Here is a 115,343-nt window from a genome sequence, read left to right on the forward strand (position 1 = left end):
CGTCGGTCCGCGCCTCGTTCCCCTTGATGTTGAACTTGCGATACTGGCCCTTGCGGAACCCCTCCGGCCCGGCGACCACCATCGCACCCAGCGCGTTGGTGCCCTGGATGTGGCTGTTGTCGTAGACCTCGATCCGGTCGGGCGGCTCCGGCAGGTCGAACAGTTCGGCGACCTCGCGCAGCAGCTTCGCCTGAGTCGTGGATTCGGCCAGACGCCGCTCCAGCGCCTCGATCGCGTTGCGCTTCGCCTGTTCCATCAGGCGGCGGCGATCGCCCCGCTGCGGCACCGACAGCACGACCTTGTACCCAGCGGCGTCGCCCAAAGCCTGCGCCAGCAACTCGCCCTCGCCCAGTTCCCGGTCGAGCAGGATTTGCCGCGCGGGCGGCACATCCTCGTAGAATTGCGTCAGGAAGCTGACCAGCACCTCCTCCTCCGGCACCTCCGCCGTGTGCGCGGGAAAGAAGCTGCGGTGTCCCCAATTCTGGCCGCCGCGGATGAAGAACGCCTGGATACCCGTCAGCCCATCCTTGCACGCCAGCGCGAACACGTCGGCATCGCCGACACCCTCCGCGTTGATCGCTTGCGTTCCCTGCACGAAGGTCAGCGCCTTCAACCGGTCGCGCAGCAACGCGGCCAGTTCGAAGTCCATATTCTCGGCCGCGGTCTGCATTTGCGCGCCAAGCTTCGCCTGCACCTGCGTCGACTTGCCCGCGAGGAAGTCCTTCGCGTCGCCGACCAGTTCGGCATAGCCCGCCTTGTCGATGCGACCGACGCACGGCGCGGAGCAGCGCTTGATCTGATAGAGCAGGCACGGCCGGTCGCGCGTCTTGAAGAACCCGTCCGTGCACGACCGCAGCAGGAACAGTTTCTGCAAGGCGTTGAGCGTGTTGTTGACGCTGCCGGCGCTGGCGAACGGTCCATAATAGTTGCCGACCGCCCGCCGCGCACCGCGATGCTTCTGGACGCGCGGAAAATCGGTATCGGCGCGCAGCAGGATGAATGGGAAGCTTTTGTCGTCGCGCAACAGGACGTTGTAGGCGGGGCGATAGCGTTTGATCAGCTGCGCCTCGAGCAGCAGCGCCTCCGCCTCGTTATTGGTCGTGACGATCGTCATCGACCGGGTCTGCGACACCATCCGCTGGAGCCGCTTGGGCAGCGCCTTGACCTGCGTGTAGTTCGAGACACGCTGTTTCAGTGACCGCGCCTTGCCGACGTACAGCACGTCGCCGCGCGCATCCTGCATTCGATAGACGCCGGACCGCTGCGGCAGCGTCTTCAGCACGTTGCGGATCGCCGCGACGCCCGCGTCGAGATCGGGCGTGTCGGAGCCGCGGATCGCGTAGGTGGCGTTTTCTTCGTTGAACCGGTCTGGCGTGGGCGTCGACATCGCCCCTTATCTAGGTAGGCGCAGGGCCGGATGGAATCCCCTCCGGCCCTGCCTCCGTCTCGATCAATGCGCGAAAGCGACCTTGACCGAGCGACGACGCAACGCGCCGCCGACCGCACCCATGCCCAGGATCATCATCGCCCATGTGGCAGGCTCCGGCACCGTACCACCGGGACCGGTCGCCGTGTCGACGCCGAGGATGTCGAACGCCCAGGCGCTTGTGCGTTTCGCACCGGTAAAATCGCAGAACGGTGCGGTGATCCCCATATCGCAATAGGCTTGAGTGAAGTTGCCGCTCCCCGCACGGCCGAATGCGTCGCTCAGAGTCGCTCCACCGAAGTTGTTGTACTGACTGAGTGCGACGCGATAGGTGCCCGCCGCAAGTGTCGACGAGAAGTTCACGTCGAAGGCGACGCCGGTCACGGGGTCGACGGGCACGCCGCTACCGTCATCCTGAAACGAGATGCGGTTACCCGTCGCCAGATCGTACAGCGTCAGGATCGGATCGAACCCGCCGGCGGCGATCGTCGCACCGGCCGAATTGACTCCGCCGGCATAGGAAAAGCTGCGCAACGTGACGGTCGAAGCCCCGGTCGCGACGAAGTCGAAAAAGGCGACATTGTCATCCTGCCGGAACGTTCCGGTATACGAAAAGTCCGTTGCAAAAGCCGGAGCGGCACTCAACAGTGCAGCGCCAAACAGCATCTTATGCATCGTTTTCATTGATCTTCCCCTGTTATCGACTCAACTCGAAGTCGAGTCGAACAGGTTCTACCATGAACCCGATCGGTTACGCAGGGCCAAGTCCATAAACAGGATCAAGCATGACCGTCTGTTCGATCATAACTTGTGTTCACTGTCAGCGGTCGAGATATTGCTGCATAGCGACACGGCATAGATTTTCCTCTCCCGTTCGCCCAAGCTGATCGCGGCCTGTGCGGAGCGATACCGCGGGGAGCCTGAGTCCCACCTGTGCTTGAACTGGCCTAGCGCAAACGGCTCCGGCGACGAGAATAGTGCGGGACAAGTCGACATCGCGACCGCGGCGCAGCACCGCCACACCTGAAACGTGCGTTTCACGGCCCAAAGCGGCCGAAGCCCTTGCGCTCGATCAGGCTTGCGCGAACAGCTTCGTGCCGACGACGCCGATGACGGTCAGCGTCATGAAGCCGGCCTGCACCGCGGATACGCGATCGCCGAACAGGAAGATGCCGCCGATGATGACGCCGACCGCGCCGAGCCCGGTCCAGACCGCATAGGCGGTGCCCGCAGGCAGGCCGCGCATCGCCAGCGCCAGCAGGCCCATATTCACGAAGCTGAGAACGATGGGGACGCTCGATGCCTGCCACGTGGCGAGGGTCGCCGCCCATTTCAGGCTCAAGGCCCAGCAAATTTCGGTGACGACGGCGACGGCGAGAACGAGCCAATACATGCGCGGGGTTCCTCCCACGGGCTCAACGCAGAAGCAGGACCGCCGGAAACCCGAAAGAGGCGGTCTGCCTTGAATCTGAAACTCGTCTGCCCTCACCCGGGCACACGATGCAGCAGGCGATTGGGCTCCGCCGCACCGGGAAGTCCGGATCAGTTCGGCCGGCCGAGCCCCGAAATCGTGCGGTCGATCATACGGCGGTCGGCATCGGCACCGTGATGCTCGGCGATCAGCAGGCCCGCAGCCTTCGCAGCGGCATCCGCGGCGCGGGCGCGCACCTCGGCGATCGCCGACCGCTCGGCGGCGGCGATCTTGTCCTCGGCCATCTTGGCACGACGCTCCATAAGCGCCTCGGCATCGGCCTTCGCCTTGACGAGGATCTGGTGCGCTTCCTGATGGGCATGCGCGCGCATCGTCTCCGCATCGGCTTCGGCCGCGCGAGCCTTGGCCTCATACTCGGCGCGCAGCGCTTCGGCCTCGGCGCGCAGCTTCGACGCTTCGTCGAGCTGCGCACGGATCGCGGCGATGCGGGTGTCTAGCATACCGCCGATCGCGGCGGGCACCTTCTTCACCAGCATGATGATGAGCACGACGATCGCGGCGATCGCCACCCAGCCGGTCGAGTCGAACCCAAGCGCGGTCGGCGACGCGACATGCTCCTCGCCGCCCGCAACGGTGCCGGCGGTACCATGCTCCAGCCCGTCCTCGCCCTTGATCGGACGCTCGGTCAAAGAGGTGGAGTTCACCGCCTCGGCGCTGAAACCGGGATTAGCCATGTGCCCTCACCTCGCGAACCGCGTGCGCCGCCTGATCGACGCTGACGTCGATACCGGACAGCTTGGCCACCAGTTGCTGCGCCGCTTCGGCCGCGACGGTGTCCAGATTGGCGAGCGCCTCCGCCTTAGCGTTGGCGATCGCGAAATCATGATGGCCCAGACGCTCGGCCAGGCTGGCGTCCGCCGCCTTGACCTGAGCCTCGGCCGACTGGGTCGCCTGCGCCTTCGCCGCCGCGGTTTCCGCCGCCGCCGCGACACGCGCCGCTTCCATCTGCGCCCGCCACGCATCCTCGACCGTATCCGCCTGACGGCGGGCGGCTTCGGCGGCAGCGAGATCGCCCTCGATCTTCGCCTCGCGGGCGTCGACCGTGGCGACGATCTTGGTCACCATCCCCTTGCCCACCACGAAGTAGAGCAGGCCGAAGGTGATCAGCAGCCAGAAGATCTGCGACGCGTAGGTGGCGGCGATCTGGGAAATCTGTGGCATCGGCTTCCTTCGATATCGGCCGGGCGGACGATCCGCCCGGCGCGACATCCGGTGTTGTTAGGCGACGAACACCAGGATGATCATCGTCACGAACGCGAGCAGGCCGAGAAGCTCGGCGCCCGCGAAGCCGATGAACAGGCGACCCTGCTGGCTGTCGGCGGCACCCGGATTGCGCAGCGCGCCTTCCAGGAACTTTGCGAACACATTGCCCACGCCAAGCGAGGCGAGGCCCATGCCGATCGCCGCGAGGCCAGCGCCGATCATCTTTGCGGCATCAACGTCCATGATATTCACTCCAGTCAGATTAGGTCGGAAGTTAAGGCGGAAATTCAGCCCAACGCCGGCGATCAGTGCAGATTCACCGCATCGTTGAGGTACACGGAGGTCAAGAGCGCGAAGACATAGGCCTGAATGCCCGCGACCAACAGTTCGAGAAGCGTGATGCCGACCATCAGCGCGAAGCTGGGCAGCGACACCAGGGCGACATAGCCCGGCCCCATGTTGATGCCGTTGATGACGAACGCCGCCAGCACCTTGAGCAGGATATGCCCCGCGGTCATCGCGACGAACAGTCGCAGGCCCAGCGAGAAGGGGCGCACCAGAAAGCTCATCAGTTCGACGACGAAGATCAGCGGGATCATCACGACCGGCGTGCCGTGCGGCACGAACAACGAGAAGAAGTGGAAGCCGTGCTTGCCGAAACCGACGATCAGCACGATCGCGAAGCTGATGATCGCCAGCACGCCGGTGACGGTCAGGTGGCTGGTCACGGTGAACGGATGCACGCCGGGCACCACGCCGAACGGCAGCAGGCCCAGGATGTTCGCGAACAGGATGAACATGAACAGCGAGAAGACGTAGGGGATGAAGCGCTTGCCCGCCGGGCCGACGTTCGACACCAGCATCGCCGAGACGAAGCCGGTGAAACCCTCCACCGCCGCCTGCCAGCGACCGGGCACCAGCTCGCGCTTCATGCCGCCGATCATGAACGCCGCCAGCGACGCCAGCGTCACCACCATCCACAATGCGGAATTGGTGAACGACAGGTCGTAACCGCCCACCACCCAATGCGAGCCGGCCACCGGCTCGATCAGGAACTGGTGCATCGGATCGATCTTGCTGCCTTCTGCCGCCGCCACGTTCGCGCTCCACATACGACAAGCGCCCGGTTTATTCCGGGCGCTCGCCACCTATCCGAATAATTTGCCTGAAGGCGACCGCTATCCCGAGGAACAGCATCACGATCAGACCCCAGGGCGCGGTGCCGAACCAGCGGTCTATCAACCAGCCGATCAGCGCGCTGCCGACGAGACTCCCGATCAGGGCGGAGATGACGCGGTTGCCCTGGCTATAGCCCCGGTCCGTGTCCTGCTTCTTCACCCCCGACCGCGCCGCTTCGGTATCGCGCGCCTGACGCAGTCGCTCGTCGAGCGAAGTCAGTCGCGGATCCTCCGCCTTGCCGAAGTCCTGTCCGGAGTCGTCTTCCGCCACGCGCCATCCCCTGCCGGAAACCATCTTGGCCGAAACCAATGGCCTCAACAGGGGAGAAAACGCGCAAACGGCGAGCGACCCCGCCAAGGCGCGGCCCGTTTAGAAAGGGGGGGCGGGCAAGTCAACCGGGTTGGGCGGCGGCGGCCCCGTCTTCCTGACGCCCGCCAACCCGGATCGTCACAAGCAGCGTGGGTCGCGGTCCGGGGCGGCGGCGGTGCGGGTTTTCCACGCGCCGTCCGGGGCCTTGTACTTCTCGCCGGCGCCCGTCTGCGCGATGAGGTTGCAGCCGCTGGTGAAGGCGAGCTGCTCGACGGTCGCGCCGCTCGCCGTCGCCTTTTGCGTGTAGGCGGACTTGCGCTGGATATTGATGCTGTTGACCAGCGCGCGCAGATCGCCCGAGGCTGCGCCGACGATCCCGAGATACCCGTCCGGCTGCTCGCCGACCTGCCCCGCCGACCGTGCCGCGGCATAGGCGGGGTCGCGCTGCGCGGAGGCGGCGGTGGCGAGGCCGAGCGCCAGGCCGGCGGCAATAACGAACTTGGCGTTCATCTTAGAAAATCCCCGGGTTCTGCTGGATCAGCGACTTCGCATCGTTGTCGAGGCGATACACCACTTCCTGCGTCACGTTGATGTTGAGGTTGATCTCGATCGGCTTGTCGGGCGCGGTCACGTTGACGCAACCACCCGTCGCGCCGGTCGCGATCAGCAGGCTTAAAGTCGTGATCCTTCGCATCGTCGTCAACCTCGAACGGTTCATCGCATCGTCTCGCTTTCGGGGGTCTGAACGGGTGGGGTTGTCGCCGCCGGCCGCGAAGGCGTTACGGCGCGCTTGTTTTGCTCCTCCAGCAACGCCGGCAGGTTGCGCTGGATCAGCCGGCGCGGATCATAGAAGGACTGCGCCGAATCGAGCAGGCCGCGAAACGGCGCCTTGATGCGGATATTGAACACGAAGGGCAGCTTCTGGAGGCGGCGGATCAGGAAGTTCGACTTCGCCCCCGCCCCCTGGCTGATGCCGGCAAAGCGCACGTCGGTGACCATCTCGCCGGTCAGCGGGCCGTTCAGCACCAGCGACAGGCTGCGATATTTCAGCGACTTCAATGCCTGAAAAGCCAGGTTACCCCAGGTGCCCAGCTCCTGCTGCGACAGCGTGCCGACATAGGCGAGGCTGCCACCGCCCGGACGCGCGGACAGCCGGCCATTTTCGATCCGTCCGCCGCTCTGGTCGAACACCATCGGCAGGACGCCGTCGAACGTGCCGCTGGCGTCGATGTTCTGAAAATCGAACTGCTGGAGGAAGATGCCCGCACCCGCCCCGTCGACGCGAAAGGTCATGCGGCGCTGGCGGGCGGCGTCGAAGTCCAGCACGGTCGGGTCGAGCGTCAATGTGCCGCCCGCGAACGGCCAGCGTGCACCCTCCACCCCGACCCGAACGCCGCCGAGCAACTGGTACCGCACGGTGCCATCGGACACCGGAATGCCGGGATTGACCGTCTTCACCAGCGCGACCTGACCGGCCGGCGTATGCAGCCCGAGCAGGTCGTCGAACTCGATCGTGCCCGACAGGCCGGTGACGGGTCCGAATGCGACGGCCAGATCGAGTGCCTCGGTGGTGAAGCGACCGGTGCTGGTCACGCGCTGGGCGTTCCAGGCGATATGCCCGGCGCCACGCACATTGCCCCGCACCTCCGCGACGACGCCGAAGGTCAACGGAGTCAGCAGTTCGGGTTGAAACCCCTCGCGGAAGGACAGGTCGGGCATGGTCAGGTCCGCACTGCCCATACCGCTGGACAGGAGGTGACCGATACGGAGGTCCGCAACCCGCGTGCCGGTCGTCGGCTCGTGCAGCATAGCGGTCGCGGTGATCGCGCTGCCAGCCAGCCGGAGTGCGACACCACGCGCCTGCATCGGCCGGAACCGCGGGCTGTCGGTCTGCGCGTCCGACACCGTCAGCGCTCCCGTCAGGTCGAGCACGCCCCCCGTCAGCGCCCAGCGGCCGTCCGCTGCGGACAGGATCAGCGGCACCGCACCGATCTTTCCGCCTCCACCGGCGAATGTCCCCGCGACGCCGCCGTTTGCGATCGTACCCGACATTGTGGCGGCCTCGATCAGCGTCTGGCGATCCGGCGCGCCCAAGCGGGCTGCGACCTGCGTCAGCGTGAAGCCACGATCCGCCAGACCCAGCGCCGCGCCGCCGGTCGCCACGCGCAGCGGCGTTCCACCCAGCCGACCGGTGAGTTCGCTGGCGGCGAGACGCGCCCCGCCGGACATCTGCCCACCGCTGACGGTCACGAGCGCAGGCCCGGTCGGACATAGCGTCAGTCGCGCCGGGTCGAGGGTCAGCCCCGAGATGCGTAGCGCCCGCCACGCAAGTGGCGCACAGCCGGGGCCGACGACCAGCGTCCGACCGTTCCAGCCGGCGTCGAGCGGCAGCGACACGCCCTCGACCCGGCCATCGCCAAGTGGCCCGTCGAGCGTTGCCGTCGTCGCGATCCGCGTCGCGCCGCCGGGCGTGGCGGAGAAGGTGACCGGCGTCAGTTCCAGGCTGGCACCGTCGGCGGCGTAGCGTTCGACGCGCGCGGTTCCGCGGATCGCTGCGCCGGGGCCAGCTTGCGTCAGCGATACGCGCGCGCTCGGCAGGCCACCGCCACGGGTCGCGACGGTCCCGTTGAGCGTCAGGCCACGCGCATCGACGGAGACGACACCGTCGAGCGACATCCGCGCCCCGCTGGCGGACGACAGCGTCGCCCGACTGATGCGTATTGCGCCCGTGGCGGCGGCGAGATCGATGCTCAGCGCCATGTCCCGGTTCGCGCGCGCAACGGCGGTGGAAACGGCGCGGACGAGTGGAGCCACCGGCATGCCCGCCCCCGCCCCGCTCACATTCGGCAGCAGCGACGCGGCCAGGACTGCCCCGTCGGCTGCGACGCGTCCCTGAAACGCGAGACGGCGGCCGATGCCGTAATCGCCCGCGATCGTGACGCGCCGGGCGGTCACGCCGGGATGGCGCATCGCGGTGGCGGCAAGGTCCAGTCGGCCCTGCGTCAACGTCGCGTCGCCCGCGAAGCGCAGGCCGCCGGCGATCGACTGCGCGACGACCCCCTGCCCCCGCGTGACACCGGTCGCGAGACGGGCGGTGCCGGTCCAGCGATCGAGCGCCTTAGACAGGGTCAGGTCGATGTTCGCACCCGGCGTGGCGATCCGGGCTTGCCGGCAGTCCACCGCTTTCGCGCGCACCGGTCCGACGATGTGCGGACGGCCCCCGTCGATCGCCAGGCGCACGGCGGCGGTGGCTCCGGCAACGCTGCACCCCCCGGCAGCGAGCGTCGGAGCGACGGCGGCGACGGTGCCGCGGAACCCGTCGTCCAGCTTCCCGCGCCCGGCGATCTTCAGGCCCAGCAGTCCGGCCGGCGTTTCCAGCCGCAGGCGCGCATCCGCCACCTCGATGTCGAGCGCCGGCAGCGTGAAGGGCTGTCCGCTCGGACCGGCGGGCAACAGGCGATCGATCGCGCCGAGCGACAGGCGACCGTCGATCAGGCGTCCCCGCATACGGACCCGCCCCGCCCGGACGCCGTCGAGGCGAACGCCGGACAATCCGATTTCCGTTCGCGTCTCGATCCAGTCGGCGACGAGGTCGGGATCGGCCGGGTCGCCGATGACGACATCGGTCAGCCGCTGCCGTCCAAGACCCAGATCGGCGATCGTGTAGGTCGCCGGCACGCCCGCGGCGGCGAGTTCGCGATCGACGAAGCGGCCCGCGATCGGGCGGCGCTCGACCCAGAGCAGGATCAGGCCAGCGATGGCGACGAGCGCCAATGCGATCGCGGCGCGGCGGCGGGTGGAGCGGCGACGGATCGGTAAGGGGGGAACGGCGTCGTTGTCGTCCTCCACGTATCCGTCGCTCCGTTCGCGGTCAGCAGGTGTTCCTAGAGAAGGAACCGGAGTGGGACAACGGCAATGCGGCCGGTTCCTGACTCATGTTGAACTTACGCTTTCATCGGTGATAGCCAGTGGCGCATGGCGGAGCCCGAACCCCATGACGCCAGTGGCCACCGCGCTCGCCTGCGCGGGCGGTTGCTAACCGATGCCAATGGGCTGCTCGATCACGAGATCGTCGAATATCTGCTCGCGCTGGCGCTGCCCCGACGCGATACCAAGCCGCTGGCAAAGGCGCTGCTGCGCGAGTTCGGCGGGCTGGGCGGACTGTTCGCGGCGGAGAGCGAGGCGCTGCTGCGCATCGACGGCATGGGCGAAACCAGCGCCGCGGCGATCCGCATCGCGCAGGCGGCCGCGACGCGGCTGCTGGCGGCGAACGTCGCGGCGCGGCCGGTGCTCGGCAATTGGCAGGCGCTGCTCGACTATCTGCGCGCGGACATGGCGCATCACGGCGTCGAGCGCTTTCGCGTGCTGCATCTGAACACTCGCAACATCCTGATCCGCGACGAGATCATGAGCAAGGGATCGGTCGACCAGACCGCCGTCTATGTCCGAGAGGTGATCCGGCGCGCGATCGACCTGGGGTCCGCGTCGCTGATCCTCGTCCATAATCACCCGTCCGGCGATCCGTCGCCCAGTCGCGCGGATATCGACGTCACCCGCGCGATCATGGAGGTTGGCAAGCGGCTGAACATCGCCGTGCACGACCACGTCATCATCGGCACGAGCGGGCATGCGTCGCTACGGGCGCAGGGCCTGATCTGACGGAGCCGAAAAGCCAAACGCCGCCGGGAGGGGGACCCGGCGGCGTCGGCTGCTAACCTACGCCGAAGCGTAGGGCGGCTGGAGGATTACGACTGGCCCTGCGCCAGGAAACCCGTCACCTCGGTCTTGTCGAGGCTGCTGTTCTTGTTCTTGTCGGCCTGCGCGAACGCCGCTCCGACCCACTTCTTGGTGGCCGGGCTGTCGGCCTTCGTCGCCGGATCGCTCGCGGTCTTCAGCGCCACCATCCAAGACGAGAACTCGACCTTGTCGAGCTTGCCATCGGCGTTCTTGTCGTACTGCGCGAATTGCGTGTCGACCGCCTGCGCGACCTGATCGCCCTGCGCGGCACCCGGCGTTCCCGTCGCATCGGCCACCGCCGGCTGGGCGGGATCGGCTGGAGTCGCCGGTGCCGGCTGTGCCTGCGCCGTCGTAGCCGGCGCCGTCTGCATCGGCGCAGACTGACCGGTCGTCGCCTGATCGGCTCCAGTCGTCGCAGACGTCGTCGGCGCTGCCGGGTTGGCGGTCGTGGTCTGCGCCGGCGGTGTCGCCGTCTGCGCCAGTACCGGAGCCGCCATAGTCATCGCACTTGCGAGGAAGATCGTACGGATCATTGATATTCTCCTTCCGAATTACGACCGGCACCCTTGGATAGACCATGATGCCGACGTTGTGATCTCTGTTTGCTACAACCGTTATTTAAGAACCCGGTTCCGCAGGCGCAAGTTTGCTGGCGGCCGGCACGGATGCTAGGGCACGCGAATCCGCGGGTTTGCCGCGAATTCCCACGATGACTCGTGGCCTTGTCAGGACGAACGCCAGCCATGATCCCACGCTATTCCCGCGCGCCGATGACCGCGATCTGGACTCCCGAAGCCCGGTTCCGCATCTGGTTCGAGATCGAGGCGCATGCGACCGACGCGCTGGCCGAACTGGGCGTCGTGCCCAAAGCGGCCGCAGCCCGCATCTGGGAGGCGGATGCCGCCGCCGGCCCGTTCGATGTCGAACGGATCGACGCGATCGAGGCGGAAACGAAGCACGACGTCATCGCCTTCCTGACGCATGTGTCGGAGCGCACCGGGCCGGAGGCGCGCTTCCTGCATCAGGGGATGACGTCGTCCGACGTGCTCGACACGTGCCTCGCGGTCCAGCTGGCGCGCGCCGCTGATATCCTGCTGGCCGATATCGACGCGCTGCTGCTGGTGCTGAAGCGCCGCGCAATCGAGCACAAGCTGACGCCGACGATCGGCCGCAGCCACGGCATCCACGCCGAACCGGTGACGTTCGGGCTGAAGCTGGTGCAGGCCTATGCCGAATTCAATCGCAATCGTGCGCGGCTGGTGGCGGCGCGGGCGGACGTCGCGACCTGCGCGATCTCCGGCGCGGTCGGCACCTTCGCCAACATCGATCCGTTCGTCGAAAGCTATGTCGCGGAGAAGATGGGCCTTACCGTCGAGCCGGTGTCGACGCAGGTGATCCCGCGCGACCGGCACGCGATGTTCTTCGCGACATTGGGCGTCATCGCGGGCTCGATCGAGCGACTGGCGACCGAGATCCGCCATTTGCAGCGGACCGAAGTGCTGGAGGCGGAGGAGTATTTCTCCCCCGGCCAGAAGGGGTCGTCGGCGATGCCGCACAAGCGCAACCCGGTGCTGACCGAAAACCTGACCGGCCTCGCCCGCATGGTCCGCGGCTATGTCACGCCCGCGCTGGAGAATGTCGCGCTGTGGCATGAGCGCGACATCAGCCATTCTTCGGTCGAGCGCTATATCGGCCCCGACGCCACGATCACGCTCGACTTCGCGCTGGCGCGGCTGACCGGGGTGATGGACAAGCTGGTCGTCTATCCGGAGCGCATGGCGAAGAACCTGCACAAGATGGGCGGGCTCGTCCATTCGCAGCGCGTGCTGCTGGCGCTGACGCAGGCGGGCGTCAGCCGCGAGGACGCGTACCGGCTGGTGCAGCGTAATGCGATGAAGGTGTGGGAGTCGGACGGCGCGCTGTCGCTGCTCGAACTGCTCCAGGCCGACCCCGAGGTCGCCGCGGCCCTGTCGCAGGACGAGATCGCGTCGCGCTTCGACCTCGCTTACCATTACAAGCATGTCGACACGATCTTCGCGCGGGTATTCGGGACCGCTGATTGATAGCCCAAGGACGCCGGCCCCGGGCCGGCATCCTCAACCCTTTCAGCCGGATATTGGGGTCGTCGGGGTTTTCCTAACCCCGAATTAACGGTTTCGGAGGCATCCTCCGGGGCATGTCGCCAGCGATTTCCCATCCCTATCGCCTCGTCTTGTTCCAAGGCGCGGCGGTCGTCATGTTGCTGGGCGGCAGCGTCCTGATGCCGCCGGCGGAAGGCGCGATGCTGCTGGTGCCGCTGACGGCAGAGCGGGCTGCCACGATCGTCGACCTCGCGCTGGATCACGGTGCGCGCATCGGCGGGCTCGGCCCCCTCCCCGGTACGCTGATCGTGCGCGGCGAACGCGCGCGACTGTTTCGGCCCTTGCTGGCGAGCGGCGTACTCGCCGTCGCGGCGCCCGCAATCTGGTGCGGCCGATGATGTCCCGGGAAACGCCGGAGGAGGTGCTCGACCTCGCCCCGCTGCGGCTGCACGGCATCCGCATGATCGTGATCGCGGGTTGGGGCGCAACCGTCATACTGGCGCTGCTGGGCTTGGCGGTCGGCAGCACGCTGACCCTGCCGGTGACGATCGCCGGGATCGCCATCAACGCCGCGCCGACCCTGATCCTGCACCACCGCCGGCACGATCTGCCCGCCCGTCTGACCGTCGCGACGCTGGCGGCGGCGCATCCGGCGCTGCTGGTGATGATGCTGACCGGGCATGCCTGGCAGATGGACGGGCATATGTATTTCTTCGTCGCGCTCGCGGCGTTGACGCTGCTGTGCGACTGGCGGCCCCTGCTGCTCGCATCCGGGCTGATCCTCGTCCACCATCTGATCGGCGAGTGGGTCATGCCGCAATGGGTGTTCGCCGATCAGGCCGGCATCGGTCGCGTGCTGTTCCACGGGACGGCCGTGCTGTTGCAGTTCACGGCGCTCAGCTACATCACCGCGCAATTGCGCCGCCTGTTGAAAAACCGGCGCGAGGTGCAGGGCGAGAGCCGCCGGCTGACCGAGGCGGCGATCGCCGGCCGCACCGAAACCCAGCGCGCACTGGACGCCGCCCATGCCGCGGAGCAGCGCGCACAGGCCGAGACCGCCCGTCGCGAAGCCGCAGAACGTACCGCCGCGGAGACACGCCGCACCGAACTGGTCGCGCTGGCGGACGGCTTTCGCCGGTCGATCGCGGGCGTGGTGGAGACGATGGGTACCGCCTGCACCGACCTCGACGCCTCGGCCAAGGCGCTGCACCAGCTGGCGCAACAGACCAGCCGCGATGCCGCCGGGACAGCCAATACCGTCAGCGAATCGTCACGCAGCGCGGCGCGCCTGGCGGAGCGAGTCCACGATCTCAGCCGCTCGATTGCGACGATCAGCGGATCGGTCGAACGTCAGGCCAGCCTGAGCGGCGCGGCACGCGGGCTCAGCAACACCGGCCATCAGGCGGTCGATGCCCTCGTCTCGCGCACCGCCACCGTCGGCGGCTTCGCCGACACGATCAGCGCGATCGCCGGGCAGACCAACCTGCTCGCGCTGAATGCCACGATCGAGGCGGCCCGTGCCGGCGAAGTCGGCCGCGGCTTTGCAATCGTCGCGGGGGAGGTGAAACTGCTCGCCGGCCAGACCACGGGCGCGACCGACCAGATTCGATCGCTGGCCGGGTCGATCGCCGGGGGCGCGGGCGAGGCGCGCGAGGCGCTGGCCGCGATCGGCCGCACCGTCGACGACGTCGCCGACGTGGCGGAAACGATCCGCGCCGAAGTCGCCCGCCAGCGCGACACCGCCGACCTGATCGAAGAGGCCGCCGACACCGCCGCAGGCGGCGCCGACGCGCTGAGCCACGAATTCTCGGGTATCGTCCGCATGGCCGGCGACACCGAGACTTTGTCCGATCGCGTCGCCCGCGCCGCCAGCAGCCTCAGCAGCGTCGCGGCGCGTCTGCAGGACGAAGCTGATGGTTTCGTCCGGCGGCTAACCGCGGCCTGACCTTCGTCAGACGGTACCTGGCTGGAAGCTCTGCCGCTCGATCGCGATCGCCTGCTTGCCGGCGTCGCTGGCGAGGCCGGGGATGTACAATTGTATGATCGGCGACGCGCCCAGGATGTTCGCCACCGCCACGGTCGGCCCGACTTTCGCCACCGGCACGCCGGCACCGCGATAGGCCATCAGCGGCGCCACGACCTGAGCCTGGATCACGACGTGCAGGTTGTTCCATTCGGCGGGCACGTAGCAAAGTTGCCGAAAGATGGTGTTCAGGTCCGTCGCGGCGGCGCGGCTGATCGTCGCCAGTCGCTGATACTGCCCCCATTCCATCCACCATTTACCTTGCGCTGCTAGGCTGGGACGGGAACTGCCGTCGAACCGGACGATCCGCGTTCCCACCGGCAGCGTCACCGCGTCGGGACTATCCATCCCGCCAACCGGCCGCGGTTCCGCCGCGCCATAACGATGCTCGATCGCCTGCCGGAGAGAGATACCTGTGGCATCCGCCAGCGTATCGTTTGCCTTGAACCACCGCTCGTTCGCCGCGCCCATGTGATCTTCCCCCGAATTGCTGAGTCGAACCTAGCGTATCCGATCCGAATGACGTGCGAACGTCTTAACTGCTCTACATGCATTCCGTGCAATCGCAGCGGTAAGTTACGAAATTGCGCAACGTAGCAATGATCGCCATCTATCGCTTGCCGGATATATCTCCGGCAGCGGAGACTCAACCATGCGTATGTTCGAAACCGTGACCAGCTCCTTGCTGGTGATCGCGGTACAGGCGCTGGTGGTCGGGGTGGTCGTTTCCACCTTCTGATCCATCGGCCAGCCGCCCTCTCGGGAGAGGGGGCGGGCAGGCTGCCCTCTGCGCCCGTTCCGATTGCACGCCTCAAAGTTCGGACTCGCTTCTCCTCTCCCTGAGAAGGAGGGAGTAAAGAAATGCGGCTCGCCGTCGAGGCGACCTGACGCAACGCCCAACGGCATCCCGCCGGCTTCTCTCCGCCCTGACAGGGAGGGGTCGGGGGTGGGTCGGGGGCTCGCGATACGGCACCGGCCGCGCACCGGGTGACGTATCGCCCGGCCTCCACCCACCCCCGGCCCCTCCCTCAAAGGGAGGGAAGCGAAGACGGTGTAGCGCCTCCCCAAAGATCGCCCGCGGGCCCGCCCGTCCGGTGACCTATTCCGCCGCGAAAACACCCTTCAGCTTCGCGAAGAAGCCCTGGCTTTCCGGACATTCGTCGCCGGTTTCCGTCTCGCGGAACATCTCCAGCAGTTCGCGCTGGCGAACTGACAGCTTGGTCGGCGTCTCGACCTCGATCTGGACGACGAGGTCGCCGGCACCGCGGCCCTGCAGCACGGGCATGCCCGCGCCGCGTTGCCGCAACTGCTTGCCGGACTGGATGCCTGCCGGGATCTTCACCTCGTGCGTGCGGCCGTCGAGGCCGGGGATCGCCAGCGATCCGCCGAGCGCTGCGGTGGTGAAGCTGATCGGCGCGCGCGCGAACAGCGTCGTTCCCTCGCGCTCGAACAGCGAGTGCCGCTTCACGTGCAGGAAGATGTAGAGGTCGCCCGGCGGCACGCCGCGCGCTCCCGCCTCACCTTCGCCGGTCAGGCGGATGCGCGTGCCCTCGTCGACACCGGCCGGTACGTTGACCGACAGCGTCTTGGTCTTGTCCACGCGGCCTTCGCCGCGGCAATCGCCGCACGGGTCGGCGATGACCTGACCCGATCCCTGACACACCGGGCAGGCGCGCTCGACCACGAAGAAGCCCTGCTGCGCGCGAACCTTTCCGTGGCCGTTGCACTGGCGACAGGTGGCGGCGTGGGTGCCCGGCTTCGCGCCCGATCCGTGGCAGGTGTCGCACGGCGCGGAGACGTCGACGGTGATCTCTGTCTCATGACCGTGGAACGCCTGTTCCAGCGTGACTTCCATGTCATAGCGGAGGTCGGCACCGCGCCGAGCCTGCTGGCGACCGCCACGACCGCCGCCCATGAATTCGCCGAACACGCTTTCGAAGATGTCGGAAAAGCCGCCAAAATCCTGAGCGCCGCCGCCACCGCCGCCCTGCTGGAATGCGGCATGGCCGAAGCGATCATAGGCCGCGCGCTTCTGCGGGTCCTTCAGAACGTCATAGGCCTCGGACACCGCCTTGAAGCGCGCCTCCGAATCCTTGCACCCGGCATTCTTGTCCGGATGATACTTCATGGCGAGCTTCCGGTACGCCGTCTTCAGCGTCCCCGCATCGGCGGTGCGCTCGCATTCGAGCAGCTCGTAATAGTCGACCTGGGTACTCATCACTGCCCCTCGACCAACCCGCCGTCACTCCGATCCGGGAGCGACGGCGGGAGGTGCATCACGCCTTGTGGTTGTCGTCGACTTCCGAGAACTCGGCGTCGACCACGTCTTCCTTGGGCGCGTCGGCGGTGTCGGATGCGGGGGACGCCTCCGACTGCTGCTGCTTCTCGTAGATCGCCTGACCCATCTTCATCGCGACCTGCGCCAACGCCTGCGCCTTTTCGTTCATCGCATCGGGCTCGCCGCCTTCGACCGCCGCCTTCGCGGCGTCGATCGCGGTCTGGATCTCACCCTTCAGCGACTCGTCGATCTTGTCGCCATTGTCGGCCAGCTGACGCTCGGTCGTGTGGATCAGCGATTCGGCGTTGTTCTTCGCCTCGGCACCGGCCCGGCGCTTCTTGTCCTCCTCGGCGAACTGCTCCGCGTCGCGAACCATCTGCTCGATGTCGTTGTCGGACAGGCCACCCGACGCCTGGATGCGGATCTGCTGCTCCTTACCCGTGCCCTTGTCCTTGGCCGACACGTTGACCAGGCCATTGGCGTCGATGTCGAACGTGACCTCGATCTGCGGCACGCCGCGCGGTGCTGGCGGGATGCCGACCAGGTCGAACTGTCCCAACAACTTGTTGTCCGCCGCCATCTCCCGCTCGCCCTGGAACACGCGAATCGTCACCGCGCCCTGGTTGTCGTCGGCGGTCGAATAGGTCTGCGCCTTCTTGGTCGGGATCGTCGTGTTGCGATCGATCATCCGGGTGAACACGCCACCCAGCGTCTCGATGCCCAGCGACAGCGGCGTCACGTCGAGCAGCAGCACGTCCTTGACGTCGCCCTGCAACACGCCCGCCTGGATCGCGGCGCCCATCGCCACGACCTCATCCGGGTTCACGCCGGTATGCGGGTCCTTGCCGAAGAACGCCTTCACCGCCTCGCGCACCTTCGGCATGCGCGTCATGCCGCCGACCAGCACGACTTCGCTGATGTCGTCGGTCTTCAGGCCGGCATCGGCCAGCGCCTTCTTCATGGGCTCGATCGTGCGCTTGATCAGGTCGTCGACCAGCCGCTCCAGATCGGCGCGGTTGATCGTCTTCACGAGGTGCTTCGGCCCGTTCTGGTCGGCCGTGATGAACGGCAGATTGACCTCGGTCGAGGCCGCCGACGACAGCTCGATCTTCGCCTTCTCGGCGGCTTCCTTCAGGCGCTGGAGCGCGAGCTTGTCCTTGGCGAGGTCGATGCCCTCGTCCTTCTTGAAGCCCTCGGCCAGGAACTCGACCAGCTTGTTGTCGAAATCCTCACCGCCCAGGAACGTATCGCCGTTGGTCGCCTTCACCTCGAACACGCCGTCGCCGATCTCCAGGATCGAGACGTCGAACGTGCCGCCGCCCAGATCGTAGACCGCGATCGTCTTGCCGTCCTGCTTCTCCAGCCCATAGGCCAAAGCCGCCGCGGTCGGCTCGTTGATGATGCGCAGCACTTCAAGGCCCGCGATCTGGCCGGCGTCCTTGGTCGCCTGACGCTGCGCGTCGTTGAAGTACGCCGGGACCGTGATGACCGCCTGCGTCACCGTCTCGCCCAGATAGGACTCGGCGGTTTCCTTCATCTTCTGGAGCGTGAAGGCGCTGATCTGCGACGGGCTGTAATCCTTGCCCCCGGCCGAGACCCACGCGTCGCCATTCGAACCGCGCGCGATCTTGTAGGGCACCAGCTCGGTGTCCTTCTTGGTGATCGGGTCGTCGAAGCGGCGGCCGATCAGGCGCTTCACCGCGAAGATCGTATTGTCGCCGTTCGTCACCGCCTGACGCTTGGCGGGCTGACCGACCAGCCGCTCGCCGTCCTTGGCGAAGGCGACGATCGACGGGGTCGTGCGTGCACCCTCTGCGTTCTCGATCACCTTGGGCTTGCCGCCCTCCATCACCGCAACGCAGCTGTTGGTGGTGCCGAGATCGATGCCGATTACTTTAGCCATGAGTCGTAGATGCCCCTCAACAAACAAAATAGGCCCTTGGGACTGCGCCCCGTTACGGCGGCGCAATCACTGGTTGATGGGCGCGATATAGGTGGCGTGCCGCTTGCCGCAAGAAGTCGTGGAACCTAGTGCGTGCTTCGTATCGCGAAGGGACAGGCGGCAATGCGCGGGCTTTTGATAAGGATGGCACCGGTGATGTGCGCTGCGGCGATGCTCGCCGGCTGCCTGAAGGCGGAGACGGTGGAGACGGAGGACCCGTGGGTGCGCCTGCCCGCCGTCGCCGGCCGGCCCGCATCGGGCTATTTCAAGATGCACGGGGCGGGCAAGGACGCAGTGCTGATCAACGTCGCCGCCGATCTCGCCGTGCGCACCGAAATGCACGAGAGCATGAAGGGGCCGGGCGGCACGATGACGATGACGCCGCTGACCCGCGTCGCAGTGCCGGCGCGAAGCGATGTGGTGTTCGCACCCGGCGGGCGTCATCTGATGCTGTTCGGGGTGAACCCGGCGCTGAAGCCCGGCGGCACGACGATCCTGACCTTCACCTTCTCCGACGGGTCGCGGATGCAGCGCAAGGCGTGGGCGATCGCAGCGGGCGATCCGGCCCCCAAGTGACGCCGCCCCGCTCCGCCAGACCGCTGACCGCCGGTGAGGTGTCGCTGGCGCGCGGCATGTTCGGCGACCGGATCGATTATGCCGGAGTCGAGATACGCCGCTGGAAATGGGCGTTCTTCCAACCGCGCGGCACGGTGATGGCACCGCGCGGCCACATTCACCTGCATCCCGAGAATCTCGACTGGCGCGAGGATTATGCGGCAGCCGGGCTGCAATTGCAGGGGCTGTTCCTGCACGAAATGGTGCATGTCTGGCAGCATCAGTGCGGACTCTGCCTGCCGCTGAAGCGCCACCCGTTCTGCCGTTACGACTATGCGCTGAAGCCGGGCCAGCCGTTCCACCGCTACGGGATCGAGCAACAGGCGGAGATCGTCCGCCACGCCTTCCTCCTGCGCGCCGGGGCGAAGGTCGTCGGCGCGCCGGGGGTGGAGGTGTATGAGGGGCTGCTGCCGTTCTGAGCGGCTGTGCCGCTGGTCCCGCTCACCGGCACCGCTGTTCCATCATGGTCTCCGGCGACCTGACAGATCGCGCGGTCACTCCGACGCCACCGCCCCAACATGCGCCTCGCCCCGAGCCGCGGCGAGTTCCACCTGCCGGTGCCGCTCCGCATAGCCGGCGCGTTGTTCATCGGTACGGTCGGCATGGCAGCGGGGGCAGGCCACCCCTTCTTCGTACAAGGGCGACGCGCGGTCGGCTTCGCTGACGGGCATGCGACAACCGCGGCACAGGACGTGCGTGCCCGGCGTCAGTCCGTGGCCGACCGCCACCCGCTCGTCGAACACGAAGCACTCGCCAGTCCAACGGCTCTCCGCCGCCGGCACCTCCTCCAGATAGCGGAGGATGCCGCCGTCGAGGTGGAACACGTCCCCCACCCCCTCCCGCTTCAGATACGCCGTTGCCTTTTCGCAGCGGATGCCGCCGGTGCAGAACATCGCGACGCGCTTGCCGGCCAGATCGTCGCGGTGCGCCTCCACCCACGCCGGAAAGTCGCGGAAGCTGTCGGTTCTGGGATCGACCGCCCCGGCGAAGCTGCCGACCGCGACCTCATACGCGTTGCGGGTGTCGATCACGACGGTGTCGGGGTCGTCGACCAGCGCGTTCCAGTCGGCGGGCGCGACATAGGTACCGACATCGTCCAGCGGATCGATGTCGAGCACCCCCATCGTGACGATCTCCGCCTTCAGCCGCACCTTCAGCCGGTGGAACGGCATCGTTTCCGCCTCGGCGAGCTTGGGCTTCAGGTCCGCGCATCCGGGCAGGGCGCGGATCGCCGCCAGTACCGTGTCGATCGCATCGGGAGCGCCGGCGATCGTCCCGTTGACGCCTTCGCTGGCGACCAACAGCGTACCGCGGATGGCCGCCGCCTGCGCGACCGCCTCCAGGTGCTCGCGCACCGAAGCGGTATCGTCGAAGCGGGCGAACCGATAAAGGGCGGCGATCCGGATCACGGGCGCGTCACAGACGATCGAAGTCGATCGGCGCATGCCGGTCGAGCGTCTGCGGCGCTGGCGGCATCGGGTATTTCAGTCCGGTGGCGCAGTTGAACAGCACGACGCGCTCGTCCTCGTCGACCTCACCGGTTTTCACCGCCTCGCGGTACGCGGCCAGCGTCGCGCCGCCTTCGGGGCACAGCAGCAAGCCGTCCTTGCGCGCGCAATCGCCCACCGCCTTCAGGATCGCTGGATCGCCGACCCCCAGCGCCTTGCCGCCGCTCTCCCGCACCGCGCGCAGGATCAGGAAATCGCCCACCGCCTTCGGCACGCGGATGCCGGCGGCAACGGTGTGGGCATCCTCCCAGCGCTCGGCATGTTCCTCGCCCGCCTCGAACGCGCGGACGATCGGTGCGCAGCCCGACGCCTGCACCGCGTACATGCGTGGACGCTTCGCCCCGATCCAGCCGAGCGCCTCCAGTTCGTCGAACGCTTTCCACATGCCGATCAGGCCGGTGCCGCTGCCGGTGGGATAGAAGATCGCGTCGGGCAGTTCCCAACCAAGTTGGGTGGCGAGTTCCAGACCCATCGTCTTCTTGCCCTCGATCCGGTACGGCTCCTTCAGGGTCGAGAAGTCGAACCAGCGACCTTCCGCCGCGCCCTTGCCGACGATCGCGCCGCAATCGTCGATCAGGCCGTTGACCCGCCAGACCCGCGCGCCCTGCATCGCGATCTCGCGGACATTCACCTCGGGCGTGTCCTCCGGGCAGAACACGATCGTCTCGATCCCGACGCGCGTCGCATAGGCCGCCAGTGCAGCGCCGGCATTGCCGTTGGTCGGCATCGCGATCCGGGTCACGCCCAGTTCCTTCGCCATCGAAACCGCCATGACGAGGCCGCGCGCCTTGAAGCTGCCGGTCGGCAAGCGCCCCTCGTCCTTCACCAGCACGTTGCCGCCGCCGGACGCCGGGATCGGGATCAGCGGCGTCTCGATCTCGCCCAGACTGACGACGTTTTCCGTTCGCCGGACCGGCAGCAATTCGCGCCAGCGCCACAGGTCGGTCGGGCGCGCCTCCAACGCGTCCTGCGACAGCGCCGTCCCGATGGCGTCCAGATCGTAGCGGACCAGCAGCGGCCGGCCCGCCCGCGACAGGCCGTGAAGCTGGTCCGCGTCGTACCGCTCACCGGTGATCGAGCATTCCAGATGCGTGACGAAGGTCGGGCGGTCGGCGCTGAGGTTCGGGTTGGGGTTCGGGTTCATGGCCGCCGCATCTACCGCGCGCGGATCGCGACGGAAACCCTTCGCCAAGGAACTGCCGTGCTCGCAACCGGTTAGCATTTGGAAGCACGGGAGTTTCCAACATGACCGATACCGACCGCCGAACCTTCGTCACCGGCGCGGCCCTCGCCGCAGGCGTCGCCGCCGCCGCACCGGCCATCGCGCAGGGCGCCAAGCCGGCAACCACGCCGCAGGCCGCCGCCTATCCGAAGCCGCCCTTCCCGGTTCAGCGCCAGCCCTGGCCCGGTCTTGCGTCGAAAATGACTCCACGGCCGGATCACGGCGAGACGAGTTACAAGGGTTCCGGCCGGCTCGCAGGCAAGAAGGCGCTGATCACCGGCGGCGACAGCGGCATCGGTCGCGCCGCCGCGATCGCCTATGCGCGCGAGGGCGCCGATGTAGCGATCAACTACCTGCCCGCGGAGGAACCCGATGCGCGCGAGGTGATCGCGCTCATCAAGGCGGAAGGGCGCAACGCCGTGGCGATCCCCGGCGACCTGCGCGACGAGGCGTTCTGCCGGAAATTGGTGGAGCAGGCGGCCGCAAAGCTCGGCGGGCTCGACATCCTCGTCAACAACGCCGCGCGCCAGCAGACGAGACCGACGATCGCCGACATTTCCTCGGAGGATTTCGACGCGACGATGAAGACCAACGTCTACGCACCGTTCTGGCTGACGAAAGCCGCGGTGGCACGGATGGGAGCAGGCAGCGTGATCGTCAATACGTCGTCCGAACAGGCGGGCGATCCATCGAAGGACATCATCGACTATGCGATGACGCGCGCCGCGGTGCTGAACTTCACCAAGGGGATGGCCAAGCAGCTTGCGGAAAAGGGCATCCGCGTCAACGCCGTCGCGCCGGGACCATTCTGGACGCCGCTACAGGTCAGCGGCGGCGCGACGCCGGAGAAGCAGAAGTCGTTCGGCGAAAGCTCGCCGCTGGGTCGGCCGGGGCAACCGGCGGAAATTGCCGGGCTGTACGTCGCGGCAGCGGATCCGGCGCTGTCCTTCTCGACCGGCCAAATCTTCGGGGCGACCGGTGGGGGCGGACAGCCGGCTTAACGCGATCCCGTGTCCCCGCGAAGGCGAGGACCCAGTGAGCCGCAGATGCTGAACTCGTGGCTCACTGGGTCCCCGCCTTGCCGGGACCCCGGTACTGGCGGCAGGGATAGCCAGCGTCAGATCACCCCGCCTTGGCGACCCCGACCAGCGCCGGCCGCAGCAGGCGGTCCTTGATCATGTACCCAGCCTGCATCTCCTGCACGACGGTGCCCGGCGGCGCATCGCTCGGCACTTCCAACATCGCCTGATGCTTGTTGGGGTCGAGCGTCGCGCCCATCGCCTCGATCTTGGTAATGCCGTGGCGCTGAAACACGCTTTCCAGCTCGCGTCCGGTCGCTTCCAGACCCGTTACCAGACCCTTCGACTTCTCGTCGGCGCGCCAGTCGGCCGGGATTGCCGCCAGACCACGCGACAGATTGTCGGCAACCGACAGGATGTCGCGCGCGAAGCTGGTGGTCGCATAGGCGCGAGCATCGACCGCTTCCTTCTCGGCGCGGCGGCGGACGTTCTGCACCTCCGCCTGCGCATACAGCACCTGCTGCTTCGCCTCCGCCAGTTGCGCTTCCAGCTCGGCGATGCGGCCCTGCGACAAGTCGTGTTCCGCGACTTCCGGCGCCGCCTCGGCGGTCTCGGCGCGCAGGTCCTCTCCGGCGGTTTCGGTCTCGTTGTCGATCATCATAGTCCCTGTACTTATTGCATCAGGCGAGCGAGCGTCGCCGCAGTGAAATCCACCATGGGCACGACGCGCGCGTAGTTCAACCGCGTCGGGCCGATCACGCCGACCACGCCGACCACCTGCCCGCCCGGTCCCCGAAACGGTCGCGCGATGACGGACGATCCGCTGAGCGCGAACAATTTGTTTTCCGCGCCGATGAAGATGCGCGTCGCGTCGCCGACGCGCGCCGAGTCGAGCAGCGAGGCGATCTCCTGCTTGCCCTCCAGATCGTCGAGCAGGTCGCGGACGCGGTCGAGGTCGGCGGCGGCGGCGGCATCGATCAGTCGCCCCTGCCCGCGCACGATCAGCACCGGGCGTCGGCGGTCGTCCTCGCTCCAGATCGCGATGCCACGTTCGACAAGCGCGCGCGCCGACGCATCCAGCGCCGCGCGCCCGTCCGCCAGCTCGCGCTCCACCCGCGACTTCGCCTCTGCCAGCGTCAGTCCGCCGAGCGTCGCCGACAGGTAATTGCCCGCCTCCACCAGCGCGGATGGGTCCATTCCGTCGGGCAGGTCGATGACGCGGTTCTCGACCGCGCCGTCCTCCCCGACCATCACCGCCAAAGCCTGCATCCTCGACAGCGGCACGAAGCCGATCGAGCGCAGCGTGACCTCGCGCTTGGGCACCAGCACCAGCCCGGCACACGCCGACAGTCCCGACAGCGCGGCGGTGGTAGCGGCCAGCGCGTCCTCCACCGGCCCGGCGCGCAGCGCACGCGCGGCGAGTTGCGCCTCGATCGCGGTGCGCTCCTCCGTGGACGGTTCGGCGGCCTGCATCATGCCGTCGACAAACAGCCGCAGCCCGCGCTCGGTCGGCACGCGGCCTGCCGAGGTGTGCGGCGAAGCGAGCAGACCCAGCGACTCGAGTTCGCCCATGACATTGCGGATCGATGCCGGTGACAGGTTCAGGCTGGAGGCGATCGCGATCGTCTTCGACCCCATCGGCGCACCGTTCGCCAGATAGCCGTCGACGACCGCGCGAAAGATCTCGCGAGCGCGGTCGGTCAGTTCGGTAACGGGCGGGGCCATAGGGATGATCTAGGCTGTCCCGAGGCCGGGATAAAGCGCCGCTTCATCCCGGCCCCTGATTGGGAGGGACCGGGTCACCGTTTCCCGATGAACGCGTCGATCGGCAGCAGGTCCGGGGCGGATCGGAGTGCCGTCCGCATGCGATCGTCATTGTCAGGACGGCAGCCATAGTAGAGCGACAGATGCTGTCCCGCCCCCTCCAGCCCGGTCCATTGCACGTCGACGCTCGGCATGTCGGTCGGCGCGTTGCCGCAATCCGGACTTCCCGGCTGGATCAGCCGCTCTCCGGAGGCGGGGCGATACGGTGCCAACGCGGTGGCGAAGCGGCGGTACGCATCCGGTGTCGTCGTGAATGACCGCAGCCCGGTGACTGCGGTATGCGCCTTCCCCTCGAACACACCGCTGCCGTCGGGATGAACCGTGACCGTATAGACCGGGCAGGTACCGAAGCACGGCGCCGTCGAGTAGCTGATCTCCTCCCGCTCGATCGGCACCGGCGCGCCACCCGGCTGAGGCGTGGTCGCACACCCCGCCAGTATCGTCGCGGCGAACAAGGCAGTGATCTTAAGGTGCATAACTCGGTTCCTCATTCGCACGGCCACTGGCGTGGGCCGCCCTCGAACGCTAGGGCTTGGGCTACCCGACCTTGAGGAGAGTTGAATGCGCCCCAGCGGCCGCGCGCCAGATCAGATGCGCGCCATCACCATCGAGCCCCGCTTCACCCGCCATGCGGAAGGATCGGTGCTGATCGGCTTCGGCGACACCAAGGTCCTCGTCACTGCTTCCATCGAGGAACGCGTGCCGCCCTTCCTGCGCGGCAAGGGCGAGGGTTGGGTGACGGCGGAATATGGCATGCTGCCCCGCGCCACCCACACCCGCGGCAACCGCGAGGCGGCGAAGGGCAAGCAGTCGGGCCGGACGCAGGAAATCCAGCGGCTGATCGGCCGCTCGCTGCGCTCCGTCGTCGACATGAAGCTGCTCGGCGAACGCCAGATCGTGCTCGACTGCGACGTGATCCAGGCGGACGGCGGCACGCGCACCGCCTCGATCTCCGGCGCGTGGGTCGCCTTGCGGCTGGCGGTCGACGGCCTGATGAAGTCCGGCAAGCTCACGACCGACCCGATCACGCAGAAGGTCGCCGCGGTCAGCTGCGGCATCTACAAGGGCACACCCGTCCTCGACCTCGATTACGACGAGGACTCGGCGGCCGACGCGGACGGCAACTTCGTCCTGCTGGAAAACGGCAACATCGCCGAGGCGCAGGCGACGGCCGAGCACGCGACCTATGACGAGGAGGCGCTGCTGAGGCTGCTGAGGCTCGCTCGCATGGGCTGCGCCGACATCTTCCGCGCCCAAGCCGAAGCCGTGAAATGAGCGGCGAGGGCAAGGAACCGCAGGCGATCCGCAAACTCGCTCCGGGCAAGCTCGTCATCGCCAGCCACAATCCCGGCAAGGTGCGCGAGATCGCGGCCTTGCTGGAGGGGCATGGCCTCGATGTCGTGTCTGCAGCCTCGCTCGACCTGCCCGAGCCGGAGGAGACCGGCACCACCTTCGTCATGAACGCCGAGCTGAAGGCGCGCGCGGCGGCGGACCTGTCCGGCCTGCCCGCGCTGGCCGACGACAGCGGCCTGTGCGTCGATGCGCTGGACGGAGAACCCGGCATCTTCTCCGCGCGCTGGGGTGGGCCGGACAAGGACTTCGGCATGGCGATGCGCCTGATCGAGGATCATCTCCGCCGGATCGAGGCGGAAACGGGCAGCCCGCCCGCCCGCACCGCGCATTTCGTCTGCGCGCTGGCGCTGGCATGGCCGGACGGGCACGTCGAATGGTTCGAGGGCCGGGTCGATGGCACGCTCGTCGCACCGGTGCGCGGCGACAAGGGGCACGGTTACGATCCAATGTTCGTGCCCGACGGCCACGACCGCACCTTTGGCGAGATGGACGACGCGTTCAAGAACGAGATCAGCCACCGCGCGGACGCCTTTCGCCAGATGGTGGCGGCGGTGTTCTGATCGCCGTCTTCTCGCTCCCTCCCGGAAGAGGGAGCGAGAAGACGCTACGCCTCAATATCCCGCCGGAACGTCTCCGGCAGGAACAGCAACCCCAACATCAGCGTGATCGCGGCCAGCACGACCGGGTACCAGAGCCCGTAATAGATGTCCCCCGTCGCCGCGACCATCGCGAAGGCGGTCGTGGGCAGGAACCCGCCGAACCAGCCATTGCCGATATGATAGGGCAGCGACATGGATGTGTAGCGGATGTTGGTCGGGAACAATTCGACCAGCAGCGCGGCGATCGGTCCGTAGACGGCCGTTACCAGCAGCACCATGAAGAACAGGATCGCGATTACCAGTGGCGTGTTCATGCCCGCCGGATCATACTTCGCCGGATAGCCGGCCGAGGCGACCGCGGTCTTCAACTCGGCCTGATAGGCGGCGATCGCGGCCTTGCGCGCCTCTCCGGCCACGGCGGCAGGATCTGGTGCGATGAAGCTGCGATCGCCGATCCGGACCTGCGCTATCGTGCCCGCCGGAGCCTCGACATTCGCGTAGCTGATGCCGTTCTTCGCCAGCCACGACTTGGCGATGTCGCAGCTTTTCGCGTCAAACCGGTTGCGACCGATCGGATCGAACTGGACCGAGCAATCCGCATCGTGGCTGACGACCGTCACCGGCGACCGTGCCTGCGCCGCCGCCAGCGCCGGATTCGCGGCCTGCGTCAACGCGCCGAACAGCGGAAAATACGTCAGCGCCGCCAACGCGCAGCCGGTCATGATGATGGGCTTGCGCCCGATCTTGTCCGACAGCCAGCCGAAGATCACGAAGAAGGGCGTGCCCAACGCCAATGCGACCGCCATCAGGACGTTCGTCGTCGCGCCGTCGACCTTCAGCATCTTTTCGAGGAAGAACAATGCGTAGAACTGGCCGGTATACCACACCACCGCCTGGCCCATCGCCGCGCCGAACAATGCGATCAGCACGATCTTCAGATTGCCCCAGCGCGCGAACGCCTCCGTCAGCGGGGCCTTGGACGTCTTGCCCTCGTCCTTCATCCGCTGGAACGCCGGGCTCTCCGCCAGTTGCAGCCGGATCCACAACGACACGCCGAGCAGCACGATCGAGATGATGAACGGCAGCCGCCATCCCCACGCAGCGAACGCCACCTCTCCGATCAACGTCCGTAGCCCGATGACGACGAGCAACGCCGCGAACAGCCCGAGCGTCGCGGTCGTCTGGATGAAGCTGGTATACAGGCCGCGCCGGTGCGCCGGAGCGTGCTCCGCGACATAGGTCGCCGCCCCGCCATATTCGCCACCCAGCGCCAGCCCCTGCAACAGCCGCAACAGCACCAGGAGCAACGGCGCGGCGACGCCGATCGTTGCGTAGGACGGCAACAGACCGACCGCGAAGGTCGACAGGCCCATGATCCCCATCGTCACGAGAAACGTGTTCTTGCGCCCGACCAGATCGCCGATCCGCCCGAACACCAGCGCCCCGAACGGCCGCACCGCAAATCCTGCGGCGAACGCGCCCAGTGCAAGGATGAAGCCCGTCGTTTCGTTGACGCCCGAGAAGAACTGCGCCGAGATGTACGTCGCCAGCAGGCCGTACAGGTAGAAGTCATACCATTCGAACACGGTGCCCAGCGAGGAGGCGATGATGACCTTCTTGTCGCTCTGGAATGTCGCGTCTCCAGCAGCGGCGCCTGCATATGCCGTCATCATGCTCTCCCCCGAATTGCCGCGATCTAAGCGCAGTTCGGCGACGAAGACCACCCGCGGCTATCATCGTCGCGAAATGGAAGCAGAGCTGGCCTGATCGTCGCGGCGGTGGCTAAGAGCGCCACGATCCCCCACGCTCGAAGGAGAGTGATGTTGAACCGGTTCCTGCATCTCCTGCTGCCAGCACTCGTGCTCTCGCCGAGCGCGGCCACCGCCCAGGCGCTGAAGGTGATGACCTTCAACGTCCGCTATGCCTCCGACGAGGGGCCGCAGGCTTGGCCCGTGCGGCGGCCGGTGATGATCGCGTTGTTGAAACAGGCGCGGCCCGACCTGATCGGAACGCAGGAGCTGTTGCAGCGGCAGGGCGACGATCTGGTCCGCGCGCTGCCCGGCTATCGCTGGTTCGGACGCGACCGGCGCGGCGAGCACAAGGACGAACATATGGGCGTATTCTATCGCCCCGACCGGCTGCGTCTCGTCCGACAGGGTGATTTCTGGCTGTCCGAAACTCCCGACGTCGTCGGCAGTTCGAGCTGGGGCACCGACCTGCCGCGCATGGCGACCTGGGCGGTGTTCGAGACGCTGGGCAAGCCGACCTCGGGCAAGCAGCGGAAGCGGTTCGTATTCGTCGACACGCATCTGGCTCACCGCGATCAGGACGACGACGCGCGCGACCGTGCCGTCGCAACGATCCTTGCCCGCCTGCCGAAGCTGGCGGCGGGATTGCCGGTGATCGTGGCGGGCGACATGAACGCACGACCCGAGACGGCGGCGTACAAGCGCTTCGCCAAGGCGCTGACCGACGCACGGACGGCGGCGACGCAGGTTCGCGGTCCGGAGAATACATTCCACGACTTCACGGGCAACCCGGATCGCCGGATCGACTACCTGTTCGTCCGCGGGTTCAAGGTTGGGACGCTGGAGACGGACACATTCCACCTGGGGACGACCTATCCGTCCGATCACTTCCCCGTCACGGCCACCGTCAGCTTTCGATAACGCCCGCTTCTCCGTCGTCAGGCGAGGACTTGCATCTTCTCCCCTCCCGTTCAGGGGAGGGGCTGGGGGTGGGGCGGTGCCGCGAGCAGGTCGCCTGTGGAGAGGCCCCAGCCCAACCCCTCCCCTGAACGGGAGGGGCTAAAGCGTGCCCCTCATTCAGGCACTCCGCCGCGCCCAGTCCTTGTTCCACCCCAAGGCGGCCAGCGTGCAGATCGCGCCCGACAGCAGATACGCGCCGACCGACCACAACCCGACGCGACTGGCGAGGAACAGAGCGATCAGCGGCGCGAAGCCCGCCCCGATCAGCCATGCAGAATTGGCGACGATCGCCGCGCCGGTATAGCGGTGCTGTACCGGGAACCGGTCGTTGACCGCCCCCGAGGACTGACCGAACGCCAGTCCCAGCAGGACGAATCCGCCGAGCATGTAGATCGTCTCGCCGAACCCGCCCGCGCCCAGCAACTGCGGCGCGAAGCCCGAATAGGCACCGATCAGCACCGCCGACACGCCCAGCACCGCGCGCCGCCCGACCCGGTCCGCGATCAGGCCCGAGGCGAGGATCGCCAGCACGCCGACCACCGCACCCGCCGCCTCGATCATCAGGAAGCGCACCGGCGTTTCGCCCGCATACAGCGTCACCCATGACAGCGGGAACACCGTGACGAGGTGGAACAGCGCGAAACTGGCGAGCGGGGCGAACGCGCCGAGCACGATCGTCCGCCACTCGCTGAACAGCGTCGCGAACGCGGGCGACGGCTGCAATTCGCGGCTCTCGAACAGGCGTGTGAACTCCGGCGTCGCGACCAGCCGCAGCCGCGCGAACAGCGCGACGACGTTGATCGCCAGCACCACGAAGAACGGATAGCGCCAGCCCCAGGCCAGAAAATCCTCCGGCGACAGGATCGCCAGCAGATAGCCGAACAGCGCCACCGCCACGAGCAGGCCGAGCGGCGCACCCAGTTGCGGAATCATCGCGTACCAGCCGCGCTTCTCCTCCGGCGCGTTGAGCGACAGCAGCGACGGCAGCCCGTCCCACGCCCCACCCAGCGCGACGCCCTGACAGAAGCGGAACAGCCCCAGCAGCACCGCCGCGACCGGGCCGACCTGCGCGTAGCTGGGCAGCAGCGAGATCGCCATTGTCGACCCGCCGAGCAGGAACAGCGCCAGCGTCAACTTGACGCCGCGCCCGTGCATCCGGTCGATCCACATGAACAGCAGCGTGCCGAACGGCCGCGCCACAAACGCCAGCGCGAACAGCGCGAACGAATAGAGCGTGCCGGTGACCGCATCGACATAGGGGAAGATCAGCTTCGGAAAGACCAGCACGGAGGCGAGCGCGTAGACGAAGAAGTCGAAGAACTCGCTCGTCCGCCCGACGATCACGCCAATCGCGATCTCGCCCGGTGCGATGCGGTGCCCGCCATCATGGCCGACACCCGCATTGACGAGGCGCGCATCGCGTTCGAGCGGCGTCGAGGTCGCATTCGCGGTGGAGGCTGTCATCGTCCGTCATGCTCCTGCGGCACCGGGCCGCTCTTCTGCGTCGCGCAGCCCACGGGCTACCATAGCGCCCCTTTGCCCGCGATTGACGGATGGCGGGATTGGACAAAATGTCCAATGGGGCCGCGGCCGCCGGGGTCGTATCGGGCCATCATGCGCGAACACCCGTCCGTCCCACCTACCGCATTGCCCGGCTCCCGGCCTCCGTTCGTCTCGAGCAGGGATCGAGCTTGTCGAGAAACCGTGTCGAGAGACAGGGGCCGCGAAACGCGCTTCGGTCTACTCTCTCGATACGCCGTCTCGACGGGCTCGACGGCTACTCGAGACGAACGGAAGGAAGAGGCGAAAGGTCGCAGCCGGGTAAGCCAGGGTGCGCTCCGCCGCCTCGGTCTCATCCCGCTGCTCGCTCTGGCCGGTTGCCAGCATGCGGTGCTGAACCCCGCGGGCGATGTGGCGCTGCAACAGCGCAACCTGATCTATGCGTCGACCGGCCTGATGCTCATCATCATCGTACCGGTGCTGATCCTGATCGTGCTGTTCGCGTGGCGCTATCGCAAGGGCAATCGCGACGCGACCTACGATCCGAAGTTCGACCATTCGACCTCGCTGGAACTCGTGATCTGGTCTGCGCCGCTGCTCATCATCATCGCGCTCGGCGCGCTGACCTGGTCCAGCACGCACCTGCTCGACCCGTTCCGCCCGCTCGACCGCGTCGCGGCGGGCAAGCCGATCGACAAGAAGCAGGCGCCGATGCTGGTGCAGGTCGTCGCGATGGACTGGAAATGGCTGTTCATCTATCCGGAACAGGGCATCGCGACGGTCAACGAACTGGTGCTGCCGGTCGATCGTCAGGTACGGTTCGACATCACCTCGACCAACATGATGAACAGCTTCTATGCGCCAACGCTGGCGGGGATGGTCTATGCCATGCCCGGCATGCGCAGCACGCTGCACGCGGTGTTGAACAAGCCCGGCGAGTTCGAGGGCTTCTCGGCCAATTATAGCGGCGCGGGTTTTAGCGACATGCGCTTCAAGCTGCGCGGCGTCGACGCGGCGGGCTTCGCGCGCTTCGTCAGCGACGCAAAGGCGAGCGGCCGGTCGCTGTCGACACCCGCCTACCTCCAGCTCGAACGGCCCAGCGAGAAGGTGCCGGCGATCCGCTTCGCCGCGTTCCAGCCGGGGCTGTTCGACAAGGTCTATAATCGCTGCGTCCGCCCCGGCACGCCCTGCATGAGCGACGTGATGATGCGCGACCAGCGGGCAGGCGGCGGCGATCCGCACGACATGCGTGTCGGTTCGGGCATGCCGCAGGGGCGCGACACCGCGGAACCGCCGCGCGGCACCAGGCCCAAGGGCGCATTGTTCAAGGACGCGGACGAGATCGCCCCTGCCCCCAACGTCACCAAGGAGCGCAAACCCGGCGCGCCGGGATCGACGCAGCCCGACAGCCCGCGCAACCGCGACATGTCCTTCCTTCTGCCGACCGTACCGGGCATCGCCCGGACGGCCCGCGGCTAAGCCGCCGGAGCCATCATGATCGATCCATCCCTTCTCAAGACGATCTTCGGACGTCTGAGCTTCGAATCCTTCCCGATCCACGAGCCGATCCTGCTCGTCACCTTCGCCGGCGTCGTGGTGATGGGCAGCGCGCTGCTGTTCGCCGTCACGAAGTACCGCCTGTGGGGCTGGTTGTGGCAGGAGTGGTTCACGTCCGTCGACCACAAGAAGATCGGCATCATGTACATGATCCTCGGCATCATCATGCTGCTGCGCGGGTTCGCGGATGCGGTGATGATGCGCCTGCAACAGGCGATCGCGTTCGGTGGCAGCGACGGATATCTGAACGCGCATCATTACGATCAGGTCTTCACCGCGCACGGCACGATCATGATCTTCTTCGTCGCGATCCCGCTGGTCGTCGGCCTCATCAACTATGTCATGCCGCTCCAGATCGGTGCGCGCGACGTGGCGTTCCCGTTCCTGAACAATCTCAGCTTCTGGCTGACCGTCGCGGGCGCGCTGCTGGTGATGGTGTCGCTGTTCGTCGGCGAGTTCAGTCGCGCCGGCTGGCTCAACTACGTGCCCGTGTCGAACCTCCAGAACAGCCCGGACACCGGGCCGGATTACTATCTCTGGGCGCTCCAGATCGCGGGCGTCGGCACCACGCTGTCGGCGATCAACATGGTCACCACGATCATCAAGATGCGTGCGCCCGGCATGACGATGATGAAGATGCCGGTGTTCTGCTGGACCGCCTTGTGCAGCAACGTGCTGGCGGTTGCGATCTTCCCGATCCTGACGGCGGCGTTCGCGCTGTTGATGCTGGACCGGTATGTCGGCACCAACTTCTTCACCAACGATCTCGGCGGCAACCCGATGATGTACTGGAACCTCGTGTGGATCTGGGGTCATCCGGAGGTTTATGTGCTGGTCCTGCCGGTCTTCGGCATCTTTTCGGAAATCACCTCGACCTTCTCCGGCAAGCGCCTGTTCGGCTATTCGTCGATGGTCTACGCCACCGTCGTCATCACGATCCTGTCGTTCCTCGTCTGGCTGCACCACTTCTTCACGATGGGGTCGGGGGCCAGCGTCAACAGCTTCTTCGGCATCGCGACGATGGTCATCTCGATCCCGACGGGCGCCAAGATCTTCAACTGGCTGTTCACGATGTACCGTGGCCAGATCCGGTTCGAACTGCCGATGATGTGGACCGTCGCGTTCCTGCTGACCTTTACGGTCGGCGGCATGACCGGCGTGCTGCTGGCGGTACCGCCCGCCGACTTCGTGCTGCACAACTCGCTGTTTCTCGTCGCACATTTCCACAACGTCATCATCGGCGGCGTGGTGTTCGGCCTTTTCGCGGGGATGTACTACTGGTTCCCCAAGGCGTTCGGCTTCCGCCTCGACCCGTTCTGGGGGAAGGTCAGCTTCTGGGGCTGGGTGATCGGTTACTGGGTCGCGTGGACTCCGATCTATATCGTCGGCCTGATGGGCACGACGCGCCGCGTCCGCCATTTCGAGGACCCGACGCTGCAACCCTTCTTCATCGTCGCGGCGATCGGCGTGGGGATCATCGCGATCGGTATCCTGGCGTTCCTGATCCAGATCGCGGTCAGCATCAGGAACCGCGAGGCGCTGCGCGACACCACCGGCGATCCCTGGGATGGCCGCACCCTGGAATGGTCGACCAGTTCGCCGCCGCCGGCGTACAACTTCGCGTTCACGCCCGTCATCCACGACCTCGACGCGTGGTACGATATGAAGTCGCGCGGGCACGAGCGGCCCGCCGGGGGCTATCGCCCGATCCACATGCCGCGCAACACCGGCACGGGCGTGATCCTGTCGGGGCTCGCGCTGGTGTTGGGCTTCGCGATGGTCTGGTACATCTGGTGGCTGGCGGTGGTGAGCTTCGTCGCACTGATCGCGGTGACGATCGGCCACACGTTCAACTACAACCGCGACTACTACATCCCGGCCGACGAGGTCGCGGAGGCCGAGCGAGCCAGCCTCGCCGTGGCGGGAGCCTGATATGTCCACGCACAGCATGACCACCGAAGGCGCGGCCCCCGGCTTCTACGTCATCGACGAGGAGGAGCATCACGGTCCGGGAGCGAGCACCTCGCTCGGCTTCTGGATCTACCTGATGAGCGACGCGCTGATCTTCGCGACGCTGTTCGCGACGTACGGCGTGCTCAGCACCAGCTATGCCGGCGGTCCGGCCCCGCGCCAGATCTTCGAACTGCCGCTGGTGGCGGTGAACACCGCGATGCTGCTGCTGTCGTCGATCACGTTCGGCATGGCGGCGATCGCGGCGGACGAAGAGCGGCTGGGCGCGACGCGCCTGTGGCTGGGCATCACCGCGCTGTTCGGCGCGGCGTTCGTCGGGATCGAGTTGTACGAGTTCGCGAACCTGATCGCGGAGGGCGCGACGCCGCAGCGCAGCGCGTTCCTGTCTGGCTTCTTCGCGCTGGTCGGCACGCACGGGCTGCACGTCCTGTGCGGCCTGATCTGGATCGGCGTCATGCTGGTGCAGATGAGCCTGCACGGGCTGAACGCGGACAATCGCCGCCGCCTGATGTGTCTCGGCATGTTCTGGCATCTGCTCGACGTCGTCTGGATCGGCGTCTTCACCTTCGTCTACCTGCTCGGAGTGCTGCGATGAGCCACGACACCCACCCTGCCGCCGGCAGCCACGGCTCGCGTCGCACCTACCTGATCGGCTTCGCGCTGTCGGCGGCGTTGACGGCGATCCCGTTCTGGCTGGTGATGACGGGGGTGCTGGTCGACGCTCAGGCGACCGCGCTGGCCATCATCGCCCTCGCCTTCGTTCAGATCGTCGTCCACACGACCTGCTTCCTGCACGTCAATTCACGCTCCGAAGGGGGATGGACGATGATCGCACTGATCTTCACGATCGTCATCGTGGCGATCGTCATCAGCGGGTCGATGTGGATCATGTTCCACCTGAACGGCAACATGATGCCGATGACCGGCGCCGGCATGACCGAAATGCCATGAAGCGCCGCCTGCTGCTTGGCCTCTGCGTGCTCCTGGCGTTCGCCTTCGCGGCGCTGGGGGTGTGGCAGGTCGAGCGGCGGGCCTGGAAGCTGGACCTGATCGCGCGGGTAACGGCGCGCTCCACCGCCGCCCCCGCCCCGCTGCCTCCGCGTGCTGCGTGGCGCGAGGATCAGAGCTATCGCCGGGTCCGCGTCACCGGCACGCTGCTGAACGACCGTGAGACCCTGGTGCAGGCGGTGACGGACTATGGCCCCGGCTGGTGGGTGATGACACCGCTCAGGACCGACACCACGACGCTGCTCGTCAATCGCGGCTTCGTTCCGAACGAGCGGCGTGACCCGAAAACGCGGCAGGCTGCACGGTCGAACGATCCGGTGATGATCACCGGCCTACTCCGCACCACCGAGCCGGGCGGCGGCTTCCTGCGCAGCAACGACCCCGCCGCCGGCCGCTGGTACTCGCGCGACGTGGCGGCGATCGCGCGCGCACGAGGATTGCGCGACACCGCGCCCTTCTTCCTCGACGCCGACGCGACGCCCAACCCCGGCGGCTATCCGGTCGGCGGCCTGACCGTCATTGCCTTCCGCAACAATCATCTCGTCTATGCGCTGACATGGTTCGCGTTGGCCGCCCTGTCGGTCGCGGGTGCGGTGATGGCGTGGCGGAAGGAGGGCACGCAGTGATGGACAGGCCCCTGCTCGCGCTGACCCGCCCGCGCCTTGCCACGCGCGAGGCGCTGTCGCCGGAAACGACCGCGGCGGAGAATATGCGCCAGCTGGTGCAATTGCGCTGGATCGCCGGCGCCGGACAGCTGGTGACGATCCTGTTCGTCGGTGTCGTCCTGCGCGTGCCCCTACCGCTCGCCCCGATGCTGGGAGCGGTAGCGCTGATCGCGGTCGTGAACCTGGCGATCGTCGGTCTGCTCGCGCGGCACCGGATCACCAACGGCCAGATCATGCTGGCGCTGCTGTTCGACATGGCGGTGCTGACCGCGCAACTCTACTGGAGCGGCGGCGCGACCAATCCCTTCATTTCGCTGTACCTGCTTCAGGTCGTGCTGGGCGCGATCCTGCTGGAGACGTGGTCGGTATGGGTCCTCGTCGCCGCGACCAGCCTTTGCTACGCCGGGCTGACGATGCGGAGCGTGCCGCTGGTGTACCCGGTCGGGCTGCTGCCGGAGGAGGGCGACCTCTACACGCTGGGCGCATGGTTGGCGTTCGCGATGATCGGGACGCTGCTGGTGCTGTTCATCACCCGCATCAGCCGCAATCTGCGCGCCCGCGACGAGTATCTCGCCGACCTGCGCCAATATGCGGCGGAGGAGGACGGCATCGTGCGAATGGGCCTGTTCGCCAGCGGCGCGGCGCATGAACTCGGCACGCCGCTCGCGTCGCTGTCGGTGATCCTCAGCGATTGGCGGCGCATGCCGAAGCTGGCGCGCGATCCCGAACTGGCGAGTGAACTGGAGGAGATGCAGGCGGAAGTCGAACGCTGCAAGGCAATCGTCAGCGACATCCTCCACTCCGCCGGCGAACCCCGCGGCGAGGCGATGGCGAGCATCCCGGCACGCGCCTTTCTCGACGAGGTCGCCTCGGCGTGGCAGCCGACGCATGCGGGCGTCCCCCTCGCCTATCGCCGCGCTGATCTCGACGATGCGCAACTGGTCGCGGACGCATCGCTCCGGCAGGCGATCTGGAACCTGCTCGACAACGCCGCGGAGGCGGCGCCCGGCGGGGTCGAACTGACCGCGGCGATCGGCGCGGAGGGGCTGACGATCACGGTATCGGATCGCGGACCGGGCTTTACGGAGACGCAGCTTGCCGGGATCGGCAAGGCCTATCGTTCCAGCAAGGGCGCGGGTCACGGGCTGGGGCTGTTCCTCGCCAGCAACGTCGCGCGCCGCTCCGGTGGGCGTCTGGAGGCCGCAAATCGGCGCGAAGGCGGCGCGCAGGTGTCGCTGATCCTGCCGCTCGTCACCAAGCCGGAGGGACGATGACCGACCCCGTTCGCCGCCTGATGATCGTCGAGGACGACGCCACCTTCGCGCGGACGCTACAACGCTCGTTCGAACGGCGCGGCTATCTGGTGTGGGTGGCGCGCAGCCCGGAGGAACTCGACGCACTGCTGGTTGAGGCCGCGCCGGGCTATGCGGTAGTCGACCTGAAACTGGGTACGGCGTCCGGCTTGACCTGCGTCGAGCGGCTGCACGCGCACGACCCGAAGATGCTGATCGTCGTCCTGACCGGCTTTGCCAGCATCGCCACTGCGGTGGAGGCGATCAAGCTCGGCGCGTGCCACTATCTCGCCAAGCCTTCAAACACCGACGATGTCGAAGCCGCGTTCAGCCGCGCGGCCGGCGACACCGATGTCGCGATCGGCGAACGCGCGTCCTCGATCAAGACGCTGGAATGGGAGCATATCAACGAAACGCTGGCGGAGACGGGATTCAACATTTCCGAAACCGCACGCCGGCTGGGCATGCACCGCCGAACGCTGGCGCGGAAGTTGGAAAAACGTCCGGTGAAGTAGCCGAGCACCGCGCGCCGATCGGCCTTGGAGGCACGATGTCCCGCAAACGTCAGATGCCGTCCCCCAGCATCTGCCGGATACGCGTCGCCAGCGCCTCCATCGCGAAGGGTTTGGTGATCATCTCCATCCCCGGCTCCAGAAATCCCGACGCCATCGCCGCGTTTTCGGCATAACCGGTCATAAACAGCACCCTCAGTGCCGGTCGCAATTCGCGCGCGGCGTCAGCCAGTTGCCGACCGTTCAGACCCGGCAGGCCGATGTCGGTGATCAGCAGGTCGATGCGTCGCCGCGATTGCAGCACCTCCAGCCCCTTCGGCCCGTCGACCGCCTCGATCGCGCGGTAGCCGAGTTCCTTTAGCTCCTCCACGATCAGGCCGCGCACGACCACCTCGTCCTCCACGACCAGCACCACCTCGCCATCCTCGGCGTGATGGGCTTCGGTCAGTTGCGGCAGCGGCTCGTCTTCGTCGGCTGCGCCGCGATGGCGCGGCAGGTAGAATTTGAACGTCGTCCCCTGCCCGACCTCGGAATATATCTTGGCATACCCTTCGGACTGTTGCGCGAAGCCGTAGATCATCGACAGGCCCAGCCCCGTCCCCTGCCCGATCGGCTTGGTCGTGAAGAAGGGCTCGAACGCCTTGGCGATCGTGCCGGCATCCATGCCGGTGCCGGTGTCGGTGACGCAGATGCAGACATATTGGCCGGGCTTCACACCCCGTTCGCGGGCGGCATAGGCACTGTCGAGATGCGCGTTGCATGTCTCGATCGTCAGCTTGCCGCCATCCGGCATCGCGTCGCGGGCGTTGATGACGAGGTTCAGGATCGCGCTTTCCAACTGGTTGGGATCGCACAGCGTCACCCACAACCCGCCCGCCAGCACCAGCTCCATCTCGATCCGCTCGCCGATCGTCCGGCGCAGCATGTCCTCCATCGATGCGATCAGCGTATTGGCGCGCACCGCCTTGGGATCGAGCGGCTGGCGGCGGGAGAAGGCGAGCAGCCGGTGGGTCAGCGCCGCCGCCCGCTGCGCCGCGGTTGACGCCCCGGTGATGAAGCTGTCGAGGTCCGCTACCCGCCCCTGTGCGACGCGGCGCTGCACGATCTCCAGGCTGCCGGTGATCCCCTGCAAGAGGTTGTTGAAATCGTGGGCGATGCCGCCCGTCAGCTGGCCGACCGCTTCCATCTTCTGCGACTGGCGCAGCGCCGCCTCCGCCTCCGCCAGCGCTTCGCCGGCGGCGACTTCCGCGGTTACGTCGCGACCGAAGCCATAGAAGGTACCGTTTTCAGGTACCGTCGACCATTGTATCAGCCGCTCCTCGCCATCCTTGCACCGTAGCGTGGTACGATACTCCATCAGCGGCGTGCCCGAGCGAAGCGTCTCGACACGCTCTGCCCAAAACGCCTCGTCGTCGACCATGAACTCGGTCGTGCGACGGCCCAGCGTCTCACGGCGAGTCCAGCCCAGCGCCTGCGTCCACGACGGATTCACGTCGGTGATGCGGCCGGTGGCATCGGCAACGACCTTCAACACCGGCGACAGCGTCCAGATCCGCTCGCGATCGCGCGCGAGCCGGCGCTCGTCCGTAATGTCGCGTCCGACGGCGTGGATGCGGTTGGCGTCGGGCACGGCGGTCCACGCGAACAGGCGGTACTCGCCGTCCTTCGCACGGTAGCGGTTCTCGAAGGCCAGCGTCGTGATGCCGCGGCTGAGTTTCGCGACCTCCGTCGCAGTCTCGTCCATGTCGTCGGGGTGGATGAAGTCCCCAAGCGATCGGCCGACCATCTCGTCTTCGGCCCATCCCAGCAGCCGCGTCGCGGTCGGGTTCACTGCGGTGATCGCCCCCTCGAACGTGCACACCAACAGCAGGTCGCGCGACAGCGACCACAGGCGATTGCGGTCGTCCTCCAATTGCTGGCGGGCAAGGACCTTTTCCGTCGTCTCGATCACCACAGCCACGACGCCCAACGGCTGCCCATGCTCGTCGCACGCGGGCGAATATTCCAGGTCGGTCCACATCCGGCGGGGCGTGCCATCGCGGATCAGCGTCAGTTCCTGATCCTTGTACGACAGTGTCCCGCCCTCGCGGTACACCCGCTGCATGACATTGGCGTTGAAGTCGGCGACCTCGTGCCACCCCTCCAGCACGTTGGTGCCGAGAAGCGCCGGATGTCGCGCGCCTGCAAAGCTGCGATAGGCATCGTTGTAGATCATCACGCCGCGGTCGCCCCACAACGTGACGATCGGCACCGGCGAGTGCAGGACGAAGGCCAGCATCGTCTTCATCGCCGCCGGCCACGTGTCGATCGGCCCAACCGGGGTCGTCGCCCAGTCGAATGCCGCGATCCGCGTCGCCAATTCCCCATCGCCCGCCAGAAAGGGCTCCTTACCTGTCCTCGGCACTGCTTTCCTCGTCTTCCGCAGCCGCTCCGTCGCAACGATCTTCGATGCTTTTGCGCAACGGATGGCACCAAATGCCCCAGCCGCGCTTTAGGAGCAAATGTCTGTGCGAGAACCTATAGTTGCCGTCGGCTTTTTGACCGCACGCGATCTCGACGTGCTGGGAACCGGGTTTCACCGGCTGTTCCCGGTGCAACAGGACGGCGCGTTCGCCGACCTGCTCGACAAGCTCGACGCGATCGAGGCGGTGCCTCATCGCGACGGGTTGTTGCTGCACCCGAAGGATCGCTGACAGCGCAGGGGGGCCTGGAGGCGTACCGTCAGTCCGACCGCGTGCCCATCCCGCGCTCGCGCCCCCACACCACCGCACCGCTGCGCCGGTTGACGCCGATCTTCGCGTACAGCCGCGCGACGTGGTTGCGGACGGTATTGCGCGACAACCCCAGCCGCGCGGCGATCGCCGTGTCGTCAATGTCGTCGCAGATCAGGTCCAGGATCTCGCGTTCGCGCGGCGTCAGTTCGGCGGTCGGCGCGCGGGCCTCCGGCCGGCGCAGCGTCGCCAGTTTGTCGAGGATCGAGCGGCTGAGCCAACTCGCATCCTTCATCACCTCGTCGATCGCATCGGCCAGGTCGGCCTCGCTGCGTCGCCGCTCGGTCACGTCCTGATAGACCCACAGGATGCAAGGCGCGCCCTGTACGCCGATCGTCTCCGCCGACACCAGACAATCGACCGGCCCATCGGACTTCGACATCAGCCGCGCATCGCAGTCGCGCACGCTGCCGCCCTCCGCGACATCCCGCTCGATCGCCGCGCGGGCGTCGGCATCTTCCCATAAACCGAGATCGTCGGCGCTGTGGCCGACCGCCTCATCGTCCGCATAGCCCGTCAGTCGTCTGAAGGCTGCGTTGATGCTCACCATCCGGTGATCGGCATCGCGCGTCACCGCCATCGCCACCGGCGCCATTTCGAAGATCGTCTGCAAATGGCGCTCGCTGGCCGCCAGCGCCGCCTCCGCCTCGCGCCGCGGCTCCAGATCGGCGAAGGTCAGCAGCATGGCGTCTTCCTGCGTCACGTCGATGGGCTGGCCGGCGAACAGCACCAGCCGCCGCGATCCGGTGGCCGTCAGCAACTCGGCGTGTGATTGGTCGACGATCTCACCTGCCTCCAACCGCTGCCGCACCTCGGTCGGGTCGGGCAGGCTCCCGAGCAGATCGAGCCCGAACAGCGTCTTGCCGACTACCTGCTCCTCACCGAACCCTGTCAGCGCCATGAAGCCGGCATTGATCCGGACGATGCGCTGGTCGCTCAGCCGCACCACGACGGCGGGTGCCGGGTTCGCCTGGAACATCGCGTTGAAGCGCGCCTCCGCGTCGAAGCGTTGCGACACGTCGCTGATCACAAGCGCGAGGTAATCGGGTTCGCCACCGTCAACATCCATCGTCACGTCGCGCACCTGATGCACCCAGCGCACCTCGTCCTCGCCAGCGGGAGCGACCTCGACGATCAGGTCGGGGAAGCGATCGCCCGCCAGCAGCCGGAACAGCGGATATTGCCGATGCTTCAGCGGCTTGTGATCACCGTCCCGCAGCGCAAAGCGCTTGGCGTAGCCCTCCGCGGTCGTGCCGAGATCGTTGACGTCATCGACCCCGTGCATCCGCAGCGCTGCGGCGTTGGCGTCGAGGATCGTTCCCGCAGGATCGATCAGGATCACTCCGTCGAGCAGTTGCGCCATCAGTTGCTGGAGGTGGCGCAGCGTCGGCGCGCTGCCGTGTTCGGGAGTGTCTGGCATGGCGGCTGAAGCGCGCGACGGGCCTCACCTGTTCCCGGACCGGATACCTATTCGATTAGTACTTCAGCACCCATCGGCGCATTAGATCGACTGCTCGCGATCTGAACAACCGTGGCCGGCGATCCGTTGAACGCCCCGTAAGCTCCATCAACAGAGGGAATAATCATGGGTCTCATCGTACTTCTCATCGTCGGCGGCCTGATCGGCTGGGTTGCCAGCATGATCATGCGTACCGACGGTCAGCAGGGCATCCTGCTCAACGTCGTCGTCGGCATCGTCGGCGCACTGCTCGCCGGCTTCATTGTCACCCCCCTGATCGGCGGTGCGCCGATCACCAGCGGCGTCATCAGCATCCAGTCGGTGCTCGTCTCGCTCGTTGGTGCGATCGTTCTGCTCGCGATCATCAACCTCTTTCGTCGCGGCTCGGTCCGGTGAAGGAAGGCCCGCATCGGCTGATGGCGATCTTCGACAGCATCGCGGAGGCCGAACGCGCCGCAGCCGTGCTCAGGAAGGCCGGCGTCCCCGATCGGGTCATCGCGATTCTGCCCTTGCACCCCGGCGACGCCGCTGGTGCAGGCGGAACGCGCACTGAACCGTCGCGTCACTAAGATCGGAGCCGGTAGCCCAGTGCGTTGCCGGCTCCGAACCTGTTCGGCCGCTTGGCTCCGCGAGTATCAGCCAGATCAATACATTGCGTGTGGCGATGTGGCGCATCGGCAGCTAACCTGACCGGCGTGCTCCCGAGTTCAGGTTCCTGCAATCTACCCCTCGCCCGCATCGGCGTCCTGCCGAACCTGCCTTACTTCGTGACCGACGACGGGTCACCCTGGACGCCGATCGGCCATAACGACGCGATCACCTGGCCCGAACTCGCTCCCCTATTCCGCCGCCGCGACATGGCTGCGGTCGAGCGGCATCTGGTCTGGCTGCGCGATCACGGCGTGACGTGCATCCGGCTGATGCTGGAATATTGCCACGGCGAGCATCGTTATCTGGAGCGACCGGCCGGGCGCTTCGTCCCCAACATGGTCCGCTTCTGGGACGATCTGTTCGTACTGCTGGAGAAGGTCGGGCTGCGCGTGCTGCTCACGCCGTTCGACACGTTCTTCATGTGGATACGGTGGCGGCACCACCCCTATGCGCGTGCGAACGGCGGCCCTTGCACGGCACGCCGCACCTGGCTGACCTGTCCCGACACGCGCGCCGCGATCAAGCAGCGGCTGGCGTTCGCCAGCGATCGCTGGGGCGGCAGTCCGGCGCTGTTCGCGTGGGACATCTGGAACGAGATCCATCCCGCTCACGGCGGCGACGATCCGGCCACCGCCGCGCCTTTCATCGCCGACATCGCCGGCTGGCTGCGCGATCACGAGATCGAGCGACGCGGTTGCGCCAACCTGCAGACCGTGTCCGTATTCGGTCCCGAGTTGATCAACCACCCCTCGCTCGTGGAGGCGATCTTCCGCCACCCCGCGCTCGATTTCGCCAACACCCACCTTTACGAAAAAGGTTCGATCGACGCGCCGCGCGATACCGTCGCGCCCGCTCTAGCCGTGGCACGCCTGATGCGCGCTGCCGTGACCGAAGCTGGTACCGCACGCCCCGTCTTCGATTCGGAACACGGGCCGATCCACAGCTTCAAGGACCGCAAGCGCACCCTGCCGGACGCGTTCGACGACGAGTATTTTCGGCACATCCAATGGGCGCATCTCGCCAGCGGCGGCGCGGGCGGCGGCATGCGCTGGCCTAATCGCCATCCGCATGTCCTGACCGCCGGGATGCGAGAAGCACAGCGCGTGCTGTCGCTGTTTCTGCCGGCGATCGACTGGACGCGGTTCCGTCGCCGCAACCTGTCGGAGGAGATGCGATGCAGCGATTCGGGCGTCGCGGTCGTCGGCTGCGGCGACGATGCGCAGGCGCTCGCGTGGCTGGTCCGCACGGACGCGACCGGCCGGGACGGAATGATGGAGGCGCGCACCGACGCGTCGGCTGTTACGCTGACCGTGCCGGGTCTGGCGGACGGCACCTACACCGTGACGGCGTTCGACACGAAGACCGGGATATCGCAGCCGCTATCAACCGCCACCGCCAGCGGCGGCATCCTGCGCGTCGCGATCGGTCCGGTCAGGACCGATGTGGCGGTGGCTATCCGCCGGTGACCATTACCTTGGAACAGGCGGATCTTCAGATCGTCCCCGTCCCCCCGTTCGCGCCGAACACGCTGCCGTCCGTGTAGCTCAACTCCCCCGACGCGAGGGCGACGTACAACGGCGCGAGTTCCGCCGGCTGGCCCGAGCGCCCAAGCGGCGTGTCCTGCCCAAATTCGTGCATCTTGCCCGGCAACTGCCCGCCCGCGACCTGAAGCGGTGTCCAGATCGGTCCCGGCGCGACGGCGTTGACGCGGATCCCCTGCTTCGCGACCTGTTTCGCCAGCGCCTTGGTGAAGATCGCGATCCCACCCTTGGTGGTGGCGTAATCGAGCAGTTCCTTCTCTGGCGCGAACGAGTTCACCGACGCGGTATTGATGATCGCCGATCCCGGCTTCATCAGCGGGATCGCCGTCTTGGTTATCCAGAACATCGCGTACAGATTCGTCTTCATCGTGCGGTCGAACTGTTCGAAGCTGACCTCCGCGATCGAGTCCTTCGACTGCTGGTACGCGGCGTTGTTGACCAGGATATCCAGCCCGCCGAGCTTGCGGTTGGCATTGCCCACCAGATTAACGCAGAATTCCTGATCGGTCAGGTCGCCGGGGATCAGCGTGATCTTGCGCCCCTCCGCACGGAGCAGTTTGGCGACGTCCTGCGCGTCGGGCTCCTCGGTGGGAAAATAGTTGATCGCGACATCGGCGCCCTCCCGCGCGAAGGCGATGACCGCCGCGCGACCGATGCCGGAATCGCCGCCGGTGACCAGCGCCTTACGCCCCTGCAACTTGCCCGATCCGCGATAGCTCCGTTCACCGCAATCGGGCACCGGCGTCATGTCGCGCTGAAGCGCCGGCCATTTCTGGCGCTGCTCGGGATAGGGCTGGCTGGTATATTTGGTCTGCGGGTCTGCGAATGGTGGCGGCGCGCTCGCCTGTGCCAGCGCAGGCGCAGCGGCAACGGCGGCACCGGCGACGGCCGCACCCTTCAACAAGTCTCGGCGATTGGCGAGGTCGGTCATGACAACACTCCTGCGAATGATGCGAGAACAGCGTCGATCATCGGAAAAGGTTCATGCTTTCCAGTAATTTAGAGGATGTTGGATCAAAGCGCTTGATCCCGATCAAGCACTGCAACCTATGTTGCCGTTCGCATGGAATCAGCGGAGCCATCGGCCGTTACGCCTCGTTAGCGGCGCGGGATTTCTCCCGTACGAGAGGATGTGCCTGATGGCTGTCAAATTTGCCGGAACGATGAACGCGATCAACCGCGGCCTCGACGAAACCAAGCCCGACAAGGGTGCGCACATGGTCGAGGATTGGGAGGCCGCGCTGGCCGATCTGGACGTGACCGGAGCAAAGGGTATCCTCCGCGACCTGGGTTCGCTGCGCAAGCAGCTCGAAAAGGATACGCCGGATGCCGACCGCGTCCACGCGCTGCTGCACCGCCTGGGAGTCGCGACGACGAAGATCGCCGACAAGGCGGACAAGTCGCAGGACAAGCTGAAGGCACTCGGCGAGGCATTAACCGAGGCGGGCGAGGATCAGCCCGACGAGGATGAAGACACGGAAGCCGCCGCCGCACCGAAGCGCGCGCGCAAGAAGGGCTAACGTCGGCGGGGCGGCCGCACTGGCCGCCCCGTGCTACCCATCGAGCGCCGCATGCCAATCGGCGTAGGGGGTATTCGCCGCCATATGGCGGTTGAGATCGTCGCCCTGCCACCACACCGGACCACGCTCGCCAAGACCCATCTTCGCCGCATTCACATCCGACCGCGCCGCCTTCAACGCCGCGGCGTCCCCGCTGGCCAAGGCCGACCGCACGGCCCGGCGCGCGGTCATCAGCCGATCGACCAGTGCCTGTCGCTCGTCTTCCGCCAAGTTCGGGTTCGCGCGCCGCCAAAGGCGTCCGCGCACCACGATGTAGCGGCCGTCCGGCGTTACCGGCGGCGTTGCCATAGCCACGCACCCACCGCGGCGAGCCCGACGGCGGCCGTCGCGCCCGCCGCGGCAGCCGCCTTGCGTCGCCGCTCAGGGTGGCGACGCCCGCCATCCGTGCCGCTGGCGCCGGAGGGCGGCTCGTGGAGTGTGCCGCTATTGTCTTTGCCCGTGTCCGCCCTGCTCGCCCAGACATCCATAAAGCCGTTCATCATCGCCGCACCCAGGTTGGGCGCCGCGAACTGGCCGAGCTTCAGCGCGATCGAAGGCGCACCGACCACGGTCGTGTTGCGGGGATGCCGCGCGAGCCGGACCACCGCCCTCGCGACCGTTTCCGGCGCGAGCGCACCGGGCGGCAGCGACAGCTTGGCGCCCGTATAATTACCCGCGTGGTCGATGCCCGGTGTGTCGACAAAGGTGGGATACACATCGCAGATGTGGATGTTCGGCCGCTTCGACACTTCGCCACGCAGGGCCTGACTGAACCCGCGCAATCCGAATTTGCTCGCTGCATAGGCCGCCGCATAGGGCGTCGCGACGAAGCCGCCGACCGAGATCATGTTCACCCAAGTGCCGCGATCCTGCGCGAGGAAGATCGGCAAGACCGCGTGGACGTCGTTCATGTGACTAACCAGATTCGTCTCGATCACCCGCGCGTGATCCGCGATCGGAACGTCCTGATACTTGCCGACGACCCCGACCCCAATGCAGCTGAACCACAGGTCGATGCCGCCCAGCCTGTCGCGCGCCGACGCCGCGAACCCGGCCACCGCCGCGGCGTCGGTCGCGTCGACCACCTGCACCGCGGCATCGCCACCCGCTTCGCGACAGCGACGGGCGATATCCTCCAGACCGGCTTCACCGCGCGCGCCCAGCATCAGCCGGGCGCCCTGCTGTGCGAAGGCGATTGCGGTCGCCGCGCCGATCCCGCTCGACGCACCGGTGATGACGACGCGCAGCGGCGCGCCGTCCTTGCCCGCCGCCGCGCCGCTCATCGCCCGACTGCCTCCTTGACCGCATCCGCCGCCTTGGCGAGCAGACCCTTCTCGGCTTCCTCAGCCTCTTCCTTGGTCCTGAATGCCGCGCCCTCCGGCTCCGCAGGCGGGGCGTAGACGGAGAACAGCTTCAACTCGCCCGAACCCTTGTTGACGATATTGTGCTGCGCGCCCTTAGGTACGACGACGAGGTGGTTGGGACCCGCCTTGGTCGAATGACCGTCGATCACGACGTGCGCATCGCCGGCGACGATGAAGGTGGTCTGGTCGGCCGGATGCGTTTCCATGCCGATCTCCTCGCCGGCCGGGATGCTCATCAGGACGATCTGCACCTTCTTGTCGCGGTAGACCTCCTTCTGCCAGAGCTCGTTCCGCGTCGCGAGGTCGACCATATCCTTGTTGAAGATCGTCATCATATTCTCCTGTCGGCGATATCGACAGGTTCGACGCACGAGACGCGGCGGGTGTTCCTAAATTCCTGCTGGCATCAGGCAATCGGCCTCCCCATACCTAAGCCCGCGACGGGATCATCCCGCCTCTGCTTTCCGGTCCGCCAGCAAGGCGTGGATCTGCGCGACGACCGCCGCTCCCTCACCCACCGCCGCGGCGACCCGCTTGGTGGAACCGGCGCGCACGTCGCCGATCGCGAACACGCCGGGCTTGCTCGTCTCCAGCGGCAGGGCGGCGTTGCCGGTGACGACGAAGCCCTTCGCATCGGTGTCGACGCAGTCGCGCGCCCAATCGGCGTTGGGGTCGGCACCGATGAACAGGAACAGGTGGCGTAGCGCGCAACTATAGGTCGTGCCGTCGTGCCGGTTGCGGAAGGTCGCCGCGGTCAGCCCGCCGATGCGATCTCCCTCCAGTGCCGCGACTTCGTAGCCGACATGCACCTCGACATTGGGAAGCGCGGCGATCCGGTCGATCAGGTAGCGCGACATCGTCTCCACGAGCGGGCGGCGGACGATCAGGTGCAGGCGGTTCACCTGCGGCGCAAGGAAGACGACCGCCTGCCCCGCCGAATTGCCGCCGCCAACCAGCGCCACATCCTCCCCCGCGCACAGCCGTGCCTCGATCGGCGACACCCAATAGGAAATGCCCGCCCCCTCGAACGTCGCGAGGTTCGGCACGTCGGGCCGGCGATAGCGCGCGCCCGACGCGATCACCACGGTCGCCGCCGCGATCCGTCGGTCGCCGCTGCACACCAGCGTCAGATGCTCGCCGTCGCAGTCGAGCCGCTCCACGCCGACCGGGATCGCCACCTCCGCCCCGAACTTCAGCGCCTGATTGAACGCCCGTCCGGCCAGCGCCTGCCCGGAGATGCCGGTCGGAAAGCCCAGGTAATTCTCGATCCGCGACGACGCGCCAGCCTGTCCGCCCATCGCACGCGCGTCGAGCACCACCACCGACAGCCCCTCGCTGGCGGCATAGACCGCCGTCGCCAGCCCGGCCGGACCCGCGCCGACCACCGCAACGTCGTACAGGCGGTCGGGATCGATCGCAGGCACGATGCCGAGGCAGGCGGCGAGTTCCTCGTTGCTCGGATGTTTCAGGAGCGGACCGGACGGACATACGACGAGGGGCGCTTCCTCCGGCAGGACACCGGTGCGTTCGACCAGCGCGCGGCCCTCTTCGTCGGAATGGATGTCGAGGACGAGATTGGGCAAGCCGCTACGGCTGAGGAAGCCCTGGAGGCGCACGATGTCGGGGCTGCCCGGTACGCCGATCAGGATCGTACCCGCGCCGCCCTCCTCGATCAGGCTGACGCGGCGCAGGATCAGCGCGCGCATCACGATCTCGCCGAGATCGGCGGATCCGACCATCAACGCGCGCAGATGCGCCGCATCGAACGGCAGCGCCGTGCACCCGTCCGGCCCGGCATGCCCCGCCGCGATCGAGGCACGCCCGGCCAGCTGGTTCACCTCCCCCGAAAACTGGCCGACGCCGTGCGTGGTGACCGGCGCCTCCCGGCTGAGCCCGTCACGGCGCACGACCTCGATTGATCCGGCGAGCACCAGCCAGGCCGGCGCGTGCAGATCACCGATCGCGTAGACGCTCTCGCCCGCCGCGAACCGCACCTCCGGACCGCTGGCGAAGCGGCGTGCCGTGTCGATGTGCGCCAGCGACAATGTTGGAAAGCGTTGATGTTCGCGGGTGTCGATCGTGCTCATCCTGCCCTCCAACGGTCGTGCAACCTCCACCATACACACGTTTTTGCAGCGCAGCAGGGCTTTGCAAACATCGCCGCCCCGCGTCGTTGTAGCGGCACCGACATCGCAGCCGGAGCGAAGCATGACCACAAGCAGGACCAGCCCACCCGATCCCGTCGTCAACGCCCTCGGCTTTGCCGGTCTTCTCCCCCAGATAGCGGCACTGCTCGCGCTGCTGGTCCTCGGACCGCGCTGGCACGACGCGGCAGTGATCGTCGCCTTCGCCTACGCTGCCCTGATCCTGAGTTTCCTCGGCGGCATGTGGTGGGGCATCGCGGCGCAAGCGGATGTGCGGGCACTGCGCTGGCTCTGGTTCGCGGCCGTGACGCCGTCGCTGATCGCCTTCGCCGCCGCGCTGCCCTGGGCGTTCGGGACGCCTTCGCCCGGTGCATCGCTGATCGCATTGGGAATGGCGATCCTTGGATCGCTCGTCGTCGACCGGCGGCTGCGTGCCGCGGGGCTGGCGCCGGCTTGGTGGATGCGGATCAGGACGCCGCTTTCGGTCGGTCTTGGTGGGCTGACGCTTGTGATCGGCATCCTCGCCTGAGGTCAGGCGCCGGGCTTCGGCTCCAGCAGATTGCCGTGCGGCACGTCGTTACCCACGACATCCTCGCGCGGGACGAAGCGGGTGACCCATTGCGGATTTCCCTCCGGTGACAGTTCGATGTCGGGATAGCCGATCGGATCGACGCCCGTCTCCACCCAGCCCGCACCGAGGCAGCGGTCGCAGATCGCGCGCTTGCAGCGGAAGCTGACGAGGTCGATCTCGGTATTCCACTCGCCATAGCCGCGACAGACCGGGCAGAGCGCATCCATATTGCCCTTGCGCGGCTTCAGCGGGATGATGTCGAAAGCGTGCGGTGCATCCGGTCCGGTCGGATAAACAATGTTACTGGCATGAGGCATGTCGCGCCAACGTACGACCGATCGACTGGCTCCGCGACCGTCATCCGAGCAGCCCCACCAGACGCTCCAGCCGCGCCGCCGCATCATCGATTCGTTCCAGCAGCAACAGCCGCCCGTTCTTCTCGGTCAAACCTTCGAACCCTCCGGCCAAGTCGCTGTCCGATCGGGGCGTCAGCGCGATCGCGGCTGGTCCCGCATCGATCCGGGCGATCCCGTGATCGCGCGCCAGTTCGCGCAGCCGTGCGACCGCGAGCAGGCGCTGGGCCTCGTCGGGCAATTCCCCGAAGCGGTCCTGCAATTCCTGCTCGAATGCGTCCAGTTCCACCGCGTCCCGCAGCCGCGCGAGCCGTGCGTACAGCGAGATGCGCAGGTCCTCGTCCGGGATCCACTCTTCGGACAGTCGGCCCTCGACGCCCAGATTCAGTTCCGGCGTCCACCGCTCAGCCGTTTCCCCGCGCGCCACGCGCAACGCCCCCTCCAGCAACTGCTGATACAGTTCGACGCCGATCAGCCGCATGTGACCCGCCTGCGTCTCGCCCAGCAGATCGCCGGCTCCGCGCATGTCAAGGTCGCGGGCGCTGATCGCAAAGCCCGCACCCAGCCGGTCGAACGCCTCCAGCGTCCGCAGCCGCTTGAGCGTGCGGGGGGCGATCGCCTGCTCGGCATCGGTGAACAGCAGCACCTGCCCGCGGCGATGGCCGCGACCGACGCGCCCACGCAACTGGTGCAATTGCGCCAGCCCGAACCGGTCGGCGTGAACGATCGCCATCGTATTCGCGCGCGGCACGTCGAGCCCCGCTTCGATGATGTTGGTCGCCAGCAGGACGTCGCCGTCGCCGCGCCCGAACCGGACCATCGCCTCGTCGATCTCAGCCGCTGGCATCTTCCCGTGCGCCTGGAGCAGTTCGAGCTCCGGGACGAGCTTGTTAAGCGTCTCCGCCAGCGGCGCCATGTCGGCGATCCGTGGCACCACCACGAAACTTTGCCCGCCCCGCGCCCGCTCCCGCAACAACGCCGCGCGCAGCACTTCGGTATCGAACGTCGAGACAGCGGTGCGGATCGGCTGTCGCCGCGCCGGTGGCGTTGCGATGATCGACAATTGGCGCAGGCCGACGAGCGCGGTCTGGAGCGTGCGCGGGATCGGCGTCGCCGACAGCGTCAGGACGTGGCCGGCGGACAGATCCTGCAACCGCGCCTTGTCGGCGGCCCCGAAGCGCTGCTCCTCGTCGACGATGACCAACGCCAGATCCTTGTACGCCATACCTTTTCCGGCGACCGCGCCGGTGCCGATCACGACATGGATGCTGCCATCGGCCAGCCCGGCCTTGACGCGGCGCTTCTCCGCGGGTGTCGACAGCCGCGACAGGCCGGCGACGACGATGTCGGTATTGTCGAACCGGCGCGCGAAGCTGTCGAGATGCTGGCGAGCGAGTACGGTGGTCGGCGCGGCCAGCGCAACTTGCCTCCCGGACAGTGCCGCGACCGCCGCGGCGCGCAAAGCCACCTCCGTCTTGCCATAGCCGACATCGCCGATGACGAGCCGGTCCATCGGCCGCCCGGAGGCAAGGTCGCTGCGCACCGCCTCGATCGCGGCGAGCTGGTCGGGCGTTTCGGAGAAGGGGAACCCGGCCGCGAACCGCTCATAATCGGCGGGGGCGGGGTCCAGCACCGGCGCAGTGCGATCGGCACGCTCCGCTGCCATTTCGGTCAATTGGCGTGCCGCTTCGGCGATCGTGGCGTCGATCCCCGCGCGGCGCTGCTGCCAGCTCTTGCCGTCGAGCGTGTCGAGCGTGACCGCGTCGTCCTCCGCGCCGTAGCGCCACAGCCGATCCGCCTCCGCGACGGGAACGAGGCGCACCGCGTTCTTCGCATAGGTGAGTTTGATTGCGTCGCCGCCCGGCTGCTCCTGGTCACCGGGCAGCGTTTCGAGCCCGGTCACGGTACCGATGCCGTGATCCTCGTGGATGACCGTGTCGCCGACGCGGATCTCCGCGGTCTGGATCAGCGAGACATTGGCCGCACGCGACGGCGCTTCATCACGGTCGGCGCGGCTGCCGATCAGGTCGGATGCTGCCACGGCGAGGATGCCGGGCCGGCGAAAGCCGCGATCGGCCGGGACCGCGAGTGTCAGCAGCGTGCCGGGCGCGGCATCGTGGACGGCGGCCCATGTCGCGCGCTGTTCGGCCGGCTGGTCCAGCACGCTTTCCAGACGCCGGGTCAGGAAGCGCAGGTCGCGCTCGCCACCCAGGAGGACGACGCGGTCACCGGCTTCGATCGCCGCCTTGCCGACCTTTGCGAAGGCGCGCAGCGGCGCACGCTGTTCGACGAAGCGGGCCGGCGGTTCGTCGGTGCGCCGCAAGGTCACCGTGTCGCGGCCTTTCAGCGCAGCGCGCCAGCCGGCGTCGTCGATCACTTCGCGTGCGGCGCGACGGGAACCCCTGCGTGCGGCATCCTTGCTCAGCAGCAACAGGCGCCGGCGGCGTTCGTCCGCGGCGGGGGTGAAGGCGATCGTAGCCCCCGGCAAATGCGTGGTCAGCGGACAGCGATCGTCGCCAAGCGGCGGCTCCGCGACGCGACCGAGTTCCCGATGCTCGATCTCGCCGACCGCGCGCTGGTCGATGGGGTCGTAGCAGCGGATCGACGCGATCACGCCCTCCGCGACCTCGATCCGCACGGGGTCGTCGGCATCGGCGGGGAATACGTCCAGCACTTGCCCGCGCAACGCGACCTCGCCGGGCTCGTCCACTCGCTCGTCCGCGATATAGCCGATCGAGACGAGTTGATCGTACAGCGCCTGAAGGTCGCACGCCGCGCCGGCCGCCACCTTCGGCGGCTCCGCCTCGAACGCGACAGGCGCGGGATAGGCGTTGGCCAGTGCCTCGCCGGTGGTGACCAGTGCGATCGGCGGGTGCTGCTTGTCCGCCAGCATCCTGCGAACGGCGCGTAGCGTGGAGACGCGCTGGCCGACATTGCCGGGAGATGCCGGCGCATCGTCACCCGGCAACGCATCGGTGCCGGGACAGAAACAGACGCACGCGCCCGGCATCATCGCCGCCAGTATCCGCGTCAGCGCGAGGGCACGCGTCTCGTCGGCTTCTGCGACCAGCACATCGCCCCGTTGAAGCAGAACCGCCAGTTCGGCCGCGATTTCGGCCGTGCCCAATGCGGGTTTCAGCGCATCCTCCTCAGGCGGCATGGTAGCAATCTCCGCCGCCGAGAGCGTGCGCATAAGGGTTCATCCTGTTGAGTATGCTGGAGAAACTCTCACGCGTCGTTGCCGTTCCCGGGCGCAGGGTGGACGCCGCACGACGATTGCCGCAGGACGATGCCATGTCCGACGATGACGAGCACAGGTCCGACCCTTACGAGCGCGGGCGCCGCGACGGCCTGCGTCTCGCGCTGGCGATGCTGGCGGCGGAGGAGGGCAAATGGGCCGCGCTGGTCGGCGAAAGCCCGTCATGGCGCACAAATCAAACGCGGGAGGTGCGCCGAAAGATGCTGGAGGTGGCGCAGAAGCGCATCCACACCGTCCTGAACCGCATGACACCCAGCAACGCCGACAGTGGCGACGGCGAGGCCATCAGCGGAGAACTGGCCGCCGCGCTGGATAAGATCGGGCTGTGACCGCACGATCGGAGCGCCGTTTCCGGCAGGTCACGTTCCCGGTGACGCCGTATCGCTCCTGCGGGTCGGGCACGTCGGCGGACTGGCGTTATGCCGCGCGAGATCCGGTGGAGAGGAACGCGATGGCCTGAGCGAAATACAGCACGTGAACGACTGTCCCGGCTTCGTCCTGAACCTCGATACGCGGGCTCAAATCGACCACGCCGGACATCGCGTCGGCCGCAATGATTTCTCTCGCGCCACCCAGCGCCGCCGCCTTCATGTCGTCCGAGGAGTCAAACATCGCGCCCTCGGTATCCAGCGCGGTGTCCACGTCGCTGTGCAGGTTCAGGAAAAATCGTGGCATGGTCTGCTCGATAGATGATGGCGGATGCCGGAGCGCCCGATCGGCTTTGCCAGGAACTTGTTGACCGACGGGCTTTTATGACACGTTTTCGCTTTCAGACGGCTTAATGCCGCCGTCACCCCGCCTCTATTTCTCGCTGATGTGAATTACTTACCTGAGTTATCCGAAGAGGCACTGCGCCGTTGATAGTTCCCGCGAATAGTACGAGCGGGTAAGCGGACGCTTGAACATATGCTGCAATCTCAGCGGCAGCCACTACACGTCGATGCTGTCGTACACGACCACCTTTTCCCAAAGGTCGCCGCAGGTGGCGACGAAACGCTGGTGTATGGGGTGGTCCTGATAGCGCGCCTGATCCTCGACCGTGTCGAAGATCATGAGTTCCGACACGTGATAGCTGCCGTCCACCACCGATCGCTTTTCCGTATCGGCAGGCACGCCGACCCGCAGTTCGCGGATGACGGGAATGTCGCGCAACGTCTTCAGGCCGGCAATGAGTTTCGGGGCGGTTGCCGGGTCCTTCAGCCAGAAGAAGACGTGATGTACGACCTTGCCCTTCGTAGCGCCGCGCCCGGCCGCCGTGGCGCGACCCGCCACGGTTGCAAGGCCGGCGACGGTCAGCAGTCCCATCCATCGTCGACGATCCACCACCATGATATTCCTTCCGAAGGTCCGCCGATCGCCCGCTCAGTGCAAGGTCGTCGCGCGCCGCACGATGCCGTCGACCGGCACGTCGTGCAACCGCCGGTACCGCGCCTCGATCAGGCTGAACACGCCGAAGCCGAACAGGCCTGCACCGATGATGATGTCGAACGGGCTGGTCAGCCACGACAGCACCCGCGCCATGCCGCCCGCCTCGCCGGCCTGTTCCTCCAGCCCGGCACGGACGAGGAAGAAGGCGCTGAAGATGAACACCAACCCGCGTGCGGCATAACCGGCGCGACCGCTCCACTGCGCCCATAGCTGCGACGCGATCTGCGGGTCCAGATAGCGCAGGAAACCCGCCTTGACGGACTTGACGATCTGCACCGCGCCCAGTCCGAACAGGACCACGCCGCCCAGCATCACCAGCGCCCACCCGCCCGGCAGACCCATTGCGGCTTGAGCGCCCTCCCGCGTGCCGTCACCGGACGCCGCCACACCGCGCATCAGCCGCACCGCCTGCCATGCGAGAACCAGATGCACGATGCCGCTGACGCCCGCACCGGCACGCTCCATCGCGCCCTTGCGATCGCTGCCGTGGCGTTCGACATCGAACGCCGCATCGGACAGCCGCCAGATGCCGTACGCGACCAGCCCGGCGGCCATGATCCCGAGCAACCACTGGCCGCCACCCTTGCCGAGATACTCCAGCGCGCCGCTCGGGTCCTCGGCGCGGCCGGTGCGGACGATCAGCACGGCGATGACGATGTAGAGCAATCCTCGCGTCGCGAAGCCGATCCGCGTTAATGAAGTCAGCCGGGCACTGGCGTTCATGCAAACTCCTCCTGTTGCACGACAAAACCGCCCTCACGAGGTTTCCGTTCCGCGCACGGAACGGTCGTCCGTCACGTCTTTGGCAGCGCGTAGGCGATAATCGAATCACCCATCCGCGTACCGAGCGACCCATGTCCGCCCGCGACCACGATTATGAACTGCCTCCCCGAAGCGGGAGAACTGTAGGTCATCGGCGTCGCCTGCGCCCCGGCCGGCAGCCGCGCGCGCCACAGCACCTCGCCGGTGCCGGTGTCGTAGGCGCGGACATAATAATCGAGCGCGGAACTGAGGAAGGCGACGCCGCTGGCGGTCATCATCGGCCCGCCCAGCGTCGGCACGCCCATCTTGATCGGCGCCGGCACGGGCGACTCGTCGCGGATCGTGCCGTTCCGGTGCCGCCACACGACCTTGCCGCTGACGAGGTCGAGGCCGGCGACATAGCCCCAAGGCGGGGCCTGACACGGCAGGCCGAGCTTCGACAGGAACGGGTTGAGCGACACGGCGAACGGCGCACCCTTGTTGGGATTGAAGCCATGCTCGTCCGATCCGCCGCGATCCGACCCGCCCGCCGCACCACCGGAGTCGTTGCTCTTGCCCGCATCGCCCTGCGGGATCAGCTGATCGACGAACGCCATGTAATTGGGATGCGCGAAGGCGACCTGCCGCACCGGGTCGATCGACATGCCGCCCCAGTCCATTACCCCGAAATTACCGGGGAACACGATCGATCCGCGCAGCGACGGCGGCGTGAACGGCCCTTCGTAGCGCAGCTTGCGGAAGGTGATGCGGCAGGCGAGCTGGTCGAACATCGTCGCCCCCCACATGTCGCTTTCGCGGATGCGCTGCTGCGGCATCATCGTCACCGCCGAGAAGGGCTGGGTCGGCGACAGGCGGTCGCCCGGTGCCGGCCCGCCCGGCACCGGACGTTCGGTGACCGGGTGCACCGGCTGGCCGGTACGGCGATCGAGGACGAAGATGTTGCCGGTCTTGGTCGACTGCACCACCGCGGGCACGATGCCGCGGCCCGGTATCGTCAGGTCGACCAGCGCGGGCTGTGCGGGAATGTCCATGTCCCACAGATCGTGATGCACGGTCTGGTAGACCCAGCGCACCCGTCCGGTCGGGATGTCGAGCGCGACGAGCGAGGCCGAGAAGCGCTCGGTCTCCGGCGAACGCTTGCCGCCCCACTGGTCGATCGCACCATTGCCCATCGGCACGTAGATCATCCCCAGCCCCTCGTCGGCGGCCGAGGTCGTCCAGCTGTTGGGCGTCGAGATCACGTAATGGCGACCCGGCCCCAGCGGCGCGGTGTCGTTGGGATTGCCCGGATCGAAGTTCCACACCAGCCGCCCCGTCGCCACGTCGAACGCGCGAATCACGCCCGACGGCATGTGGACGGCGGCATTGTCGAAGATCGCGCCGCCGACCACGATCAGGCCCTTGGTCACGACGGGGGCGGAGGTGAACTGGAACCAGCCGCCATTGTAGTTCTGGACGTTCGGCCGCAGGTCGACCGCGCCGTTGACGCCGAAGCTCCGGCAGGGTCGGCCGGTCCGCGCGTCGAGCGCGAACAGACGCGCGTCGTTGGTGGCGGTGACGATCCGCTGCGGGCAGTCGCCGCCCGGTGCCTGCGCCGCGCCTGCCCACCGCGCATCATGGTACGACACGCCGCGACAGGTCAGATGCTGGAGGTGCGGCGGCGTCGTCATCTTCGGGTCGAAGCGCCACCGCTGCTTCCCCGTCTCCGCATCCAGCGCGATGACGATGTTGTGCGGGGTGCAGGCGTAGAGCGTGTCGCCGATCTTGATCGGGGTCAGCTCGTACGTGGTTTCCTGCGGATCGCCGGCGCGCTTCACGTCGCCGGTGCGAAAGCTCCACGCGAACTTCAGATCCTTGACGTTGGCCGGCGTGATCTGCGTCAGCCGCGAGAATTTGGTGCCGCGCCAGTCGCCGCCGTACGCGAACCAGTCGCCCGCCGGCATCCCATTCTCCGTCGCCGGCATCGCCGCGCGCGGGCCGGGGAGCTGCCCCTCCCATTCCTTCGGACTGCTCGCCAGCAGCGACACGATCCCGACGATCGCGGCGACGACCAGCGCCCCCGCAAGCGGCCCGGCCGCGCTGCGCCAGCGACGGCCGAGGCGGCGCGTGACCCAGGGGGTCAGCAGGAACGCGCCTATGAGGAAGATGATGTCGCCGCGCGGCACCAGCGGCCACCAGTCGAAGCCGATCTCGGCGACCGCCCAGATGACGGTGCCAAGCACCAAGGCCGCGAACAGGTGCAACGCGGCCGGGTTGCGCCGCCAAAGCAGCCACGCGGTCGCGAGCATCGCCAGCCCGGCAATGGCGTAATACCAGCTTCCTCCAACGCCGATCAGCAACCCGCCACCGATCAGCGTCGCCAGTCCGAACAGGCCGACGACGATCGCCGTAACGAACAAGAGCTTGCTGCGCCGCGATCCGTGGACCGGATCGACTGCATCGTTGGGGGCCGGTTGCCGTATCGCCATATCCGTCATCCCTGTCGTGAAGGGTCATGTATCGAAGCCCGCGACGCCGTGCGCCATGCCCTGCGGAGACGCCATTGCATCACAATGTCACCGCCGCCTTCAGGCCCAACACGGCCACGTCGCGCGCGTTCCGCCGGCCGCCGGGATGGTGGATGCCCTGTACATTGGGCCGTAGCTCCAGCCACGGCATCGGGTGCAGGCTGTAATAGAGTTCGGCGGCATATTCCGCGTCACGCAGCCCGGGATCGAGACCGTCCGGTCCCTCGCCCGCCGTCCCGCCACGGATCGCGCGCGCGTTGACGTTGGTCCGCGCCAGCCCGAGCCCGAGCACGTCCCCCGGTCGCCACGGCACCAGCCCCTTGTAGAACAGCCCCAGCGCCACCTGATTGTCGGTTACCGACGTGCGACGATCCGCCTGCGTGACGTTCAGGAATGCGCTCAGCCCCGATACCGACTTGCCGCCCTCGGCCCGGCCGGTCAGCTGCTGCTGGACGCTGAACCAGCCGCCGTAGCGCCCGGACCGCCGCAAGGGTGCCGCGCCGGTGACGATCAGCGGCCGGCGATCGATATCGAGCAGCACGTCGTCGCCGTCGGCGCTGCTGAACCAGCCGCCCGCCCGATATGACCAGACATGGCCGGTGCGCTCCGACGTGCCCGACCAGCCGAGTTCCACCGGCACCAGCACGCCGGTCGCGCCGCGGAACCGCCAACTGAAGAAATTCCGCTCCAGATTGCGCGGGTTCACCTCGTAGACGCCGACCTGCACGAAGCCGTCGGCACGATCGATGCGCAGCCGGGCAGACCATTGGCTGACGGGCCAGTTGTACCAGTAATCGCCGACCACGTTGCCCGGCTGCGATCCGCAGAAGCTGAGGTTCTGGAAATGGCAGGAAAAACCCTCGAAATCCTCGCCCGGCGAACTGCGCCCGACTTTCAGCCGTGCCGCGCCGAACGCCTGTTCGTACCAGAACTGCGTGAGCCGCCACGTCTGGCCGCGGCCATAGACCTCCTGCACCTGTTGCAGCACGCCGAGCCCCGCATCCGCGCCGAGATCGGGGCCGCGGCGGTAGGTGACCGTCGCCTGGAACGTCCCTCCGGCGATCTGCGCCAGTTGCTCCATATCGATCGTCGCGCCGAGATCGAACTGGCCCGTCTCGCCGTACAGATGCCGCTCGCCACCCGCGGGATTGTAGGCGCTTTCGGAGGCGTAGCGCAGCGTCAGCTCGATGCCACGATCCCTCAGATAGGGGCGCACGCCGCCGAGATCCCCGAGCAAGCCCGGCGGCGGCCGGTTCTGCGTATCCGCGGTCTGCGGCGAGGGCGAGGGGTCGGACCGACTGCCGCGTTGCGCGACCGGCGCTGCCCGGCCGCTCTCCGTCTGCTGAGCCGCGACGGGCACCCCCGCCACGAGCATTGCGGCGATGGTCAGGCCGATCGCACGGAAAGGAGAAAGGGCAGCCATTGCTCCGATGGTTGCCGATTGCACCGTGCTGCGCTGCAAACTGGATCAGGACGCGGACCGGATCACGCACCGCACCGCCCCGCGATCCGGCTCGCCCGCACCTATGTTGGTAAAGATTGCCGCTCCGGTCAGGCCTTCCGCCGAAGCGTCCAGATCAGGCCCGACAGACTGCTAATGAGGGCGGCGACCGCCATCAGCATTGATGCATCCATCTGTGTCATTACTACCTCCTGCTGAGCCCGGAATGGCAGGAGAAATCCTTGTAGGACAGAACATTATCAGAACATTGGAGGTGTATGGTCGTTCGTTGGATCGCAGCGAGACCCTTGTCACCCCGCCCGTTCACGGGTCGTTGCCGAACCTCTTCTGCCACCCCGGCGAAGGCCGGGGTCCAGTCGCGGGGTCTGCGGTGATCGACTGAGCGCGTTGCCCAACTGGACCCCGGCCTTTGCCGGGGTGGTGGCGTGGCAACAAGCAGCAGAGCTGTTTTGCAACGATCGCGCCGAGGGAGAAACGGCGGTTGCACCATAAACTTCTAGCCTCGCCCGACTCGCCGCTTCAGTCCGGCACCGCGCCCGCGCTGCCGCGTTGGGCGGGGGTGAGTGTGATCAACGACAGGAGGGACCCGCCGATCTGGCGGCTGATCGCCGGCATGGCGGCGACGTGCTTGATCGCCTGTCGCGGGCTGGGATTCCACGTCGATCCGACGCGCGCGCTGCCTCCGGCCGCGGGGCTTCTCGTGCTGGCGCTGGCGATGGGGTTCGGCATCCGCCGCGGCCGTCCTCGGCTGGCAGCCGGCGCAGAGGCGTTCTTGCAGATGACGCTGTTTACGATCATCGGCGTCGTGCTCGCCTACGCGCTCGCCGCGCGGGGCGGGCCGCTGTGGGACGACAATCTCGCGGCGGTGGACCGTGCGCTGGGGTTCGACTGGCCGGCAGTGTTCGCCGCGCTCGACGAGTCGCGGCTTGCGCTGTGGATCGGCGGCATCGCCTATCACAGCCTGACCGTGCAGATGATCGTCGCCATCGTCGTTCTCAGCGGCACCAGCCGCTTCGCCATGCTGAGAACCGCGGTCATGGCGGCGATCCTCGGCGGATTCGTGACGATTCTGATCTCCGGCCCGACCCCCGCGATGGGCAACGTCTTCGATCCTGTCGGCTATCGCCAACTCTGGCCCTCGGTCGCATGGATGGAGCGGGCGATGATCGCGGGGCTGCGGGACGGATCGTTCCGAACGCTCGACCTGACGCAGTTGATGGGAATCGTGACGTTCCCCAGCTATCATGCGACGCTGCCGATCATCCTCGCCTGGGCGCAGCGTGACGTCAGGGGTTGGCGGATCGTCGCGCCGGTCTGGGCCGGGGTCACGATCGTGGCGACGCCGGTGTTCGGCGGGCATTACGGCGTCGACGTGCTGGCCGGCATCGCGCTCGCGCCGCTGTCGATTTTCGCCGCGAAGTGGTTCGCGCGCGACGCGCGACGCAAGAAGGAACGGGCGGTATCGGCGCGCGTAGTAACCGAAGTGACCGGCTGACGGTTGGCGCGGGTCCGGCGGCGGCGTACAGCGACCGGGTCTGGAGTTGACGATGACGTGGTTTGAGAAGCTGGCCCTGGTGGTCGGCATGGTCCTGTTCATGGAGTGCTTCGCCTGGGCGACGCACAAATACGTGATGCACGGCTGGGGCTGGGGCTGGCACCGCTCGCACCACGAACCGCATGAGGGCGCGTTCGAGAAGAACGACCTCTACGCCGTCACCTTCGCCGTGTTCGTCGTCGGCCTGTTCACCGCGGGCATGTGGTGGGAGCCGCTGTGGTGGGCGGCGCTGGGCATCACGATCTATGGCGGCATCTACGCCTTCGTCCACGACATGATGGTCCACCAGCGGTTCGGCATGCGCTGGGTTCCGCGCCGCGGCTATTCCAAGCGGCTGCTTCAGGCGCACCGCTTGCACCACGCGGTGAAGGGCAAGGAGGGCGGCGTCAGCTTCGGGTTCCTGTTCGCACCCAACCCGACGAAACTGAAGCGCAAGCTGTCGCAGCGCGTCGATTCATGAGCGACACCGCCGCCGATGGCCGACGGAGCCTGATGCTGGCCGGCGCGATCGGTGTGGCGTGGCTGGCGATTCACATCGGCGGCATCTTCTTCTGGGAATGGCGCTGGGCGACCGCACCGCTCGCGGTCGCGCTGATCGTCGTGCAGGCGTGGTTGAGCACTGGGCTGTTCATCGTCGCGCACGACTGCATGCACGGGTCGTTCGCACCACGGCAGCGCCGGCTGAACACGGTCATCGGGACGCTGTGCCTCGCCGCCTATGCCGGCCTGTCCTACGCCGCGCTCTACCCCAAGCATCACGCGCACCACGCCGCACCCGGCACCCCCGACGACCCCGATTTCCATGCCGGCGCACCGCGACAGGCGCTACCGTGGTTCGTGCATTTCTTCAGGGGCTATTATACGCACGGCCAGATCCTGCGGATCACCGTCGCGGCGATTGCCTACATCCTGCTCGGTGCGTCGCTCATCAACATCGTCGCGTTCTGGGCGGTGCCCGCGCTGCTGGCGCTGGCGCAATTGTTCGTGTTCGGCACCTATCTGCCGCACCGGCACGAGGAACTGCCGTTCGCGGACGAGCACAATGCGCGCAGCAATTCGCTGTCGCCGCTGGCATCGCTGGTAACGTGCTTCCACTTCGGCGCCTACCACCACGAACATCATCTGAAGCCGCAGACGCCGTGGTGGCGGCTGCCCCACCTCAACCGCGCACGGTCAATGCCTCGCTGATCGTGGCGGCGGCGGCGGCGGCCCCGCCCGCCGCGGCGATCTCCGCCGAGAGGCGCCGCGCTGCCGCCCTGAAATGCGGCCCGGTCATCACCTCACGCAACGCCGCCGCAACGCCACCGACGCTCGCCCAACGCGACGACAGCACGCGTGCCGCGCCATGATGCGCCAGCCGCGCCGCGGTGCCGGGCTGTTCGAACGCGATCGGCAACACGACCATCGGCACGCCTTCGCTCAGCGCATCGAGCACGGTGTTGAAGCCGCCGTGCAGAACCGCCGCCGCGCACCGGCGCAGCACCGCGCGTTGCGGCCAGAAGGCCCGCACCAGCGGATCGCCGGGCAACCCCGCTTCCTCGTCCGCCGAAAGGCCACCGCCATGCGCGATCACCGCGCGCGCACCGACCGCGGCACAGGCGCTGGCGATCGTCGCGAACAGCGCGCGCCGCGATCCCTGCAACGTGCCGAGCGAACAGAAGATCAGCGGCCGGTCATCGTCGGGCAGCACGACCTTCTCGCCCGTGTCGGCGCGCCAAGGCCCGCCATAGACGAAGCCCGGCGGCAGGGCGGCGCGCGGATAGTCGAGTCCACGCGGGCACTGCGCGACGTAGCGGCTCGCCTGCGGATCGGGCATCGCCACGCCCCAGACCCTTTGCCGCGCCTCGATCACCCGCGCGATCGGGCGCAGCAGCAGGTCGGCCACGGAATAGCCGCCCCAGTTGCGGTTCAGCCCGAGCGGATCGGTGCGATAGCGCCAGCCGACGAACGGCGGTGGTACCGCCGCGTCCCGCAACAGCGGCAGCCCGGTGACGCTGACCACATGCGGGATGCGCAGCTTGGCCGCGATCAACGGCCCTGCCGCCTCCGCCGCATCCGCGATCACCGCATCGGCGCCGATTCGCTCCATCACCGCCGGCGCTTCATCGAGCAGCATCGCGGTCAGGTCGGCGGAGGCGCGGATCATCCGCGTCATCCCGGCCGGACCGGTCGGCGCGGCGAGCGTCGTCAGATGCCGGGCGAGCGAGAACCCCTCCCCCGCCGGCCCGCGCAGCCGCGAGAAGCCCATCCTCGGATCGGTAACGTACAGGCCGACCTCGCCGGCATGCACGAACGTCACCCGGTGGCCGAGCGCGACCAGTTCGCCGCCCAGCACCTGCAACGGGTTCAGATGCCCCAGCGTCGGCGGCGCGATGACGGCGAAGTGGCGGCTGGCGCGACCGTCCGGCCTGCGCACCGCACCGTCGATAGCGCCCGTTGCTGTCCCATTACCGAGGAGGATCGTCCGCACCCGCAAGCATCGCCGCACACCCACGACCCGGCGGCGTTACCACGACCGCCGCCCTGCGCCGATAATGTGGATCAGACGCGCCCTACGCCACCTCAGATCGACCACCCCTTGCGATACTGCCGATCCAGAAAGCGGTTCGCGTCGGGCACGTTCGTGATCCGCCCCGCCCCGCCGTCATACTCGATCGGCTGGTCCGCCCTCAGCGCGACCATGCCCAGGATCATCGTCTCGTTCAGCGGCACGGCGATCGAGAATGGCGAGGAGATCGCCTCCTGCCCGCGGATCGCGCGGATCCAGTTCATCTCGTGGCCATCGCGGCCGCCGATGATGCGCGGCAGCGACACCGGCACGGCGGCCGCGCGCTCCGCCACGCCGTCGCCGATCATGACCGGCTTCTCGCCATAGGTTTCGTGCATCAGCATCCCCCGGTCGCCGATATACAGGACGCCGCCGTCAGGATTCATCCGCGCGGTGGCCGGCATCGCGTCCGGCGTCGGCGGCATCAGGCCGCCGTCGTACCAGGTCATCGTCAGCGGCCCGTTCCTGGCGTTGCCGAAGCGGTAGGTGGTGATGCTGGCGAGCGGATAGCTAGACAGGTCGGCGGGCGGCTTGCCGTCCCAGACATCGTCGTCGCCGCCCCAGCGGCTGTGCCGTGTCTCGACCCGCGTCGGCAGGCCCGGCTCCAGCGCCCAAACCGGGAAATCGATCAGGTGCGCGCCCATGTCGCCGAGCGCGCCGACCCCGAACGGCACCCAGCCGCGCCAGTTGAAGTGGGCGTAATCCGGGTGATAGCCCCAATCGACCGCCGCCGGCCCGAGCCACAGGTCCCAGTCAAGACTGGCCGGCTTCGGCACGGGCGCCGGCCGGGCCTCCCCCTGCGGCCAGATCGGGCGGTTGGTCCAGACCTGAACCTCCCGCACGGTTCCGATGACGCCGCCGCGGATCAGCTCGACCGTGCGGCGGCCATCGTCACCCGAATGTCCCTGATTGCCCATCTGCGTGACGAGCTTCGGGTTACGCCGCGCCAGATCGAGCAGCGTGCGCCCCTCGCGCACGGTATAGGTCAGCGGCTTCTGGACATAGACGTGCAGCCCCCGCTCCATCGCGGTCTTCGCGGCGATCGCGTGGTGATGATCGGGCGTCGCGATCACCACCGCGTCGATATCCTTCCGCGCGTCGAGCATGCGCCGGTAATCGGCAAACTTCTCCGCCCGGTCGTACGCCGTCTTCAGCGCTACGCGATCCTTCCGGACCGCGCCCTTGTCGTCGACCATCGATTTGGCGACATGCGCGAAGTCGACGTCCGCCAGCGCGACGATATTCTGGTCGGTCAGCTTCGCCATGTTCTGCGCGCCCATGCCGCCCGCGCCGATCACCGCGACGTTGACCCGGTCGCTCGCCGCAATCCGGCGCGCGGATGCGGACTGGGCGAAGGGCAGCAACCCCGCGGTCGCGGCGACGCCGCCGATCCAGTCACGCCGGGTCAGGGTCGCTTCGGTCATTCTGCTATCCTCGATCATCCTCTATCATCCACGGGATCGGCCATTTCCCTCGCGTTTTCAAACACGTTCTGCCAATTCCGGGCGGCGGCCCGCGTGTCCGCACGCCCCATGCGTTCGAAACGTCCGCAAGAACGCGCCCCCTCGACCGGTGGAGGGGGCTGGGGCATGTACTCATCGGCGTCGTCGAGACGCCGCGGGGGACAGACGGCCGATGATCGTATGGATGGCAATCGTCGGGGCGCTGGCGGGCTGGCTCGCCGCTGGCCTCGACAGCTATGGCTTCTTCCTCGGCGGTCTTTGCGGCGCGTTCGTCGGCTGGGGCTTTCGCAGCGCGGTGCGCGCCGAAGTAACGCGCGCGACCGCACCGTTGCAGGACCAGATCGCGGCGCTGATCGCGAACGGCGTCGCCGCGCCCGACCCCTTTTCCGCGCCCGCCGTGCCCGTGCCCGTGCCCGTGCCCGTCCCCACTCCTGTGGTCGTCCCCGCCCGCGCGCAAACGCCACAGACGGATAGCTGGTCGGCCGCGCCATCGCCTCGCCAACCCGCAGCCCGGGAACCGGTGACGACGACACCGCCGGAACCGGGCATCGTCGCGACGACGATCGCCGCGGGCATCGCCGCCGCGAAGGGCTGGCTGCTGGGCGGCAACACGATCGTGCGCGTCGGACTCGTCATCCTGTTCGTGGGACTGTCCTTCCTCGCCAGCTATGCCGCCGCCGCGGGACTGTTCCCGGTCGAGGCGCGGCTGGCGCTGATCGTCGCGGCGGGCATCGCGCTGCTGGGCTTCGGGTTCCGCACGCGAACCGACCGGCCCGGCTTCGGGCTGGCGCTGCAAGGCGCGGGCATCGCCACGATCTATCTGACGCTGTTCGCGGCGGTGAGGCTGCTCGACGGCTTCCCGGTCGCTGCCGCCTTCGCGCTGATGATCGTGGTGTGCGCGCTCGGCTGTGCGCTGGCGCTGCTGCAACGGTCGCAGGCGCTGGCGACGACCGCCTTCGCCGGGGGCTTCGCCGTGCCCGTCCTGCTCGCGGGTGGCGGCGGCAACATCGTCGGCGTGTTCGTCTATTACACGATCCTCAACGCCGCGATCCTGTTCATCGCGCAGCGTCAGGCGTGGCGCGTGCTGAACCTGATCGGCTTCTTCGCCACGTTCGGAATGGCGACGCTGTGGGGCACCACCAGCTATCAGCCGGGCGACTATGCCGCCGCGCAGGGCTTTCTGATCGTCTCCGTCCTGATCTACGTCGCGACCGCCGTCCTGTACACGCGGGCGACGCCCGGCCGTCTGGGCAATGTCGTCGACACCACCCTGTTGTTCGGGCCGGCGCTGGCGGGGTTCGGTCTTCAGGTCGGTCTCGTAAGCGACCGGCCCTTCGGCAGCGCCTTTGCCGCGCTGGGCTTCGCGGCGCTGTATCTTGGCGTTGCGATGTGGACCATGCGGTATCGCAAGGACACGTTCCGGGTGATGAACGAGACGATGCTCGCAATCGGCATCGGCTTCGTCACGTTGGCGGTGCCGCTGGCGCTCGGCGCGCGCTGGACGTCGTCGGCCTGGGCGCTGGAGGGAGCGGGCGCGTTCTGGGTCGGTATGCGGCAAGCGCGGTGGATGCCGCGGCTGTTCGGGCTACTGCTGCAAGTGGTCGCCGCGCTGGTCTACATCGCTACCTTCGACACCACCGCCGCCGTCCCGCTCGCCAACCCGGCGTTCCTCGGTGCGATGCTGATCGCGCTGGCAGCGCTGGCGACGGCGTGGTGGTTGCGGGAGCCACTGCCGCACAGCGGATCGCGGATGGCGCAATCGTATCAGCGTGTGGAGCACGCGCTGGCCGCGCCCGCCTTCCTGTTCGGCTTCGCCTTCTGGTGCGCGGCGTGGGCGGCGGAGGCGATCCGCGCGGTGCCGTCACTCCGCGCTGACGCCCTGCCGGTGCCGGTCATCGATCCGGCCCTGCAACCGGTCGTCGTGATGCTCACCGCCGTCGCGAGCGCGTGGCTGGCGCAGATGCTGGGCCAGCGCCGCCGCTGGGCGGTCGCATTCTGGCCGAGCTACGCTGCGCTGCCGGCGCTCACGCTGGCATTCGCGACCGGCGTGATCGGCTTCGGCCGCAACATCCTGTCGATGCCCGACTGGCTGATGTGGGGAGCGGCGATCGCGCTGCACCTGCGCATGCTGTTCGTGAACGATCGCGAGGCGTCGGCTCCGCGCGAGATGCTCGCGACGACCCATGTCGGCGGGGTGCTGCTGGGGGTCGCGATGCTGGCCGACGCGCTGTGGCTGGGGATCGACCGCGCCGGCTTGTGGCGCACGGCGTGGGCGGAGGTCGTGTTCCTCGTTGCGAGCATCGCGGTGCTGCTCGCCCTGACGCTGACCGCCGGGCGCGCGATACGGCATGCGGCGGACAAGCGCTGGCCGCTCGACCGGCATGCCGCCGCGTATGGCTGGGTCGCAGCGATCCCGATCGCCGTGCTGGTCTATGGCGGAGCGCTGCTGACTGGGCTGCTGTCGTCCGGCGTCGCGCCGCCCCTGCCCTACGTACCCGTGCTGAACCCCGTCGACCTGTCGCTGGGCCTGTCGCTGGCGACGCTGGAGGCGTGGCGGCGCACGATGCTTACCGCCGTTCCGGTCCCGCCCGGCGCGGCGAAGCTCGGCGGAACGGGCGCGCTGTCGGCGCTGGCCGGGCTCGCGTTCGTGATCGTCAACACGGTGTGGCTGCGCATCGCGCATCACTGGCTGGGTGTGCCGTGGTCGATGGACCTGCTGCTCGACAGCGTCGTCGTCCAAACCGGGCTGGCGATCCTGTGGACGGTGTTGGCGCTGACGCTGATGGTCGTGGCGCATCGTCGCGTGCGGCGGACGCTTTGGCTGGTCGGGGCCGGGCTGCTGGCGCTGACGGTTCTGAAGCTGCTGCTGATCGATCTCAACGCCGCGGGTGGCGGCGCGCGCATCATCGCGTTCATGGGCGTCGGCGTGCTGATGCTGGTCGTCGGCTATCTCGCGCCCTTGCCACCGAAAGACAGCCACCCCGCCGAGGCGCTGGCATGAGGCGCCTGCTCCATCACGCCGCCGTCGTCCTGGCGCTGGCCACGCTGGTCGCGGCCGCACCCGAGCAGAGCGACACGCCGGATCGTTATGCGGTACGCGCACCGGTCACCGTCGCCGCGGGATCGGCGGTGCAACGGCTGACGTTGCCCGCGGCGGTGATCGCGGCGTCGCGCACCGGTGGACTGAACGATGTGCGCGTCTTCGATGCCGACCACCGCGCGATGCCGATCGCCCGCGCAGCCCCGGCCGACGCACCGGGCCGCCGCGTGTCCCTGCGGGTGATGCCGATCCTGGGTAGCGGCGACACGCTGGACGTCACCGGGGTTTCGCTGCGCATCGACGACAGCGGGCGCGCCAGCGTCGCGCAGGTCGAGGGCAAGCCCGGCAACCGCGCGACTACCGCAACGCTCGGCGTCCTGCTCGATGCCCGTCGGATCGTCACGCGCGCCGCCGGCCTGTCGCTCGACGCCACCTTGCCCGCCGGCCAGCCTGTGACCTTCGTCGTGGACGCCAGTGACGATCTGAAGACATGGCGCACTTTGGGCGACAAGACCGTCTACCGCGCCGGCGACGCCCGCGATGCCGTCGCGATCCCGCTGGACGGCGCGCGGCTGAACGGCGACTATCTGCGCGTGTCGTGGCGCGGGTCCTCGCGACTGTTGTCGCCGGTCGGCGTCGAGGGCGCGGCGTTGCTGACACAGGCCGACGCCGCGGCGAGCGTCACGGTCGCCGCGACTCTGCCGCCCCTGACGGACGCGCATGCCATCGAGTTCGTCGCCCCGTTCGCCAGTCCGATCGCGACGGTGCGGGTGCTGCCGACGGGCAACGACATGATCGTGCCGATCCGCATCCTCGGCCGCGACAACCGGGAGCAACCGTGGACGGCATTGGGCGACGGCACCGCCGCCCGCGCCGATCTCGCCACGAGCGAGCGCAGTGCCATTATGGTCGGCGACAGCCGCCATCGCCTGTGGCGGATCGAGGCCGACGGGCGATCGCCCGGCTTCACCGCGCCACCGACTCTGGAGCTAGGCTTTGCGCCAGCGGCAGTCGTGTTCCTCGCGTCGGGTCGTCCACCCTATACGCTGGCGGTGGGGCGCGCCGGGACGGCCGATCCGTACCTGCCGCTGGCGAGCCTCCGGACGACGACGCCGGCGACCGCGTCGATCACGCTGCCCGCGACCACGCTGCATCTGGCAGCGGCCGACGACAGCGGCCGGTCGAGGCGGCAGGCGCTGCTCTGGGCGGTGCTGCTCGCGGCGACCGCGCTGCTCGCGGCGATGGCGTGGATGTTGTGGCGACGCACCGGCCGGGACGCGCCGGTCAGCGGATCGTGAAGCGCGCCTGATCGACCACCCGGCCGGCCGTGTCGACCAGCCGCAGCCGGTGCGGCCCCGGCGCGGGCATCACCTGCGGCCGGGCCAGCGCCGGGCCGAGATCGCGGTCGTCCAGCATCAGGCGATACGCGGCGGCGCTCCCCGTCACCGCGACCGCGAACCGCTGCCGGTCCGGCGGAATGTCGGGGTCGATCGCGTAGACCGTGCCGGTGACCGGATTGGCGATGCGCGGCCGCCGTGCCTCACCCGGCGCGGCGGCGATCAGCGTCTGTCCGGTACCGCGCAGGAAATACTCGCGCCGGGGCTGCTCGATCCGGTCGGCGAACGCGATTGCGCGCGCCTCGACCCCGGCGGGCGGCGGCGGCGCGCGGCCGGGATTGCGGGCGTGCAACGCCAGCATCAGGTCGCGCCACACCGGGGCCGCGCCGCTGGTGCCCGAGACCGCCCGCATCGGATCGCCCTCCAGATTGCCGACCCACACCGCCACCGTGAAGCGATCGGAGAAACCGACGCACCAATTGTCGCGCATCGCCTTCGACGTGCCGGTCTTCACCGCCGCCCAGAAGGGCAGCCGCAGCGCCGAATCCAGACCGAACGTAGCCGCGCGCGCATTGGGATCGGCCATCATGTCCGCGACGATCCACGCCGCCGCGGCCGTCGTCACCGGCCGCGATACGGCGGGGCGCGCACGTAGCAACACGCGCAGCGGCGACCAGCGCCCGCCGTTCGCGAGGCTCCGATACGCGTCCGCTTGCTCCAGCAGCGTCACCTCCGCCGACCCCAGCGCCAGCGAGAAGCCGTAATATTGCCCGTCCTCGGTCAGGCCGCGGTAGCCGGTATCCCATAACCGGTCGCGGAACGGATCGACCCCGACCAGCAACAGCGTCCGCACGGCGGGCACGTTCAGCGACCCCGCCAGCGCGCTGCGCGCCGACACCGGCCCCTTGAAGCCGTGATCGTAATTCTGCGGTACATAGAGCCCGGACGCCGTATCCAGTTGCACCGGCGAATCGTCGAGGATCGACGCCGCCGTTAGATATCCCCGCTCGATAGCCTGCGCGTACAGGAACGGCTTCAGCGTCGATCCCGCCTGCCGATAGCTGTTCGCGCCGTCCACCGCCGCCGCCGTCGACGCGCCGCCGATCCCGCCGACATAGGCCAACACGTCGCCGCTCCGGTTGTCGACGACCACCACCGCGCCGTCGCGGGCCCGTGTCCCGCCCAGCCCCTGCAATTGCCGACGCAACGCCCCGATCGCCAGCCGCTGCAACCCTGCATCCAGCGTCGTCGCGACACGCAGGCCGGGCCTGGTCAGCAGGCGATCGGACAGATGCGGCGCGAGACCGGGGTCGAGCGCCAGACTGCGCGCCGGGCCGAGCATCGACGCCGCCTGCGCTTCGAAACCGGAACAATCGCCTGCCCGCGCCAGCCGGCACGCACGGCGCGCCAGCCGGTCGGCGCTCGCCTGCGGATCGGGCAGCAACGCCGCGAGCAGCACCGCATCGTCCCGGGCGAGCGCGGCCGGCGTCTTACCGAAAAAGCCCATCGCCGCCGCACCGATCCCTTGCGCCTCCCCACGGAACGGCGCGAGGTTCAGATAGGCCTCCAGAATCTGGTCCTTGCTCCAGCGTCCTTCCAGCGCCCGCGCGGCGCGCATCTGCCGCAGCTTGTCGCGCCACCCGCGCGCGCCGGGACGCGCCAGATCGGGAGCGAGAAAACCCGCGACCTGCATCGAAAGGGTTGAGGCCCCGCGCGCGGACTGTCCCGCGATCCGCCGCCGCACCGATCCCGCCAGCGCCAGCCAGTCGACGCCGCCGTGCGAGGCAAAGCGATGATCCTCCGCCGCGACGATCGTCCGCGGCACGACCGCGGCAATCCGGTCGAGCGGCGTCCAGGCCAGCCGCCGCGTCGCGAAATCCACCCGCGCGCTGTCGATCAGCACGCCGTGACGGTCGTACAGCCACGCCTCCGACGGGCGATAGGCGGCACGGGCCTGTGTGTAATCCGGGATCGGCGGCGGATAGGTCGCGTAGTCGACGACTGCGAGGAGGGTGAAGGCAACCAGCACGGCGATCCATCGCCAGCGCCGCCTCAAGACCTCCCATGTTCCCGCGAGGGCCGGCCCCCCGCGCCATGCCGCCCCACGTTCGCCGGTCACAGCCGAGTCCGGACTGATGCCTTCCGCCCCGCACGTCGCCTGCCGTTCACGCCCATGACCTCGCACCAGCCGTCATGCCGGGCTGGTCCCGGCATCCACGATACCGCGCATCCTGACGGATGAGGCGTTCCAAAAAAGCGGATGCCGGGATCGACCCGGCACGACGGTGGCAACGTCACCGCATCCCCACCACGACCGGCACATTGGGTACCGCCGCACGGATCGCGGGGGAGTACATCGCCTCGACCCGGCTGGGCGGCATGCCGAAGCGGCCGGCGCCGTTCAGCCGCACGGTGTAGGCGACCACGAAGCGCCCACGTGGGACCCACGCGAAATACCCGCGCCATGCGTCGCGGCCACGTTCGACGTACGACGGCTGCACGCCCTCGCCGTCGCCGCTCGCCTGCAACATCGCCGACTGTCCTCCCAGGTCGCCGACGATCGTCGCGCCCGCCGGAATCGGGTCGTTGACGACCACCCAGTTGCGCTCCGCGGTGGCGTCGACGGTGATCGTCACCTTCAGCACGTCGCCGCGTGTCAGCCGGCCGGGGTTCCGCGCCTGCACCGGCGTCACCTGCCGCGTCATGCGATAGCCGGCCGACAGAGGCGACTTCAGCGGCACCGCCGCAGATACCGACACCGTCGCCCACGGCCCCGCCCCGCCCGCCTGCGCCATCCGCAGCGGTGTGGGCGCGGCGAGCAGCGGGAAGGACGTCACACGCTGGTCGCCCGCCAGCGGCCAGCCCTTCGCGATCTGCCGCGCGCCGTACGCCAGCGTCGTCTTGCCCGCCACCGCCTCCGCCGGATACAGCCCGCCGAACTTGCGCGCGACGACGGTGCCCCACGCGTTCGCCGTCGTCGTATCCCAATGCCCGCGGCTCTGGCGCAGCGTGGCGCCGACCATCATGCGCGGCGCATCGTCCTGCCAGCCCGGGCGGCCGAGCGTCACCAACGTCGCCTTGATCGCGGCTTCGTCGCCGGACGACATCAGCCACCACGACTGCGACGACTGGTCCGTCAGGTCGAGCCGCGTGCCCTCATACACCAACCGGGTGCGCAATACGCGCTCGCCCTCCGCCTTCAGCGCGGGTCCGTTGGCGAGGCCGGGGATACGGTCGAGCGCCGCGAGATAGTCGGCCAGCGTCGCGGTCGGCATGTCGGCGGGCGGCATGCCGATCTGGCCGAGCATCGCCGGCGTCGCCGACCCGACCCGCGCCAGCGCGGCCAGCGCGGCCACGCGTTGCAGCCGCACGTCGCCATAATCCTCGCGGCGCAGCCGGCCGTCGAGCACCGCCTTCATCGCCTCGATCATCCGCATCTTCGGCGCTTCTGGCAACGCCAGCCCCGCCTCGCCGCTGATCGACAGGACATACGCGGTCAGCGCCTCCGACCCGTTCATCGTATCGCCGGGGAAGTAGCGCAGCAGCCCGTCGGGCGCCTGATAGGTCGGGATATCGCCCGCCAGCCGCGCCCAGCCCGCCGCATCACCCAGCACGACGATCCGCGACAGCCGCTGTTCGAAGCAATTGTACGGATAACCGCTCATATAATCGCGCACGCCCTTCAGCGAGGGCACGAGGCTGTCGTCGAGGCGCACGTCGACGCTGCCCCGGCCCGGCAGCGCGCCCGCAGGCGGCGCGATCGGGATCGTCGAGCCCGCGTTGACGCGCGCCAGCGTCGCCGCCCAGACCTCCACTGGCACCGCAGGCACCACGTCCTGCGTCACCGTGACCTGATCCGTCGCGCGGCCGTCCGATGTGCGTGCCCGCACCTGCCAGCGCAGCGAAGCGACACCATCCGGCGCGGTCAGGTTCCACGCGACCGGAGCGGCACCGCCCGCCGGGATCGTCACCGTCAGCGGCTTGCCCTGCGCCACGCGCGGGAAGACGTCGACGTTCGCCGTCACCGTCATCGGCTTCGCCGATCCGTTGCGCAGCGTAAACGCGGCGGCATAGAGGTCGCCGGTCCGCACCAGCGGCGGCAGGCCGGCATAGATCGACAGGTCCTGCGCGGTACGGATATCCGCGCTGCCGGTGCCGAACAGCTGTGCACCGTCCGTCGCGATCGCCACCAGCTTGAAGGACGACAGCGCGTCGGACAGCGGCACGGCGACGCGCGCCTGACCGCGCGCATCCAGCGCCACCCGCCCGCGCCACAGCAGCACCGGCTGGAAGTTCTCGCGGTTCAGCCCCGACATATCGCCGCCGCCACCGCCGCCGGCCTCCACCGCCTTGCGGCCGTAATGGCGCTTGCCGACGACCTGCATCTGCGCGGTCGCGGTCAGGACCGACAACGGCCGCTCTCCCATCTCGGCGGTCAGCACATCCCAGCTATCGTTCGGCGCAAGCTGCAACAGCGCCTGATCGACCGCAACGAACGCGACATCGGCGGTACGCGCCGGCTGGCCGTCCGGCGTGCGGACGCGGATCGCCACCTGCGCGGTGTCGCGCGGGGCATAGCGTTCGCGGTCCGCCTTCACGGCGACCTGCAACCGGTGCGCCTCCCACCCGACCTTCACCTTGGCGATGCCGATCCGGTAGGCGGGCTTGGCGAGGTCTACGAGCGCAGTCGGCTCCGGCGCGTCGTCGGGCGCGTCCGACAGCCCCAACGTGCGGGCGATACCGTGCAGCCAGCTCCAGAACCCGCTCGTCGTGCGACCCCGCACGACCATCACCGACACGAACACGTCGGGCGCATACGCCCCCGTCATCGGCACCGACACCACCGGGTCGGAGCCCGACAGGCGCGTGACGAAGCTGGACAACACACCCTCGCGCTCCACCGTCACCAGCGCGGTCGCCTCGCGGAACGGCATCCGCACCTGGAACCGTGCGGTTTCCCCGGACGCATAGGATTGTTGTTCGGGGACAAGGTCCATGCGGTCGCCATTGTCGCCGCCGAACCACCAGTCTTCATCGCCTGCCAGCCAGACGCTGCGCACCGCGCGCGCCGTCCGACCCTCGCTGTCGATGGTGGTCGCAACGGCGTAGATTTCGCCCGAGACGCCCGGATCGACCTTGCACTGGGCCAGCCCCTGCGCATCGGTCGTGGCCGCGCAATCCGCGTCGATCTTCGTCGTCCGCATCTGGTTGTCATAGGCGTAGAAGCCACCGATCAGCCGCCGCCGTGCGGTCAGCACCTGCCGGCTGTACAGCGCGACCGAAATCTTCTGGCCCTTGATTGGCTTGCCGCCCGTGTCGAGCGCGACGAAGCGCAGGCGCAGATCGTCCTTCTTCATCAGCCAGCCGTCGGTCTTCACGCCCAATTGCACGCCCGAGGCGAAGATCGGGATCGTGCGCGACGCGGTCAGCGTCTCGCCGTTCGCATCGCGATAGTCCATCTCCACCTGCATGTCGGCATTGCCGTCGAGCGACTGCGGCACCTCGATCGTCTGCCGCGCGGTGCCGTCGCCACCCAGCATCGCGGGCAGGGTCTGCGTCGGCGGCAGCTCGGTCCGCTCCTCCTCGCCGTCGCCGTCGAGCGCCTTGACACCCTCGGTCACCGGCCGGCCGCCGAAGGTGTAGCCGTCATACCCGTCCGGCGTGGCGCTGTGCGCGAACCAGCCGACGCGCAGGTCGACGCCCAGATTGGACGCGCCGCCACCCGACAGATAGCCGACGAACAGGTCGAGCGGCAGGTTGGCGGGACGGATCGCCGCCTCCTTCGGCCCGGTCACCGTCGCGCGCATCGTCGGCAACTTGTACTCGTCGACGCGGAACGACTGGCCGATCTCGATCGATCGCCCCGCCGCCTCGATCGACAGGTCGTAATCGCCCATCGGCGCGCCCTGCGGCGCGGCCCACTGGTTCTCGCCGATGCCGTTCGCATCGATCTTGAGCGGCAGCTCGAATTGCGTGTCCGACCCACGATGCGTCAGCTTCAGCGTGCCGGTCACGCCGGGCGCCAGCGCGAAGCCGCTGCCGTTCGGGCGACGCAGGATGTGCTTCATGTGCACCGTCTCGCCCTGCCGGACGAGCGCGCGGTCGAACACGGTGTGGACCATCTCCCCGCGCGCCGAATAGCCATAGGGCAGGTCGAAGTCGTAGGGGCGGATACCCTCGCCCCATTCGGTTAGTGTGAAGCTGAAATCGCCGTTGCGGCGCGCCGACACCATCAGCGCATGCGATCCGGTCTCGCTCGAACAGTCGCTATACGTTTCCGGCTCGGGCAGGCCAGCGGGTACGTACAGCCCGCCGCTGCGATCGGTGACGCCCCGCGCCAGCAGCTTGCCCGTGCAACTGTCGGTGACGCGCACCTCCGCATTGGCGGCGGGCTTTCCGTCCGACAATTGCGTCACCCACGCCAGACTGCGCTCGCGGCCCCATTTGAAATGGACCGCCATGTCGGTGACCAGCGCCGCGCTGGCCACGTAGCGCGGTACGTCGCGCCCGAGCAGCGCGCGGCCCAGCACCGGGCTGGCGAGTTCGACGACATAGAAGCCCGGCTTGCTAAGCGGGATGCCGACGACCTCGAAATCCTTGCCCTTGCCCGGCAGCGCGACGGTCATCGCCGCGCCCGAGCCGGCGGTCAGGATCGGTTTCTCGCCGGTGTGGTTGATCCGCACCGTCTCGCCGCCCCGCTCGACCTCCTCGAAACTCGTGTCGTCCGCGCTGTCGACGGTGCGCAGCCATTTGGCGATATCGCCGTCCGAACCGTCGACGCGCATCGTCTGGCCGTTCACCGTCAGCTTCCGCCCCTGCAACGCCGGCTCGACGTTGCGCACCGTCACCGGCAGCACGCCGCCCTGTTTCGCTTCCAGAATGCCGAAGCCCGCGGCGAACTTCACCAGCGGCGGCGCGACGTCGAAGCGCACCTCCAACGGAAAGCGCTCTGCGTTCGCGAGTGGTCGGTCGCTCTCGTCCTTGATGTCGGCAGGTAGAACCAGCGTAGCCGCAGTGCCGAACGGCAGCGGGTTGGCGAAGGTCACGTCCGATGTCGTCGCCTTCTTGCGATCATCATCGTCGAAGGTCGGCGCGATCGTCTTTCCGTCCGGCGTCCGGATTCGGATCGCCGCCGCCTGGCTCATCGGCACGGGCGCGGTGAAACGGACATACGCCTTCTCGACCGGGCTGCACCCCGCCTGCGGATTGACGCGCGAACATTCGAAGCGAGCGGTGAAAGGCTGGCGGACGGTATAGTCGAAACGCTGGTCCGCGCCCGCCAGCTTGCCGCCCGCCCCGGCGATGTTCGCGCCCCATACCAGCGCCACGTCGCGGCCCGGCGGCAACGGACGGCGGCATTTCAGTGCGGTTACCGTCGACAGCAGCGGCTGGCGATCCGGCGCGCTCGCCGGGATAGCCGTCGGCAGGCCCGCGCTTTCGAGGAAGCTGCGGACCTCCCATTGCCCGGTGCCCATCTTGCCCAGCAACTCGCCCGCCAAACTGGCCGGCAGCACGTCGACGGCGATTCGTTCGCCGATCCCGTCGACCGCACAGTAAGCGTTGGCCGCAACGGACGCGGGGGTCGCGGCCATGTTCGCGGCGACGAGGAACACCTGATCCTCCTCGATATTGCGCCCCTGCCCCGGCAGCACCACACGCGCCACCGGCCCGCCCGCATCCACCTTGAAGCTCTGCTGGCCCGCCAGCGCATAGCCGCTCGCGCTCTTCAGACCGTCGCGCGTTTTCATCTCGCATGCTGTGCCACCCGGCAGCGGAGTGGCGAATTCCCAGACATAGGTCTGCTGATCGACCCAGCGTCCCTCGCCGCCGACCGCGCACTGGACCGTCAGCGGTCCCTCCGCCCGGGGATCGCCCAGTGCGACCATCGGCTGGCTGAAGCGGATCGTGAAGCGCTCGATCGAACCATTGCCGACACCGGGCGTCGCCATCATGACCTGTGGCGCACTGTCGCCGAACGCCGTCAGCGGCGCGAGCGCAAGCGCCAGCAGCGCGATCCGAACCGTCAGCTTCATCGTACCCCGTCCCCGCCACTTGCAATCAGGCTAAGCTCCCGCGCGAACAAGTCCAGTGGGAGCTGACGTTGGCGCCGCCGGCAGGCCGTGGTTTCCGGTGGTCGCCGCAGCCGGGACCCTGTAGGATCCGCACGTGCTTCGACACTCGTCCGCCCCCGACCGCCGCGTCGCCGAACGATCCGCCGTCGACGGTGAGACCTTCGCGCGCGAGGTCGTGGGCGAATACCGGCCGATCATCCTGCGCGGGCAGGTCAGGCACTGGGCCGCCGTCCGGGCGAGTGGCGGCGGCGACCGGGCGATGGCCGAGTATCTGGCGGCGTTCGGCGGCGGCAAACCGCTCGACGTGATGATCGGCGCGCCGGAGATCGCCGGTCGCTTCTTCTACAACGACGATCTCAGCGGGTTCAATTTTCAGCGACAGCATGTCGCGCTCGGCCAGTTGCTGGGCGAGCTTCTCCGCTTCGCCGAGCAGCACGTCGCTTCACCGCACGCGCTGTACGCCAATGCCGCGACAGCGCCCGAGCATCTGCCCGGCTGGGACGCCGACAACGCGTTGAACCTGCCGACCGGCAATGCGCCGGCCCGTCTCTGGATCGGCAATGCCACGCGCGTCGCGACCCATTACGACCAGTCCAACAACATCGCCTGCGTCGTTCACGGCCGCCGCCGCTTCACGCTGTTCCCGCCCGATCAGATCGCGAATCTATATATCGGGCCGCTCGACAACACGCTGGCGGGGCCGCCGTCGAGCATGGCCGACCCGGCGGCCCCCGATCTCGACCGCTACCCCCGCTTCGCCGAAGCGCTGGAGCACGCGCAGGTCGCCGAGTTGGAACCGGGGGATGCGATATTCGTGCCGGCGATCTGGTGGCATCACGTCGCTGCGCTCGACCCGTTCAACGTGCTGGTGAACTACTGGTGGAATCACGAGGAGACGGCGTCGCCGTTCGGCGCGCTGATCCACGCGCTGATGAGCGTCCGTGACCTGCCGCCACCACAAAAAGCGGCATGGCGGGCGTGGTTCGACCATTATGTATTCGATGCCGACGCCGATACTGTGGCCGCGCACCTCCCCGAGCATGCGCGCGGCGTCTTGGCGAAGGGCAGCCCCGCAAGGACCGAACGGCTTCGCGCGTTTCTGATCCGAATGCTCGGCGGAAAGGTCTGACCCGGGGTCTGCGTCCGTGACGGGATGTAGCCGTTCGCGCTGATCGCTCCCGCACCACCACCGGTCCCTAGTAGTTCCTTCAGCCACGAACCAACCATGTCTCCCCGCGAAGGCGGGGACCCAGTACTGGGCTCCCGCCTCCGCGGGAGCACATGGGCGCTGGACAAGTCGCGATCCCTGCTGGAAGCGGATCAGTAGCTAGCCAGCCCAGCGCAACAACACAGCTGGGGCGATCGTCGTCCTCCCAACCCAAACATTGCCCCGGCCGGACGGTCAGCCCCGCGAAAAGCTGTCGAGCAACGTCGCCCGCATCCGTGCCGCCGTCGTGGCGTCGGCGGTGCCGAGCACGCCCTTCACGTCGTCCGGCAGGTGCGCGGCCGGTTCGCCGTTCATGCGGAAGACGAGGTGCTCGAACACGTCGCGGTACACGCCGCGCTGATCCTGCGGCAGTGACCCGATCGCGACCAGCGCGTGCAGCAGCGCGTCGTACGGATTGCCCATCCCCGTCCGCGCCGGGTTCCACCAGTAATTGACGAACGCGTTGACCGAATCCAGCGACACCACCGCATGCCACCAGTGGAACGGGATGTAGATCGCGTCGCCCGGCTCCAGCGTCGCCGATCGCCCGACCTTCGCCGCCTCCGCGAAGCGGGGGTAGCGGTCGAGATCCGGCGCGTCGGGATCGACCAGACTGATCGGCGTCCCCGCCGGCGTCAGTTCCAGCGGCCCCATATACAGGTTTGCTATCTGGTCAGGCGGGAACAGCGTGAACCGTCGCCGGCCCATCACGACGACGCCGATATTCTCCATCAGGTCGTAATGCGTCGCGACGCGGATCGCATTGCCCAGCCACATGCGCGGCACTACCGCGGGCGGCAGCAGTCCGCTCTCGTTCGAATCCGCGAAGCCGGGCAGCAATTGCGGCAACGGCACCGACTGGATCGCCATCGCATAGGGTTGCGCATGATTGCGGTCCCGCAGCAGCCGGTCGAGGAATGGATCGAGCGGCGTCTGCCCGCGCACGAAGTTCAGGCTCTTCAGGTCGGGCGTGTAGAAGAACCGCCCCTCGATCGATGGCTCGCCGAGGATCGCGGACACCGGCTGCGGATGGCTGAACCGCTTCAGGTAACCGACGCCCTCCTCCGCCGATGCGCGCGCCGCGACGACCGCCGGCCAATCGCAGCCGAGCCCGCGCAGCACGACGGGCTGCGCCGCGGGGCGCACCTCCTCCTCGAACGTGCGGCGATCGATGCGATCGATCTCGGGCAGCGGCAGATAGGTCACGCGGCGACCGCCAGTTCGCAACCGATCCGGCGCAGATACTCGTCCTGCTCCGGCATCAACGTCGCAGTGTCGGCCACCACCTGACGGATGTGCTGGAGCCGCGAGAGCGTCTCGGTGTCCGACAGCAGGTCCGCGGCCGGGTGGTATCCGCCCGCCTCTACTCCCTGCCCGACCATCACCGACAGCCAGCTCGTCTCCGTGAACAGTTCCTCTCCCTCTCGGAAGATGCGGCCGTTCAGGCGGAACATCGCCAGCTTGTCGGCCAGCCCCGCCGGCGGCTCGAGCGTCCGGCAATAATCCCAGAACGGCGTGTCGGTCCGCTCCGTCGCCTTGTAGTGTAGGATCAGGAAATCGCGGATGTCGAGGTAATCGGCGACATGCGCGGCGTTGAACCGATCGATCTCCAGCCGGTCGAACCGCTTCGTCGGCCAATAGGTCATCAGCCGGGCGATCGCCGATTGCACCAGATGGATGCTGGTCGATTCCAGCGGCTCCAGGAACCCGCCCGCCAGTCCGAGCGCGACGACGTTGCCGACCCAGGCACGACGACGATGCCCAGCGGTGAAGCGCAGCGGCCGCGGATCGGCGATCGGCCGACCGTCCAGATTTGCCAGCAACGTCGCCGTCGCCTCGTCGTCGGAGATGTGAGCGGATGAATAGACGTAGCCATTGCCGATCCGGTGCTGGAGCGGGATGCGCCATTGCCAGCCCGCGTCGCGCGCAGTGGACCGGGTCAGCGGCTGGCGGTCGCCGCCATTCTCGCATGGAACCGCCACCGCACGGTCGCAGGGCAGCCAACTGCTCCAGTCCTCGAAGCCCGCGGCCATCTCGCCCTCGATCAGCAGCCCGCGAAAGCCCGAGCAGTCGATGAACAGGTCACCCGCGACCCGCTTGCCCGATTGCAGCACCACCGCCGCGACATGGCCGCTCTCGCCGTCACGCTCGACGCCGACGATCCGCCCCTCGGTCCGGGTCGCGGCGTTCCCCTCCGCCAGCCGCCGCAGGAAACGCGCGTACAGCCCCGCATCGAACTGGTACGCATAGCCCAGCTTGGACAGGGGCGAGCCCGGCTGGTCCGGGCGCGGATGCGCGAAGCGGCCCTGCAAACCGCCGACGATCGCCAGCGAATAGGCGTCGAGCGGCGTCGGATCGCCCAGCACCCTGCCCTTCAGCCAGTGGTGGTGAAACTCGATCCCCTTCATATCCAGCCCATAGAAGCCGAACGGGTGGACGTAGCGGTGGCCGGGCCGCACCCAGTCGACGAACTCGATACCCGACTTATAGGTCGCCCGCGTCTCCCGCATGAATTCGGCTTCGTCGATGCCGAGCATCTTGTTGAACAGCACGATCTGCGGGATCGTCGCCTCGCCGACCCCGACCGTCCCGATCTCCTCCGACTCCACCAGCTCGATCGACAGGCCCGGTATCTCTCCCAACACGCGGGTGATCGCCGCCGCGGTCATCCAGCCGGCGGTACCGCCGCCGACGATCACGACGCGGCGGATGGCGTCCTCCCTCACAGCGGATTCGCCGAAAAGTTGAACGGCGTTTCCGACGCGAACGCGAAATTGGGCTCGTCCTTCACCGCCGCAACCGGCGTAGCTGCGTTGGCCAGCGTCGCGCCGGTGTGCCGCAAGAAGTCGGCATGCGTCGGCAACTGGTCCGCGACCTGTAAATAGTCGCGGCGCATCTGTTCCAGCGCGGTGGCAACCTTGTCCTCGTCCAGCGCGTCGACCGCCGGCTCGTATTCGTCGGGCACGATATGCTGGCCGAGGCACACCGCGACCCAGCTCGTCGTCGCGAACAGGTCGCGCCCCTCGCGGAAAACGCGGCCTTTCGCGCGGAACAGATCGATCTTGCGGTGAAGGCTGTCGGGAATGTCCATCGTGCGGCACCGATCCCAAAACGGCGTGTCGCTGCGCCGGGTCGCCTTGTAGTGCAGGATCACGAAATCGCGCACGTCGGCGTAAAGCTCGTCCATCTGGCTGTTATATTCGTCGCGTTCGACGGGGTCGAAGCGACAGTCGGGAAACAGCGCAATCAGTTTCGCGATGCCGGACTGGACGAGGTGGATCGACGTCGATTCCAGCGGCTCGACAAACCCCGACGACAGCCCCAGCGCGACGACGTTGCGGTTCCAGCCCAGTTTCCGTCGCCCCGTCGTGAACGAAAGATGCCGCGGCTCCGCCAGCGGCTCGCCCTCCAGATTCGCGAGCAGCTCGCGCTCCGCCGCCTCCGCCGTCATGAACTCGCTGCAATAGACCAGCCCATTGCCCATCCGCTGCTGCAACGGAATGCGCCACTGCCAGCCGGCGCTGCGCGCGGTGGCGCGGGTGAAGGGGTCGGGATCGCCCAAATAGCGGCTCGGCACCGCGACCGCGCGGTCGCAGGGCAGCCAGTGCCGCCAGTCCTCATATCCGGTGTGCAGCGCCTCCTCGATCAGGAGCCCGCGAAAGCCGGAGCAATCGATGAACAGTTCACCCTCGACCGCTCGCCCGTCCTCCAGCGTCACCGCGGCGACATGGCCGTCCTCCGGCCGCAGCACCACGTCGACGATCTTGCCCTCCAGTCGTTGAACACCGTTGCCCTCGGCGAACCGGCGCAGGAAGCGGGCATAGAGCGCCGCGTCGAAATGATAGGCGTAGAGCAGGTCCTTGACCGCCGATTGCGCGTTGGGGCCGGGCGTTGCGAACTTGCCTGCCTGCGCCGCTACCGCGCTCATCGACCAGGCGGAGATGTCCTGCATCACTCGACGCTTGCGTTCGCGCAGATAGAGCTGGTGGAAATGCACGCCGCCCAGGTCGTGACCGTGCGAGCCGAACGGGTGGAAATAGCGTTCGCCGACATCGCCCCAGCCCGCGAATTCGATGCCCAGCTTGTACGTACCGCCAGTCTCACGGACGAAATCATGTTCGTTGATGCCGAGCATGCGGTTGAACGTCAGCAGCGGCGGGATCGTCGCCTCGCCGACACCGACCGTGCCGATCTCCTCCGACTCGATCAGCGTCACGCGCGTGACCCCGTTGTTCAGGAAGCGCGACATCGCGGCGGCCGCCATCCAGCCGGCGGTGCCGCCGCCGACGATGACGACGTTGCGGATCGTGTGTTCGTTCATCGGGCAATCCGTTTCATCTGGGCGGCATGATGGTCGGCGGCAGTAGGGAAACGCGGCAGCGCCCGCACGATCGCGGCGCGGTATCCGGCCATCGCGGCGTCCGAGCGGTCGGGCGGCGTCGCGCCGATCAGCGGGTCGGTCCGCCGCGGCAGGAAACCCTGCCCCAGCAGCACCGCCAGCCAGTCGTCGCGCGCAAACGTCTCTTCCTCGAAGAAGCGCAGCCGGCCGCGCTCGGCGAACAGCGCCAGCGTGCTCGTCAGGCTCTCGGGTAAGTCGGCAGGCACCTGCCAGAACGGCTCCGGCCGGCGCGCAGCGGCGTAATGGCACAGGACGAAATCGCGCACGCGAACGACCTCGGCCGCCGCCTGACGATTATAATCGGCGATTTCGAGCGGGTGGCAGGCGCGGCCAGGCATCATCGACACGATCCGGTCGACCGCACTCTGCGCGAGGTGCAGGTTCGTCCAGTCGAGCGGCTCGATCACCGTCGCCGCATCGCCGATTGCCACGCAGTTGCGCGCCCACGCGTTCGGCCGTGTGCCCTGCTCGAAGGAGACGACATCCCCCTCGACCGGCGAACCCGCCCCGTCCGCCACCATAAAACCGCTGGCATAGCACCGCCCGCGCAACGTCCGACCCGGCGCGCGCGTGGTCCAGCGCCAGCCGGCTTCCTCCGCGACGAGGTGGTCGAGCGGCGACGGCGGCTCGGCCGGCCCGTCCGCCTGCACCAGCCGATCGCAGCGCAGCCAGCGGCTCCAGTCCTCCCAATCTGTATCGATCCGCCCGCGCACGATCCCGGCCGGACCGGCGGCATCCACGAACAGGTCGCCCTCGACCACGCTACCGTCCGCCAGCACGACAGCCTCGACGAAGCCGTCCGCGCCGCGCAAGCGCACCTCCGCCACCGCACTGTCGCGCACCGTAACGCCCAGATGCCGCCCGAACGCCGCCAGCATCGCGCGATAGCGGGCGATGTCGAGCACCAACCCCGGCTGCATCCCTGCGAACGGAGCCTCGGGTTCCACCCCCGCCGGCACGATCCGCCCGGCCCGCGCCAGCATCGCCGCGGGGGAATGCGCGTCGAACGGCGCAGCGCCGCCAGCCTGCGCCGCCCGCACCCAGTGGTGGTGGAACGACGCCGTCCCGAACGGCTGCCCATAGGGTCCATACGCGTGGACGTACCCCGGCAGCCTCTCCGCCCAGCCCTCGAACAGCGTACCCGACCGCCATGTGCCGCCCGCGCGCAGCACCGCATCCTCCTCGCTCAGGCCCAGATCGTCATGGAACCCGACCGTCGACGGCAGCGTCTGCGCGATCCGGTCGGCGAGCGCGTTCGCGGGCGGCTCGGTCGCGACGATCGTCACCGCCAGCCCCGGCACCCGCCGCCGCAGCGCGACGGCGGCGGACCAGCCGACGATGCCGCCGCCGACCACCACGACGCTGCGGATCGGATCGTCCAAATTCCTCACGCCGCGACCGGCATCGGACAATAGTCGCCCAGATAGGTCCGGTGATCGGGCATCCCGCCAACCGCGGCGCGGATCTCCGCCTGCATCTGCTCCATGCCCGCCACCAGACTGTCGACCGATGGCCCCGCCGCACGCGGGTCGTAACCGGCGGGCATCACCCGCTGGCCGAGATAGACCGACACCCAACTGGCATCGAGGAACGCCCCTTCCCGGTACTTGACGATGCGACCCCGCCGCCGGAACAGCTCCATCTTCTCCGCCAGGCTGTCCGGGATCGGCATCGTCCGCACGTAATTCCAGAACTCGGAATCGTCGCGCTCGGTGGCGTGATAATGGAGGATCAGGAAGTCGCGGACGCGGTCATATTCCATGTTGACGATGCGGTTGAACTCGTCGCGATCGACCGACGATGCGCGACGTTCGGGGAACAGTTCGACCAATGCGGTGATCGCCTGCTGGACGAGATAGAGGCTCGTCGATTCCAGCGGTTCGAGGAACCCCCCCGCCAGCCCGATCGCGACGACGTTGTGCGCCCATGCCCGCTCCCGTCGGCCGGCGGTGAACTTCAGCACGCGCGGAGTGGCGAGCGGAGTCCCCTCCACCGCAGCGGTCAGCGCGTCGGCGGCGGCCTCCTCCGACACGAAGCCGCTCGCAAAGACATAACCGTTGCCGGTGCGGTGCTGGAGCGGGATGCGCCAGCGCCAGCCGGACGGCATCGCGACCGCGCTGGTGAAGGGGGTGACCGCCGTCTCGGTGCGGCACGGCAGGGCCACCGCCCGATCCGCGGGCAGCCAGCGCGACCAGTCCTGGAACGGCTCGCCCAGTGCCTTGCCGATCAACAGCGCCGCAAAGCCGGAACAGTCGACGAACAGGTCGCCCTCGATACGCCGGCCGTCCTCCAGCACGACAGCGTTGACATCGCCGCTCCCGCCGTCGCGCTCGACGTCGACGATCCGGCCCTCGCTCCGGCGGGCGCCGAGCGCCTCCGCGAACCGGCGCAGATAGGGCGCAAAGGCCACCGCATCGAACTGATACGCATAGCCGAAAGTCGACGCGATCTGCCGCGCATCGGTGGAGGGTTGCGCGAAGCGGTTAGTCCTCGCCAGCGTGCACGCCATCGAGAATGCCTCGATCGGCGGCAATTCGATGCCGGCGTGCAGCAGGCGCGTATAATAATGATGAAACTGCACGTCGCCGGTGCCGCGGCCGAACGTGCCGAACGGGTGGATGTAGCTGTCGCCGATCCGCCCCCAGTCGCGGAACTCGATACCCAGTTTGAACGTCGCGCGCGTCGTCGCCATGAAATCGGCCTCGACGATGCCGAGCCGTTCGTTGAACGCGCGGATGTGCGGCAGCGTCGCCTCGCCCACGCCGATGATGCCGATCGCCTCCGACTCGATCAGATGCACGTCGCAGCGGTCGGGCAGCAATTTGGCGAGCGCAGCCGCGGTCATCCAGCCAGAGGTACCGCCACCTACCACCACAACCCGTTGACGCGTTGCCGTCTCCATCTACTCCCGTCCCGGTTCGGGGCACGGCTGCGTGGCCGCACTTCTGCCGTTTCATACCAGTTACATGGAGGTTGGACAGAGCCGACCGCGACATTCCAGCAACGGTCCGGCATTTTTTGGTAGCGCGAACATTTCCGCTTGCGACACCTGAAGTGCAATCGTAACATTTGGGCTGAACGATGCTGCGTGGTCAAACCGCGACAAGACGTCGTCTTTATGTTTGGGGAGGGGTCTGAATGTCCGCCAATTATATGACTTCGGAGCTTGCGGCGAATACACGCCGTGGCAAGAAAGCCGTGCTGCTGGGTGTGTCCGCGACCGCGATGTGCGTGTTCGCGTTGAGCGCCCCGGCCTATGCACAGACGGGTGCCGTCAGCGGCCAGAACACTGCCGGATCGGCGACATCGACCAACACGCCGGGCGGCGATCCGGCGGCTCAGCAAAATGCGACAGGCGCACAGGCCGACGATGCTGTGTCCCCTGATGACATCGTTGTCACCGGCATTCGTCAAAGCCTCGCGAACGCCCAGAACATCAAACGCAACTCCGATACCGTCGTGGACGCGATCACTGCGCAGGACATCGGCGCCCTGCCCGATCGTTCCGTGACGGAAGCGTTGCAGCGCGTGCCCGGCGTCTCGATCAATCGCTTTGCCGGCAACAACGACCCCGACCATTTCTCGGTCGAGGGTTCGGGCGTGAACGTGCGCGGCCTGAACTTCGTGCGGTCCGAGTTCAACGGTCGCGACACCTTCTCCGCCGGCATTGGTGGTCAGGCGATCAACTTCGCCGACGTGCCGTCCGAACTGCTCGGCTCGGTCGAGGTCTACAAGAACGCGACCGCCGACCTGATCGAGGGTGGTCTGGCCGGAACCGTCAACCTCAACACGCGCAAGCCGTTCGATAACAAGGGCTTCCACATCGGCGGCGGTGTCGAGGCGAACTATGGCGATTTCGCAAAGAAGTGGTCGCCGACCGGTTCGATCCTGGTCACCAACACCTGGAATACCGGGCTCGGCACGTTCGGCATCCTCGCCAACGCGTCCTATTCGCGGCTGAAGAGCCGCGCTGACGGTATCCAAGTCACCAACTTCCAGACCCGCGACGGCATCCAGGCCGCGACGGGCACGGGCACCAACACCACCGTCACCTGCCGCAACCAGTTGCCCGGCAACACGGACGCCAACACGTTGCTGCCCGGCAACGTCAACGGCGTCGGCGGCGCGTCCTTCCCCAATCCGTCGAACATCTGCGGCAACACCGGCATCGCGGGTGCGGACGGCTTCGCCGACCCGCTCGGCATCGCCTATGCGCCGATCGGCGGCCAGTTCCGCAGCCAGGATTACGACCGCAAGCGCGACGGACAGGCGCTGGCGGTCCAGTGGCAGAGCAACGACGAGCGCACCTCGCTGACGGCGCAGTTCCTGCGCACGCATTCCAGCAACGCCTGGGGCGAGCACACGTTCGAAACCGCGCCCGATCTGTCGGAATACAACACCTATCCCGCGGGCTGCCAGCAGAACGGCAATGGTCCGCTGAACGGCGCGAACAACAGCACGACGCGGGCGGAATGCGCGCTCGGCACCGGCGGAAATTTCGCGTTTGGGACCGATCAGCGCGGCAACGGCTACAACCCGGCGGGCAACTCCTTCCCGAATTTCGCGTACGACCAGAATGGTCTGTTCCAGAGCGGCTTCATCACGCTGCCCGGCTCCGGTTGGCGCACCGCGTCGAGCGGGTCGCCGACGACGACCGTTCCCACCGGCGGCATGCAGCAATCGCTGTCGCGTCGTCAGGTCTATGACGAGAATCTGGTCAAGGATGCCGGCTTCAACCTGAAGATCAATCCGGACGACCATTGGTCGATCAACCTCGATGCGGACTATACCTATGCGCGGCACCAGGTCACCGACCTGAGCGTGTTCGGGTCGACCTTTGCCGACGAGGAGCTGGACCTGACGGGCAAGCTGCCGGTCGTCACCCCGCACAAGCCGCTGACGCTGTCGGCGAATTGGGCAGCCCCCAACCCGGCGATGGCCGCCGCCAGCGACTCCGAATATTTTCAGAGCCGTGATTTCCAGTTCTGGCGCGCGGCGATGGACCACATCGAGGACAGCGTCGGCGATGAGTACCAGATCAAGGGCGACTTCGCGTACAAGTTCGATGACGGCAACTTCCTCCAGCGCGTCAAGTTCGGTGCGCGCTATGCCGAACGCCAGCAGGACGTGCGCTACACCGCCTATAACTGGGGCGCGATCAGCGAAGTCTGGTCGGGAGCGCCGGTGACGTTCAACCAAGGCGATACCAGCCGCTCGTCGCTCTATTCGTTCGACAACTTCTACCGCGGCCAGACCAGTGCCCCGCCCACCGCCCATTTCTATAACGGCGACCTGATCAAGGGCTACGACAGCGCGGTCCAGTTCTTCCAGGCGCAGAACGATATCTGGCGCAACACCAATGGCGCGACCGCCAGCAACCGTTTCGTGGGAGCTGGCCAGCGCGCGGGCGCAATCGCGGGTACGGCGTACCTGCCGTCCGAGGTGTCCAACGTCCGTCAGGAAGACACGGCCGCCTACGCGATGCTCCAATTCGGCAATAACGAACCGTTGTTTGGCGACGTCCGCGTCTCGGGCAACGTCGGTTTGCGCTACGTTCACACTGCCAACGCCTCACGGACCGCGACCGCGGTGCCGAACCGTACCGAGCTCGGCGTGGTCGATCCATTTGCGGTACGCTGCGTCGCCACGTCCCGCACGCTGCCCGACGGCACCGTGCAGGTCACGCAGCCGAGCGGCGTGTGTAACCTTGGCGAGGCCGAGTACACGCGCCTCCGCACCTTCGCCACCGACGGCTACGCATCGCAGCCGGCGTCCTTCTCGAACAGCTATCATTACTTCCTGCCGAGCGCGAACCTGAAGTTCGGCGTAACGCGCGACCTGATCGTGCGCCTCGCCGGGTCGAAGGTGCTGACTCGTCCGGACTTCGCGAACATCCGTCCCTACGTCACCTATGCACTGGAACCGGGATCGGGCACCGTCACGATCAACGCGGGCAACCCGTATCTGAAGCCCGCGACCGCGTGGCAGTTCGACGCGACGATCGAGTGGTATTTCGGCCGTGTCGGGCAGTTGTCGTTCGACGCCTTCTACAAGACCGTCGATGGCTTCTTCTACCAGTCGCTGGTCAACCGGTCGGTGACGAACAACGGCATTACCCAGAACATCCAGGCGCGCGGCCCGGCCAATTACGATGGCAAGGGCAAGATCAAGGGCTTCGAGGTCGCGTATCAGCAGACGTTCGACTTCCTGCCGGGATTGCTCAACGGCTTCGGCTTCAACGGCAATTATACCTATATCGAAAGCTCGGGCCTGCCGAACTCGTTCCTGAACGGAGGCACGCCGTCGTCCAATTCGACGGTCGCGAAGGGTAATCTGCCGCTGGAAGGACTGTCGAAGCACAACTTCAACGCGACGGTGTTCTACGAGAAGGGGCCGATCTCGCTGAGGGCAGCCTACAACTGGCGGTCGCGGTTCCTGTTGACGGCGGCGGACGTGATCTTCCCCTACACGTCGATCTTCAACGACAAGACCGGACAGCTTGACGCCTCGGCGTTCATCAACATCAACCGCTACGTGAAGCTGGGCGTGCAGGGCGTGAACCTGACGAATACCACGACCAAGTTGTTGCAGGCTTACAAGGCGGGTTCGAACGACCTCGCTCCGCGGTCCTACTTCACCAACGACCGGCGCTATTCGATCATCCTGCGCGCCAACTACTGATCCACACCCCGGGATGACATGGGGAGGTGGCACGCCCGTGCCGCCTCCCCTTCTTTTTGTCTGACGTTGCGACGCCGCGTCGATGGGCGGCCGAGATGCGGGGCCGCGTCCCGTCAGCGCGTGCCCGACTTCGCGGACCGCGCCGGCGCGTTCGCCAACGCCGCGGCGATCGCCGCGTGCAGGGGCTTCGCGCGATACGCCTCGTCATAGGGGCATGGACGCCGCGCCGCTTTGTCGGCACGCGGTTCGAAGCCCTCGATCCAGCTGAACCGGTCGCACATTCCCCACGCGACGACATCGCGCAGCTGCGGGAACTCCAGCGTCGCGTCCAGATACGCCCGCGCATACTCCGCCACGCCGCGGTCGCGCGGGCCGATCGCCACCGGCAAGCCGTTGTCGCGCACGTCGAGCTCGGTGATGAGCAACCCGTACCCCATGTCCGACACGTTCTTCAGGAACTGCCGCCACGCGTCCTGCTGCGCCAGCACGCCCGCGTGGCCGTCGGCCCCTTGCGTCATGATGTGCGACTGCACGCCGAGCGCATCGACCGGCGTGCCGCGGCGACGGAACCCCTCCAGCAGCCGCAGCACGCCGTCGCGGTGCCGGGCGTTGCCGGGCTCCCAGCTCATATAGTCGTTATAGACCAGCTCGGCGTGCGGCGCGGCGGCGCGCGCGGTGCGGAACGCGAGATCCAGCGTCGCCTCCACGCCGCCCATCGCCCGGCTGAGCGCCGTCTCCTCCAGGCCGCCGGTGTCCGGCGTCACCGCTTCGTTGACGACGTCATAGCTGGCGATGCGCGCGCCATATCGCTGCGTCACCGTGCGGATGTGCGTCGTCAGGATGCGCGCCGCTTCCGTCGCGGGGCGTGCGCCGAAATCCTGCGCCTCCAGCCAGCGCGGCATCCACTTGCGCCGATGCCACAACAGATTGTGGCCGCGCATCGCCATGCCGTTGCGCTCGCCCCAGCCTAGCATGCGGTCGAATGCGGCAAAGTCGAACCGGTCGGGCGCGGGTCGCAGATGCTGCCACTTCATCTCGTTTTCGGCGACCAGCAGCCCGCAATCGGCGCGCAGCAGCGCGGCGTAAGCGGGATTGTCGAACGAGCCGCCGCGCGGATTGGCCGACACCGCCGACCCGAACCGCATTCCCTTTTTCCGCGCCACCGCGTCGAGGCCGGGGGCTGCCGCCGCGCGGGCGAGTTGCGGCACCAGCGCCGCGGCGGCAAGAGCCGCGATGCTGTCGCGACGGGTCGGCATCCAGGTCATCGTGATTCTCCGGCGGTTTGCCGCTCGTCCAGATACGCCGCCACCCACAACAGTGGCGCGTTCCAGTTGATCGCCACCTCGTTCAACGCATAGGCGGTGATCTCGTCCTTCCAGCATCGCTGCGGCGCGCACCGGCCCTTCATCGCCGCGGCGATCGGATCGCTCATCGCGGTCGAGTTCGGCCCGCCCGACACGACCCCCGGCGGCGGCCCCGGCAGCGTCGCGTCGAGCTGGTGCGCCCAGAAACGGTGATGCGGGTTCATCAGCGGCCGTGCCCCGAACCCGGATACGTAACTCTGATCGAGCGGGTTTCGGCCGAGCACGTAATCCATCGCATCCACGGCCCCGTCGCGGTAACGCGCCTCGCCGGTAAAGCCGTGTGCCAGCCCCAGGATCATCGCCCGGTTCAGGATCGACGAATTCGATCCCCACGGATAGGCGAGCGTCGCGTACGGGATGCGGTAACCCGACCGCACCTCCTCCGCGAGGAATTGGTCCGCTGCCGTGACCAGCATGGCCCTCGCCCGCGCCGCATCGGCCTGTGGAACACCCGCCGCCGTGGCGAGCGTGATCGTGCCGAGCGCGGCGACGCTGCCCCAGTTCGGCTCGCGCACGGTCGCGGTGAACGCCGGCATCCGCCGCAGCGCCTCACCGTACCGCGCTTGGCCGGTCGTCGCCCAAAGTTCCGCCGTCGCCCAATAGAGTTCGTCGGCAAGGTCGTCGTCACCGTAACCGCCGCTGCCGGTAAAGCTGCTGGTCGCGTAGACCTCCGGATTGCGCAGGGCTGCCGCATAGGCCCGCTCGGCGGCGGTCAGACACGCCGCGGCGAAGCCGGCATCGACGGTGCGCCAGATGCGGGCGCATTGCGCAGCGGTGGCGGCGAGGTTCAGCGTCGCGCCGGTCGTTGGCGGATAGAGCAGCCGGTCCTCCCTGTCGTCCTGCGGACGCGTCGGAAGAGAAGTCCAGCGACGATCGGCGACCTTCTGGTGCGCCATGCCGCCCGCATCGATATCGCGGAACGTCAGCGCCGCGCCGCGCGACAGTCGGCCCACCGGCACCCGCGCCCTGCCGCCGTCCGGTACCTGCATCGCCATCAGGAAGCGCATTTCCCACCGCGCCTCGTCGAGCAGGTCGTCGATCCCGTTGCCGCTTTCCGGGATGCGGGCGGGGCCATCGGCAAAGGCGGAGCGCGCCTTTTCCGCCTGTCGCTCGTATAGATTCTGCAACGTCCACAGCGATATGCCACCGTTGACGACGTACTTCCCCTGATCTCCGGCATCGTACCAGCCGCCGGTCACGTCCAGCGAATAGCTGCATCCCGCCCAATCCGTGCCGCGCTCGTCCTTGCCCTTGAAGCACGGCGCGATTTCCTTGGGGTGACCCGCCGGTCGTGCCCATCGTGCGCCGCCGGCGAATTTTGCCTCGATGGGGATGCCGGCGCGGGTCTGATAAAAGTAGTTGAGCGCCGCCGCCGCCAGCGGCGCGTACAGCCCGGCGCGGATCGGAAAGGCGCGGCTCGTATGTCCCGCCACCACGACACGGTACGTACCCGGTGTCGTCAGTCGGCCGAAATCGATCAGATGGACGTGATCGCCGGATGCGGCGTCATCGCCGACCACCGTCGTCCGCCCCGACGTGATCGTGTTACCGCCGGGATCGACGACCTGCCAAGGCAGCGGCGACTTCGACGCATCGGCCATCACCGCGCGCTTGCCGCTGTCGGGCAGGAAGCCGATCTGGTTCAGCCGAATTGAGGACACGGGCTCAGACACACGCGGCGGGGTGGCGGCCGTCAGCATGACGACGGCGGGCAGGACCAGCATAATAAAACGGCGAGGCGACATCGGCAACCAAGTCTCCGTTGTTCACCATCGGCTTAGCACGCTTTGGTACCGGTAAAGCAATGTCCCGCCACGGCCGGTTGAAAACCGTCGCATTTGGCCTGACAAGGTCTCAGGGGTCTTCGCCACGCTGATGCTCGGTAGCGCTATCGGGTTGGTCGAGGCGCAAAGCTGGCGCAAGTTCGCGACCGCCGTCGTGGTCACGCCGAGAACGGCTACATCGGCCCCCCAATCCCCAGCTTGATGGTGCCGAACCCACCCGCAACCAGCCCGTTCACTGTCACCGAGGCGCGCGGCCACGTTCTGTGCAAGGCGACGAAGGCCACCGCGGATGTCGATCTCGCGACCGGCCAGGTCCGGTTCCTCGATGCGGCGGGCAAGCTGGTGCTGGCGGAGGCGGGGCAGCCCGCATTCCCTGCGACCAGCGGCGACGGCAAGCCCTGTGTGGCGGTGTCCCAGCAGGGAGCCGAATGCCGGGTGTATTGCATTGCTGCACAACCACCCGCTGCCCGCCGCCGACCATCATTCGGCGTGGCTGACCAGCGATGTCGCGCAGGCCAAGCATTACGGGTTCGTACCGGGCGACGACATGGACGACGTCATCGCCGGCTATCTCCGCCCGACGCGCAAGGCGGAGATGATGCCCAAATAGGGGTATGGCTTCTGCCAGTCGCGCCAGCGCTACGATGCCGAGAAGGAGGTCGTGGACGTCGTGGACACCCATCGCAAGCTCAATACCCCCCTCGGCAATATCAAGCTCGACTGGCGCTATTGGCGGGACAACGACTGGAACAGCCATCGCTTCGACAAGACCCGCCTCCCCGATCCGAAGGCGATGATCGACGCGGTCTACGGCGATAACACCAACTTCATGATCTCGGTCTGGCCGAAATTCCACCCGACCACCGACGCCTGCAAGGAGCTGGCGGCCAAAGGCCCCCTCTATCAGGGCAATCTGCGCCAGGGGAACAAAGACCGGAAGAGACCCGGTTACGCCAACACCTTCTGGGCTGGCCGTGGACTTCCCGCCGACATGATGGCGCGCAAGATCGACGACCAGTATTTGTTCGGCAAGGCGTTCCTCGTCGCTCCCGTCACCGACCACAAGGCGCGCAGCCGCAGCGTGTACTTTCCCGGCGGGACGATATGGTACGACTTCTCGACCGGCAAAAGCTATGCCGGTGGCAGCAGCTCAACCGTACCCGCGCCGCTCGAGCGCATGCCGCTGTTCGTACGCGCCGGATCGATCGTGCCGATGGGGCCGGTTACGCTTGGCGCGTGAAGTGGATCGCAACTTGGCAGGCGGTGACCGACGACACCGCCTTCGATGCTTAGGCGACTGACACCCGCTCGGCCACGACGGAGAGGCGCCGGCAAGAGTGACCCGTATCGACAGCCCCGGGTGACGTGCGTGAGGCGAGCCTTCCGATGCCACTTTCGGGTTCTCGCGCGTTCCTCCGCTGACCGCTTAGGAGAAGACGATGAACCCGACCCGCATCCCCGGCAACGAGCCCGACCCCGGCGATATGTCCACAGAGCCCGGCACGCGAGGGCCGGACGACCAGCCGCAGAGGCACGATTTGCCCGACGACGATGCTGAAAAACTCGGCGACTTCGCCTGACCGGGTCGGTCCCGGGCGATCGATAGTCAGGGCGGGCGTTGGGTTTCAGGTTACCCGTCACCCGGACGTGTTCGGAGGCATGAGCCGATGGGAAACCCAAACTGGCGGTGAATGTCGATCAAGCCATATGGAGCGGCAAACGACACGGCGCTGGCGCTCCTGACCGCGAGTGGCTAGCCTCCGGTCATCACGGGGGGTGATGACGATGATGATACCGTTGATCCTGTCGGCATTGGCGCAGGCCGCACCGGCGGCGCAGGGTTTCGATCCGGTGGCGGCGACCGACGCCTATCTCGGCACGATCAGCGGCGCCGCCCGCACGCGTTCCGACGCGTATTTCGAGGGGGGATACTGGCTGGTCCTATGGAATGCGATCGTCGGGATCGGCATCGCTTGGAGCCTGTTGCACACCGGCATCGTCGCGCGTCTGTCGCAGAAGGCCGGCCGATGGCCAGGGCGGCGTAGGGCGGCCGGCACGCTGCTGTTTGTCATCCTGTACCTGCTCGTGACCAGCGTGGTGACGCTTCCCTGGTCGATCTACGTCGGCTGGCTGCGCGAGCAGCAATACGGCATGTCCAATCAGACGCTGGCGGGCTGGCTCGGCGAATGGCTTACGGGAACGGCGATCGGCACGATCCTGGGCGGACTGGCATTGCTGGCGATCCTGACGCTCTATCGGAAATTGCCGCGTAGCTGGTGGGCATGGGGCACGCTGGTCAGCGGCGCCTTCCTGCTCGTCGGCCTGCTGCTGGGTCCGGTCTTCATCCAGCCGCTGTTCAACCGCTACACGCCGATGCCGGCGTCGCCGCTGCGCGCCCAGATCCTGCAAATGGCGCAGGCGAACGGCGTGCCGACCGACAATGTGCTGGTGGTCGACGCGTCACGCCAGACGAAGCGCATTTCGGCGAATGTAGCAGGTGTAGGACCGACGGTACGGGTTGCGCTGAACGACAATCTGCTGAACCGCACATCGCCGCCGGAGGTGCGCGCGGTGATGGGGCATGAGCTTGGCCACTACGTGCTGGGACATTCGGTGTCGCTGCTGATCGGGTTCACGCTGATCGCCGGTCTCTTCCTGCTGGTGCTCGATCGCGCCACCCCGTGGCTGGTGAGGCGCTTCGGCGACCGCTGGCGTATCGCTGGTCGCGACGATCCCGCGATAGTGGTTCCGGCAACGATCGTCGCGAGTGTGCTGGCGCTGCTATTGACGCCGGTGACCAACAGCCTGATCCGCTTCCACGAGATGCAGGCCGATTATTTCGGCATCAACACCTCTCGCGCACCCGATGGCTGGGCGCGAGTGGCGTTGAAGCTGGGCGAGTATCGCAAGCTGGAGCCCGGCGCGCTGGAAGAAATCGTCTTCTTCGATCACCCGTCCGGCCGGACGCGTATCCTGATGGCGATGAGGTGGAAGGCGCATCACATCGGCGAGCCGGACGTGCGCTGATCTCCATAGGCACACGTGCGGTTCCGGTGTGCCTCACCGTCCAGCCCACAAGCCCGGATGCGCGTCCACGTAGGTGGCCAGCCGGTCGGCGATACGCCGGTCGTCCGCCAGCGACGGATGCGAATGGCAGCCGGAGAAGGCCAGCCCCGGGACCGGCAGGAACGTCACGCGCCGGTCGCCTGCCGCGCGCAGCGTCGCCGCGACCCGCCCCGCCTGATCCGCGATCTCCCCGCTCGCCATGTCGGTCGCCCACAGCAGGATGTGGGCGCGCGGATGCTGCGCGCGCAATTGCCGCACGAACGCCGTATAGCGCGCCTGATAGGCCGCATGCAGCGCATCTCGCGTCGCCCAGGGCTCCCCGGCGTGCAGCGGCGTCGAAAAGTCGTTGGTCCCGAGCGAAATCACGATCAACTGCGGCTGCCACCCCGCGGGCGCATAGCGGCTGGCCTTGTCGAACAGCACGAATGGATAGGCGGTCGGCAGCGTGTCCGCCGCGAAGCCGCTGTAGTTGCGCACGATGCCGCGGCCCGAGATGGCGTTGACCTGATAATCCGCATCGAAGCGCCGTGCGAGAGCCGCCGGCAACCCCTGCGCGGTGTCGGTCGTCGCCCACACCTGCGCCTCCGTACAGTCCTGCGTCGTCGCGGTGTTGCCGTAGCCGACGGTGTGCGAGTCGCCGATGAACTCGATCCGGTGCGCCCGCGTCGGCGCGGGCAGCGGTCGGGTCATGCCGGTGGCGTACAGCCCGCCGAAAACCGTTGCGCCCGCCTGGCTTTCGCTGGCGACATCGACGCGAACGACATGCCGGCGGAATGTCAGGCCGTCGATCGCGTAATTGCCCGGCCTTGGCTTCACCAGCGTCGCCGTGGGGACACCATCGACCGAGACCTTCAGAATCACGTCGCCTTCACCGACGCGCAGCGATACGCCCGCGCCCTCGAACGCCGCCTCCCAATAGGTGCCCGGCCATTGCCGCCGGTCGCCGTCCGCCGTCCGCTCGGCCCGCCCTACGATGTGCATCGGCAGGGCGCGACCGGACTGCTCGCCGATGGCGACCGGCACCACCGTTACCCTGTCCGCTGCGGGTGCCGCCCCGATCAGCGCCAGCCCGCCCAGGGCGGTGATCCACCGGCCGCCCATTAACCCCGCGCCCCGGCCAGCGCCACGGCGTGCGCGCGGATCACCGCCAGCGTCGTCGCGTCGCTGTCGAACACACCGTACCAGCCCTGCGGTTCGTGCGGCGGGTCGCCCATATAGTTCAGGTCGCCGCGTCGGAAGCGGTGGTCGGTATGCGGCGTCCGCGCCTCCCCGTTCCAGGCCCAGAAGTTGGAGCCGGCGAGCGGTCCGCCCGCCGCCGCATCCGCCTCGATCGCGGCATAGATCTGGCGGTAGAACCGGTCCTTGAAGACGGTCGTGACTGTCGGGTCGTACGCCGCCGCCCCGTCGCGCGGATAGCCGAACTCCTCGATCACCAGCGGCTTGCCGAGCGTCTTCGCCAGCCGGACATGAGTCGAGATATAGTCCGCGACCTTCGCCGCGCCCGCATTGTAGGTGCCGGGCAGATTGGTGGCGTCCATCCACGACCAGTTGTTCGGCCAGATATGGGCGGTCTGGTAATCAATCGCGGGCGAGCGATGCGCGGCGAGCACGACCTCCTCGCGTTCGATCGAGCCCTTCAATCCCTCCGACCCGGTGCAGACGAGGTGGTTGCCGTCCAGCGCCTTGATGTAGCGTGCCGTGCCGTCGACCCAGTCGTAGAATGCCGGCAGGTTCGGCACCGCGACCGCGTCCGACCCGCCGGGGCGCGGCTCGTTCGCCAGCTGCCATGCCATGATCGTCGGATCGTCGACATAGGCACGGCCGGTGACGCTGTTCGTGCGGGTGACGACCGCGCGGATATAGTCGCGGTACAGCGCCTGCGCCGGGGCGTTGGCGTAGAAGGCGGCGGTGGCGTCGGCGAACGCCGGCCAGGGATGCGCCGGGTCGTTCATGTCGATGTAGCGACCGCCATTGACCCAGTAGAGGTAGGTCATCATCCCGCCCGACCATTCCCAGAAATTGGTCAGGTACAGGACCGCCGTCATGTCGCGCCGGGCCATCTCCGCCAGCGTCCAGTCGAGCCCGACCAGCAGATCCTGATTGTAGGTCGCGCTGCGGTCGCGAAATCCGGGTGTGATCGAGTTCTTCAGGGGCGACAGCTCTGCGGAACCCAGCAGGCGCAGGTTGCGGATGCCCAGTGCCTGCAAGCGATCGAGCTCGCGGCGCAATCTCGCGCGGTCGCCGTACGGCGTATTGGCGCCCAGATAGGCCCCGTACCAGATGTTGGCCCCGGCATAGCGATAGCGTTCGCCACCGCGCCGAAATCCGCCTGCATCGACCGTCACGAACCGTGTCGGCACGGTATTCCCGCCACCCGGCCGCGTCCCCGGCGCACACGCACCCAGCAGCGCGGCACCGGCTGCGATGATCGATCGGCGATCCATGCTGTGCATCTCAGGCGACCCTTGACGTGTGACTGATGTGACGATCGATCGGCAGGCGGCGGCGTCAGATCGCCAGGAATACCACGCCCGGCATCCGGACGGTGGCGTCGCTCCCCCGCAGGCGACCGTCGCGACCAATCGTCAGGACGGCGATATTCCCCGACCGCTCGTTCGCGACGAGCATCTCGCCCCGGCTTTCGAGCAGCAGGAAGAAGCGGGGCCAGTGCCCGCCGCATGCCGCGTGCTGAGCCAGCGTCAGCGAACCGTCGCGCGCGATCGTATAGACCGCGATGCTGTCATGGCCGCGATTGGACACGTACAGCCGCGTGCCGGCGGCGTTGATCGCGATATGCGCGCCCGCCGACACCCCGCCGAAACCCTTGGGCAACGTCGACACGACCGATCGGGCCGCGAACGATCCGTCGGCCCGCGCGCTCAACGTCGTGACCGTGTTCGCCAATTCCGCCACCAGATACGCCACCGGCAATCGCGGATGTCTTACGAGGTGGCGCGGACCGGATCCCGGCTCCGCACGGTAAGCGGTCGTCGTCCCGGTCACCGTCTTCGTACGCGCGTCGATTCGGTGGGCGAACACCGCGTCCGCGCCCAGATCGACCGAATGCAGGATGCCGCCATCCGCCGTGAAACCTACCCAATGCGCATGCGGACCCGCCTGCCGACCCCGATCGGGACCCTGCCCTGCGTGCCTCGTGAGTTGCGCGTCGCCGCGCGGCAGACCCGTCGCCGAATCGAGGCGCCAGAGCGCGACGTCGCCGCTGGAATAGTTCGCGACCGCCAGCATCGATCCGTCCGGACTGAGCGCGGCATGACACGGGTCCGCGCCGAGCGTCGATGCTTGCGTGAGCCGCCGGAAACCGTGGTCGTAGATGCCGACCATTCCCGATTGTTGCTCGTCGAGCAGGTACCGGATGCCGCCGCGTCTGGCCCGAACGCCGAACGACGCGTTGCGGATCGCGGCCTGCGCCGCGCCCGCGGCCCAACCTCCCCGTTCCGGCATCAGCGTCACCACACCGGAGCCACCCTCCCGCGCATAGGTGCCGGCGATCAGGCCGGGCGCAGAAGCCGCCGAGACGCGCGACGAGGCGAGTGCCAGAGCGAGGCCGCCGCCGGCGACGATTTCGCGACGGGACAGGATCGGTGCGGAGTTCGAAGTCATGACGGGGTTGAACCGCGATCCCGTGCCCGCGTCAACGATCCTGTGTCCGCGTCTTACCGTCAGTCGCCGACCCGGCCGGCGCGTTGATCCAGCACGATGTTCAGCGCCCCCTTGGGCGTGGCCCCGCTGACCGTCGCGCGGCCGGCGAAACCGTCGCGCGTATAGGTGCCGGCCCGCGCGATCCGCATCGCCTCCCCCCGCTTCTGCGGGCAGCTCAGCTGCTGCGTATATCTGCCGTCTGCGATGCGTTGAGCATCGACCCGGCACTTCGCCTTCGGATCGGGTGCGAGCAGGGCTTCGATCGTCTGCCCGGCGATCACGCGCTTGTGCTCCGCCTTCGACTTGCCCCGCATCATGCGCACGAGGAACCCGGGCGCGCCCGGAATGACCGCGTCGACCATCGTCGAGGTAACGTCCCATTTGCCCGGCAGGAGCGTCGTCGGGCTCGGCAGCGATGTCTGGGGAGCCGCGGCGGGCAACAAGGCGAATGCAGCGAGGACGTTGATCATGCCGCCCCGCTTACGAGCAACGTTCGGCAGCGACCACCCCCGCGTCGGGCGCTACTTCGATCCGGGCAGCTTCACACCCAGCAGGATCAGCCGCTCGCCGGTGATCCCGAACCAGTGCGGCACGCCCGCGGGGATCAGGATGACATCGCCCGGGCCGAGGCTGCGCGTCGCGCCGTTCTCGATCCGGCTGCCTTCGACCAGACCGGGATTGCTGGTCTTCGCGTCGTTCAGGGTGCCACCCGAAATCAGCGTGCCCGATCCCTCCAGCACGATCGCATATTCCGCCTCGGTCGGATGAACCGCGGGACGTCCGGGTTTCTTCCAGATCTCGATCGCGGCGACGGTCTCGCCGTCGCGCAGGACCGGACGCCACATGAAACCCTGATCCGGTTTCATCTCGGCCAGCATGGCTTGGGTTTGCGCCTGGATCTCGGCGCGTCCGGCGACAACCGGCTCCGATGCCGCTTGCGCGGGTGCGGGCGACGGCATCGCCGCAGCCACGAGCAACAGGGCGATGGCACCATTCACCGTCTTCATCGCACATCACCCCTCTCAGCCAGTCCTTTCATGATCTTATGAGCGGCAAGGCGTCGGCTCGCAACTACCAGAAGCGACTGCCGGGCACGCCCTTGAAGGGTCCGACGATGTCGTTCGTGATCCAGCCGCCGTAAAAGTCGCCCGGTTGAGGCACGACCCGTTCGCCATCGACGAGGCACGCGTCGAACGGACCGGCGTAGAAGGCGATGTGGTCGCGCAGACCGACGAACCGGGGGGTCGGACTCGGATAGCTCCACGCCACATCGAGAAAGACCCCTCCCTCGAACACCACGTCATAATAGATCGCCTGACCCTTCCACTCGCAGAACGAGCCGCGGCCGGACCGGCGCAACGCCGACATCCTGATATCGGCCGGCGGCAGATAATAGCTGGGCGGGTGGCTCGTCTCCAACGTCCGGACCGCGGCATGCGTCTCGGCGATGACTACGCCGCGATGTTCGATCCGAATATGGCGGCCGGTCGCCTCGGCGATCGCCGGCCGCGGATAGTCCCAGACGCTCTCCTGTCCCGGCCCTGCGATCTCGGGCACGACAGACCTCATCGTTGTTCCATCCTGCGTGCCAGCGATTGCAACGACGGCCTGACGTGCAGAAACAGCCGGTAGCCGCGTTCCAGCATCGACAGGACCACAGCATTGCGCGCCGCGAGCCCCAAGGGTCGCAACACGGGTATAGCCCGCCACATCGCCGCAAAGGCCGCCGCACCGGATATCAGACACCCGTCCTCCTCCGCATGCAGCCGCGCCAGCATCGTCTTGCGATCGATAGGACACGCGCTGCGAGGTTCGGCCACATCGACGAAGGCGATCGCCCCGCGCCGATCCAGCCTCCGCATCAACGCGATCTCCTTTCGGCACAGCGGACACGCCCCGTCATGCCAGACGATCAGCTTCGTCACGCCGCGAAGCTCGCCAGGGTCGGATTATCGTTTCGGGGTGTCGCGCCCCTCCGCGCCGACGAGGTCCGGACGAGCGCCCTGCCGCGATCTCCGACGTCGTCCGCGCTTCGGTATTCCGCGACCGGCTGCCTTGCCTCGCCCGCGCGGATCATCGGCGATCGATCGATCGGTATTCCGCCCTTCCCGATCTTGCTCCACCCCATCTCGATTATCCCTCGTTGCTGACCCACAACGAGCGGGGCGAGTGTCCGGCTCCGGCCGCGATGCGCTGTCGTGTTTTGGGCGATGCGAGAACGTTCGGGCTGCTCTATGCTGCGGCAACCAAACGCTCCGAAGGGCCGATGCATGAGACGAGCCGTTGCTGCCACCCTGTGCCTCTGGATCGGTGGATGCCAAAATGCCGAGCAGGCGGCGGCGGTCACCAAACGATGCGAAACCCTGTTGGCGGCGCAGGAACTGCGCAGCCTTCCGGCAAACCTGCGCAGCGATCCCAGAGCGCCGATTCGACCAAAGGATACGGCGCGCATCAGTGAAGGCGAAGCGACGACCTTCGTGCGGCGCGCCTATGATCGGTTGGCGGCCGATGTCGCCGGCGGCAGGATCGAGGCCCGCGACTATACCTGCATCTTCGACAACCGGATCAAGCAAGTGGTCACGTTGACGACCAACGGCCATCAACAGGAAATGCGGCTCGGCGACGCCGAATGGACTGTCGTGTCGAAACAGGTGGACGCCCGCGCGACCCGGTAATCCCCGCCGTCAGGGGATGGCCCGCGCAACCTCATGTTTTTGCCCACCCGTTTACCCGACGACAAGGTTCGGACGCCAATCGTGCCGCGGAGTTTTCCGGCCCGGAAGACGCCACCGTGGAAAATGTCCCATGAATTTCGTGATTTCCGAAGCTCAGGCGATGTCGCGACTGGCCACCTTCTCGCAGCAGCTCAATCGCGTCAGCGACCGGGTTCTGACGGGACGCAAGGCCGGGGTGGGGTTCAGCCACCAGGATCTGAAATCCAGCCTGGAGGTCGTGTCGCACGTCATCCAGGAATGCGAGATCATCATCGCCGATCACGCGAGCGGGCGCATGCGTGCCTCGGACCGGTTCCTGCTGGCCGTCTGCGAAGCCCTGACCGCCGCCCATATGACGGTCGCGCATGTCGGGTATTCGAAGGTGACCGCCTGATGGTGGCGTGATCGCCATCGACCGGGCTTCACCCGTCCGCCCCCTCTCGACCCAGCGCGTCCCGCCCCATCCCGTCCCCACGAAGCGCCCATCCGACCGGCATCCGCGCCAGTCTGCGGTCGGCCCGATTGCACGCAACCGGTGTGGGGCTAAAGCCTCTGCCGATCATGCAGCTTGGTTCTCAAACGCGGCCTAGCGCGCCCGGTTATTGGTGGGGAGCGCGACTGTGGCAACCGGGCGCAAAGGCATGGATGCCATCGATCGAGGTCGCGCGCGGCGCGGTCGCCGAAATGGTGGCGCTTGCGATCTCCAGCGACCGGGGCGAGCAGCGCCGCCTCTTCCTGGTCGTCGACGGCACGCGTGAGCAGCTGGACTGGAGCGAGATGATCGATCTCGCCGCAAGGGCCGATTTCCCCGTTATCATTTGATTAACCAAAACACCTCAATTTGGTTTTGTCGCCCGCATCGCAGGCGTCGAAACGGTTGCGATCCGTCGGCAGGCTCTGGGGAGCGCGTGCTGCGGAACGCTAAAGGGGGATTGCGTCCATCATGTGGACACCGAACTTTGCCAGTGCGCGCTGGATTGGAAACGACTTGGCGTTCAACGCCACGACCGATGCGGGCATCGTCCGCTACGTCGTTCGCGCCCGCCGTCTTCGCGATATCGCCCAGCGCACCGGAGCGGAGGCGCTCCATTCGAACATCCTGCATCTGAAAAGCGAAATGCGACATGCATCGCCGACGTCGGACGGCGTCATCACTATCGCGTAATCCCGAATTTTACCCTTCGAACAAAAGGGCTTGTCACGTCCGGAACCAGTATCGCCAGCCGGCATTATACGCTCGGCACGTGGAGAAGGGCTCCGCGTCGGACATACTGGGAAAGTACGAAACATATGAAGCTGGGGCTTTTCGGTGCCGCACGCCCTGCCGTGGCTTCCGACCTGCGCGGTCCCGATCAACTTGGATCGATGCGCGTGGCGGTGGCGGAGGATGTCGAGCGGATGAGCGGCCTGACGCCGATCGAGGTCGCTGTGGTGCAGGCGATGTCCAGTCCTGGAACGACCCTCGCCCCGGCACAGTGACGCCGACCGGCGGCCTGTTGACCAGGCCGTCCATACCGCATCTGGAAGGAAGGGCCGGCGCCGCTTTTCAGTGACGCCAAATCTGCTCGTCCATGGGCGGGGCGTTGTCGTCTGCCTCATTAAGGCTCCACGCCTCGTCGAAATATCGCTCCGCCAGCATGCGATGGACGTCGCGCACGGCCATGTCGCTGCTGGCGTCCGCCTGCCGACGCTCCTGAAGCGCACGACTTACCAGAAAATCAACGTTGCTCATCGACTTGCTCCCGATCTCCTCGGGCCAACCATGTCGATGTGTTCCGCGTTCCTCGGGACGGGGGACCGTTCAACTTGGATCAGCGCGATTGCCGTAACCGCATGCGCTGCAAAGCATTGTCATCCCAGCCTGAGCCGGATTTCCCTATCGCCCGCGATCGACGGCTAGCGATGCCCGGAACGACCGGACCGCGCCGGAAGCCGGTTGGGATCACGTGGCATACCCGTCATGCGGCCGCGACGGGCATCATGCCAAAGCTTTCCCAGACATCGGATTCGCGCTCCAGGTTCAGGACGCGCGCGATCCTTTTCATGAGGTCGGCCGGCGCCAGCAACCGCGCGACCTTGCCCGGCGACAACACGCCTTCCCGTCGGAGGATCGAAAGCTCCCGGGATATGGTCTCCCGCGTCGTGCACACCCGCGCCGACAGCTCGCCATGCGTCGGCATCGCAAACGGACCATCTCCCGCCGACTGGGCGCAACGCAGAAGCTCGATGTACAGCCGGTAGGATGCGGGAAGACAGGCCAGGTACGTGATCTGGCGCATGCTGGCATTCAAGAGATCGTCGCGGGAGCGGGCGATCCCACCGCGCACCGCGTCGTCGATCCGGTGGCTGGGCAACCAGCTCATCTGGGTCAGCTCGAGCGCACGATAGCCCAGCGAAAAGGCGGGCGTAGACAATCGAGAGAGCACCGGCGCGATATCCCCGGCGCGGTATCGGACCAGCGGCAGGACGCTCCCGCCCGTCATCATCAGTTCGACCGCCAGGGCGCCGGATTGCACGATCGCGACGTCGCCATTGTCCGGGCAATGGAAGGCATCCCCCGGCCGTACCCTGGTCGCCGGGCGGATCCGCTCGATCCGCCCGGTTTCCAGCACTCCCCCTCCGAACCGTGGCGGCATCGCCACGGGCCAGCTTGCCCCTGCTTCCATCGTCCCCGTCGCCCCCCGGCGTGCCCAAAGCGTGACGCTCCCGACGCGACGGGAACTAGAGGAAAAGCCCCGGAATGCGGCGTCGCATCACGTCGCAAATGGTCGCAACGCGGCGGAGCGGGGCTCGATCGGCGGCTGAACGAGGCGCCCGATCGCCTCGACGACCGCGTGGTCGGTTTTCCAGCGTGCGACGATACGGCGGGTATAGCCGGAGGCCCCCCATTTTTCGTCGCGCTCGCTCGCCCGCGTCAGAATGGCGAGAAGCTGGTTCCGATCCCCGAACACGCTGGCGACGAAGGCGGGCCAGCTATGATCGGAGGCGGGCATCGCTTCGGCGTAGGTCAATCCGCGGGTCAGCATGACATCGTACAGAACGCGATCGTCGCGCGTGGCCGCCTCGCCGACCAGCTTCGAATAGCTGATGAGCTCCGCAGCGCCGCGTGCGCTCGCGCGCGTCTTCAGCCGCTTGGCGTAGCCCGCGAAATCGCCGCGCGCGAACGCCGTCACGCTCAGGCAGTCATAGACGCTGGCGAGATCGGGATAGCGTGCCGCCAGATCCAGCAATATGGCCTCGGCCTGCCGCTCGCGTCCGGCCGACCATAGAGCCCAGGCGTAATCGGCGAGCAGATAGGCGGCACCCGGACTGAGCGACCGGGCGACCGCGAACTCGCGAAAGGCCCCAGCGAAATCGCCGTTGTCGGCAAGGATATTGGCGTACCATTGATGCGCCAGAGCGTCCTGAGGATCGGCGGCGATGGCGCGTCGGAACAGATCGCCGCCGCGCTGGACATCGCGATCACGCCAATAGGATACGACCCCCAGCACCCGCATCGCGACGGCGGAGTCGCCGTCGACCCGCAGCACCAGTTCCGCCTCCTGCCGAGCCTTTTCCAAAGCGAGTGCGTCGGGCAGCGATCCGAACTCGCGCGCCAGCAGATACCCTTCGGCCAGCGCCTCATGGATGCCGCTATGTCCACTCGACTGCCGGTCCATCGTGCGGAGCGACGCGATCGCCGCGCGGAGACGCGGCTCGGACCGCGACGCGATGTCGTCCCGCGCCCGCAACAGGCGAGCGTCGGTCGCGGGATCGAGCCGTACCTGCCGATCCTGATCCGGCGCGGGTCTTTCTTTCGCAAGCAAGTAGATACCGGGCGCGACGATCAGGATCGCCGCCGCGGCAGCCATCGCCCACCGCCCTGCCCGCGCTGTCGGCGACCGGGCGACGGCGTCGCCCGGTGCCCTGCCCGAGGGAGGAGGATCGAACGATGACGGCGGCTCCGGCGGGAGCGGTCGTGCTTCGTCATCCTCGACCAAGTCGGAACCGCCGTTAGCCGCAGGTTGCACGCCGTCACCGCGCATCCACGCATCGAGCTCGCGGCGAACGGCATAGACGGTCCGGCTCTTTCCTCCGGGCATCGCATGCACCGGCAGGCCGCGATCCTTGGCCCAACGGATGACGGTCGAACGATCCCTGCCGAGATGACGGGCGATGGCCTTCCACCCGTCGAAGCGCTCGTCTTCTCCCTGCATCGTCCCCCGCACGTCGCCCGCCCATTCTTGCGACGGACCTGAATACGAAGCGTTTCACCCCGCAAGCTTCAAGTTCGTCGATCCCCTCGCGAGCCGATGCCCGCTGGAAGATCGCATTGCACTCGAATTCGCATCGGACCTGACGAAAAGATATTCATCAGACAAAAAAAAGGGGCGACTTGCGTCGCCCCTTTAGCTTGGGGGATGGATTTAGAAGCGGAAGGTAACTGCACCCGACACTTCACCCGCGCGATTGCCGCCACCCGTCAAATAGCTGCCGCGAAGGCTGAAGTTGGCGCCATAGAGGTCGGCCATCAGGCCGGCACCGATGCGGGCATAACCGTCCGGATCGACGCCCTCGATCCGGAAGCTGTTGGCGCGATCACCCAGGAAGGACACTTGACGATCGTTGCCGACATTTCCCTGGAAGACGTAGGATGCTTCGGCGAACGGACGGAACCCACCGGTATCGCCCGAGATACGGACGCCGGCCTCGGGGTTGAACACCGTCTTCTCGCGCGACGCCACGGCCAGACCGATGCCGCCGGCGTTACGCTCGCTGAACGCTTCGAAGTCGTAATGGCGCAGGTCGACGCGACCGAACGGCGTCACCGTCATCCCGTTCAGCAGCACGTCGTATCCGACCCGGGCGGTCAGACGGAACTCCTTGCTGTTGAAGCTGCTGTCGGCGGTGCGGGAGAAGAGCGGCAGTGCGCGCACCACATTCCAGTTGCTCCACCCGAACACCCCCTGCACCGCCAGATCGAAACCGCCCGAGCGCTGACGCCCGAAGAGCCCGATCATGTAGGTGTCGGCCTTGGCGGTCGAGGCGTACGCCTTGTCGCGGGCGTTGATGCGGCCGTAACCACCACCGATCCCGAACGCGCCTTCGTTGCCCGTGGTGATGCTGATCCCGGCCGAGCCGCCATAATTGTCGGCCTTCAGACGGCCCGCACCCGTACCGCTATCGCCGTCGAACCGTGAGAACAGGCCCACCGGGCGCATCCACAGTCCAAGCCCGGCGTCGGCGGTGACCGCCGCGTCCAGCGGATCGCCGAATGGTGCGGTCGCCGTGACCGCGGACAGCGAACCGTAGATCGATCCCGAGCCGAGCTGATCGAACGCAACGGTCGCGGTCGCGGCGTTGAGTTGCGTATCGAGCGCGGAGATGATCGTCGCCAGATCCTGCACGTTGGCATAGCTCTCTACGTCGGTCACCGCGTTCGGGTTGGGCACTGCGCGCAACTGGGCGATGACGCTTGGAACCGCGGCGTCGAGCGCGACCGCCGCCGCCGACGCGTTACCGGTCGTCGTCACCGACGCGTAGGAGGTGCGCGTCACGTCCACGGACACGACCGTCTGGCCACCGACCGTGCGCGGGGTGAGCGCGAAGCGGACGAAGGGCGAGTTCATCGGCGTGCTGACCGTCAGACCCGCCGCATTGAACGTTCCCGACACGGTGATCAGGTCGGCGTTGCGGCCCGCGGCATAGATCGCACCCGGCTGCGCCGCGATGCTGACCGTGCCGGCCAGCGTCAGGTCGCCGTTGACCGTCAACGTCGACGGGGTCGAGCGAAGCTGGTTGGTGGCGAGCGGATCGAACGGCACGAACGGGGTCAATGCGACGCCATACCCGCCGAAGCCGAGGATGCCGTCGGCGGGTTGCGCACCAACCTGCGTGCCCGCGATCCGCACCAGCGCCGGCGTCGCAGCCAGCGACAAGGTGCCGCCTGCCGCCTGGGTGAAGTTGCCGTCCACCCGAACATTGGTGCCCTGCACGACCGAGGTCGTCCCGTCCGTGACCCGGCGCCCGAGGAGCAACGTACCGCCGCTGTTCACGACATTGCCGCGGATGCCGAAGACCGCCGCGCTGTTGGCGGGGTCCGTCCCGGCAACGCCGAGCTGCAGCTCGCCGCTGGTGATCCGCAACGTGCCGACATCCATCGTATACACCGCCAACGGGTTGGCGTTCGATACGGACAAGTACGGCGCACCGACGATCGTGAAGACACCCGGTCCATTACGCTCGACCACGTTGACGCCGGTGATCCGCGAGCCGCTGGCGATCCCGACCGAGGGCACGAACGTGCCGCTGGCGGAATTGCCCAGCGCCGGGTCCGTCGCCGCGAATGCGGCGAAATTGGGCGTGTTCTCGTATCGCAGCGCTGCCGCGCCGAAGCCCAGCGATGCCGGCGGCGTCAGGCCGGTGCCCGCCCCCAGCGACCCGCTGCCGGTCAGGTTCACCGTCGTGTCGGTCAACCGTGCGCGAGCCATGTCGATCTGGGCATCGATGTTGCCCGTCGTCACCGACCCGTTGCCCAGGTTGATCGTCGCGCGGACGTCGCTGGTGCGCAGCGTCGCGTTGGCGGGGGCGTTGGTCGAGAAGTCGCCGACCGTCGCGCCCGATACGCTGACGCCGTTCAGCAGCAGCCCGTTCTGGTTGAGCGTGTAGGTCTGGACGAAGCGCGTCGCCGGGGCAGTCACGGTGACGTTGCTGGACGTGGCGGTCTGGGTGGTCGTCTGGGTACCCGCGAACTGCGCGGACCCGAGCGACACGCCGTTGCGCAGCACGCCGGTGTTATTGACCGTGCCGGTCGCGGCGGCGATGCCGACGTCGCCCGACACCACACCGCTGTTGGTGACCGTCGCGGTTCCACCGACGATCGTCGTCGTGCCGATCGTGGTCGAGGTTTGCGTGACCGGATCGGTCAGACCGGTGATCGTGGTCGTCTGGCTATCGTTGCTGGTCAGGGCGTCGGCGTCGATCGACCCGTAGATCGTGCCGGTATTCGCGATCGTCACGCCGCCGATGCTGTCCACGTCGATCCCGATCGGCGCGCCGAAATAGCCGGTCGAGCTGCCGATGATACCGGCATTGGTGAAGCTGGCCGGACCGCCGACCTCCGTGTTGGTGAAGGTGAAGGTCTGGCCGGTCAGCGCACCCGCCAGATTGTAGCTCGCCGTCTGCGACGACGTGCTGCTGTTGCCGTTGCTGCCGACATTGATGTCGCCGTTGTTGCTGGCGAGGACGCGCGTGCCGGCCGCGATCGACAGCGTCGCTCCCGCATCGCCCTCGACGACGATGCTGCCATCGACGGCCGAGGCACCGGACGATGCCGTCATGCCGGTGGAGGCGATGGCGAGCGTCGCCGTCCCGCCGGCAGCCGTGTTCGTCGCCTGATTGCGCGACGATTGGAGAAGCGGCGTCGCCAGCGTCGTCGCATTCGTGCCGCGCGATAGGGTTTCGCTCGAAGTGGAGCTCAGCGTGCCGCTCGAAATCACCGAGATGCCATTACCGTTCAGGACACGGCCGCTCAACGTCGCCGACGCACTGGCGTAGGGTGCATTGACCGAGACGGTGCCGCCGACGTCACCGGCGATGGTCGCCGTCGCATTGCCCGCATTCGGCGAGCGCGTCTGCACGGTGCTGGACCGGTCCGTGCGCGTCGTCTCCGTCGCACCGGTGCGCGTCGCCACGCTGCTGTTGTCGAAACGTGTATTCACCGAATTGGCGCCGGTGACGGTCAGCGCGCCACCGATCGACGCCGTCGAGGCGACGCTGGCCGACGCTCCGGTCGAACCCGCTCCCGATCCGGTACCCGTCACCTGTACGTTCCCGCCGACGCGGGCGTTGCCCGTCAGCGCGACATTGGCGGTGCTCGCCACCAGCCGCTGTTCGCTGAAGTTCGCGACGTTGTTCGACTGCTCCACGGTCGAAGCCACCGGTCCGGCGACGGTCGCCGCCTGCGTGTTGCGGAAGCTGGAGTCGGAGCCGCTGGTGAAGTTGAACGACGGCCCGGCGAATGCGGATACGCCACCCTCCACCGTTCCGCCGTCGATCGCCACGGTGACCGTGCCGCCGGTGGATGTCGCCTGCAAATCACCGGTGCCGAGCCCGTTGTTGCGCAGCGCGCCGGTGACGCTGACGCTGTTGTTCGCCGCCACGACGGTGGTGGCGCTGCGCGAGGTGGAGCTGCCCGTCGTCTCGCTGGCGGGCGTCGCCGGGCCGACCGCCGGCTGGGTCACCGTCAGGCTGGTGCTCGACTGGCTGTTCTCGCTCCGGCTGGCGCCGGCGGACGTGAACGCATCGGCAAAAGCGACGCCCGTGAAGGTGGCGGTGCTGCCGGCCTGACCCGTCTGGTTGATCGTCGTGGCCGCGGCCAGCAACGAACCCTGTGCGGCGCCGATCGTGCCGCCATAGGTGCCGGTCGCGATGCCGCCGATGGGAGTGGTCGATGACGACGATGCCGATACCGTTTCGCTGCGCACCGTATCGCCGCCCGCCGCCGCCGGCGTGGTCGTCGCCGTCGTGACCGACGAGTTCGCGCTGTCCGACCGATTGCCGGCGGACGTCACGCTGACATTGCCGAAGATCGCGCCCGCGTTGGTAAGGGTGGCGCCGCCGACGCCCGACACGAACGCGCCGTCCTCGATCACGCCGCCGGCGCGATTGATGAGGCTGGCGGTGCCGCCGCTGGTCTGGCTCAGGCTGGTGTTGGCGTTGCGGTTCACCACCGTCGATACGCCGGCCGCGCCCGCCGTCGTCACTTGGCTCGACGAGTTGCCCTGCGCCAGCGTGATGGTCCGCGAGCTGTTCGCCTGCACCGTGTCACGGATGCGGCCCGCATTGTCCACGATCGCCCCGCGATCGCCGAGGGCGGTCACGCTGCCGAAGACCGCGCCGGTCGACGCTACCGTGGCCGACGCTGCGCCGCCCGTGATGGCACCCGTCGAGTTCTGGCTGTTCGCGAAGTCGCCCGTCGCGGCGACGTTCGAGTTGCTGTTCGCCTGCGTGGAGTTGATGCCGCGCGCCGTCGCCTGGACGTTGCCCTGAACGGTCACCGTCGTGCCGCTGCCGGCACCGACGGTGCCCGCGACGACGACGGTCGCGTCGCCGGCGTTGGACAAGGCGCTCGCACTGCCCGCGACGCGACCGGTGGCGGCGATGGTCGTGCTGGCCGCGGCCCCGACGTTACGCTGCGCAAACGTGGAACTGCTCGCGAAATCGCCATTGGCGGCATTGCTGCTGCTGTTGGTCGACTCGGTGTTCGAGCCGCGCGAATCGGAGACGACGTTGGCCGACACGATGGTGTCGCCGCTCGCCCCGACCAGGCCGGCGATCGTCGTGGAGGCCGTCCCCCCCGATGCCAGCGCGCTGATCGACCCCAGGACGCGGCCGGTTTCCGCGACGCCGACGGACGCCGCGCCGGTCGAGGCCGTCTGGCTGTTGGTGTTGGCGTTCGAGAATGCCCCGCCGCCGCTCGTCGACACGCCGGTCGAGGTGGAACGCTGTCCACGCGCGTCTGCCGTCACGCTGCCCGTGCGGACGGTGGTTCCGTCGATCGTCCCGACGGCACCGGCGACGTTCGCGGTCGCGGTGCTGGCGCTGGAGGTGACATTGGCGTTGCCGATCACCCGTCCCGTCGCCGTGATGTCGAGCGATGCCGCCCCGCCCACGGGCGTGTTGACGCTGGTCGTCCGTGTCGTGGTGCCCGTCGCGTCGCTGACCGTTTCGCTGGTGTTGGCGAAGTTCGCCGCCGACGACGTCACGCTGACGAAGCCGGGTGCGGCCACGGTGCCGACGCCGCCCGCGATCGAGGCGCTTGCGCCGCTGGGCCCGCCCTGAACGCTCAGGCTTGCGACCTGCGCGTTGGTGCCAAGCGTCGCCGATGCCGGGCCGCCGACCTGCGTCTGCGTATTGGAACTGCGCGTCGTGGTCGTGCCGCCCACGGTCGTGGTGTTGCTGCCGGGGGTGAAGACCGAGTCGGTGCCGAGCGCACGGACGAGCACCTGCCCGGCGGCTGCGTCGAGGGTCAGTCGCGCCGATCCGCCGGTGCCGAAGCTATCGATCTGCACGCCCTGCGAGATGGCCGGGGTTCCCGCACCGGCGGCGGGGATCGCCACCGGTCCGGTGATGGTCGCGGTGACCGGACCACCGGTCGTCGTGCTGGTCGTGACCGCATCGACGCCGAACGTCCCAGTCGTCGTCGAGGCGAAGCGCTGCGACTGGAGCGACACCGCCGTCGTGCTGCCGTTGCCGCCGGCGACGTAGATCGGCCCGCTGCTGCTCAGCGTGATCGGACCGGAGCCGGACAGTTGCAGCCCGCCGGCCAGCGTACCCGTGTTGGTCGCGGTGATCGCGCCGCCCACGCCGCCGACGGTCACGCCACCCGTGACCAACCCGCTGTTGGTCAGGGAGAAGGTGTTGGTGGCGGCGTCCGGCGTTCCGAAATAGGTGACGCCGACGGTGGCCGCGGTCGTGCCGAGCGTGCCGGCGTTGCCGATGTCGACGGCGCCGTTGAAGGTCGATGCCGGTTGAACCGAGGGTGCCGTCCGCGTGACCGTCGTGTCCGCCGCCACCCGCAGCGTCACAGAGGGAGGTGCGACGGCGTTCACCGCCGCGTTCACGTCGCCCGAGGTGACGGCGCCCGCACAGGTCACGGTCGTGGCATCGGTGACGCACTGCGCAGCAGCCGGTGCGGACAGGGCCGTTACGACGGCGATAGTGGCCGCCCCTGCATAGAGGCGTGCCCGGCTGTTGATCTGCTTCATGATATCCCCCGTAATCGACTCGGCCGTTCGCCAGCAGGCGAAGCCGTCGAACGTCTTTCGCCGGTTCGGAGAACTTGCGCAGTGACGGAGCGCACAGTTATTTGTGATGTTTGTCACAGTTTCGGGCAGGATTTCGATTGCGATCAACGGTCGCGCCCGGAGTTGTCGGCAACAACGCCGTCAACGCAGACCCACGTTGCGGTTCATGGAAACCGTCGACCAGGCATCGCTGGCCGAGACGACTGGCGCAGCGGCTGGTGGTGGAGGCAAGGTCGAGTACCGCCACCAGGACCTGTCCCAAGCGGCCTGTTCGGCGGCGACATTCGTCTCCCGACGGTTCCCGAACGCCGACGGACGTTGCACAAGGGGCGGATGGACACCGTATCGGCATCACCGGACGATCGCGCGGGTAAGCCACGGCCGACGCTCGGCCTGCGGCATGGGCTGGCGCTGTGCGTCGGCATCGTCATCGGCGCGGGCATCTTCCGCGCACCGGCGATGGTCGCGGGCGCGGCGTCGAGCGAGGCTATGTTTCTCGGCACCTGGGCGCTTGGCGGCCTGCTCTCGATCCTCGGTGCGCTGTGTTACGCCGAACTCGCGTCGGCGCATCCCAGCGCCGGCGGCGATTTCCACTTCCTCGAAGTGGCGTTCGGCCGCGATCTGGCCTTCCTGTACGGCTGGGCGCGGCTCGCCGTCATCCAGACCGGATCGCTGGCGCTGCTCGCCTACGTTTTCGGCGATTACGTAGCGGCGTTGCTGCCGCTAGGCGCCTATTCCAGCAGCCTGTACGCGACGTTGCTGGTCGTGGGCCTGACGGGCCTCAACTGGCTGGGCATCCGTCAGGGCGCGGGAACGCAGTTCTGGATGACCTGTGCGGAGGTGCTGGGCCTCGTCTGCGTCATCGTCGCCGGGCTGGTCGTCGCACCGGAGGCGGTGCCCGCCGTCCGCGCCCCGCGGGAGGGTGCGCTGGGGCTCGTCCTCGTCTTCGTGCTGCTCACCTACGGCGGATGGAGCGAGGTGGTCTACATCTCCGCCGAACTTCAAAATGCACGCCGCCGCATCGCGCCGGTGATGGTTGCCGGGTTGGGTCTGGTCACCCTGCTCTACCTGCTCGTCAACTGGGCGTATCTGCGCGCGCTGGGGCTCGAAGGCGTCGCGGGCAGCCAGACCGTCGCCGCGGACGTCATGGCCCGCGCGTTCGGTCCGGCGGGCGGCGCGGCCATCAGCCTGATGATCGCGATCGCGGCGCTGACCTCCGCCAACGCCACCGTCATCACCGGGGCGCGGACCAACTATGCGCTCGGATGCGCGTTCCCGCGCCTGCGCTGGCTCGGCCGCTGGAGCGCGACGCGGGACACGCCGGGCAATGCCATGCTGCTCCAGGGCATCATCGCGGTCCTGCTCGTCATCGGGGCGACGTTCGGGCGCGACGCGTTCGGCGCGGTCGTCGAATACACCGCGCCGGTCTTCTGGTTCTTCCTGTTGATGGTCGGGATCGCACTGTTCGTGCTGCGGCGTCGCTCGCCACCCCCGCCGGACTGCTTTCGCGTCCCCCTCTACCCGCTGATACCCGCGCTGTTCTGCGCGACCAGCGCATATCTGCTCTATTCCAGCATCGCCTATACCGGCATCAGCGCGCTGGTCGGCGTTGGCGTGCTGGCGATCGGCGGGGTGCTGTTGCTGGTCTTGCGGGGTCCGACGCCCCCGGCCGTACGGAGTTGACAGCCACCATGCGCGTCCTGGTTACGGGATTGGGCGACATCGCCCACAAGGCTTACCTGCCGGTTCTATCGACCCTGCCGGGGCTCGAGCTGCATCTGGCGACCCGCGACCGGCGAGTGCTGGAGGAAG

99 protein-coding genes and 1 pseudogene (2 of these 100 running past the window's edge) are annotated in these 115,343 nt (G+C 67.7%); 42 read left to right on the forward strand and 58 right to left on the reverse strand.

The features are described from left to right. The 11 genes from uvrC to AC0CH8_RS12780 all read right to left on the reverse strand — a co-directional run. Positions 1-1,387, reverse strand: partial view of an excinuclease ABC subunit UvrC gene (gene uvrC / locus AC0CH8_RS12730; RefSeq protein WP_465240217.1) — the 5' portion only. It extends 533 nt beyond the left edge of the window; 1,387 of the gene's 1,920 nt are visible here — the first part of the coding sequence; its start codon is at positions 1,385-1,387; the stop codon falls past the left edge of the window. Positions 1,388-1,450: 63 nt separating this feature from the next. After that, on the reverse strand, positions 1,451-2,110 hold the full coding sequence (locus AC0CH8_RS12735; RefSeq protein WP_465240218.1) for a DVUA0089 family protein: 660 nt from the start codon (positions 2,108-2,110) through the stop codon (positions 1,451-1,453). A gap of 388 nt (positions 2,111-2,498) precedes the next feature. Further along, on the reverse strand, positions 2,499-2,819 hold the full coding sequence (locus tag AC0CH8_RS12740) for a DMT family transporter (protein WP_465240219.1): 321 nt from the start codon (positions 2,817-2,819) through the stop codon (positions 2,499-2,501). Positions 2,820-2,968: 149 nt separating this feature from the next. Next, positions 2,969-3,592, reverse strand: a complete 624-nt coding sequence (locus AC0CH8_RS12745; RefSeq protein ID WP_465240220.1) for a F0F1 ATP synthase subunit B family protein — start codon at positions 3,590-3,592, stop codon at positions 2,969-2,971. Next, positions 3,585-4,079, reverse strand: a complete 495-nt coding sequence (locus AC0CH8_RS12750) for a F0F1 ATP synthase subunit B family protein (RefSeq protein ID WP_055848566.1) — start codon at positions 4,077-4,079, stop codon at positions 3,585-3,587. The genes AC0CH8_RS12745 and AC0CH8_RS12750 overlap by 8 nt, the downstream gene beginning before the upstream one ends. A 57-nt stretch (positions 4,080-4,136) precedes the next feature. Next, positions 4,137-4,364 carry a F0F1 ATP synthase subunit C gene (locus tag AC0CH8_RS12755; RefSeq protein ID WP_055848881.1) on the reverse strand — a complete coding sequence of 76 codons (228 nt, stop codon included), beginning with the start codon at positions 4,362-4,364 and terminating at the stop codon, positions 4,137-4,139. Positions 4,365-4,426: 62 nt separating this feature from the next. After that, the gene (locus AC0CH8_RS12760; protein ID WP_204196840.1) at positions 4,427-5,218 is read right to left on the reverse strand and encodes a F0F1 ATP synthase subunit A; all 792 of its coding nucleotides are present in this window, start codon (positions 5,216-5,218) and stop codon (positions 4,427-4,429) included. Positions 5,219-5,249: 31 nt separating this feature from the next. After that, positions 5,250-5,570, reverse strand: coding sequence for an AtpZ/AtpI family protein (locus tag AC0CH8_RS12765; RefSeq protein WP_465240221.1), 321 nt, complete (start codon positions 5,568-5,570; stop codon positions 5,250-5,252). Between the two features lie 177 nt (positions 5,571-5,747). Continuing rightward, on the reverse strand, positions 5,748-6,119 hold the full coding sequence (locus AC0CH8_RS12770; protein ID WP_465240222.1) for a YdbL family probable chaperone protein: 372 nt from the start codon (positions 6,117-6,119) through the stop codon (positions 5,748-5,750). A gap of 1 nt (position 6,120) precedes the next feature. Beyond that, positions 6,121-6,303, reverse strand: coding sequence for a YnbE family lipoprotein (locus AC0CH8_RS12775; protein WP_465240223.1), 183 nt, complete (start codon positions 6,301-6,303; stop codon positions 6,121-6,123). A gap of 20 nt (positions 6,304-6,323) precedes the next feature. Continuing rightward, on the reverse strand, positions 6,324-9,458 hold the full coding sequence (locus tag AC0CH8_RS12780; protein ID WP_465240224.1) for an intermembrane phospholipid transport YdbH family protein: 3,135 nt from the start codon (positions 9,456-9,458) through the stop codon (positions 6,324-6,326). A 126-nt stretch (positions 9,459-9,584) separates the two neighbouring features. On the opposite strand from AC0CH8_RS12780, the gene radC reads away from it, so the two are divergent. Beyond that, a complete protein-coding gene (radC, locus tag AC0CH8_RS12785) occupies positions 9,585-10,268 on the forward strand; it encodes a RadC family protein (RefSeq protein ID WP_465240225.1) in 684 nt (227 codons plus the stop codon). A gap of 86 nt (positions 10,269-10,354) precedes the next feature. Here radC and AC0CH8_RS12790 read toward each other — a convergent pair whose 3' ends face one another. Beyond that, a complete protein-coding gene (locus AC0CH8_RS12790; RefSeq protein ID WP_465240226.1) occupies positions 10,355-10,879 on the reverse strand; it encodes an EF-hand domain-containing protein in 525 nt (174 codons plus the stop codon). A gap of 210 nt (positions 10,880-11,089) precedes the next feature. Between AC0CH8_RS12790 and purB the strand changes: the two genes are divergently transcribed. From purB to AC0CH8_RS12805, 3 genes are all read left to right on the forward strand, one after another. After that, positions 11,090-12,409 (forward strand): adenylosuccinate lyase, encoded by a 1,320-nt coding sequence (purB, locus tag AC0CH8_RS12795; RefSeq protein WP_465240227.1) that lies wholly within the window; start codon positions 11,090-11,092, stop codon positions 12,407-12,409. A 149-nt stretch (positions 12,410-12,558) separates the two neighbouring features. Beyond that, complete coding sequence (locus AC0CH8_RS12800) at positions 12,559-12,825, forward strand: hypothetical protein (RefSeq protein WP_465240228.1); 267 nt, start codon at positions 12,559-12,561, stop codon at positions 12,823-12,825. Next, complete coding sequence (locus tag AC0CH8_RS12805; RefSeq protein ID WP_465240229.1) at positions 12,822-14,372, forward strand: methyl-accepting chemotaxis protein; 1,551 nt, start codon at positions 12,822-12,824, stop codon at positions 14,370-14,372. The genes AC0CH8_RS12800 and AC0CH8_RS12805 overlap by 4 nt, the downstream gene beginning before the upstream one ends. A 6-nt stretch (positions 14,373-14,378) precedes the next feature. Here the strand turns inward: AC0CH8_RS12805 and AC0CH8_RS12810 are convergent, their stop codons facing one another. The 3 genes from AC0CH8_RS12810 to dnaK all read right to left on the reverse strand — a co-directional run bounded on the left by AC0CH8_RS12810 (position 14,379) and on the right by dnaK (position 18,631). Continuing rightward, positions 14,379-14,921, reverse strand: coding sequence for a hypothetical protein (locus tag AC0CH8_RS12810; RefSeq protein ID WP_465240230.1), 543 nt, complete (start codon positions 14,919-14,921; stop codon positions 14,379-14,381). Between the two features lie 628 nt (positions 14,922-15,549). Continuing rightward, a complete protein-coding gene (gene dnaJ, locus AC0CH8_RS12815) occupies positions 15,550-16,668 on the reverse strand; it encodes a molecular chaperone DnaJ (RefSeq protein ID WP_465240231.1) in 1,119 nt (372 codons plus the stop codon). Between the two features lie 58 nt (positions 16,669-16,726). Continuing rightward, positions 16,727-18,631: a molecular chaperone DnaK gene (gene dnaK / locus AC0CH8_RS12820; RefSeq protein ID WP_465240232.1), complete on the reverse strand. Its 1,905-nt coding sequence runs from the start codon at positions 18,629-18,631 to the stop codon at positions 16,727-16,729. 195 nt (positions 18,632-18,826) lie between these two features. Here dnaK and AC0CH8_RS12825 point away from each other — a divergent pair, with 195 nt between their 5' ends. Both AC0CH8_RS12825 and AC0CH8_RS12830 read left to right on the forward strand, forming a co-directional pair. After that, on the forward strand, positions 18,827-19,246 hold the full coding sequence (locus AC0CH8_RS12825; RefSeq protein ID WP_465240332.1) for a copper chaperone PCu(A)C: 420 nt from the start codon (positions 18,827-18,829) through the stop codon (positions 19,244-19,246). 56 nt (positions 19,247-19,302) lie between these two features. Then, positions 19,303-19,704: a vgr related protein gene (locus AC0CH8_RS12830; protein ID WP_465240333.1), complete on the forward strand. Its 402-nt coding sequence runs from the start codon at positions 19,303-19,305 to the stop codon at positions 19,702-19,704. 75 nt (positions 19,705-19,779) lie between these two features. Here AC0CH8_RS12830 and trhO read toward each other — a convergent pair whose 3' ends face one another. Both trhO and AC0CH8_RS12840 read right to left on the reverse strand, forming a co-directional pair. After that, positions 19,780-20,730 carry an oxygen-dependent tRNA uridine(34) hydroxylase TrhO gene (gene trhO / locus AC0CH8_RS12835; RefSeq protein WP_465240233.1) on the reverse strand — a complete coding sequence of 317 codons (951 nt, stop codon included), beginning with the start codon at positions 20,728-20,730 and terminating at the stop codon, positions 19,780-19,782. Beyond that, a complete protein-coding gene (locus AC0CH8_RS12840; protein ID WP_465240334.1) occupies positions 20,702-21,937 on the reverse strand; it encodes a threonine synthase in 1,236 nt (411 codons plus the stop codon). Before AC0CH8_RS12840 ends, trhO begins: the two co-directional genes overlap by 29 nt. Before the next feature lie 101 nt (positions 21,938-22,038). Here AC0CH8_RS12840 and AC0CH8_RS12845 point away from each other — a divergent pair, with 101 nt between their 5' ends. Next, positions 22,039-23,016 (forward strand): SDR family oxidoreductase, encoded by a 978-nt coding sequence (locus AC0CH8_RS12845; protein ID WP_465240234.1) that lies wholly within the window; start codon positions 22,039-22,041, stop codon positions 23,014-23,016. Positions 23,017-23,137: 121 nt separating this feature from the next. On the opposite strand, the gene grpE is transcribed toward AC0CH8_RS12845, so the two are convergent. The 3 genes from grpE to AC0CH8_RS12860 form a co-directional block, all read right to left on the reverse strand. After that, positions 23,138-23,692 carry a nucleotide exchange factor GrpE gene (grpE, locus tag AC0CH8_RS12850; RefSeq protein WP_465240235.1) on the reverse strand — a complete coding sequence of 185 codons (555 nt, stop codon included), beginning with the start codon at positions 23,690-23,692 and terminating at the stop codon, positions 23,138-23,140. A gap of 14 nt (positions 23,693-23,706) precedes the next feature. Continuing rightward, positions 23,707-24,759 carry a heat-inducible transcriptional repressor HrcA gene (hrcA, locus tag AC0CH8_RS12855; RefSeq protein ID WP_465240236.1) on the reverse strand — a complete coding sequence of 351 codons (1,053 nt, stop codon included), beginning with the start codon at positions 24,757-24,759 and terminating at the stop codon, positions 23,707-23,709. Between the two features lie 74 nt (positions 24,760-24,833). Then, positions 24,834-25,334 (reverse strand): DUF6438 domain-containing protein, encoded by a 501-nt coding sequence (locus tag AC0CH8_RS12860; protein WP_465240237.1) that lies wholly within the window; start codon positions 25,332-25,334, stop codon positions 24,834-24,836. 85 nt (positions 25,335-25,419) lie between these two features. On the opposite strand from AC0CH8_RS12860, the gene rph reads away from it, so the two are divergent. Together rph and rdgB are read left to right on the forward strand one after the other, a co-directional pair. After that, positions 25,420-26,133, forward strand: coding sequence for a ribonuclease PH (gene rph, locus AC0CH8_RS12865; RefSeq protein WP_465240238.1), 714 nt, complete (start codon positions 25,420-25,422; stop codon positions 26,131-26,133). After that, a complete protein-coding gene (gene rdgB / locus AC0CH8_RS12870; protein ID WP_465240239.1) occupies positions 26,130-26,771 on the forward strand; it encodes an RdgB/HAM1 family non-canonical purine NTP pyrophosphatase in 642 nt (213 codons plus the stop codon). The genes rph and rdgB overlap by 4 nt, the downstream gene beginning before the upstream one ends. A 44-nt stretch (positions 26,772-26,815) precedes the next feature. On the opposite strand, the gene AC0CH8_RS12875 is transcribed toward rdgB, so the two are convergent. Continuing rightward, a complete protein-coding gene (locus AC0CH8_RS12875) occupies positions 26,816-28,483 on the reverse strand; it encodes an MFS transporter (RefSeq protein WP_465240240.1) in 1,668 nt (555 codons plus the stop codon). A gap of 147 nt (positions 28,484-28,630) precedes the next feature. Here AC0CH8_RS12875 and AC0CH8_RS12880 point away from each other — a divergent pair, with 147 nt between their 5' ends. Further along, positions 28,631-29,479, forward strand: a complete 849-nt coding sequence (locus AC0CH8_RS12880; RefSeq protein ID WP_465240241.1) for an endonuclease/exonuclease/phosphatase family protein — start codon at positions 28,631-28,633, stop codon at positions 29,477-29,479. A 156-nt stretch (positions 29,480-29,635) separates the two neighbouring features. Here AC0CH8_RS12880 and AC0CH8_RS12885 read toward each other — a convergent pair whose 3' ends face one another. Beyond that, positions 29,636-30,982 carry an MFS transporter gene (locus AC0CH8_RS12885; protein ID WP_204196816.1) on the reverse strand — a complete coding sequence of 449 codons (1,347 nt, stop codon included), beginning with the start codon at positions 30,980-30,982 and terminating at the stop codon, positions 29,636-29,638. Positions 30,983-31,411: 429 nt separating this feature from the next. Between AC0CH8_RS12885 and cyoA the strand changes: the two genes are divergently transcribed. The 7 genes from cyoA to AC0CH8_RS12920 are packed head-to-tail and all read left to right on the forward strand — an operon-like array spanning position 31,412 to position 38,026. Beyond that, complete coding sequence (gene cyoA / locus AC0CH8_RS12890; RefSeq protein ID WP_465240335.1) at positions 31,412-32,497, forward strand: ubiquinol oxidase subunit II; 1,086 nt, start codon at positions 31,412-31,414, stop codon at positions 32,495-32,497. A gap of 15 nt (positions 32,498-32,512) precedes the next feature. Beyond that, positions 32,513-34,507, forward strand: coding sequence for a cytochrome o ubiquinol oxidase subunit I (gene cyoB, locus AC0CH8_RS12895; protein ID WP_465240242.1), 1,995 nt, complete (start codon positions 32,513-32,515; stop codon positions 34,505-34,507). Between the two features lies 1 nt (position 34,508). Beyond that, positions 34,509-35,141: a cytochrome o ubiquinol oxidase subunit III gene (gene cyoC / locus AC0CH8_RS12900; protein ID WP_465240243.1), complete on the forward strand. Its 633-nt coding sequence runs from the start codon at positions 34,509-34,511 to the stop codon at positions 35,139-35,141. Further along, a complete protein-coding gene (cyoD, locus tag AC0CH8_RS12905) occupies positions 35,138-35,497 on the forward strand; it encodes a cytochrome o ubiquinol oxidase subunit IV (RefSeq protein WP_204196813.1) in 360 nt (119 codons plus the stop codon). Before cyoC ends, cyoD begins: the two co-directional genes overlap by 4 nt. Beyond that, positions 35,494-36,180 (forward strand): SURF1 family protein, encoded by a 687-nt coding sequence (locus AC0CH8_RS12910; RefSeq protein WP_465240244.1) that lies wholly within the window; start codon positions 35,494-35,496, stop codon positions 36,178-36,180. The genes cyoD and AC0CH8_RS12910 overlap by 4 nt, the downstream gene beginning before the upstream one ends. Continuing rightward, positions 36,180-37,493 (forward strand): ATP-binding protein, encoded by a 1,314-nt coding sequence (locus AC0CH8_RS12915; protein WP_465240245.1) that lies wholly within the window; start codon positions 36,180-36,182, stop codon positions 37,491-37,493. The genes AC0CH8_RS12910 and AC0CH8_RS12915 overlap by 1 nt, the downstream gene beginning before the upstream one ends. Next, a complete protein-coding gene (locus AC0CH8_RS12920; protein WP_204196810.1) occupies positions 37,490-38,026 on the forward strand; it encodes a response regulator transcription factor in 537 nt (178 codons plus the stop codon). The genes AC0CH8_RS12915 and AC0CH8_RS12920 overlap by 4 nt, the downstream gene beginning before the upstream one ends. 49 nt (positions 38,027-38,075) lie before the next feature. Here AC0CH8_RS12920 and AC0CH8_RS12925 read toward each other — a convergent pair whose 3' ends face one another. Then, complete coding sequence (locus tag AC0CH8_RS12925) at positions 38,076-40,427, reverse strand: PAS domain S-box protein (RefSeq protein WP_465240246.1); 2,352 nt, start codon at positions 40,425-40,427, stop codon at positions 38,076-38,078. Positions 40,428-40,560: 133 nt separating this feature from the next. Here AC0CH8_RS12925 and AC0CH8_RS12930 point away from each other — a divergent pair, with 133 nt between their 5' ends. Further along, the gene (locus AC0CH8_RS12930; RefSeq protein WP_204196808.1) at positions 40,561-40,716 is read left to right on the forward strand and encodes a hypothetical protein; all 156 of its coding nucleotides are present in this window, start codon (positions 40,561-40,563) and stop codon (positions 40,714-40,716) included. A 28-nt stretch (positions 40,717-40,744) separates the two neighbouring features. On the opposite strand, the gene AC0CH8_RS12935 is transcribed toward AC0CH8_RS12930, so the two are convergent. After that, a complete protein-coding gene (locus tag AC0CH8_RS12935) occupies positions 40,745-42,214 on the reverse strand; it encodes a PAS domain S-box protein (protein WP_465240247.1) in 1,470 nt (489 codons plus the stop codon). 165 nt (positions 42,215-42,379) lie between these two features. Here AC0CH8_RS12935 and AC0CH8_RS12940 point away from each other — a divergent pair, with 165 nt between their 5' ends. The 3 genes from AC0CH8_RS12940 to AC0CH8_RS12950 all read left to right on the forward strand — a co-directional run bounded on the left by AC0CH8_RS12940 (position 42,380) and on the right by AC0CH8_RS12950 (position 44,370). Then, entirely contained in the window at positions 42,380-42,649 is a 270-nt protein-coding gene (locus AC0CH8_RS12940; RefSeq protein ID WP_204196806.1) for a GlsB/YeaQ/YmgE family stress response membrane protein, read from the forward strand. A 20-nt stretch (positions 42,650-42,669) separates the two neighbouring features. Then, positions 42,670-42,822, forward strand: a complete 153-nt coding sequence (locus AC0CH8_RS12945; RefSeq protein ID WP_465240248.1) for a hypothetical protein — start codon at positions 42,670-42,672, stop codon at positions 42,820-42,822. Positions 42,823-42,948: 126 nt separating this feature from the next. Further along, positions 42,949-44,370 (forward strand): glycoside hydrolase 5 family protein, encoded by a 1,422-nt coding sequence (locus tag AC0CH8_RS12950; RefSeq protein ID WP_465240249.1) that lies wholly within the window; start codon positions 42,949-42,951, stop codon positions 44,368-44,370. 25 nt (positions 44,371-44,395) lie between these two features. Here the strand turns inward: AC0CH8_RS12950 and AC0CH8_RS12955 are convergent, their stop codons facing one another. Next, a complete protein-coding gene (locus AC0CH8_RS12955; RefSeq protein ID WP_465240250.1) occupies positions 44,396-45,376 on the reverse strand; it encodes an SDR family oxidoreductase in 981 nt (326 codons plus the stop codon). A gap of 208 nt (positions 45,377-45,584) precedes the next feature. Here AC0CH8_RS12955 and AC0CH8_RS12960 point away from each other — a divergent pair, with 208 nt between their 5' ends. Next, positions 45,585-45,965: a hypothetical protein gene (locus AC0CH8_RS12960; RefSeq protein ID WP_465240251.1), complete on the forward strand. Its 381-nt coding sequence runs from the start codon at positions 45,585-45,587 to the stop codon at positions 45,963-45,965. A gap of 33 nt (positions 45,966-45,998) precedes the next feature. Here the strand turns inward: AC0CH8_RS12960 and AC0CH8_RS12965 are convergent, their stop codons facing one another. The 4 genes from AC0CH8_RS12965 to AC0CH8_RS12980 all read right to left on the reverse strand — a co-directional run bounded on the left by AC0CH8_RS12965 (position 45,999) and on the right by AC0CH8_RS12980 (position 49,455). Then, complete coding sequence (locus tag AC0CH8_RS12965) at positions 45,999-46,313, reverse strand: hypothetical protein (protein WP_465240252.1); 315 nt, start codon at positions 46,311-46,313, stop codon at positions 45,999-46,001. Then, entirely contained in the window at positions 46,295-47,287 is a 993-nt protein-coding gene (locus AC0CH8_RS12970; RefSeq protein ID WP_465240253.1) for an SDR family oxidoreductase, read from the reverse strand. The genes AC0CH8_RS12965 and AC0CH8_RS12970 overlap by 19 nt, the downstream gene beginning before the upstream one ends. Then, on the reverse strand, positions 47,284-47,703 hold the full coding sequence (locus AC0CH8_RS12975) for a cupin domain-containing protein (RefSeq protein WP_465240254.1): 420 nt from the start codon (positions 47,701-47,703) through the stop codon (positions 47,284-47,286). The genes AC0CH8_RS12970 and AC0CH8_RS12975 overlap by 4 nt, the downstream gene beginning before the upstream one ends. 111 nt (positions 47,704-47,814) lie before the next feature. Further along, positions 47,815-49,455, reverse strand: a complete 1,641-nt coding sequence (locus tag AC0CH8_RS12980; protein ID WP_465240255.1) for an FAD-dependent oxidoreductase — start codon at positions 49,453-49,455, stop codon at positions 47,815-47,817. A 121-nt stretch (positions 49,456-49,576) separates the two neighbouring features. On the opposite strand from AC0CH8_RS12980, the gene AC0CH8_RS12985 reads away from it, so the two are divergent. Then, a complete protein-coding gene (locus tag AC0CH8_RS12985) occupies positions 49,577-50,041 on the forward strand; it encodes a DUF3429 domain-containing protein (RefSeq protein WP_465240256.1) in 465 nt (154 codons plus the stop codon). 2 nt (positions 50,042-50,043) lie between these two features. Here the strand turns inward: AC0CH8_RS12985 and AC0CH8_RS12990 are convergent, their stop codons facing one another. Together AC0CH8_RS12990 and AC0CH8_RS12995 are read right to left on the reverse strand one after the other, a co-directional pair. After that, positions 50,044-50,400 (reverse strand): hypothetical protein, encoded by a 357-nt coding sequence (locus AC0CH8_RS12990; protein WP_465240257.1) that lies wholly within the window; start codon positions 50,398-50,400, stop codon positions 50,044-50,046. 40 nt (positions 50,401-50,440) lie between these two features. Then, positions 50,441-53,629, reverse strand: coding sequence for a TRCF domain-containing protein (locus AC0CH8_RS12995; RefSeq protein WP_465240258.1), 3,189 nt, complete (start codon positions 53,627-53,629; stop codon positions 50,441-50,443). Between the two features lie 101 nt (positions 53,630-53,730). Here AC0CH8_RS12995 and AC0CH8_RS13000 point away from each other — a divergent pair, with 101 nt between their 5' ends. Beyond that, positions 53,731-54,024, forward strand: a complete 294-nt coding sequence (locus AC0CH8_RS13000; RefSeq protein WP_465240259.1) for a hypothetical protein — start codon at positions 53,731-53,733, stop codon at positions 54,022-54,024. Positions 54,025-54,112: 88 nt separating this feature from the next. On the opposite strand, the gene AC0CH8_RS13005 is transcribed toward AC0CH8_RS13000, so the two are convergent. From AC0CH8_RS13005 to AC0CH8_RS13025, 5 genes are all read right to left on the reverse strand, one after another. Then, the gene (locus AC0CH8_RS13005; RefSeq protein ID WP_204196793.1) at positions 54,113-54,370 is read right to left on the reverse strand and encodes a DUF6894 family protein; all 258 of its coding nucleotides are present in this window, start codon (positions 54,368-54,370) and stop codon (positions 54,113-54,115) included. Between the two features lie 255 nt (positions 54,371-54,625). Then, on the reverse strand, positions 54,626-55,000 hold the full coding sequence (locus AC0CH8_RS13010) for a Dabb family protein (protein WP_465240260.1): 375 nt from the start codon (positions 54,998-55,000) through the stop codon (positions 54,626-54,628). A 57-nt stretch (positions 55,001-55,057) separates the two neighbouring features. After that, positions 55,058-55,846, reverse strand: a complete 789-nt coding sequence (locus tag AC0CH8_RS13015; protein ID WP_465240261.1) for a DUF1206 domain-containing protein — start codon at positions 55,844-55,846, stop codon at positions 55,058-55,060. 71 nt (positions 55,847-55,917) lie between these two features. Next, on the reverse strand, positions 55,918-58,353 hold the full coding sequence (locus AC0CH8_RS13020; RefSeq protein ID WP_465240262.1) for a glucose/quinate/shikimate family membrane-bound PQQ-dependent dehydrogenase: 2,436 nt from the start codon (positions 58,351-58,353) through the stop codon (positions 55,918-55,920). 79 nt (positions 58,354-58,432) lie between these two features. Further along, positions 58,433-59,815, reverse strand: coding sequence for a carbohydrate porin (locus AC0CH8_RS13025; RefSeq protein ID WP_465240263.1), 1,383 nt, complete (start codon positions 59,813-59,815; stop codon positions 58,433-58,435). Positions 59,816-60,335: 520 nt separating this feature from the next. Between AC0CH8_RS13025 and AC0CH8_RS13030 the strand changes: the two genes are divergently transcribed. Genes AC0CH8_RS13030 through AC0CH8_RS13040 form a run of 3 tightly spaced genes read left to right on the forward strand, consistent with a single transcriptional unit; the run spans position 60,336 to position 62,597 of the window. Then, positions 60,336-61,349 carry a phosphatase PAP2 family protein gene (locus tag AC0CH8_RS13030; RefSeq protein ID WP_465240264.1) on the forward strand — a complete coding sequence of 338 codons (1,014 nt, stop codon included), beginning with the start codon at positions 60,336-60,338 and terminating at the stop codon, positions 61,347-61,349. 52 nt (positions 61,350-61,401) lie between these two features. Further along, entirely contained in the window at positions 61,402-61,869 is a 468-nt protein-coding gene (locus tag AC0CH8_RS13035) for a sterol desaturase family protein (protein WP_465240265.1), read from the forward strand. Then, positions 61,866-62,597, forward strand: a complete 732-nt coding sequence (locus tag AC0CH8_RS13040) for a fatty acid desaturase (protein ID WP_465240266.1) — start codon at positions 61,866-61,868, stop codon at positions 62,595-62,597. Before AC0CH8_RS13035 ends, AC0CH8_RS13040 begins: the two co-directional genes overlap by 4 nt. Here AC0CH8_RS13040 and AC0CH8_RS13045 read toward each other — a convergent pair. Together AC0CH8_RS13045 and AC0CH8_RS13050 are read right to left on the reverse strand one after the other, a co-directional pair. Then, the gene (locus AC0CH8_RS13045) at positions 62,569-63,825 is read right to left on the reverse strand and encodes a nucleotide disphospho-sugar-binding domain-containing protein (RefSeq protein WP_465240267.1); all 1,257 of its coding nucleotides are present in this window, start codon (positions 63,823-63,825) and stop codon (positions 62,569-62,571) included. The genes AC0CH8_RS13040 and AC0CH8_RS13045 overlap by 29 nt on opposite strands. Before the next feature lie 146 nt (positions 63,826-63,971). Beyond that, entirely contained in the window at positions 63,972-65,381 is a 1,410-nt protein-coding gene (locus AC0CH8_RS13050; RefSeq protein ID WP_465240268.1) for a Gfo/Idh/MocA family protein, read from the reverse strand. A gap of 211 nt (positions 65,382-65,592) precedes the next feature. Between AC0CH8_RS13050 and AC0CH8_RS13055 the strand changes: the two genes are divergently transcribed. Together AC0CH8_RS13055 and AC0CH8_RS13060 are read left to right on the forward strand one after the other, a co-directional pair. Next, the gene (locus AC0CH8_RS13055; protein WP_465240269.1) at positions 65,593-68,421 is read left to right on the forward strand and encodes a DUF2339 domain-containing protein; all 2,829 of its coding nucleotides are present in this window, start codon (positions 65,593-65,595) and stop codon (positions 68,419-68,421) included. After that, positions 68,418-69,758 (forward strand): DUF3999 family protein, encoded by a 1,341-nt coding sequence (locus AC0CH8_RS13060; protein ID WP_465240270.1) that lies wholly within the window; start codon positions 68,418-68,420, stop codon positions 69,756-69,758. Before AC0CH8_RS13055 ends, AC0CH8_RS13060 begins: the two co-directional genes overlap by 4 nt. Here the strand turns inward: AC0CH8_RS13060 and pbpC are convergent. Next, a complete protein-coding gene (gene pbpC, locus AC0CH8_RS13065) occupies positions 69,745-71,853 on the reverse strand; it encodes a penicillin-binding protein 1C (protein WP_465240336.1) in 2,109 nt (702 codons plus the stop codon). The genes AC0CH8_RS13060 and pbpC overlap by 14 nt on opposite strands. 238 nt (positions 71,854-72,091) lie before the next feature. Next, on the reverse strand, positions 72,092-77,830 hold the full coding sequence (locus AC0CH8_RS13070; RefSeq protein WP_465240271.1) for an alpha-2-macroglobulin family protein: 5,739 nt from the start codon (positions 77,828-77,830) through the stop codon (positions 72,092-72,094). A 133-nt stretch (positions 77,831-77,963) separates the two neighbouring features. On the opposite strand from AC0CH8_RS13070, the gene AC0CH8_RS13075 reads away from it, so the two are divergent. Continuing rightward, a complete protein-coding gene (locus tag AC0CH8_RS13075; protein WP_465240272.1) occupies positions 77,964-78,998 on the forward strand; it encodes a cupin-like domain-containing protein in 1,035 nt (344 codons plus the stop codon). 273 nt (positions 78,999-79,271) lie between these two features. Here the strand turns inward: AC0CH8_RS13075 and AC0CH8_RS13080 are convergent, their stop codons facing one another. From AC0CH8_RS13080 to AC0CH8_RS13100, 5 genes are read right to left on the reverse strand one after another with little or no spacing between them, the layout of a single operon-like run. Beyond that, positions 79,272-80,282, reverse strand: a complete 1,011-nt coding sequence (locus AC0CH8_RS13080) for a cupin-like domain-containing protein (protein WP_465240273.1) — start codon at positions 80,280-80,282, stop codon at positions 79,272-79,274. Beyond that, positions 80,279-81,802 (reverse strand): tryptophan halogenase family protein, encoded by a 1,524-nt coding sequence (locus AC0CH8_RS13085; protein ID WP_465240274.1) that lies wholly within the window; start codon positions 81,800-81,802, stop codon positions 80,279-80,281. Before AC0CH8_RS13085 ends, AC0CH8_RS13080 begins: the two co-directional genes overlap by 4 nt. Then, the gene (locus AC0CH8_RS13090) at positions 81,799-83,397 is read right to left on the reverse strand and encodes a tryptophan halogenase family protein (protein ID WP_465240275.1); all 1,599 of its coding nucleotides are present in this window, start codon (positions 83,395-83,397) and stop codon (positions 81,799-81,801) included. Before AC0CH8_RS13090 ends, AC0CH8_RS13085 begins: the two co-directional genes overlap by 4 nt. Then, on the reverse strand, positions 83,394-84,866 hold the full coding sequence (locus AC0CH8_RS13095) for a tryptophan 7-halogenase (protein ID WP_465240276.1): 1,473 nt from the start codon (positions 84,864-84,866) through the stop codon (positions 83,394-83,396). The genes AC0CH8_RS13090 and AC0CH8_RS13095 overlap by 4 nt, the downstream gene beginning before the upstream one ends. After that, positions 84,863-86,377: a tryptophan halogenase family protein gene (locus AC0CH8_RS13100; protein ID WP_465240277.1), complete on the reverse strand. Its 1,515-nt coding sequence runs from the start codon at positions 86,375-86,377 to the stop codon at positions 84,863-84,865. Before AC0CH8_RS13100 ends, AC0CH8_RS13095 begins: the two co-directional genes overlap by 4 nt. A 236-nt stretch (positions 86,378-86,613) precedes the next feature. On the opposite strand from AC0CH8_RS13100, the gene AC0CH8_RS13105 reads away from it, so the two are divergent. Further along, positions 86,614-90,156, forward strand: coding sequence for a TonB-dependent receptor (locus AC0CH8_RS13105; RefSeq protein WP_465240278.1), 3,543 nt, complete (start codon positions 86,614-86,616; stop codon positions 90,154-90,156). A gap of 113 nt (positions 90,157-90,269) precedes the next feature. Here AC0CH8_RS13105 and AC0CH8_RS13110 read toward each other — a convergent pair whose 3' ends face one another. Next, entirely contained in the window at positions 90,270-91,421 is a 1,152-nt protein-coding gene (locus tag AC0CH8_RS13110; RefSeq protein ID WP_465240279.1) for an endo-1,4-beta-xylanase, read from the reverse strand. Next, positions 91,418-93,265, reverse strand: a complete 1,848-nt coding sequence (locus AC0CH8_RS13115; RefSeq protein WP_465240280.1) for a glycoside hydrolase family 9 protein — start codon at positions 93,263-93,265, stop codon at positions 91,418-91,420. Before AC0CH8_RS13115 ends, AC0CH8_RS13110 begins: the two co-directional genes overlap by 4 nt. A gap of 484 nt (positions 93,266-93,749) precedes the next feature. Between AC0CH8_RS13115 and AC0CH8_RS13120 the strand changes: the two genes are divergently transcribed. From AC0CH8_RS13120 to AC0CH8_RS13135, 4 genes and pseudogenes are all read left to right on the forward strand, one after another. Further along, a complete protein-coding gene (locus AC0CH8_RS13120; RefSeq protein WP_465240281.1) occupies positions 93,750-93,914 on the forward strand; it encodes a hypothetical protein in 165 nt (54 codons plus the stop codon). Positions 93,915-93,929: 15 nt separating this feature from the next. After that, a pseudogene (locus AC0CH8_RS13125) lies at positions 93,930-94,544 on the forward strand (TIM-barrel domain-containing protein); the annotation flags it as partial. Positions 94,545-94,743: 199 nt separating this feature from the next. After that, a complete protein-coding gene (locus AC0CH8_RS13130; RefSeq protein WP_204196728.1) occupies positions 94,744-94,884 on the forward strand; it encodes a hypothetical protein in 141 nt (46 codons plus the stop codon). A gap of 205 nt (positions 94,885-95,089) precedes the next feature. Further along, on the forward strand, positions 95,090-96,331 hold the full coding sequence (locus AC0CH8_RS13135; protein ID WP_465240282.1) for a M48 family metalloprotease: 1,242 nt from the start codon (positions 95,090-95,092) through the stop codon (positions 96,329-96,331). Positions 96,332-96,364: 33 nt separating this feature from the next. Here AC0CH8_RS13135 and AC0CH8_RS13140 read toward each other — a convergent pair whose 3' ends face one another. The 7 genes from AC0CH8_RS13140 to AC0CH8_RS13170 all read right to left on the reverse strand — a co-directional run bounded on the left by AC0CH8_RS13140 (position 96,365) and on the right by AC0CH8_RS13170 (position 101,955). Next, positions 96,365-97,471: an SGNH/GDSL hydrolase family protein gene (locus tag AC0CH8_RS13140; protein ID WP_465240283.1), complete on the reverse strand. Its 1,107-nt coding sequence runs from the start codon at positions 97,469-97,471 to the stop codon at positions 96,365-96,367. Next, positions 97,471-98,823, reverse strand: a complete 1,353-nt coding sequence (locus tag AC0CH8_RS13145) for a glycoside hydrolase 5 family protein (RefSeq protein ID WP_465240284.1) — start codon at positions 98,821-98,823, stop codon at positions 97,471-97,473. The genes AC0CH8_RS13140 and AC0CH8_RS13145 overlap by 1 nt, the downstream gene beginning before the upstream one ends. 55 nt (positions 98,824-98,878) lie before the next feature. Then, positions 98,879-99,991: a lactonase family protein gene (locus AC0CH8_RS13150; protein ID WP_465240285.1), complete on the reverse strand. Its 1,113-nt coding sequence runs from the start codon at positions 99,989-99,991 to the stop codon at positions 98,879-98,881. A 59-nt stretch (positions 99,992-100,050) separates the two neighbouring features. After that, positions 100,051-100,500, reverse strand: a complete 450-nt coding sequence (locus AC0CH8_RS13155) for a DUF3617 domain-containing protein (RefSeq protein WP_465240286.1) — start codon at positions 100,498-100,500, stop codon at positions 100,051-100,053. Positions 100,501-100,551: 51 nt separating this feature from the next. Continuing rightward, a complete protein-coding gene (locus AC0CH8_RS13160; protein ID WP_465240287.1) occupies positions 100,552-101,037 on the reverse strand; it encodes a cupin domain-containing protein in 486 nt (161 codons plus the stop codon). Positions 101,038-101,101: 64 nt separating this feature from the next. Next, entirely contained in the window at positions 101,102-101,599 is a 498-nt protein-coding gene (locus AC0CH8_RS13165; RefSeq protein WP_465240288.1) for a DUF427 domain-containing protein, read from the reverse strand. Then, positions 101,596-101,955, reverse strand: coding sequence for a thiol-disulfide oxidoreductase DCC family protein (locus AC0CH8_RS13170; protein WP_465240289.1), 360 nt, complete (start codon positions 101,953-101,955; stop codon positions 101,596-101,598). Before AC0CH8_RS13170 ends, AC0CH8_RS13165 begins: the two co-directional genes overlap by 4 nt. Before the next feature lie 345 nt (positions 101,956-102,300). On the opposite strand from AC0CH8_RS13170, the gene AC0CH8_RS13175 reads away from it, so the two are divergent. The 5 genes from AC0CH8_RS13175 to AC0CH8_RS13195 all read left to right on the forward strand — a co-directional run bounded on the left by AC0CH8_RS13175 (position 102,301) and on the right by AC0CH8_RS13195 (position 104,223). Continuing rightward, positions 102,301-102,705 (forward strand): hypothetical protein, encoded by a 405-nt coding sequence (locus AC0CH8_RS13175; RefSeq protein WP_465240290.1) that lies wholly within the window; start codon positions 102,301-102,303, stop codon positions 102,703-102,705. Positions 102,706-102,835: 130 nt separating this feature from the next. Continuing rightward, positions 102,836-103,138, forward strand: a complete 303-nt coding sequence (locus AC0CH8_RS13180) for a hypothetical protein (protein WP_204196645.1) — start codon at positions 102,836-102,838, stop codon at positions 103,136-103,138. A 251-nt stretch (positions 103,139-103,389) separates the two neighbouring features. Beyond that, a complete protein-coding gene (locus tag AC0CH8_RS13185; RefSeq protein ID WP_204196642.1) occupies positions 103,390-103,566 on the forward strand; it encodes a hypothetical protein in 177 nt (58 codons plus the stop codon). A 121-nt stretch (positions 103,567-103,687) separates the two neighbouring features. Continuing rightward, positions 103,688-103,909, forward strand: a complete 222-nt coding sequence (locus AC0CH8_RS13190) for a hypothetical protein (protein ID WP_465240291.1) — start codon at positions 103,688-103,690, stop codon at positions 103,907-103,909. A gap of 125 nt (positions 103,910-104,034) precedes the next feature. After that, positions 104,035-104,223 carry a hypothetical protein gene (locus AC0CH8_RS13195; RefSeq protein ID WP_465240292.1) on the forward strand — a complete coding sequence of 63 codons (189 nt, stop codon included), beginning with the start codon at positions 104,035-104,037 and terminating at the stop codon, positions 104,221-104,223. 67 nt (positions 104,224-104,290) lie between these two features. Here AC0CH8_RS13195 and AC0CH8_RS13200 read toward each other — a convergent pair whose 3' ends face one another. The 4 genes from AC0CH8_RS13200 to AC0CH8_RS13215 all read right to left on the reverse strand — a co-directional run bounded on the left by AC0CH8_RS13200 (position 104,291) and on the right by AC0CH8_RS13215 (position 113,492). Further along, entirely contained in the window at positions 104,291-104,476 is a 186-nt protein-coding gene (locus AC0CH8_RS13200; protein ID WP_465240293.1) for a hypothetical protein, read from the reverse strand. Positions 104,477-104,702: 226 nt separating this feature from the next. Next, entirely contained in the window at positions 104,703-105,356 is a 654-nt protein-coding gene (locus tag AC0CH8_RS13205) for a Crp/Fnr family transcriptional regulator (RefSeq protein WP_465240294.1), read from the reverse strand. A gap of 141 nt (positions 105,357-105,497) precedes the next feature. Next, positions 105,498-106,940, reverse strand: coding sequence for a tetratricopeptide repeat protein (locus tag AC0CH8_RS13210; RefSeq protein WP_465240295.1), 1,443 nt, complete (start codon positions 106,938-106,940; stop codon positions 105,498-105,500). A 210-nt stretch (positions 106,941-107,150) separates the two neighbouring features. After that, on the reverse strand, positions 107,151-113,492 hold the full coding sequence (locus tag AC0CH8_RS13215) for a hypothetical protein (protein WP_465240296.1): 6,342 nt from the start codon (positions 113,490-113,492) through the stop codon (positions 107,151-107,153). A 372-nt stretch (positions 113,493-113,864) separates the two neighbouring features. On the opposite strand from AC0CH8_RS13215, the gene AC0CH8_RS13220 reads away from it, so the two are divergent. Together AC0CH8_RS13220 and AC0CH8_RS13225 are read left to right on the forward strand one after the other, a co-directional pair. Then, a complete protein-coding gene (locus AC0CH8_RS13220; protein WP_465240297.1) occupies positions 113,865-115,214 on the forward strand; it encodes an APC family permease in 1,350 nt (449 codons plus the stop codon). Positions 115,215-115,222: 8 nt separating this feature from the next. Then, positions 115,223-115,343: the 5' portion of a Gfo/Idh/MocA family protein gene (locus AC0CH8_RS13225; protein ID WP_465240298.1), read on the forward strand. The gene runs 785 nt beyond the window's last position; 121 of the gene's 906 nt are visible here — the first part of the coding sequence; the start codon lies at positions 115,223-115,225; its stop codon lies beyond the right edge, outside the window.

The organism is Sphingomonas sp. AC435, assembly GCF_979253005.1.

Excerpts from the sequence above, each read along its gene's own strand:
- AC0CH8_RS13180 (WP_204196645.1), top strand. The coding sequence starts at position 102,836 with ATGAATTTCGTGATTTCCGAAGCTCAGGCGATGTCGCGACTGGCCACC.
- AC0CH8_RS12740 (WP_465240219.1), bottom strand. The coding sequence starts at position 2,819 with ATGTATTGGCTCGTTCTCGCCGTCGCCGTCGTCACCGAAATTTGCTGG.
- AC0CH8_RS12790 (WP_465240226.1), bottom strand. The coding sequence starts at position 10,879 with ATGATCCGTACGATCTTCCTCGCAAGTGCGATGACTATGGCGGCTCCG.
- AC0CH8_RS12945 (WP_465240248.1), top strand. The coding sequence starts at position 42,670 with ATGGCGATCTTCGACAGCATCGCGGAGGCCGAACGCGCCGCAGCCGTG.
- AC0CH8_RS12920 (WP_204196810.1), top strand. The coding sequence starts at position 37,490 with ATGACCGACCCCGTTCGCCGCCTGATGATCGTCGAGGACGACGCCACC.
- AC0CH8_RS13185 (WP_204196642.1), top strand. The coding sequence starts at position 103,390 with ATGCCATCGATCGAGGTCGCGCGCGGCGCGGTCGCCGAAATGGTGGCG.
- dnaJ (WP_465240231.1), bottom strand. The coding sequence starts at position 16,668 with ATGAGTACCCAGGTCGACTATTACGAGCTGCTCGAATGCGAGCGCACC.
- AC0CH8_RS12750 (WP_055848566.1), bottom strand. The coding sequence starts at position 4,079 with ATGCCACAGATTTCCCAGATCGCCGCCACCTACGCGTCGCAGATCTTC.
- AC0CH8_RS13110 (WP_465240279.1), bottom strand. The coding sequence starts at position 91,421 with ATGACCTGGATGCCGACCCGTCGCGACAGCATCGCGGCTCTTGCCGCC.
- AC0CH8_RS12745 (WP_465240220.1), bottom strand. The coding sequence starts at position 3,592 with ATGGCTAATCCCGGTTTCAGCGCCGAGGCGGTGAACTCCACCTCTTTG.
- AC0CH8_RS12810 (WP_465240230.1), bottom strand. The coding sequence starts at position 14,921 with ATGGGCGCGGCGAACGAGCGGTGGTTCAAGGCAAACGATACGCTGGCG.
- AC0CH8_RS13145 (WP_465240284.1), bottom strand. The coding sequence starts at position 98,823 with ATGCACAGCATGGATCGCCGATCGATCATCGCAGCCGGTGCCGCGCTG.
- AC0CH8_RS13060 (WP_465240270.1), top strand. The coding sequence starts at position 68,418 with ATGAGGCGCCTGCTCCATCACGCCGCCGTCGTCCTGGCGCTGGCCACG.
- AC0CH8_RS13100 (WP_465240277.1), bottom strand. The coding sequence starts at position 86,377 with ATGGAGACGGCAACGCGTCAACGGGTTGTGGTGGTAGGTGGCGGTACC.
- AC0CH8_RS12845 (WP_465240234.1), top strand. The coding sequence starts at position 22,039 with ATGACCGATACCGACCGCCGAACCTTCGTCACCGGCGCGGCCCTCGCC.
- grpE (WP_465240235.1), bottom strand. The coding sequence starts at position 23,692 with ATGATCGACAACGAGACCGAAACCGCCGGAGAGGACCTGCGCGCCGAG.
- AC0CH8_RS12885 (WP_204196816.1), bottom strand. The coding sequence starts at position 30,982 with ATGACAGCCTCCACCGCGAATGCGACCTCGACGCCGCTCGAACGCGAT.
- cyoB (WP_465240242.1), top strand. The coding sequence starts at position 32,513 with ATGATCGATCCATCCCTTCTCAAGACGATCTTCGGACGTCTGAGCTTC.
- AC0CH8_RS12825 (WP_465240332.1), top strand. The coding sequence starts at position 18,827 with ATGTGCGCTGCGGCGATGCTCGCCGGCTGCCTGAAGGCGGAGACGGTG.
- AC0CH8_RS13105 (WP_465240278.1), top strand. The coding sequence starts at position 86,614 with ATGTCCGCCAATTATATGACTTCGGAGCTTGCGGCGAATACACGCCGT.
- AC0CH8_RS12980 (WP_465240255.1), bottom strand. The coding sequence starts at position 49,455 with ATGAGCACGATCGACACCCGCGAACATCAACGCTTTCCAACATTGTCG.
- AC0CH8_RS12860 (WP_465240237.1), bottom strand. The coding sequence starts at position 25,334 with ATGCACCTTAAGATCACTGCCTTGTTCGCCGCGACGATACTGGCGGGG.
- AC0CH8_RS13150 (WP_465240285.1), bottom strand. The coding sequence starts at position 99,991 with ATGACTTCGAACTCCGCACCGATCCTGTCCCGTCGCGAAATCGTCGCC.
- AC0CH8_RS12880 (WP_465240241.1), top strand. The coding sequence starts at position 28,631 with ATGTTGAACCGGTTCCTGCATCTCCTGCTGCCAGCACTCGTGCTCTCG.
- AC0CH8_RS12735 (WP_465240218.1), bottom strand. The coding sequence starts at position 2,110 with ATGAAAACGATGCATAAGATGCTGTTTGGCGCTGCACTGTTGAGTGCC.
- AC0CH8_RS13005 (WP_204196793.1), bottom strand. The coding sequence starts at position 54,370 with ATGCCACGATTTTTCCTGAACCTGCACAGCGACGTGGACACCGCGCTG.
- rdgB (WP_465240239.1), top strand. The coding sequence starts at position 26,130 with ATGAGCGGCGAGGGCAAGGAACCGCAGGCGATCCGCAAACTCGCTCCG.
- cyoC (WP_465240243.1), top strand. The coding sequence starts at position 34,509 with ATGTCCACGCACAGCATGACCACCGAAGGCGCGGCCCCCGGCTTCTAC.
- AC0CH8_RS13155 (WP_465240286.1), bottom strand. The coding sequence starts at position 100,500 with ATGATCAACGTCCTCGCTGCATTCGCCTTGTTGCCCGCCGCGGCTCCC.
- AC0CH8_RS13220 (WP_465240297.1), top strand. The coding sequence starts at position 113,865 with ATGGACACCGTATCGGCATCACCGGACGATCGCGCGGGTAAGCCACGG.
- AC0CH8_RS12775 (WP_465240223.1), bottom strand. The coding sequence starts at position 6,303 with ATGCGAAGGATCACGACTTTAAGCCTGCTGATCGCGACCGGCGCGACG.
- purB (WP_465240227.1), top strand. The coding sequence starts at position 11,090 with ATGATCCCACGCTATTCCCGCGCGCCGATGACCGCGATCTGGACTCCC.
- AC0CH8_RS12990 (WP_465240257.1), bottom strand. The coding sequence starts at position 50,400 with ATGCCTCATGCCAGTAACATTGTTTATCCGACCGGACCGGATGCACCG.
- AC0CH8_RS12955 (WP_465240250.1), bottom strand. The coding sequence starts at position 45,376 with ATGACCGACCTCGCCAATCGCCGAGACTTGTTGAAGGGTGCGGCCGTC.
- rph (WP_465240238.1), top strand. The coding sequence starts at position 25,420 with ATGCGCCCCAGCGGCCGCGCGCCAGATCAGATGCGCGCCATCACCATC.
- AC0CH8_RS13050 (WP_465240268.1), bottom strand. The coding sequence starts at position 65,381 with ATGACCGAAGCGACCCTGACCCGGCGTGACTGGATCGGCGGCGTCGCC.
- AC0CH8_RS12755 (WP_055848881.1), bottom strand. The coding sequence starts at position 4,364 with ATGGACGTTGATGCCGCAAAGATGATCGGCGCTGGCCTCGCGGCGATC.
- AC0CH8_RS13010 (WP_465240260.1), bottom strand. The coding sequence starts at position 55,000 with ATGGGACTGCTGACCGTCGCCGGCCTTGCAACCGTGGCGGGTCGCGCC.
- AC0CH8_RS12910 (WP_465240244.1), top strand. The coding sequence starts at position 35,494 with ATGAAGCGCCGCCTGCTGCTTGGCCTCTGCGTGCTCCTGGCGTTCGCC.
- AC0CH8_RS13215 (WP_465240296.1), bottom strand. The coding sequence starts at position 113,492 with ATGAAGCAGATCAACAGCCGGGCACGCCTCTATGCAGGGGCGGCCACT.
- AC0CH8_RS12940 (WP_204196806.1), top strand. The coding sequence starts at position 42,380 with ATGGGTCTCATCGTACTTCTCATCGTCGGCGGCCTGATCGGCTGGGTT.
- AC0CH8_RS13000 (WP_465240259.1), top strand. The coding sequence starts at position 53,731 with ATGTCCGACGATGACGAGCACAGGTCCGACCCTTACGAGCGCGGGCGC.
- AC0CH8_RS12770 (WP_465240222.1), bottom strand. The coding sequence starts at position 6,119 with ATGAACGCCAAGTTCGTTATTGCCGCCGGCCTGGCGCTCGGCCTCGCC.
- AC0CH8_RS13210 (WP_465240295.1), bottom strand. The coding sequence starts at position 106,940 with ATGCAGGGAGAAGACGAGCGCTTCGACGGGTGGAAGGCCATCGCCCGT.
- cyoD (WP_204196813.1), top strand. The coding sequence starts at position 35,138 with ATGAGCCACGACACCCACCCTGCCGCCGGCAGCCACGGCTCGCGTCGC.
- AC0CH8_RS12805 (WP_465240229.1), top strand. The coding sequence starts at position 12,822 with ATGATGTCCCGGGAAACGCCGGAGGAGGTGCTCGACCTCGCCCCGCTG.
- AC0CH8_RS12840 (WP_465240334.1), bottom strand. The coding sequence starts at position 21,937 with ATGAACCCGAACCCCAACCCGAACCTCAGCGCCGACCGCCCGACCTTC.
- AC0CH8_RS12960 (WP_465240251.1), top strand. The coding sequence starts at position 45,585 with ATGGCTGTCAAATTTGCCGGAACGATGAACGCGATCAACCGCGGCCTC.
- AC0CH8_RS12970 (WP_465240253.1), bottom strand. The coding sequence starts at position 47,287 with ATGAGCGGCGCGGCGGCGGGCAAGGACGGCGCGCCGCTGCGCGTCGTC.
- AC0CH8_RS12965 (WP_465240252.1), bottom strand. The coding sequence starts at position 46,313 with ATGGCAACGCCGCCGGTAACGCCGGACGGCCGCTACATCGTGGTGCGC.
- AC0CH8_RS13195 (WP_465240292.1), top strand. The coding sequence starts at position 104,035 with ATGAAGCTGGGGCTTTTCGGTGCCGCACGCCCTGCCGTGGCTTCCGAC.
- AC0CH8_RS13035 (WP_465240265.1), top strand. The coding sequence starts at position 61,402 with ATGACGTGGTTTGAGAAGCTGGCCCTGGTGGTCGGCATGGTCCTGTTC.
- AC0CH8_RS12985 (WP_465240256.1), top strand. The coding sequence starts at position 49,577 with ATGACCACAAGCAGGACCAGCCCACCCGATCCCGTCGTCAACGCCCTC.
- AC0CH8_RS12975 (WP_465240254.1), bottom strand. The coding sequence starts at position 47,703 with ATGATGACGATCTTCAACAAGGATATGGTCGACCTCGCGACGCGGAAC.
- dnaK (WP_465240232.1), bottom strand. The coding sequence starts at position 18,631 with ATGGCTAAAGTAATCGGCATCGATCTCGGCACCACCAACAGCTGCGTT.
- AC0CH8_RS12915 (WP_465240245.1), top strand. The coding sequence starts at position 36,180 with ATGGACAGGCCCCTGCTCGCGCTGACCCGCCCGCGCCTTGCCACGCGC.
- AC0CH8_RS13015 (WP_465240261.1), bottom strand. The coding sequence starts at position 55,846 with ATGAACGCCAGTGCCCGGCTGACTTCATTAACGCGGATCGGCTTCGCG.
- AC0CH8_RS13135 (WP_465240282.1), top strand. The coding sequence starts at position 95,090 with ATGATGATACCGTTGATCCTGTCGGCATTGGCGCAGGCCGCACCGGCG.
- AC0CH8_RS12875 (WP_465240240.1), bottom strand. The coding sequence starts at position 28,483 with ATGATGACGGCATATGCAGGCGCCGCTGCTGGAGACGCGACATTCCAG.
- AC0CH8_RS13175 (WP_465240290.1), top strand. The coding sequence starts at position 102,301 with ATGAGACGAGCCGTTGCTGCCACCCTGTGCCTCTGGATCGGTGGATGC.
- AC0CH8_RS13160 (WP_465240287.1), bottom strand. The coding sequence starts at position 101,037 with ATGAAGACGGTGAATGGTGCCATCGCCCTGTTGCTCGTGGCTGCGGCG.
- AC0CH8_RS12995 (WP_465240258.1), bottom strand. The coding sequence starts at position 53,629 with ATGCGCACGCTCTCGGCGGCGGAGATTGCTACCATGCCGCCTGAGGAG.
- AC0CH8_RS13055 (WP_465240269.1), top strand. The coding sequence starts at position 65,593 with ATGATCGTATGGATGGCAATCGTCGGGGCGCTGGCGGGCTGGCTCGCC.
- AC0CH8_RS13140 (WP_465240283.1), bottom strand. The coding sequence starts at position 97,471 with ATGGGCGGCCGGTGGATCACCGCCCTGGGCGGGCTGGCGCTGATCGGG.
- AC0CH8_RS13020 (WP_465240262.1), bottom strand. The coding sequence starts at position 58,353 with ATGGCGATACGGCAACCGGCCCCCAACGATGCAGTCGATCCGGTCCAC.
- AC0CH8_RS13090 (WP_465240275.1), bottom strand. The coding sequence starts at position 83,397 with ATGAACGAACACACGATCCGCAACGTCGTCATCGTCGGCGGCGGCACC.
- AC0CH8_RS13040 (WP_465240266.1), top strand. The coding sequence starts at position 61,866 with ATGAGCGACACCGCCGCCGATGGCCGACGGAGCCTGATGCTGGCCGGC.
- hrcA (WP_465240236.1), bottom strand. The coding sequence starts at position 24,759 with ATGGCCCCGCCCGTTACCGAACTGACCGACCGCGCTCGCGAGATCTTT.
- AC0CH8_RS13200 (WP_465240293.1), bottom strand. The coding sequence starts at position 104,476 with ATGAGCAACGTTGATTTTCTGGTAAGTCGTGCGCTTCAGGAGCGTCGG.
- trhO (WP_465240233.1), bottom strand. The coding sequence starts at position 20,730 with ATGCGCCGATCGACTTCGATCGTCTGTGACGCGCCCGTGATCCGGATC.
- AC0CH8_RS13165 (WP_465240288.1), bottom strand. The coding sequence starts at position 101,599 with ATGAGGTCTGTCGTGCCCGAGATCGCAGGGCCGGGACAGGAGAGCGTC.
- AC0CH8_RS13190 (WP_465240291.1), top strand. The coding sequence starts at position 103,688 with ATGTGGACACCGAACTTTGCCAGTGCGCGCTGGATTGGAAACGACTTG.
- AC0CH8_RS12830 (WP_465240333.1), top strand. The coding sequence starts at position 19,303 with ATGTTCGGCGACCGGATCGATTATGCCGGAGTCGAGATACGCCGCTGG.
- AC0CH8_RS12935 (WP_465240247.1), bottom strand. The coding sequence starts at position 42,214 with ATGCCAGACACTCCCGAACACGGCAGCGCGCCGACGCTGCGCCACCTC.
- AC0CH8_RS13025 (WP_465240263.1), bottom strand. The coding sequence starts at position 59,815 with ATGGCTGCCCTTTCTCCTTTCCGTGCGATCGGCCTGACCATCGCCGCA.
- AC0CH8_RS13115 (WP_465240280.1), bottom strand. The coding sequence starts at position 93,265 with ATGTCGCCTCGCCGTTTTATTATGCTGGTCCTGCCCGCCGTCGTCATG.
- AC0CH8_RS13070 (WP_465240271.1), bottom strand. The coding sequence starts at position 77,830 with ATGAAGCTGACGGTTCGGATCGCGCTGCTGGCGCTTGCGCTCGCGCCG.
- radC (WP_465240225.1), top strand. The coding sequence starts at position 9,585 with ATGGCGGAGCCCGAACCCCATGACGCCAGTGGCCACCGCGCTCGCCTG.
- AC0CH8_RS13130 (WP_204196728.1), top strand. The coding sequence starts at position 94,744 with ATGAACCCGACCCGCATCCCCGGCAACGAGCCCGACCCCGGCGATATG.